The following is a 115,343-nucleotide window of genomic DNA, read 5'->3' as shown; positions in this document are numbered from 1 at the left end:
TGTGGCAATCACTCCAGGTCGAATTGTGTTTCGTAACCATCTGATAGAACTGATTCAATATAAGCCACAAACCAAAACAGTTTTTAAAGAACCTGTCTTGATACTTCCTGCCTGGATCATGAAATATTACATTCTGGACTTGTCTCCAAATAACTCTCTAGTTAAATGGCTTGTGCATCAAGGACATACCGTGTTTATGATCTCATGGAGAAATCCTGATGGAAATGACCGAGATTTAGGGATGGATGACTATTATCGCCAAGGTGCTATGGCTGCTATTGATAAAGTCTCAGCAATTTGCCCAAAAACAAAAATCAACCTGGCAGGTTATTGTTTAGGGGGAACTTTAGCCATGATTACTGCTGCAGCCATGGAAAGAGATGCGGACGATCGCCTAAATAGCCTGACTTTGTTCGCTGCGCAGGGGGATTTTTCTGAAGCGGGTGAATTGATGTTATTTGTCACAGAAAGTGAAGTGTCGTTTCTTAAAAATATGATGTGGAATCAAGGCTACCTGGATACCAAGCAAATGGCTGGTTCTTTTCAGATGTTACGTGCTTATGATCTCATTTGGTCTAAAATGATTCAAGATTATATGCATGGTATGCGCCGCGGGATGATAGACTTAACGGCATGGAACGCTGATACAACACGTATGCCCTACAAAATGCACAGTGAATATCTTGAAAAATTATTTCTAAATAATGATTTTGCAAAAGGGCATTTTTTAGTAGAAGGAAAGACTATAGCGGCCGAAAATATCCGTGTACCAATTTTCGCAGTTGGGGCTGAAAACGATCATGTTGCTCCTTGGCATTCAGTCTACAAAATTCATTTGATGACAAAGAGCACAATTACTTTTGTTTTAACCAGTGGTGGGCATAATGCAGGGATCGTCAGTGAACCAGGCCATAAAGGAAGGACTTATTCTATCCATGAACATAAGAAGGATATGCCTTATCTCGACCCAATGAATTGGTTAAATACTGCAAAAAAACGAAAGGGCTCATGGTGGAAAGGTTGGCATCACTGGTTAATAAAACAGGACTCTCCTGATCGGGTTTCACCTCCTGATTTAGACCAAAAATTACCTGCCGGGCCAGGAAAATATGTGCTGCAAAAATAATAAGCGGGAACTCTTATGCATTGATAAATAATACAGCAGAGCATTTTTATTATGACGCATTAATCAAATGCTACGCTGAAATCAATTGGCACAACCAACTGAGCTTGATATCACAGGATTTATGGGGTTGGTTGAATGGTTAGGTTGCTCACTAAAGAATGTCCGAGTACTATCTGAATAATTGGCTGCTCGTGTGAAATGGGCAGGGCTGCGTTTAATAGTCGCTAAAAGCTTGATTAACTGTTTACGTTTTTCAGAAAATCCCCAATAATCAGAGCTTGCCGCCTCGCTTGGCGTTGGTACTTTTATTAAATCTTCCGCTTGTTTACGAGTAGGTCCAGGAGTCAGATCATCACAAAATTTTATAATTTTGGAAGAGTTTCTTTCCGCATTAAAACCATAATGCCATAATCGTTTAAATAACTTAATTAATCCAAAATAAAATGTTCCCAAACTGGAACTTAAATCCTGCTCTACTGATGCCTCATTAGCCACTTTAGTTAATAGTTTTTTTAATCTTTTGTCTTCACAATCTTTAATTAATAACTCACACCCTTTTTGGGCTAATGAATAATATTTATTCTGCCCCCAATAAACCAGCAAATTTAACTCAGCCTGAGGATAGCTTATATCCCTTTTGGCAAACTGTTTATCATAATAGAAAGCCATGTCGCTTAAAATCTGCTTATCCAATAATTGCGGTTCTTTTAAAATAGCAGATTCCAGAGCATCGTATATCACCCCTGAAACCTCACGCTGGGGAAAAAGTCTCAACAATTTGCTGACTGGCTGAATATAGGCCGGCATCTTCTGAAAAGAATTAAAATAATCCTGTAATAATTGCAATAATACGGTTTTCTTACCTGAATAGCTCAACAAATAAGGACAGATTATAGGAGACTTTCTTTTATCCTTTTTATTCCATGTTTGCTTAATAAAATGACTCCAATCCAACAACGCACGATGATCTTTTAATGCCTTTTGTAAAAAGGCTGGATTATCAAACCAGGAGCTCTTATGTAACAATGAATGCACATATAATTCTCTAATTCCTTTAGGCATCCATAATTTATCCACCAGCCTAAGCAAAAAGTGTTTTGCAAAAGACAACTGGGCTATCGCACGATTAAAAGTCTTTCGCGTATAAAATAATGAGGTTATCTCTAAGTTAGCACATCTAAAAACCAGCTCACCTAAAACACTATAACCAATATCATGCTTATTATCTAAAGGACGTTTCTTACTTAAATGACGACTTATAAAACGAGCCAGCTCTTTTAATTCACTGCCTTGCCAAGGCTGAGCATAGCCAGGGCTAAAATCATTTTCTAAAAAAAATCGACCATGTTGATGGGCTAAAATATGTAATGCCAATTTATACTGAGCATTTTGCTCCCAATAAGAAGTCTTGTTTAACTGCGTAATAAGTGCAATTAAATGCCGCTTCTTAAAAAATTGGGTCACTTTCGCGATTTCAGGTTGGTTAACCTTCTGAACTGAGTTTTGAGTTTTATCATTAAGAAATTCTTTCAGCACTAATGCAGCACAGGGTTCAGAACATATTAGACTTGCAAGTACGGCATCACAAATGGCCTCCTGTTTCTTATCTTGACCAGCGTCATTGATTATCAAGGTTAAGGCATTACTTAAAAGATTATCTTTTTTATGCTTTTTGCCATAATAAGCAAACCGTAATAAGCACTCTGAAAACCACGCTTTATCATGATAATTTACCAAATAATCAGCCAAACAAACCTCAGCGTCATGTTGTGCTAAAAATTTTTGAAAATCAGACTCATAAAACCCATTGAATAAAATAGCGCGTTTAGTATCTCGATTTAAAATATAATGAAAAAGATGAATGGCATTTGGCTTATATTTTATAGATCCTAATAATTCAAATATTGCTTCATCATCAAAATTATCAAGTAAAGAAGATAAAATAGACGGCGGGATTTCTCTCGAAGTCTCTTGTATTTCTTTTAATAGCTTATTATTCAACCACAAACGTTTATTAGTATCTGTACGAATTGACTCGCAGTGATATAATTCCTTTATAGAATTCTCAAACAACACATTACGTAATAATAACTCCAATCCAAAAGAGGAATTTTCCAAGTCATTTTTAGGTAATTCACCCAAGACCAACGCCCCGGATTTTTTTTGAAACTCACTCTCACTTCTTAAATGACTTGCTTCCGTTAAATACCCTATAACCTGGCCCTCTTTATCATATAAAGGTTCATTAATATCAACAGAGCCCGTTTGAGCCAATAAAACAATTTCTTCCTCAACAAAAGTCATTGCAGTGTTCGATTCATTGAGAAATCCAATCCTCTGGCCAGCAGAGTTATACAAAAAAATCTCTTTATCTCTGTATAATTCTTTCGGTAATCCATCAATTCTATGAGAGTCATGATTTAGCCACTGCAATAACGCACCTCGAGGTTCATTATCAGTAACCCCCTCGACAAAAAAACGAGAATAAGCCTGATTTATGGCTCTAAGAAATAAGTCCGATCGTAAATTGGGACAGGTTAGGCTGTAATAATGATAGATTACAGCTAATCCTTTATTAAAATCACTCCCTTTTTCCTGCTTTTCTAATACATTTTCCAATTGATGAAACAAAGCGCTTTCACTGCTCCTAACCCGAAACTGCAACAATTTATACTTTTTATCTAACCAAAACGATTTCCCCTCCGGATGATGAAGCAAATTAAAATCAATTCGCGCCATATGTTCATTGATTTCATCAAAACACGGGCTATGATCTTTGAAAAGTGACTCCTGACTGTATTCCACTTGACTCAAAGTTAATGTAAACAAACCCCATCGTTCAATTAGTTTTCTTACCCCCTTTGGGGGACATGCTTCAACAAATTGAGGTGATGACAATAATCGGGCAATCGAAGAAGAAATAGTCGGCTCTTTACCCTCAACGCTGTTGGATTTGGCAAGCAAATCTAATGCTAATTGATGTAACTCCGGGGTATCAAAGAGGCATGGATCCAGCTGATTTAGCCTTATTCTAATTTTTTTGAGGCATTCCTGGTTTGATGCACAAAACTCAGAACAAAGCAGAGTCAATAAATTATTCCATATTGGTTTCTCTTGCCCATCTTTTTTGTCATGTTCTAAACAATACTCAACTATTAAAAGAAGTGTTTCCTGACTCAACCCTTTTAAAAATTCAACTTGTATAGCTAACTCGGAGCTTTTTAGTAAATCATTCAGTAACAACATCACCAAATGACTCGTTGGAGAAAATACGTCTCTTTTTAATTCATATTGATAAAAATCAAATAGAGCTCTCATTGCTTGTAAATGTATGGAAAAGGGATATTGGGCAAGGCAAGCTCTAAGCTCTTTTAATCGGTCAACTTCATTCTCATACGGAGAAAAAATCCACAAAACCAATCGAATTGAGAGGGCATCAGCAGATTCGTAAACTAATGAATCAAGGAAGCGAGTGAGCCATCCCGACAAATCCGGTTGGCGCAAAAACTGAATTAAATGATTTCTATTGACTAACTCCAAATCATGACTATTTTTTACCAAAAAAGTTTCGGTTAAAATTTGTAAATCTGTGTCTTTAGCCAAATAAGAAAAAGCAGATAAACTACGTTCATCCGCTTCTTCTAAAACCTGAATTAAATCATTGGCGCCCTGTTTTTTTAAAGCCATGATGATTGGTCTTGCGTCACTATAATAATTCAACTGCTTCAAACACCTCTCTGCCAATTCATCATAAGCGATGGCGTCTGTCTCGCTTATTAAATCTAATTTTGGTAAGTGCTCTAATAGACTTCTTTCCAAATTCACTGTAGTGGGGTAAGTGCGAGGGGAAACGGAGCGCAGAACCGGAGTGTACAAGCCAGTACATGAGTCTAATAAGTCTTGACGCAACTCATTTGGAGCATAAGTAAAAACAATTGCAAGCACAGATAGCGACACTGGTAATCGAATAGTAACAGGAGTATTAAGCGTTAATTGATTTTTATTAGCAGGAAATTGTTTACAAAACAGTTCTGTTAAATCATGTGCGTCTTCGTTGAAATGACTTAATAACAAGTTTTTTAAATCTGAAATTGGGATCCGTTGAATTTGTCCTTTTATAACATCTGTTAACCGCTTCATTACCACTCTTCCCTAACATCCTAAAATAATCCTTCCCCAAGTATTGGGTTAAAAGGATAATGATTTTAATATACCCTTAAATTATTGATTTGAAAACTTTAGGATATAAAATGACAATCTGGGTGGATGCCGATGCTTGCCCGAAAATGATTAAAGACATTCTATTTCGTGCCGCTATACGTACCAATACTAACCTTATCTTAGTTGCCAATTCCTATCTAAATCATCCAAAATCACCATTTATTCGTTCAATTGTCGTAGAAAAAGGCTATGATTGTGCCGATCATTATATTAAAAATCATATGCAGGCAAACGACTTAGTCATTACAGCCGATATCCCCTTGGCAGCAGAAGTGATAGCGAAACAAGGATTAGCTATTAGTCCGAGAGGAGAGATGTTTTCAGTAAACAATATTAAACAGCGCCTCACTCTAAGAGATATCAATGAGCAATTAAGATCAGCCGGGGAACGCACTGGCGGCCCCCCCGCATTAAGTATTAAAGAAAAAACCTCGTTTGCCAATGCCCTGGATCGCTGGTTGGCAAAAAACAAATGAATTAGTCAATTAAAATGCAATTCGTCCTTAATTTGACAAACATTGTCGTTGCTTCTAAATTTTAAGTACATCCCAAAGGGACTTAAAGCATGAAACAATTCATGTTCTTTGTTTTACTCATTTGTAATTTTTATGCATTCGGAAAACCAATCATTATAGGTGTTCCTGAATATTCGCCTCCTTTTGTAACCAGGTCAGGTGCCGATGGAGGATTATATTACGGATTCAGCATCGACTTGATGAATTCTATCTGTCAGCGTATTCATATGGAATGCCAGTACAAGGGGATGAATCTACAAAAATTATTTACCAGTCTTAACGCTGGAGATGTTGATATTCTTCTTGCACCAACTCCAATTGTATCAACCTACGATACAAATTATATCTTTAGTCTTCCTTATTTACCGAGTCAGGCCCAGTTTGTAGTTCTAAAGAGTAATAATACCATTATGAAAATTTCAGATCTGAAAGGTAAAAAAGTAGGGACTTTGAAATATACTTTGTATGGAGGACTACTGGAAGAAAATTTTCAGGATTTTTGTGACCTAATAGAGTTTTCAAAATTGACTGATATGGCTTCCGCATTGGCAAATAAAAAGATTGATGCCGTTGTTCTCAACGCAAAAGCTGCAAAATTTGTGATTGGCAATTCTATGCATGAATTAAAATTAGTAGGTGCTCCAATCCCAATTGGACAGGGATACGGAATACTGGCACTCCAAAATAATGCCCCATTAATTAAAGAAATCAATCAGGCTTTATTACAAATGGAAGAAGATGGAACCTATTTAAATATTTATAATACTTATTTTAGTGATTAAATTATCTCCGAAATCTAATTCATAGCCATTTCAAAAAGATTCTAACTGGATTCAACTTCAATATTCAGGTTAAACTAATGTAAATCTGAACGCTCTCTTATAAATTGGTGTCGTCTTTATATAGGAGATTCCGTTCAAAACAATCGATTTCAGCCTAAGATTTAGACGCTTATTTTCTTAAGTTGAGTTCATCGTATAGTACAATGTAAATTAATCTGCAGGATATGACATGCAAGAGAGCCTTGATCCATCAACCATTGTTAATCTTCATAAAATGAGTATCATCCATTGGAAAGCAAATGGCATAGTGTACCAATATAAACGATTCCTTCAGCTTGTCGAAGAAAATCACGCTTTTAATTTTCAATTATGGCACGCTGAAGATAAGGCTCGTCGAGACGATATGGGCTACGAATTTGTTTACCAAGCCAAAAGGGAAATAGACGCCTACAATCAACAAAGAAATAACCGCATGGAAGCTATGGATGAATGGCTTTATAAAGCATTACAACCAGAAAGCTATAATAATTGCCCGGTTAATTCCGAATCCCCTGGAATGATTATTGACAGATTATCTATTTTATCACTGAAATCATACCATATGGATTTGCAAGCAAAGCGGCTGGATGTCAGCATCGAACATAGAACTAATTGCGCGGAAAAACTTGAAATTATACAACAACAGTTAAATCAGTTGACTTTGTGCCTGGAAGAATTATTCAACGAAGTGCAAGCTAAAACACGTACTTTCAGAATTTACCATCAATTTAAGATGTATAATGATCCTAAGCTAAACCCAGAATTGTACTGTTCTGGTTAGGAGTGAATTGATTTAAAGCGGGTTCGCTGTTGGAATGATGGATTGAAGAGAAAGGTGCTTGATTTTTTTTAGTTTTGGTTTCAAATATTCCGAAATGAGATAATGAATTTGAGTGTCTTCGAGAATCAACCCGCTGGGAATCAGTCCATTTGTTTTCAGATCGGATTGATTCCCTTGACTCTTCGGTTTTCTGAATTGTTGCCTCCTTTGTCTCGGACTTAACAGGCTGGTCTTTGCTGTCTTCGTTTAGGTTGACCTGCCCCAAGGGTGTTCGACCCAGCCCTCTTGCCAAAGCTCTTAAGGCCAGGGTGACTCCAAACAATAACGCACTAAAGGCTGCCAGCACATACATGACTGGAGTATCGTGATAATGCCCATCTTCACCCCTTTCCTGTAATGAGTTTCCAGCAAAATCAACAAATTTTTGTCCTTTACCAACTCCAGAAAACAAAGAGCGGAAAACCTCAAACCATTCCTGGAAGAAAAATTGCGGCGAGGAATCCAAAGACAATCCATCTTTTAATGAATCGCTGAATACTTTCGAATCCAATAATTCTGAATCATCAATATTATCGCCCCATTCCAGTAATCGATCGTAAGGGCGTTTTTTTTGCGTTTCTTGCTTTTTTAGATGCCAATAATTAGCCATCAAAGAATGAATTGTGAAGCCAATAACTAGTACCAAGCCTAAAGTGATACACGTAGCAAGCAATGCGGGTGGAAAAGAAACACCTGTCAATACTAAAATAGAACCAATTAAAAACAAGACGCTTGCTAATGCTCCATAAGCATATAATCCATTTTTCAACCCTAATAGAGCAGAGGATAAATAAGTACGATTCGAGCGTTTAGATAATTCCTTGCGCTGATCATCAAACTGCTTTATTAAATTACGAATTAACTTTTTCAGGCGTTTGATTTCTTCTTGATCAGCCTTGTTTAAATGTTGTTTCTCATTCAATAAGAGTAATTTGGCATAACTGGTTTCCAGTTCTTTATTAGTTAATGCCAATCGGCATTTAGTTTGAGTCACCAATAATCTTAACTGAAAATCCTTTTCCTCATAAAGTCTTGTAACAACACAAGCTACTGTATAAAAAACACAAATAATAGCCATTGCTGTTAACAGGGGTGGTGATAAAGTAGCCAAACTTAATACACCGACATATAAATAGAGACCATCAAGAAACCCGCCTGCAGCAACAGACCATAACGCGGCATTACGTGTTTGCCTGGTCTGAAATTGGATTCGCTTTAAATAGGAAATACTTTCTTCATGAGACAAAGACATTAGTTTTTTTATTTCAATGAGGAGTTCTGCATTCGCACTCATCATTTGTTTGCGATCCTCTAGCATACTGCGTATCCAAAATCTATTGGCTGCAGCAAAGACTCCCAAAATCAGTCCCACTGGTGCAATAAGAAATTTTGCATCCACTCCACTAATTAGGTTAAATGCCACAACAGCACTTCTCCAACCTTTATAGGCATTCTTTAAGCCCTTCATCACATCGCGGAAATAAGGCCAGGCTGTAGCGATAAATTTTTTATAGGAATCTTCTTTTTCGTTGTCATACCGGCAGGCTAAAAAGGAAAAAGTAACCAAAAAAACAGATTCAACAGTCATGGTTATTATGCCGGCAGGAGAATTCAAAAATTCATGCATTGCATCACTATCATTTGAAGAACCAAAGACATCAAAAAAATATTTGAACATCGTATAAGAAGAGCTTAGAGAATCTAAAATAGAGTAGGCATAATATACGTGGCGGCTTTTATCGAGGTTTTGAGCGAGAATTCGACTTTGCGCGTCAATACGACCAGCAATTGCTAGAATGAAGACCAAATCGTTAGGTTTGAAAACCTGATTTTCATCTCTCTCATGAGGCATGTATAGGCATGGAGCTATCAGCTAAGATTGGGGGCTATTGTATGTATAATTAGACTTGATGTCAATTAAGCTTTCATCCTGAGTCAAAAAGATACAATTATGATTAAAAACCCTTAATGATACCATACTCCAATACAGAAATTATTAACAAAATTAAAAAAATCTTACATTAAACTCACTCTCAGACTGTGACTTATGTCTTAAACCTGCTACGATATTGCACCAAAATGAACTCAATATGAGGATTAAATGAGATCAAAACTTGTTCTCTTTATGTTTATGTCACTGTTGACAGGACCTCTTATGGCAAACAATGAAGCACAAATTTATGGTTATGTTGAGAAAGCTACCTTAATTGATCAAAACCTCACCCTATCAGCAAAGCTGGATACAGGAGCTAAGTCAGCTTCATTACATGCTGTGAATATTATAGAAATCGACAAAAAAGGTGTTCCTTATTTACGTTTTACTGTCTCTACTAAAACTGGAGATTTTACTTTTGAAGGGGAATATATAGGTAAAGTAAAAATTAAAGTAAGAGCAAGCGAAGGGACCCCTGGATTATTAAGAACGGCTCCGATAAAACGCCCGGTAGTCTTACTGAATGTAAAACTTGGTGATAAAGTCAGGGCAATTAAAGTCAATTTAACCAACAGAAAACGATTTCTTTATCCTTTACTTTTGGGAAGAGATGCCATCATTGATTTTAATGGAGCAGTTAATCCTGCTCTAACTTTTACAACGAAATCCAAGAGCTAAGTGAAATGATGAAAAATAACAAACGTCACGTTTATGGTCTGATTCTCATTCTAATGCTTTTAGGTTCAGGTATTTTTTTATATAGACATATTGTTTTAGATGTGCCTCTAACAGATACTGAAACCATCAATAGCTGGATGGTTGAATCTAATTTACGTTTTACTGCTGATAAAAATACACCAATAAAAGCAAGCTTTAATATCCCTTACCTACCCCCTAATTTTGCCATACTTGACGAATATTTTGTGTCGAGAAATTATGGTGTAACAACCAATTTAAATGGCTACAATAGAGAAACCGTTTGGTCTATAAGACGCAGTAATGGGCCTCAATCACTTTATTATCGAGCAATCTTTCGTCAAACAGACGGTGAAGAGTCGTCTTTGCCAAAACCTTCAGTAATCAAGTCCCAACCATTGAATGATAGTCAAAAATCCGCTGTTGAAACCATCACAAATCAAGTTAGATCAACCTCTGCAGACATTCAAACATTTTCCCAAAGCACCATTAAGGAATTAAACAAAAAGGATGGTAATGCGAAACTTTTAGTCGGTAATGAGTTCAACGATGAAAATATCATCAATGCCACCATTTTAATTCTCAATCAATCAAAAATCGCAGCAATTGCTGTACAAGGAATTCATCTAAGCCAACAAAAAAAGGCAGATTTGAAATACTTTCTTGCTGTTTTTAACGGAAAAAGCTGGATTTATATTAACCCCAGGACTGGTAGCGCTGGTTTACCAAAAGAGTTTCTCATTTGGCAATATGGGAATGGGCCTTTATTTGATGTCATTGGTGGAAGCAGGGCTCAATTTTCATTAACTGTATCACCAACTCCTATTAACGCCTTAAGCGTAGCTAAGTCACGGGGATTACAAGCTGATTCCCAACTCTTACGTTTCTCTTTACTTCAGCTTCCAGTCAATGTTCAAGGAATCTATAAGATTCTATTAACCGTTCCTATTGGTGCGTTCATCATTTTAATACTACGTAATTTTGTAGGAATTAAAACTTTCGGGACTTTTATGCCAGTATTAATTGCTTTGGCATTTAGAGAAACTCACGTAGTATGGGGAATTACTCTATTTATTATTATTATTTCTTTTGGACTGTTAGCCCGTTTTTATCTGGATCAACTAAGATTACTATTAGTACCAAGGCTCGCTGCCATTCTTACAGTAGTGATATTGCTAATGATCTTTATTAGTGTTCTTTGTCAAAATCTAAGTCTGGATACAGGAATGTCTGTTGCCTTGTTCCCGATGGTCATCTTAACCATGACTATTGAGCGTATGTGCATTACATGGGATGAGCGAGGGGCTTCAGAAGCTATAAAATCAGGGATTGGCAGTCTTGCAGCAGCAGTCATTTCCTATTGGGCCATGAGCTATGAACCCTTACAATATTTAGTCTTTGCTTTTCCAGAACTGCTTCTGGTTCTTTTATCCATGATTCTATGGTTTGGTCAATATCGTGGTTATCGCTTAGTTGAATTAAAGCGCTTTAAATCACTTGCGAGTGCCATAGAATGATTAACCTTTTTCGACGTCTGAAAAATCATGGAGTTTTAAGTATTAATCAGCGTAATACAGATTTTGTATTAAGATATAATCCAAGAAAATTATTTCCATTAGTGGACGATAAGCTAAAAACCAAAAAACTGGCTTTAAAGGCGGGAATTTCAGTCCCCGCATTATATGACATTATAGAAACAGAACAGCAAATCAAATCAATAGAAGCACGATTTGCCAGTTATAGTGATTTTGTGGTAAAGCCTGCCAGAGGCTCTGGTGGAGATGGGATACTGGTATTCAAAGATAAAGTTTATGGTCGTTATCGACAAATTAATGGTAAGCTAACTACAGTCCAAGAGCTGAGTTATCACTTATCTTGCCTGCTCTCCGGGGCTTATAGCCTTGGTGGTTCCTCAGATTATGCCATCATAGAAAAAAGAGTCGTTGTTGACCCGGTATTCGCTGAAGTAAGTTACGAAGGCATACCAGATATACGCATTATTACTTTATTAGGTTATCCGGCAATGGCCATGGTCAGGCTCCCCACACGTTTATCTGGAGGAAAAGCGAATCTACATCAAGGAGCAATTGGAGTCGGAGTTGATCTTGCGACAGGAAAAACCCTTGGTGGTGTGTTTCAAAATGACACTATAGACTATCACCCTGATACTTTAAATTCTATTGTAGGAATTGAAGTACCGTATTGGAATCAAATTCTCGAAATAGCATCCAGTTGTTATGAACTAACTGGTTTGGGCTATCTTGGAGTGGATATTGTTCTTGATAAAGATCATGGCCCATTAATGCTCGAACTAAACGCTAGACCAGGTTTAAATATACAAATTGCGAACAGAGAGGGTGGGCTTAAACGATATAGGACTATTGAAGCCCGTTTTAATGAACATAGAAAAGAATCAACATCAGATAAAGTGAGCTTTTGTCGGAAGGAATTTGCGCGTTAAAGGTTTAGATACAATATGTAAACTACCCTATAAAACTCTCAAAATATGACAAATTGATTTATAACCTTGGAGAGTTTTATAGGTGACCTCAAATTATACATAACAATTATTAACTAAAAATTAAGCAATGTATCTTTTTTTAAAAAAAAGTGATTTATATAAAAAGAACTACTTACAAACCGGCAGCATGCTGTATAAATAAACGTTTAACAGGGGTAAATTCGTTGCAAGCCCTCAGTCCAAGACTACGCAATGAGGTAATAGGAGAAAAGGTCGTTCCAAATAATCTTTTAAATCCCTCCATAAGCAATATAATTTGCCAAACAGCATGCTTACGTTCCCTTTGATAAGCCGCCAATATTTTATTCGATGCTAATACACCCTTGCTCATATCCATATGATTTATCCAGCTTTTCACGTCTGCCAAACCAACATTTAAACCTAATCCAGCTAAAGGATGAATAGTATGCGCTGCATCACCAAGGAGTAACCAGCGATGTCCGACATACTGTTTTACATGTCTCATTTGCAAAGGAAATTGATGGCGATTACTCGCTATCTCTACTTGACCCAATTGATTTGCAAAAGCTTTGGTTAACTTCTTATTGAATTCCTTTTCATCAAGTGTTTGCAAGCTCCTGGCATGGTCTGGCCGAGTTGACCAAACTATAGAACATAAATTTGGGGAAGCCAATGGCAAAAAGGCCAATGGCCCGTCAGAATTAAATACTTGATAAGCTGTGTTTTGATGAGGTTTCTCAATATTGACCATAGCAACCAATGCCTGTTGATCATAGGACCAAGTGGTTAAATCCACTTTGAGCTGGTGACGTGTAGGAGAGTTGGCTCCATCAGCTATCATTAATAACTGTCCTTTCCATTTTGTATCTTGGCTTGATATCTCAATATTGTGCTCCGAGCTAACTATCTCGTTCACTGTACATTGAGAAAATAAACTAATATTGCAATCTAACGATATTTGGTGCAATAAGGCTTGTTTTAAAATGGATTCTTCAATAATTGCCCCTAAATTTGGCTCAGCAATACTTCGTGAATCAAAATCAATATAGGCTCCACTTACTCCATCCCAAACATGCATCTTATGATAAGGGGCGACTCGACTCACATCCAAATGCGGCCAAATATCTAATTGCTTTAATAACATTTGAGAGGCTTTATTAATTGCGTAAACACGTAGATCTCTAACACTGGTATCCACAGTTAATGTCCCGGCATCAATAACAGCAACGGTATAATTACGTTTCGCCATAGCTAACGCTGCAGTTAAGCCAACAATCCCCCCACCAATGACAAGCACATCAAATTGTTGGCTCATTGAATTTCCCCAGTACTTAATGCAATTTCACAAACCAAATCGGGAGTAATTCCACCAAAACCACGAGCATATCGAGCCAATATATTTTTTAATGCAGGTATGTTATCAAGGGCGAGTAAACCGAGGTTTCGTGCTAGCCCTACTCCCGGCAAACGACTGGTGAACAGATGTATTAAACCATCTGTTAGCCATGTGATCATTTGCTGATCATGCATTCGCAATTTTAAATAGTGTTCCAACATCTGTGAATTTAATCCGTCTTTAGCAATACATTGAGCCAAAGTCGCGACATCTCTTAATCCCAGATTAAAACCTTGTCCTGCAACTGGATGTAAAGTATGGGCAGCATTGCCCACAAAAACTACCGGCCATTTGGTTTGCTGTGGCATCAAACTCTGTTTCAAAGGATAAGAATATCGTTTCCCTATTTTGTTAAAACGACCTAACCTGTAACCAAAAGCAGTTTGCAACTCCTGTAAAAATTCATCATCATTCAAATTCATCAATTGCTTTGCATCTTCAGGCTTCGATGCCCAAACTAATGACATTTTATTATTCTGCATAGGCAATAAAGCAAGAGGACCATTAGGAGTAAAACGCTCAAAAGCACGATTACCATGTGGTTTTACCAAACCCACATTTGCAACAATGGCCTGTTGATCATAATCCTTGATTTTGACTGGCAAATGACAAAGTCGTCGCATCATGGATTCTGTACCATCGGCTGCGACAATGAATTGAGTTCTGATAAAAATCTCATCTGATTCAGTAGCGATTACAGCAATACCATCGTTGAAATCGATGGATTTTAAATGAGCCGGAGCCAACAATTGTTCTTTATTTAACAGGATACCCAAAGCCCTGTTAATGTATTGCATCTCTACCACATAACCCAAAGGGTTGTTTTTCTCACCACGCAAGCGAGATACTCCGAAACGATGCTGATCAGAAACATGAATCATCTCAATGGATGTGGCATATCCTTCGAGAATCTCCCAAACTCCCAACATGGTTAATATGCGCTGGCTGGCTGGAGATAAAGCTAACGAGCGAGCATCAAAATCTGGATTGACTTTATCACTAAACGGCTTGGACTCAACCAATAGGGTAGACAAACCTAATCCTTGTAAGGCCAGCGATAAACTCGCGCCAGTCAAGCCGCCTCCAATAATCAGAATATCGATCTCTTTATTCGCCACGCATCAAAGCCTCAATATCATTCACATCAACAGGTAATGCATTAGTTAGCACTTCATGACCAGCTTTGGTTACCAAAATATCGTCTTCTATACGCACACCAATATCCCACCAGCGTTTGTCAACACTTTCTGTTCCTGCACTAATATAGAGTCCTGGCTCTACAGTCAATACCATTCCAGCCTGTAAAGGACGCCATTCATTATTGATTTTATAACGTCCGGCATCATGAACATCCAATCCTAACCAATGTCCAGAATTATGCATATAAAATGGTTTATAGGCTTCTTTCTTAATAAGGTCTTCCAAATCCCCTTTTAAAATACCTATTTCACAAAGTCCAGCAGTAAGGGTTCTAAGAATAATTTGCTGAATTTGATTCCAGGGCAGGCCTGGTTTAATTGCTGCAATACCTGCCTTTTGGGCTTTTAATACTAATTCATAAATGATTTTTTGTTCAGGACTAAATGTACCATTAATTGGAAAAGTTCTTGTAATATCCGCCGCGTAATTGCCATATTCGCCACCCGCATCGATAAGAACCAAATCACCACGATGCAAAGGGTTATTATTCGCTGTATAATGAAGAATACAGGCATTTGCCCCACTGCCTACGATAGGATCGTAAGCGACACTACGACAACCATGCCGACTGAACTCATAAATTAACTCTGCTTCCAGTTGATATTCATATTCCATCTTCTGACAAACTTGCATCACACGTTTATGCGCAGCGACTGAAATACTGGCTGCCCGTCGTATTAACTCCAATTCAGCATCACTTTTAATCAACCGCATTTCGCTTAAGATTGGCTCCAGATCACATAACGCTTCGGGTGCTTTAATCCCCTTTCGCACCAGTGCTTTTACTGAGGATACTGCATGTAGAATTCTATTTTCCAAAGGAAAGTTACGGCCCAGGTTATAATATATGGCTGATTTATCGCTCAATAGTTTGGGAAGCTCTTCTGCAATGCTGGCTATAGGATATGCTGCTTGAACTCCAAGCGCTTGTATTGCACCATCCTGGCCTAATCGTTTACCTGTCCATTGTTCTTCTACAGGGTTCCTCGTGCGATTAAACAAAATACTCTGGCTGTCCTTTCCAGAAACGATAACCAACAAAGCATCAGGCTCATCAAAGCCCGTTAGATAATAGAAGTCGCTGTCCTGGCGAAATCGATAATGAGTATCACCATTACGTAACACTTCGTGAGCCGCAGGAATTATAGCAACACTATCGACAGGCAATTGTGCGGCTAAATTCTCTCTTCGTGCCTTATATTCTTGTTGGCTTATCATATCAATTTCCCTTATCACTTTAATAAATGGAACAGACGAACAATCCTTAAGGAATTCAGCTGGATTCCGAATAATTTTATTCTGTCATAGTCTCTTTATGTTATAGGCTCTCTGAAGGTTGAAGAGATGACTTTCTCCTCAAATCAAACAACACAAATAACCTTAATACTTTATCCACGCCTGATCAATGCGTCGTTTCAGAACCTCCGCGTTCTCTTTCATGCAGAACCAAATCGCTGTGCAGCCGAAGTACTGCCATACGAGCATACTCGCTGACTTCCATTAGAGCTTTTTCATCTTCCTCACCTACTTCCAACGTGTCACAATCCAATTCCGCAAATTCTATAAGATGCTGAAGAGCATCTTGAGATTCCTCTTCGTAAAACTGCTCAACTCCAACTCCGGCAATAGTTAAACTCTGTGTAAATCCTTCGCACCACTCACTAAAAGCCTGAGCACGTATGACCAATGATTCATTTTCATCAGGCAGCAACATTTCAAATTCAAAATCAAAATTATTAATCTGTTGCTGACTGATTGAAAACACAGAAAACATAGACAATAAGGCATTACGACTTTGTTCATCTTTTTTATTAGTTAATAAAGCACGTATATAAGCTTCACCTTGGCTATCAGCTCCTGCACAGAGATATCCACACATCATTCCATGTAATTCGCTACCAGAGATAGTTAAGGCTAAAGCAGAAATGGATTGGACAAAATCATCATAATTGGGTAAATGCAAGTGATCATTATCTAAAGACATATTTAACTCTATTTAACAGGATAGCCAATGATACTCCATTTAGAATCAGTGTTCACCTGGTACATTTTCTCAACGCATATGATTTTCATAATTTGCTGCATTAAGCCAAAATTGCTACTATTTGCTTAGTACTATGGAAATGCCAAGGCGTAATAATGACTAACATGAAACTCTGTAAAATAAAATTATTAAATAAAACCTATGAAATCAAATGCCCTGATGGGGAAGAAGTGAATTTAGTGCTCGCTGCAGAAAAACTACATGAAAAAATGCAAAATAATAAAAACAAATTTAAGCAGCTGGATAATTTTCAAACACTTCTTCTGGCTGCTTTGGATATTAGTCATGAATTAATTATTTGTAAAAATGAACAAGAACAACAACGCCTGCAAGTAACACAGTTTATTTCCTCTCTGGAAAATAAAATTAATAAAACAGTAGTAGGTTCTGAAACTGAAAAAAATCAACTCTCTGATTAATTAAGTAAAACACAGCAAATCATTCTATACTATTGATATTAATAGCAAACAATTAAAAGGAATTAGCTATGCGACGTCAATGGTATATCGGATTTGGAGTTATCCTTTTATGTATCTTTGCCATTTTTGCCATGCTGCAAGATATCCTCTGGTTTATCGTCTTTTTAATTCCTATCGTAATCCTATGGATTTATGATATATCGCAAACAAAACACACAATTTTGCGCAATTTCCCAGTACTGGGTCATGTCAGGTATTTTCTGGAGTTTCTTCGCCCTGAAATTCAACAATATTTTATAGCCACAGATGAAGATGAGCTTCCCTTTAACAGGGAAACTCGTTCGATGATCTACCAACGTGCAAAAAGTGTTAGAGATACTATTCCATTTGGAACTGAGAGAGACATCCTAAGCGTTGGTTATACCTGGGCACTTCATTCCTTGTCTCCTAAACACTCAAGTGAAGTTGAGCCAAGAATTATCGTAGGTGGGCCTGATTGTAAAAAACCTTACAGTGCCTCCCGACTGAATATTTCAGCCATGAGTTTCGGTTCTTTATCACCCAATGCCATTATGGCCTTAAATAAAGGAGCAAAAATTGGCGGATTTTATCATAACACTGGAGAAGGTGGGTTAAGCCCTTATCATTTACAAGGAGGAGATATTGTTTTTCAAATTGGTACCGCCTATTTCGGCTGCCGCGATGACCAAGGCAATTTTGACGAAACTGAATTCGCCAAAGAAGCTTCGCGAGATGAAGTAAAAATGATAGAAATTAAACTATCTCAAGGTGCCAAACCATCCCATGGTGGAATTTTGCCTGCAGCCAAATTAACTGAAGAAATCGCCAAAGTAAGAAAAGTCTCGATGGGGAAAGATGTTTTATCCCCCATCGCTCATAGTGCTTTTGATAATCCTGTCGGTTTACTTCATTTTATAAAAAAATTGCGTAATCTCTCAGGTGGTAAACCCATTGGCTTTAAGTTATGCCTGGGTCGTAGGCATGAGTTTCTTGGGATTTGCAAAGCCATGCTTAAAACCAATATATTGCCTGATTTTATTACCGTAGATGGTGCTGAAGGCGGCACTGGGGCTGCCCCGGTTGAATACACCAATTTTATAGGAACTCCCTTGGAAGCTGGTCTGGTTTTTGTTCATAATGCCCTTGTTGGAACTGGTGTACGCGATAAAATTCGGGTTATTTGCAGCGGAAAAGTATCCAACGGATTTGATTTGCTGACCAATATTGCTCTAGGAGCTGATATGTGCAATTCGGCAAGAGCAATGATGATGTCAATAGGCTGCATACAATCGAAACAGTGCAATGCCAATACCTGCCCTACTGGAGTGGCTACCCAAAAGAAAAGGCTCCAATATGGCCTCGTTGTTGATCAAAAAAAGTATCATGCTGCTAATTTCCATAACAATACAATCAAAAGCTTTTTGGAAATGGTTGGTGCCTTGGGGTTAAATAATCCCAGCGATTTAAAACCATGTCATATCATGAGACGGGTTAGTGTAGATGAAGTCAAATCATTTGATCAAATATATACCTATGTCACTCCAGGGCAATTTTTAAAAGATGATATTCCTGAGGAATATAAGTCACACTGGGAGCATGCTGATCCAGATAAATTCTGAATTCATTAAGCCGCTCGCCATCTGTTCTTCACAGCCTTGAGATGGCAGATGGTGGATAAAAATTGAGCTTAATTTTTTAGCAACCCTATAAAATCTGTCGCGCTTATTGCTCGAGAAAAATAAAATCCTTCACCGTATAAGCAACCTAACTCTCTTAATTTTTCTAAAGTATTTTGATCTGCAATACCATCAGCTATAGGTTCCAGTCCCAGTGTTTGAGCTAATTTAATTATGGCTTCCACAATTTTGGCTTTTTTAACATCTTTGGACATTTTCAATACATAAGATTTTTCAATTTTGATGTCATCAATTGGGTAATTAGTTAAATAGATAAAAGAAGAATACCCACTACAAAAGTCAGCTATAGATAATTTGATTCCCATTGTTGAGAATTGTTCAAGAACTTCCCTAGTAGCAGACTGGTCCGATAGGCAGGCTTTTTCAGTAAATTCCAATTTCAAAAATTGCGGCGCAATCTCATAATCATTTAATAATTTTTCTACTAAATTAGGCAACTCACGATCGGAAGTATCTTTTAAAGACAGGTTTACTGAAGTAAAAATTTTATGCCCTGCATCATGCCATGCTGCTAATTGCTTTATTACTCCTCTGAGCATAAATTCAGTCAAATTATGAATTAAACTCGTTCCTTCAATCAAAGGCGTAAATTTTTCCGCACTTAATAAACCAAATTCAGGGTGTTCGAAACGAACAAGAGACTCTGCACCCACAATTTTACCGGTGGCCAGCTCAATTATCGGTTGGTAATAAATTTTTAAGTCTTTATTCTCGATGGACCGTTGAAGTTCATTTATCACGATCCGATTATGCATGAGGTCCTCTTCCATCTCAGGACTGTACATAACATAGGGTTTGTTTTCTTTGCGTGCATGATAAACTGCAATAACGGCATGATTTAATAAAACATCATCTTCCTCTCCATGAACAGGATAGATTGCAATACCAGCGGTGGTTGTAATATTAATACTAATTCCATCAATCATAAGGCTGGTGTTTAACAATTTAAGAAGATTAACCAATAATTCATCAGTATTCAGATCCTTTTTTAGTCTCGGCATTAATATGGCAAATTCGTCACTTTGTAATCGAGCAACCACATTAATTCCAAGGGCCGCTTTCAGCATATAAGGATCTATCAAAATAGATTTTAATCGTTCAGCGAATTGCTTTATGACATTATTGGCATTAAAAGAACTGAAATTATAATTAATATTATTAAAATCATTAATTTTTATAACGATAACGGCTAATTCTCCCTGCGCTCCCAATTGTTCAATAGCGAGCCGTATTTTTTCATTTAACAAGCGGCTGTTAGGCAAATTGGTTAAGTTATCGTGATTACTTTCATATTTGAGTTTTAATTCCAGATTCCCACTGATATTTAAGAGTTCTTTTGTTTTATCAACCAATAAACTCTCCGCTTTATTAACTAATCCATAACAAAAAGCTTGTCCCCAGTATACAAACATAAACGGCGTTATATCCAAAATCCAAATGGCTGGATTGGATTTTTGAGCCTGAATAAATCCGCCTAAGCTAATCGAGCCTGTCAACTGATATGAAACAATAGAGCTTGCAATTAAGATACTGCCAATAGAGATAAGCAACCCCAAAAAGGCATATCTATTAACATGACCTTTCAAGATAACAGAGCTATGTGCCAAATTAGATTTAATATTCATTTATTAATAGTCATTCCCTGATGCCTATTCATACAACAGGCTTTTTAACTCCTCAACCCCTCTTACTATCACTTCAAGCGTCTACAAGAAACCGAGTAAAATGCAATACTTATGATTAGTATAGCCCAAAGAAAAAATAACAGAGGGTTTATAGTATGGAGTTTTTCTAGGTGCAGCATAGAAGATGGTGTTATAATCTAATTAACCCGATGGCGAGTGATTTTAGAACCAACACTCACAGCCAGGGGAGCATCCTGTTATCGGCGTTGAGCAAGCCCACTTAAGTGGGAAGCCTGAACCGATTCATCCGCTGCCCACTTGAACCTAAGGGTTCAAAATCCGGTACCCATCGGGTTATACCTTCATCAGCTGCTCTTTTAATAGTAAATATTCATCCCGAACTTTGGCCGCCAATTCGAATTCCATATTTTGGGCATGCGTATACATTTGTTTTTCCAAAGTATTAATTTGTTTCATCAACTCTTGAGGAGACCAGTGAGTGTATTTAGGAGTCTTTTCTGCAACCATGGTTTTGCGTTTGCCTATGTAAGCGCCTTCCAGGATGTCTTCAACGGATTTACTAATACCCATAGGAATAATCCCATGCTCCCTATTAAATACTTTTTGTTTTTCACGTCTTCTCTCAGTTTCAGTCAATGCTCTTTGCATTGAGCCAGTAATAATATCCGCATATAAAATAGCTCGTCCCTTGACGTTACGTGCAGCACGACCAATAGTCTGAATCAGAGAGCGTTCTGAACGTAAAAAGCCTTCCTTATCAGCGTCTAAAATGGCTACAAGAGCCACTTCTGGCATATCAAGACCTTCGCGTAATAAATTAATTCCCACCAAAACATCAAATTCGCCCAGGCGTAAATCTCGAATAATTTCCACACGTTCCACAGTATCCACATCCGAATGCAAATAACGAACTTTAATCCCGTGTTCACCTAAATATTCTGTTAAATCTTCAGCCATACGCTTGGTTAATGTCGTTACAAGAATACGGCTGCCTTGATCGATGACTTGCCTGATTTCTGACATCAGATCATCAACCTGAGTTTTCACCGGTCTGATTTCCACCTCAGGGTCAATTAATCCCGTAGGCCTTACCACTTGCTCAGCAACATTATCGGAATGTTCCTGTTCATAAGGTCCTGGTGTCGCTGAGATATAAATGGTTTGTGGAGAACGTTCTTCAAACTCTTCAAAGCGTAAGGGTCTATTATCCAAAGCCGAGGGCAATCGAAACCCATAATGAACTAATGTTTCCTTACGTGCCCGATCTCCTCGATACATCCCTCCAATTTGAGGGACAGTAACATGCGATTCGTCAATAATTAATAAGGATTCAGGTGGAAGATAATCAAAAAGGGTAGGGGGCGCTTCTCCTGCTTCACGGTTGGATAAATAGCGGGAATAATTTTCAATACCAGAGCAATAACCCAACTCCAACATCATTTCAATATCAAAACAAGTCCGTTGCTCCAGACGCTGTGCCTCTACCAGCTTATTTTGAGCATTGAATTCAGCAAGTCTTTCTTGCAGTTCTTCCTTCACTTTGTCTACTGTTTCCAGAATTCTCTCTCGTGGAGTGACATAATGCGTTTTAGGAAAAATAGTCACCCGCGGCAAACGCTGAAGAATTTCTCCAGTAAGCGGATCAAAGCGAGCGATATTTTCTACCTCATCATCAAAAAGCTCTATTCTGATTGCCTCTTTCTCAGAATCGGCCGGAAAAATGTCGATGACATCTCCATGAACTCTGAATTGACCACGCTCAAGACTAAGACTGGTTCGCGTGTACTGCATTTCTGCAAGACGCTTTAAAATTTTACGCTGACCTGATTGTTCTCCACGGGATAGATGTAATAACATACGCAAATAGGAATCGGGGTCGCCCAATCCATAAATTGCAGAAACCGTGGCTACAATGATGGCATCCTTGCGTTCAATTAATGCTTTGGTTGCTGATAAACGCATCTGCTCTATATGTTCATTAATGGATGCGTCCTTTTCTATAAAAGTATCTGAAGCAGGGACATAAGCTTCTGGTTGATAATAATCGTAGTAGGAAACAAAATATTCTACGGCATTATCAGGAAAATAGGCTTTAAACTCTCCATAAAGTTGAGCCGCAAGTGTTTTGTTAGGCGCCATGATTAAAGTCGGTCTTTTCATGGCCTGAATAACATGAGCTATAGTAAATGTTTTACCAGAACCGGTGACGCCCAATAATGTTTGTTTGGCTAAACCAGATTCAAGCCCATCGATTAAAGAGGCTATGGCAGTAGGTTGATCACCGGCTGGTTGGTAATTTGAATAAATTTTAAATAAGTCTTTCATATTTTATATTATATGCTAGTACCCCTATAATTCACAGGAGCAACAGATGGATATCGCATTGGCAAAGCGTGTACAAAAAGTAAAGCCTTCACCTACCCTTGCCGTGGCTGCAAAAGCAGCACAGATGAAGGCCCAAGGACTGGATATTATTGGCCTTGGAACTGGTGAACCCGATTTTGACACGCCTCAACATATAAAGCTAGCGGCCATCTCTGCCATTGAAGCAGGTGACACCAAATACACAGCTGTGGATGGGATACCCGAACTAAAAGAAGCCGTTAAAAACAAATTCAAGAGAGACAACGGTTTTGATTATCAACTCAATCAGATATTAGTCTCTGTGGGTGGTAAACAAAGCTGCTATAACCTGTGCCAAGCGTATCTTAACCCAGGAGATGAAGTCATTATCCCTGCCCCATATTGGGTGTCTTATCCAGACATGGTTTTGTTAGCTGATGGCGTGCCTGTCGTCATTGAGACCACTCCAGCACAGCGTTATAAAATCAACGCTCAACAACTAGAGCAGGCCATCACCCCAAAAACGAAAATGATTTTTCTAAACAGCCCATCCAACCCTTCTGGCATCGCTTACACTCAAAAAGAATTAAAAGAACTGGGCCAAGTACTGAAAAAACATCCACAAATTCTTATTGCAACGGATGATATGTACGAACATATCCTCTGGAGCCAATCCTTTGTGAACATCCTCAATACCTGTCCTGAATTATATGACAGAACCATCGTGTTAAATGGCGTATCCAAAGCCTATGCCATGACTGGCTGGCGTATAGGCTATGCAGCCGGTCCAGCGCCATTAATCAATGCCATGAAAACCATTCAATCCCAATCCACATCCAACCCCTGCTCCATAGCACAAAGAGCTGCAGTAGCGGCTTTGGATGGCAGTAATGAAAGTATCGAAGAAATGGTTAATGCGTTTCATCAAAGACACGACTACGTAGCCGATAGATTACAAAATATCGATGGCATAGAAGTCATCCCAGCCGACGGAACCTTCTACATTTTCCCTTGTGTGCAGGCGATTATCGAAAAACGAGGTTACGCCAACGACATCGAATTTTCCGAAAAATTGCTGAATGAAGTAGGTGTGGCCCTGGTCCCAGGTTCCGCCTTCGGCACAGAAGGCTGCATCAGAATATCCTTCGCCACTGGTATTGACACACTAAAAGACGCTTTGAACAGATTACAGCGTTTCTGCAGCTAAAAAATATATTCAAAACCACTTGATTCTCTCGCGGAATCGTTTTAAGATTCCGCCTCAATTCCCCGGTAGCTCAGTCGGTAGAGCGGATGACTGTTAATCATTAGGTCGGCGGTTCGAGCCCGTCCCGGGGAGCCAAATCCAGTCTAGGTTTTGGCGAATTCCAAGTTTTCTCTTCCTGAAGCTTGGTACCAGTTTTGGTACCGATTTTAGAAATACACCTCGTTGAAGTTAGCATCTTATTGCTTGTCTAATATCATTTCAGCCAGGTGATTAAAGGTCGGCATTATTGAAGCAAGAGTAATATCTTCCTTTTCTAGTAATTGTTCTAATTTATGAACCTCAGAACTCTCAAGAGTAATTTTGATTAAATTATTTTTCATAGAAGAAATTAATCTTTCATCATGTAAAACCAGATCCGTAAAATATGAAATCAGATCTGGCCATTTTCCATATTCCAAAAAATAGAAGTTATCAAACTTCATAGCTGTTAAGACAGCTTGTTGTTTATGTAAAAAATCATGTTCTGAAGGCAAAAAACGGTTAAACAATTGAATTGTAGCGCCATTGTATAAATGATCATCAAATTGATTTTTCATTGCAGTGGGGTTAAATGCCCATACACATATTTTTCCTGTTTTCTTTTTAATTTTTTTAAACTGCCAACAACAAAAGAAAGCGGCTACCCATGGTTTATACGTCCAATCTAACAATCTTGTCGGTATTCCTATATGCTGTGCAGTACATATTAAATTCCAGTCAATTTTGTTTGCGGTTAAAAAAGAAATATCAAAATAACCTGCCTCCCAAGATAGCCAATCAAAATCATATGGACGTTTTATTAGATAGGCACCGTAATTAATTATTTGTTCTGTAATTCTATCTAGTGGAAAAGAGGCATTTAAATCCTGTTCTAAGATGGAAGGTGTACCAAAAGGATAATAATTAGATATCGGTAGTCTAACTTTGATTGATTCTCCAGCAAATTTTTCTAAAAGAAATCGTTCTAAAAGGACATGTTTGATAAGGGTTAACAATCTAGCCCGCTTGTTTCGATTTAGCGCAAAATTAAGTTCATTTCCGTTTGTAGGATTGATTAGTGTAATAAGTTTTTGATTTAATTCATTTTGAAATTCGTTAAAAAAATCTTGAATTTTACTATATTTTGATTCATAGAAATTTATCTTGAAATTATCTCTAAATGCCGTTGGCTGTAAGGAAAATGTATGATTTCCTAGCCCACGAAATATCCATGGATAATCAAGTTTATCATTTAAGTCCCAATGTACTTGGCTTTTTCTCAGATATTCCAGGAACTTATCTGCTGATTTAAATTCAATAGATGTATATATTTGATCATCATCAGTCATATTAAGAACTATTCCATGTGATTCTTTTAAAATTGTAGTACATGGTCACCATAATGTAAGGGCCAGTCTTAATTTCATAAAAATGATAATTTTTTATGCTATATTTAAAATATTTAAGGCTAAGGAGAGCCTCGTGATTAAGCACCCATTGAGTTTTCTATTTTTTATTTTAATAACACCGTCCCTAGCCATATCTGCTTCATCCGCCTCCGGGAAACTACCCCCAGAATACGAAATGGCCATCAGTGAACTCAAATCTGCAAAAAGTATAGAGTGTTATTTCCCCCAAGGCTCATTTGCAAATTGGCAAGGAAATTCGATGAAGCTTGAAGAAGATCGTATGTCTGATGCAACTCATTTTGACAGTATTGATATTTCTAATAAAAAACAAGCTAGGATGATAGCCAATGGGGGTGCTACGGATGTTTTCGCTTTTATGTCACCAACTGGAATTACATTTGTTGAAAATACTGATATTGGAAATTTTATATACACAACTGTGTTCCCATCATATTTAGGAAATAAAAAAATTAATTCAGAACCCTCAAAAAATACATTTCTTTTCCAAAAAGCTTATATTGCCGTCACCTCTCGCCACATTTATTCTCCAATGACTGGAGCAATGCCTTCCCAATTCCATGGTTACTGTAGGATATTGCAATGAATTAGCGTAATCCTCGAGGACTATCTGCTTTGATTTAATAATTTAATCATTTCCGGTAACTCTGCTAACCCAACGATAAGTGGTTTATTTCGAGATAGAACAAGCTCTCTAAATTTAGTCAATGGCCGCCGGTCTACCTTAATGATAACTTCAGCATTAAAGAAATATATCTTATAAATGTTAATAATGTCAGCATTACAATGAATTTTTGTTTTCAATGGAGGATGTAATACGCGATTGTTTTTAAAATGAAATCTTCTAACTATAATTGAAAAATCATCTTCACTCCCAACATCCGTGTTTAAGATTATTGCTCTCAAAGTATCTCTAAATGGGCCAAGTGATATCTGGTCAAAAAAAGAGTTATTGCTAACTTCTGCTCGCCATAGAATTGAAAGTATAAATAATTTTAATTTATCATAATCAACTTCAGCAATCCTATCCCCAATTACGGTGCCGTTTACTTGAATAGGATTATGGTTACATATTATGACCTCATTAAAAAAATTATTTCCATAATCGTCCCAAATGGAAAATTTATCCTCACATTCCTGACATAATATTTGGTCATAAATACCAATCGGGAGTCGTTTTGAATGGTCATTTTGACTTACTAATACTCCATCAGCATTAGGATAAACATTTTTATAAAATGACTTTGGTATAATATGAGAACGGACGAGTTTTTTATTTTGAAAACATAATTGGCATAGCGTCATCATAGTTTCATAACCCCGATAATATTGATATTTCCTCTATAAGTGTAAAATAAATTTAAGTTTCCATTCTTGATCCATGAATTATTTGCCCTGTTCTGAGTTTAGTGTTGAACGAGCGGCTCACTCAAAGATGAAACCTGGCCAAAGCCATAAAGCTCGAAGTAGGGGGCAAATCAATCGTTATAAGGCAACCGATCTCGCCGATTTACAATTGTTTTGGGTGCAATTCCTCCTTGTTGTGATGATTAATAAAAGCGACATAACAATGGCTCTTGTCATACAAGTCCATGGTCAAATTGAAATAAATTGACTTAAACTCCCGAGGGAGTTGCCCTGTCGGATGACAGAGATTCCTAGATGGGCTCCCGACTGAACGTCCAGCCACGGGGTTAGGGAATGAAGTGGCTTAGCATAAGACGTCGGTTGACGTTTCGCCGGAATTTCACCAGCTCATCAGTCATGCTTGATTCCAAATTAGCAAAGCGGTGCTTGCTTCGCAAGGGATTTTGGAAAGAATTTTGTCCAATCCCGATTGGCGGGATCGGACAAAATGCTGAAAAGTGTTGATTTTACACGGTAAAATCGGGGAGGATTTTCTGCGTCACTGCTGGAAAATTGCAGTGACGCAGAAAAAAATAGAGGTAAACAATAATTTTTGACTCTTAAAAAAGATGGGTATTATGTGTTATCCCATTCACTTCAGTCATCTTGAATACCTACCTGTTGATTATCACAGTCCTGTACAATTGGTGCTGAATGCTCAAACACATATGGATTTGTTTGCCAACATTTTCTAGCTAACCAGTTAGCTGGATATTTCCATGTAGGTACCCATACTCCCATCATAACCTGGAAATTATAACTTTCAATTTGCCTGTTTAGTCCCGCCATTATTTTTTCAAATAAGGTATCATCAGGATTAAGTTCTCTAAATAAAGAAAACGCCGCTTCCCTATCAACGGGGTGTGGATAACTTTTCCAAAATTTTTCAAATTGGCTACACACATATATATAATTATAATCTTCTGACTTATGAGGTGGGTCGGCCTCAGGGGTATTGTCTGTGTCTGGTTTTAGTCTTAACTGACAGGATTCCCCTGATCCTAAAGAATTTTCCTGTGTCGGGTTTGTGTCGGGATTAAGGTTCGGCTTCGGTACGGCCTTCTTTGGCGCAGGGTTATCCAATTCTGCGTAAATACACTTTACTATCAAGTGCCTTTCAGTTGACTGGATCTCAATAAGACCTGCACGTTCAAGAGATTTAACAGCCCGTTTCATTTGCTGAAGACTTGGACTACCTGTTTTAACGCCTGCAATTGGTCCAATATAAAGTGTTTCACGCAACGATTGATAACTGATCCTGCGCTTAATGCCTACAATGCAACTTTGTCTGTCCATGTATGGTCGGATGCCCATCAGGTAAACGACTCTTTGTATGTAGGGGAGCTCCAATAATGCTGCTAGTTCATGAGCATTGGCAAATAAAAAATTCATCCCTCTTATCATCCATTTTAAGCTAATTAATCGTCTTCATGGATTCATTTTAGGAAGGAAATTTCATAGGTCAATAGCATTTCAGATGCTGATATTGATTGATATTAAATGATATTGATATTTTTTGTGTATGGTAAGGCGTACACAACTAAGCTTGTGTTCAGTAAAATCAAAAAAATCGTACACAACTTATTTTAGTCTCCAATTATTTGACATATAGGCTGTATAATCTGCTATAATACTATTAACTCATCTACCTTCAGTGTAGAAGGAGCATTCGAGGTCGCTTAGGCGGCCTCAGCTTTTTCTGGGATCCCTATTTACACTTGACTCTTTCTGATTTGTCCTACCTTTTCTTTCATCATGCACATAGGCAGTAGTTAACGAATAGTAGTCTTTACGCTTTGAAAGAATAATCATATATTGTTCTGGAGGAAGCCAGAGTACAGTATTCATATTCGATTCTCTTTTGTTCTCCCAACATAAAATTTCAGAATAACCACTATGTTGGATTATGTGTGGGATCCAACTAATTCGTTCACAACGACGAAAATCTACAATTCGATCTTCATCAACCCCAGGACCTGATGTGATCAAATGCCAAAAACTTCCATGCATTTCAGAAACTGGTTCTAAATAGCGGCATCTAATTGGTAATCCCAGAAATGATAATTTACGATCAATTTTATCAAGGAATAGTTGATATAAAGCATTTTGGTAGTTGTTCCAATCACTACCAAAACTTTCAAACAATACAAGATCAGGTAAGGGATACAAACTCACAAACGCCCCTCCCAATTAAATAAGTTAAATTTACGTGCGCCGAGAGAGGTACTGCGAACAAGAGATAGGCCAGTACGTGTTTTGATTAGATCTACAATTCTTTGCTTTGCATCACTTTGCCCACCTTGAGGATAACGGTTGGCATAGGATATGGAACCAATCAATAAATCAGCTAGTTGGATTAATACATTTTCATGTGATCTTACTTCTTGGATTCTTGCAACCACCTGTTTATTAAAATCATGGTGGGAGTTACAAAGCACTTCATGGAGTTTTTCTATTTTTAAATAGCCTTGAGTATCTTTAATATCAAGATAGATATGATAGGAATTTTTAGGATCAATGAACCACTCCAACATTTGCCAATACATTTTGTAATAAAACTGATCATGAGTATGGTTAAATTTGTCGTGTTGGAGTTGATTTTTATCAATGATAATTGCCCTAAAAGAGAGCTGCTCACAACTAAAAAAATAATTTGTTAAAGCTTCATATGCTGCGAGCTTATTACGTGTAACTTTAGTCCATTTTATTTCTGAGAATTCTTTAAGCTTATTTTGACGTTTAATCTCTTTAATTTCTTGAAATATTGCATCTTTGTCTTTAATAGGACAAGCGATGGCACCAAGTACCATGTATCTATTATTTACGGTAATTGCTGAGGATTCTAAATGGCAACTTTCATCACAGTATATATTTATCAGTTCATTCATCATAATTCCATTCATTAGGAAACCATAATCATGTGTATTTAACCCATCACGTTGCTTTCATATTTAAATACACAATGTTACTAGCCATTAAATTGTGAATATAGTGAGACCATTGTTCTAAAGCTTCTTTTCTTTGGGGCAACATTTCATTTCTATTATAAGTTGCCATAATTCGTGGCATTTTATGTCCCAAACATTTCTCTATAACTACAGGATCAATTTGTAAAGCCTCTCCAAGTTGAGTGGCGAAAGTACGACGTAGATCATGTGCTGTCCACTCCGAAATGCCCACACGTTCTTGAATACGCTTAATAGCTCTGGGCAAAGCATTTTCTGTCAATGGATGACAATAGTCTATACCTGTTAACACATAATCTGATCTACTAAGTGATTTTAGGTGCAAAAATAATTGTTTGGTCAAATCACTAAGATGTACTTTGTGAACCATGCTGGCCTTGGAATGCAAGGCGGGAATTGTCCAAAGTGACTCATCAAAATTAATTTCACTCCACTTTGCCAAACGCAGTTCAGCAGTACGAACACCAGTCAGTAAAATAATCTTAATGGCGGTGCGGGTTTGAGGTGCCATTTGTGAGTCGTTACCATCTAGAAATAGCCAGAGAGATTTGATTTCATCCAGACTTAAAACACGCTCTCTTGGTTTCTCATGACCGCCAATATCCCTTGCGCGAATGTTAGAGGCCGGATTGATGCTCATAGTGCCACGGCTTACCGCATAGCCAAACATTTGCTTGAGCGAGCTTAAAACGCGATTTGCGTGCACGCTTGCCCCTCTTTTGACGATCTTATCCAGCGCTTGAGTAATATGCTTGGTTTCCAGCTCATCCAAAACCCAATCCCCCAGAAGCATAGTGATATCACCGTCTATTTGCTTTTTAACCGTTAAAGGACGTTTTAAATGCTTTTCGACATAATGGGTATACCAACTTAAAGCCAGTTTTTTTACAGTGTTGTCCGATTTGGCTAGTTGCTGTTTAGCATATTCTATGGGATTAATGCCTTGTTCCTTTAAACGCTCTGCATCCAGCATTAACTCACGTGCTTCTTTTAAACCAATCCCCGGGTACTTGCCCAATGTCATCTTGTAGCGCTTGCCTTCAAAAGTGAATCGAAAGATCCAAGATTTGCCCCCTCCTGGCATCACCCGAATACCAAGCCCACTAAACTCGATTTGTTCAAACCATTTTTGCTGAGGTTTTAAATTGCGGATGTACGCATCAGTAAATTTCATAACTGGTACCAAGATGATTTTTGGTACCTATTTTGGTACCACTAAATATGAATTTAGATAATATTAAATGATATTAAAAGAAAGTCAAATTACAATAATAACCTTGTATTTACATGAAATAATGATACTTTTTGATATTATTTGAAATCAATTGATATCAAATAATAAATGACTGTTAATCATTAGGTCACAAGTTCGAGTCTTGTCCGGGGAGCCATACCCATTCTGGGTTTTGGCGAAAATCAATCAAACCTTAAATTTTACGTGTCGAATATGTATCGAAGTTTGATATGAAGTGACTCAGCCACACCTCCCCAATTCTCATCTAATAACCCAGCCTGAACATAACGATGAAAACTTGAATAAAACCATTCTTTAGCAAGTGTAGCCCGTATTAGACGAAGTCGTAATACGGGGTTTTCTCCAAGATTCATCCCGTATTACGCTGCGCTAATACGGGCTACGCTTGATGTGTGACGCAAGATTTACTTTTTATGAATAAATAGGGACAAGTCATTTTATAAAGCTCTGACCCATGCCCCATTAGTCGTTTAATTTGCTTTTCGAGCAAAGATCATAATAAAATCATGTAGAACAAATATGAAGCATTTATGATGGATTTTATATATACGATAATAAAATTAATTAAGAGCAAAGCATATCTAATTCATTTTGAAACTAATGGTTTTGTATTGTTAATGGTTCTATCCTTAGTGTTTGGTTATATTGCTGGAAGATATAGGTATCGCAGCCGAGCTGCCATAAATCATGGTGAAGCTAGAGTAAGGCAATTGCTAACTACATATTGTCAAAATAGAGACGCACATGTTCTAAATAATATTACTCTACGTTTAGAAAATAGCTCAACCACTCAAATTGATCATGTATTAATTACCACAAAAGGCATATTTGTAATTGAGACCAAACATTACAATTGGTGGATCTTCGCCAATTATAAATCCCCAAAATGGACTCAACACACCTATATGGAAAAATTTACTTTTCAAAATCCAATATTGCAAAATTACAAACATGTAAAAGCAATTCAAAAATTATTTGATTTTATTAATCCTCAGTATATTCATAATATTGTTGTTTTTAGTGGAGCAGGAATCTTTAAAACTATAAAACCGAATAATGTGTTTTATATTGAAGAATTGCTCCCTGCAATTGAGCAGTATTCTGAAGATGTATTAAGCTTAAACCGTATTCAGTTCTGTGTTGGAAGATTAGAGTACATGCGCTTAGAGCTAACTCAAAAAACTGATGTTGAACATCACGCATATTTAGCACAAAGATTTCGCCAATCCGAATGAACTTATATAAAATGGAAAAGCTAGAGGGTCAAATCTTGCCTTTTGCTTTTTAAGGTAGTGAAAATGAATCTAGAGGGTCGAGCCTTGCATTGTGAATTATCAATGCATAAATTCACAATCCAAGGCCTGATGATGACTCTGAAATTATGGTTTGTTGTAATATATTTTAATAAGCTCTGCTAAACTATCAGCAAGCGTAGCCCGTATTAGCGCAGCGTAATACGGGATTTAAGCACCCCGTCTCTAATCTCAATTAAAGATAAGCAAGGCATTTAAAATAAATTCCAGTATAATTTTCTTGTCCAACTTCAAGGAAAATGGCCATGGTAAACTATCGAAGGGATTATACCCCAGGCGCAATCTATTTTTTCACATTAACTTTGAAAGATAGGAAGGCAACTTATTTAACAACCTATATAAGTAACTTAGGCGAAGCTTTTCGTCACGCAAGAACAAAATCAAATTTTACGATCAAGGCAATAGTTGTTTTACCAGACCATATTCATTTTTTATGGGAAATGCCTGTGAATAATTCGAATTATTCAACATCCATTAGGCTCATTAAAACGCATTTTACACACGCCCTGCTCCATTTAAATATCCCATTAATAAAAAATTCCAGAGGATATTATAATCTTTGGCAAAATCGATTTTGGGAACATCGAATTAGAGATGAAAACGATTTGCAAAACCATGTCGATTACATCCATTACAATCCTGTGAAACATGGTTATGTGTTAAAACCAGCCGATTGGTGTCATTCGAGTATTCATCGATTTATTAAACAGGGAATAATTGATGAGGAATGGGGCGGTGACAAAAATCCCGTATTACGCTTGCGCTAATACGGGCTACGCTTGCTGAAAAATGTATCGGTTTTTTAGAGTTCATTACATTCTTGAGTTTTATATTAAAGGTCAGACATTAAGCCTAGCTGATGTTAACCTCATCTTTTCATTGGTGATTATACGCTAGTCAGGCTTTATATTAGGATGCAATTTCTACACTATTATCACCGCCAGAGAAATAATACTTGCCAAAATTTATTACTTCCTCATGCCTTTGAGTTCGTAATATACTTACTAGGAGGGAGTTATATGCAGCAACCGATAATTAAAGACAAGGACTATTTAAATTGCATCATTCGCTTCCGCTAATTACCACCATCGCCATGGGATTTGCTTTAGCATTAATCTTAGGTTTGCTTGCAGCACGTCTTAGGATTCCAGCATTGGTAGGTTATTTATTAGCTGGTGTTGCTATTGGACCATACACTCCGGGGTTGATGGCAAACGTGGAAATTGCCCAAGAGCTTGCAGAAATTGGGGTTATGCTGCTGATGTTTGGAGTAGGGTTGCACTTCTCATTATCAGATTTGATGCGAGTCCGAAAGATTGCTATCCCAGGCGCAATAGTTCAAATTGTTGCTGCAACAATGCTTGGAGGTTGTGTTGCAGCCATGTGGGGCTGGAATTATGTCAGCGCACTAATTTTTGGACTTTCTCTATCCGTAGCCAGCACTGTTGTACTATTAAGAGCCCTTGAAGAACGAGGAGCTCTTGATTCGATTAATGGCCATATTGCTGTGGGCTGGCTTCTGGTCGAAGACTTAGCTATGGTTGTTGTGCTTGTATTACTTCCAGCGTTATCACGCTCGCTTGGTAATGGCTCTTCTGTTGACATGCACAAGCCTCTATGGTTTGTTCTTGGTCTTACACTTGTTGAAGTATCAGCCTTCATTGCGTTTATGTTATTGGTCGGTCGACGATTTTTTCCTAAGTTGCTTTGGCATGTTGCTCGAACAGGTTCTCGTGAATTGTTTACTTTATGTGTTATTACCGCAGCAATTAGCGTTGCCTACGTGGCTTCTAAATTATTTGGAGTTTCGTTTGCCTTAGGAGCTTTTTTTGCTGGTATGATTATGCGAGAGTCTTCATTAGGTCATCGTGCCGCCGAAGAGTCCTTACCCCTCAGAGAGGCCTTTGCCGTATTATTTTTTGTCGCAGTAGGTATGTTGTTTAATCCTGCGGTATTGGTTGAACAACCCTTACAAGTATTAGCTGTAGTAAGTATTATCGTTATTGGAAAATCAATCGCAGCTTTTGCACTAGTTCTTGCTTTTCGGTATCCATTACAATCGGCATTAACCGTATCAGCAAGTCTGGCCCAAATTGGTGAATTTTCGTTTATCCTTGCTGAGTTAGGGGTACGCTTAGGTATGCTTCCTAAAGAAGGGCAAAGTTTTATTCTTGCGGGTGCACTGATATCGATAGCCATTAACCCTCTTATATTTAAATTAATAAACCCTATTCATGTTTGGATAAAGTCTTACCCTCGATTGATCGGTTTTTTTGAACGCTCAAGCGATCCTTTGGCTGAATTACCCATGACAACCAAAGCAGAGTATTTAGAAGGACAGGTGGTTTTAGTGGGCTATGGTCGTGTTGGGAAGCGCGTTGCTCATTTACTTTCTGAAAAAGCTATCCCCTTTGTTGTGGTTGATGAAAATCGAGAAGTAATTGAAAGCTTACGAGCCACCAATTTTCCTGCAGTTTATGGGGATGCATCCGATCCTTCTGTGCTGATTCAAAGCCATATTGCTCGTGCCAGTATGCTCATTATTGTCATATCGGATACCGTCCATGTAAGAAATATGATTCGATTTGCATGCCAACTAAACCCAAAAATTGAGGTTATCGTCCGCACACATGACGAGGAAGAAGCAGCGTTATTACAGATAGAAATTACAGGCAAAGTATTTTTTGCCGAAGGGGAAGTCGCTAAAAATATGGGAGAATATGCCTTAAATCGATATGGAAAATCATGAATTATTTCGATAGCAAGCAATTGTTACTCTATTGTCGTGGGATAGATGAATAACACTGACCAAAATTTATCACTTCCTCCCTTCTCTGAGTTCGTAATATACTTACTACGGGGAGCCAATCCCAGTCTGGGTTTTGGCGAATTCCAAGTTTTCCCTTCCTGAAGCCCTGATTGCCTTTCAATGCCAAGACATAACCAGTTTTTTTTGACGATTTTTTTTGCAATTTTGGTTTAGCACCCTATGGCATCAATCGTTACATATATCTTCATTTTGTGCCGGGCTTAACAGCCCAGCTTGCACTTGCATCGCTCTAAAACTAATTTATTTTTCCACCCGCATCTTGTACATGCTTAATAATATAGTGTTGAATTTCTTCATTAACACCTGCCAGAGGAAAGATAGAAAATTGAGATTTTGAGTAGAACAACAAATAGTAGTCGGAAAATTGCCAAACTGACTCAATTGATGACCAAGGAAGGGTGACTGAGCCTCGGTCTGATGAAAATGTGAAATTATCCTCAGAAGCCAAAAATATGGCATCAGGATGTCCCATTTTCTTGAATTTATTTATAGAGCTCCGATAATGAACGAGATACAACATAATAGCTATCGCAACAGAAAAAATGAGAATCGCTCCAAGTGCACCAGTAATCCAAGAATAATCTTCATTAGATATTAGGAATATTAAATATCCCATTAACGCTAACCAAGTTAGGATCATTAAAGGCCCAACGGTTTTATACCAAAAACTAAAAATCGCTTTACGAATAAGGCTAGCTGAGTAGATTAACGTAGTTTGATGCATAGGTTTCCTGTAAGGAAAGGGAATTGGCAAGACTATATTAATTGTAGAATTTAACCAATTTTGTTTGGCATTTCAATTTTATGAACCTCAAAAAACGTAGGTTTAGTTGTTAAGCCGGCGATTGTCGTATTGCCCGAACACTTGCACATGATCATGGATCTTCCAGATGGCATGAGGATTATTCGACTCGGGTGCGTCAATTAAAAACTCATTTCTCACAAGAAATCAAGTTATTGGGTATACCCTCGGTTAAAAATAATCAGGATGAGTATAATTTGTGGTAAAAGACGATTTTGTGAGCGTCTTTTACGCGATGAGTCTGATTTTTGTATTCATATGGATTATATTCATTTTAATCCAGTAAAACATGGATTAGTAAAAAGTGTTATTGATTGGCCTTTCTCAAGTTTCCATAGGTATGTCAGTGAAGATATTTTACCGAAAAATTGGAGGGAGATTCATTGAATAGTAATTTTGGCGAATGGAATCCTGTTTGCAAAGCAATATTGATTTATTTTTATTCATACATAATACTAAATAGGCAATTTGGACTTACTGCGTAAGCTAAAAGCAAGGAGAGGCAGGAACTTTTTTTGAGAAATTAAATGTCATTTGTCGATATAACCGAAGCAATCATAAATAAAGACTCTGAAGCAATAGAAAGAATATTAAATAAAAGTGATGCTTCTATCTATTTACAAACAAATGGCGAGGGTGAAAATATTTTACATATAGCTTTACGTTATAGCACCTCTTTAATTTGCAAACAAATTTTAACTCACGCAAAACAATTCGACAATTATGCTATGGCTCTTCATCAGTCTAATAATGACAGCTGGACACCTTTGCATATTGCGGCTGGGTATAGTGATTATGATGGATATGATGCAATTAGAAAAGCATTAGGAACCGAGATATTTAAAGCGTCCTTGCGACCAACACGACATGGTAATTATGCCATAAATTTTCTTGATAATCACCAAAACCCTGATCAAAGAGTGCGCGATGATTTAGAAAAAAATTTAACATATTTCTCAGCAATCCCAAATCATCAATCTCCACTTGATTTATCATTAATTAGAGATACTTATATTGGAAACAATACTCTTTATAATAACTTAACCTATGGATTTATTGCTGCCTCAGCTGCCCGACGAATAATCACTCAGTCACCGACTCATCCTTCTGCAAATAATTTGAAGATCGATGAATATGATGAGCTTGTTAGACGCTGTATATCACTAAGAACAATATATGATAATAAGAATAATCAAATTCAAAATCATGATCCCGCACAAGATACTCAACTAAAACTTGCGAATATTGTCCAAACTGTTAAGAATGAAAAAGTGGGGGGGTGCTCTGAATATAGCTATCTTGTTATTGATGCATTACTAAACATAGGAATTAAATTTCAAAACATAGAATTATATAAAATTACTAATGGTGATCATGTGTTTGTAGTATTAGACAGACAAGCAAATAGCGATATGAATGATTATTTAACGTGGGGGAACTCAGCTATTGTGATTGATGCATGGTCTGGGGATGTTTATCCTGCTAATAAAATTCCAAAAAAATTGAGCGCATTTCTATGTTATAAAATGAAAGATGCAAGAAGATTAAATGTGGTTGTTCCATTTGATCGGAGTTATCATCAATTGGCAGTTAAAGAAGACCTTGCTTGCAAATTTCTCATAACTGATAGCTCAAGCAATGTAAGTGCTTTTACAGATTATGAGCACTCTTTGCTTTCTGATCTCACTAATAGGAAACCATGCATAGATTCGAAAGCGAACATTAACGTTATGAGTACAGATAAAAATAATCCCCAAAGCTCTCGCTTTTTTTCAAAGGAGAGCCTGAAAATCAAACAAGCAAAACTTGAAATAACCTCTCCCAGTTTTAACTCTAAATGATTTCAATATAATCTATCTTTAATTGTATCTTCAATAAACTCTTTTATCAGTAGATTAAAGGCATCAGGTTGATCGAGCATTACTGCATGACCGGCATTACCAATAATATGTACTTTATTTCGCCAAAGATTTTTAAAGTGTAATTCACTTTGAACATAATCGTAATTAATAGCAATATCATTTTCACCAGCGACAACAGCGATAGGTTTTTCCCACTCAGCGATAATGTCGCACTGATTTTGCCCTATCCCATTAATAATTGATTGCGGATAGAGAAACCTTGCGCCTTCATCAGTAGCCAGTATCGCATCGACTAAAAAATTTTTTTCCTCACTACCATCGTAGCCAGAGACTTTTGCTAATAACTTAGCTTCTTCTATACTTATCTCTTTTTTACCAAAACAAGCCATAATTTCAGGATCAAGCGTTTTAAATCCCTTTTGTATACCTTGGAGTGATACTTCAAAAGGTGGAGTGCCTGTAATAAGTAAACCAATTAATTGGGGCAGTTTGGATATCATCTCCAAAGCCACATGCCCGCCAAGCGACCAGCCAACTATAATCAATTTTTTAATAGGTAATTGTTGCACTGCCTCCGTAATCGCTTCAGCAAACCCAGGGAAACTGTATGTTTTTAATGGGTCAATAGGAGGTGCACTTTCACCATAACCAGGCAAATCAATAGCAATTCGGTGATAAGATTTAAAAATATCTGCATTCATCTGCTTATTAAAAAAGTTTTTATTAGTGCAGTGCCCATGAAGAAATAACAAAGAACAGGACATTCCTCTATTTTCTTCCCACATTGATAGATTTCTGAAAGAAGTAAGCATTGTATTTTCCTTTGAAAACGATTGTGGATTGATAACATCATTGTGGTTGGTTAAGTTTGCAAACGTATAATTTTGTCAACTGATGAACGACACTGGCTAAAACTAACCACATCCTCCCGCCTCTGAGTTCATAATGTACTTACTAATAATAACCCAGACTGAACATAACGATGAAAATTTGAATAAAGCCATTCTTTAGCAAGTGTACCCCGTATTAGACGAAGTCGTAATACGGGCTACGCTTGCTGGGGTTAAATTAATATGCATTTATGCCCTTTTAATATAAAATGTCCACTTTTAGTCTTTTAAGAACCTTTTATAGACATTATGCACTTCTATTTCCCTTCTTTGCGATTGTTCCATAGAAGCCTCATAATCAATTTAGATAGGTAAAATTATGTTGATATTAACTTGTGGTTGGACAATTATTGAAGAATCTGTAACCGATCAGCCTTACCCTATATATGAATACATTCCTCCATTAACCGAAACTCGTATAGGGGTGTTAGCTCTTGATCTGAATAATTACAGTTTAGATATAAAAACTTTTACGCAATCAGGACAGTGTATTTCTCCTGAGGTAGAAAAAATAATAGAGCCCTATATTGATTCAGGTTGCCTTGAAATAATAAAGGGGCAGGATTCTATACAAAAAATAGTTATAGAACTATATGAAAAAACTATTATACCTGAAGAACTAAAAGATTGTATTTTTGAGGTAATGTGTAAGCCTAAATCTTTAAAAGAAATTTGTGCCGACAAAGTACGAGAAACGCCTGAAGCATGTAATTATGCTAGCCGAACATATGGAAACTTCTTTTATCGTTGCCCAATACAGCAAGCTTCAATCCCACCTATACTACAAAGATATATACACTTAAGACAAAGTTTTGATAATACTCATTACATACTTGAATACTCAGAGATAGAAGGAATAAGCATACATATTTCCACTAAAAAAACAATCGATTCAATTGGTGTTCATTATGGATATAAGGATCTCTTGGCGATTAAAATGCATGATGGAGTTGTTGCGAATTTTAGGCAAAACGCAAGAAGCATAATTCTTGAAATGTTAATTGGCAATATGTCATTAAAAAAGTGTAAAACACTGTTAGAACGTGAGGTAAAGGACGAATATTGGTGGAAGCTTGGTTTTAAATTTCTATCTACAAGATTACTCAAAGATGGAATACAAGAAGAACGAAAATATCAGCACATCGATAAAGAACTTTACGCGCAAGTCCGAAATTGCCTGGATTTGGATGAATTAGAAGTTGATGAAGCGGTTGAATTACCTGTGAATCATACAATTTAGATTTGAGCCGGAATCGTGAGTTCGATTGAAACCCGACTTGATTAAACCTTTTGTAAAATATGATTTAATCTGATGCCAACGCACAGAGTAATTAAAATCTTCTTCAGGAAGACTCCAAACGGCATGTATATGATCTGGTAATACGACAATAGCCTCTACATTGAAAGGATATTTGTCTTTCATATGACGAAATGCATCACCCAACAAATTAATATGGCGTTAATAATCTGGATTCCCGATTTCTCAAAGCAAGAGTAAAAAAATAAGTCCCGCCAGGGTAGTGTCTCGACGGTAATGAACCGCTGTGAGTCTTCGACATTGACGTTATAACATGAAAATGTGGTATCGCTGTGGGTGTGGGAAATCGTTCATGAAGACGGATTGAGTGTTAGGGGATTATTGTTAAGATTTTAAGCATGATACTTTTGAACAACGGGAAACAGGTGGTTTGAAATACCTATACCTTAAATTGCTATGACACATTGATATGGTCAAACAGTAGAAATAGAAATTGATTTACATAGAGTTTCCTTTTTTTAGAATTCCATGCAAAAAATAATTTTCAGTTGTATTCAGTGTTAGTGTGTCTTTAACATCAAATCCAGCTTGCTGACAAAGTTCTTCTACTTGCTGGTATTGTCTTGGTTTTACTGGCCATTCTAATAACTGAGACATCAAAGCCAAATCAGGATTAGTGGGAAGAATCGTTGTAAAGAGAATGATTCCATTCTCTGCCTGATTTTTCCGGCACCAACGCAGTAAATCGATCACCTCTTGATCTTCTAAATATTCAAAAATACCAAGCGCTAAAAAAATATGTTGTGGATCCAGGTAAATCTCAGAGTTTCCGGTCCAACATTCTGATAAATCAGAACAAATAAGATTTGTTCTATTCATCAATTTGAGTGCCTTTATTTCAGAAAACACATATTGTAAACTTTTTAGATCCCGATCCAGGCAAGTTGCCATTGCACCATCATACGCTTGTAAAGCAGCTAACGTTGCTGCAGCGGTTCCTGAAGCCAAATCACAGAGATTAAAACAAGTCCTGGTTTCTGCATGCTGTTTTAACGATTTTTCGACAAACTGAAGCTCATCTCTTCGCCCCTTACAAATAAAACGATCTAAAAACCATTGATCAACTAATGATCCAAGCTGTCCATCTCCTACAGGAATGTTTTCGCGGATTAAATGAACTGATTCATAATCTTCTAATACGCCACGAGGTCTGGCATATAAACGTGACATCGTATTACTGAGCATTAATATTGAGAATAATTCGCGAAAAATAAGCACTCCAATTCCAGCTTGAAGGCTATTATCATTTCTAAAGGATAGCAGATCAGAATAACTCATTTCGAAAATCTTTTCCTCAGACGTATATTCTTGCAGTAATTGCAAGGCACTATTTAATGCTATTTTTAATGAAGGATATATTTGCTCAGGATCTGCTTTTTTTTGGTAAAGATTGGATTTAATAGTCTCAAATGATGTCTTAATATCAGACAAAGCATCCACTAATTCCTGAGGTACTTGCCTATTCGTTAACATATTCACTCTTGCTAATCGGCTGGTTGGAGCACTTTCTCCTCGTCCCATACGTAATTGAGTTAACATGTTAGAGGTGTTGCGCAGCCTGGATGAAAAATTAACAGCGAGGGTTTTGTAAAATCTGGAAGCCAGGTTTGGTTGAGCAGATAATAATGCATCGAGCTTTTGGGATGGAATACGCGCGATTTTTGTGTCAGCTCCTGCAACAATAGTTGCACTAATCGGCTTGTTTTCAATAAATGACATTTCGCCAAATATTTCGCCGGCCCCAAGGCGTGCTAAAATGATCCCATTTTGCTCGACTGCGATGACTCCTTCATTGATTATATAAATGGCATTCTCAATATCTCCCTGTTTAATAATAATTTCATTAAACGAGAAACTAATCGTATCCGCTATGTCTTGCATCAATTGTATGTCTTTAGCGGTCAGATAAGTATTTTTTTTATTCATATTAATTTCCTTTTAGTAAAGTGGCTACTGAAAGTGCTTGCTTAACTCAGTGAATTTTTCCCAAGTTTGAATACCTTCCTTAATCGCAAGCTCATGCAGAAAAGGAATAATTTTACTGAAATAAGATAAAATAGAGACGCCTCCAAACACCGGAGGCAAGAAAATAGAATAGTGATTTTTCTCAATGTGCAGTTGATCAGCTAATTCATCCCCTAAAAGATAGCGTGAAATGAACATCAGAAATAATTGCAGTTTAGCGACATCTATTACTTCGTTGGGGAGAAAATTAGCTATCTCAATAAGTGATCCCCTCAAGGCATTGACCAATAAAATGGAGTCTTCATTTGCAGGATTATTTGTTGCGCGAATGATATTAACGATACGCCAGCCCTCTTTGAAAGAGGTGACACCAATATTCCCTTGAATCCCTATAAGGAATCCAGCATAACGCCATAAGCTGATAATTGCCTCTATTTCATCGTTTGATAACTGAAAACCTAATTTTTTTAGACCATCCACCATGATAATGGAGAACAATAAGTTGGTTCCCAGCATATCAGCCTGATTGATAGGAAGCCCCCATTCATTTAATTTCCAATTTCCTTTTCGCAATAATAAACGCCTCACTTGTGCGTGCATTAAACGAACACGGATACTGATTCGATAACCTGTATTTCCCTGCTGCAATCCATCAGGACGACAGACTTCTAACACATAATTAGCTGTTTGAATCAACCGTCGTGACGCCATCTCAATTAATTTTCTGGTATACATCAGTGGTTTATTACCGTCCGGAGAAGAATACGATAGAGGTAATGCGTAACAACCCAAAACAAGCAGAGCAAGATGCCCGGCGCGTAATATGGCTGCTCCACCTTGTGCCAGTTGCTCCCAATCAACCCATAAAGGAACTCTCTCTACATTTTCAAAAAAATTTACAAGTTCTTTGGGTGGGCGACGAATGGATTGAATCCCTGAATTCATTGCCTGCAATACTAACTGTTCACCCTGGCCAGACGGTAAGGTGTGCAACCGATGGACAAGCTTATCGGCCAGAGGATCGCCATACATTAAATAAGGGGCTAATCTATCTGCGACACTACCAAATTTTAATCGCGCGCTCTCGGCATTCACAAAACGACTGGGGATACGGCATATTTCGACAGATTTATTGATATCAGGGTGCCGTTGAAAAATTGCCATCGAAATACGCTCCTTGTTTTCAAACTCCTTCATTAGATCTCTTGCATAACCTGCCTCTTTTATTTTGCACTAAAGCAAAATATACAGGTTATGCAAGAAGTCTATTATATTGAAAACCTGGAAGAATAAACAGGAACTGTTTCCTAGTTTGACATTCCTTCTGTAGATGATCTTGGCGTTTAAAAGGTTTTTGAGAGATATTCAATATGGTTTTCTGGGCTTATCCATCTACGCTTGCTTCTGGACATAAAGCAAATCTGATTCAAGTCGGGAAGCAAGCCAATTCATTAATAGAAAACCAAATTTGGGCGACTGAATACATAGCTCACTCAAGCGCTCATGATCAATCACATAAACAACGGAATCTTCTTGTGCTTGTGCACGAAAAAAAGTTCTATGAGCCTTGGAAAAATAACTCAGCAAGCCAAATGCATCACCGCTTTTGATTTCTTTACTGTTCCAATGGTCAGTTAAATCGGAAGACTCATTCACAAGTCCAGACTCTAGAAAATAGATGGCTTGGCTTTCTACGCCCTGATCGAAGATAATTTCATCCTTTTTATAAAATTTCTTTTTACCATAACCTTTAAGGATTTGGACATCCATCTTATTAGTATCAGTGAATGAAGCAATGTTTCTTTTCAACTCATAAATACGGTAAAGATTTAATGGCAGTAAAAACCCATGCAAAACCACAATGGGGACGAGGTCTGCCCCTATGGCATAGGAAATAAAAGCCACGTTACTGACTACAGCAATGACTCTCAAGGTCATGATTCGTTTAACATAAAAAGTCGCAAACACTAATAGCGAGGCTATATAGCCAATGATTTGTATTGTTAGACTCATATGAATAATTCAAGCCAGATGTTGTTACGAAATATTAGCACACTTAATGGTTCATTTGCAGAAAATCCTTTCAAGACAAGTCATGCAGCGTATTTTTCGTGAAAAACCCTGTCTTGTCTCAAACGTCATCTTACAGTAAGGTTGGTGGGAACAATAATAATGAAGAAGACGATGAGCGTAACGCATTAATGAGGGACTTTTTTCATTAATCCTTTTAGATCTGAGTGTTGTTCGAAAAATCTTGCTTTTGATGCTTTTCAAAGGCATTGTTTTGAGACATTGACCTGAGATATTTTATTAAATTATGCTCGGAAATAATAATTTTACACATATGCAGTATATTGCAGGTATTATTTTATTCTTCTTCTATTGCTCGCTTTTAATAATTGAGCACAAATGGCCATTACGAAAACATAGGCGTCCATTATTATCACGCATGATAGTTAACTTCTCTCTCACCATTCTTGTTTTTGCTATTGCGAGTTTATTGATTAGTCCCATTAGCAAATGGACTATTAGCCTGACACAAACGCATAAATTTGGGCTATTGTCCTTGCTTCCCTTTAATCATTTGTTACTCTTTGTGTCAGGTTTTTTATTGATGGATCTAACATTTTATTACTGGCATCGTCTGAATCATGAAATTCCTCTGTTATGGCGTTTTCACAACGTACATCATGCCGATCCTGATTTGGATGTGACAACCTCCATGCGATTCCACTGTATAGAAATAGCTTATTCAAGCATGTTTAGATTAATCCAACTGGGCTTGATTGGCGTCAATCCAATCACATTTTTCTGTTATGAATTTGTTTTTCAGGCTTGTACGTTTTTTCATCACAGCAATGTCAGATTACCGATTCGTTTTGAGCGAATAATTAATAAAATAATTGTTACGCCTAGAATGCATGGCATTCATCATTCGGACTATCAAAATGAAACCAATCGAAATTATAGCGTTGTATTTTCTTTCTGGGATCGCCTGCATCAAACATTAAAACTGAACATTCCGCAGCAGGCTATAACAATTGGAGTGCCCGGATATTTGAAACCCGCGGATAATACATTGATGAATTTGCTGCTTATGCCGTTTAAAGCTCAGCGTCGTTATTGGAAGATAAACCATGAAAAACATCTTGGTCGTACTCTGGGCCAGCTTGATGATGTCAGCCATTTATCTGAGTAACTCCGCGTCAATCACAACAAAACCACATGCCTCATGATCTGTTTATCCAAAGGTGCACAATTCGCTAGTTCACAAAATATCTTGCAACTCAGGAAACACCGGCTGTTAAACGCATTAGAATAAGTATCACTGCTTTTAACTGGCACACAATATATTGGCTAATTCACCTGGATTGGCAAGAAAAGGGGAATGGCCTGTAGGGAATTCAATGATTTGGGAATCAGAAAAACCATAATGTTTTGCCATGTCTCGTTGTGATGAGGGGTGGACAACTTTATCTTTGGTACATAAGACGTACACGCTTTTTTTCAAGCTTTGTTCCGGGTTAACTGCATTTTGTGGAGTATGATCCGGGATTTTATTTTTGGGTTTTATCAGTTGACTGGCAAAGACTTTATCTTGTGTTGAACAATCATGGTAAAAAATATCTTTGGCCCCTTCCGGATCAATGGTTGTCCATTGCGGATTGTCAGAATTAATAAAAATTGATGGAAGTTCTGAATTATTGTAGGCCATTGCCATATCAACTAAAGATTTACCTTCTCTTGGTAACCAGGCAGCCAAGTAAAAGATTTTATTTATTTTTTTAACATATTTCTCTGCCAGCGGGGCGACAAGCAGTCCTGCAAACGAATGAGCGACAATGCTAACAGGCTCATCTAACTTCATAATTTGCTCTTCAACACAATTTAGAAGGGTTGCAAAATCAATGTCATTAATCTCAGAAAACCGATTACCACTGCCAGGTAAATCAAATAAGCTTACTGTATGCCCATGGTGATGTAAGTATGGAATCAATTTTTCCCAACACCACATACCATGCCAGGAACCATGTACAAATAAATAATGCATCTTGCCAATTATTGAAAAAACAATGCCGTCATTATAGTTAATGTATATTATTGGATCAATAAAAACAGGATTTCATCAAAATAGTTCGATTGCAAATAATCAGACCCTCGACAATGTATTCGTTCCTCATCCAAGCTTGGCTACTAAGCACCAATAAAAGCTATAAAAGTCTGATCTAATTAGATAAGAACATAAAAGGTAACTAACCCATTTTCATAATCTTTGGTGCTTCATTCTGTATTTCCTTTGCTTCTTTTTCATTTTGCTTCAATTGATGTTCTGTACATTCATCCAAAGGCAGCAATCCCCATTGATATACAGCGGCACAACAAAATAAACTAAATATCCCAGCCGTACCTCCACCAAACAAACCTACCAAACCCCATAGAAAAGCATCTGACACCGTCTTGCCAGCTACGCCGCCAGCAATAGTTCCTCCACAAGTACCAATCCCGCAGCCACAACCAGTGCAAACAGTAAGTTGACATTTCGTTGTATCTTCATTTACATCTTCCTGTGCACCCAGCACTGCTTCATAACATTGGGTCGTTTTGCTAATAATCTGATTGGCAGGTTTCCACCCTGAATTTTCAACAGCCTCCAGTTTTTTATGATGCTGATGAAACTTATCGGTTATTTGAAAATAAGTACATTTTTCTTCTTTACTTCCTTTAAAGGTAACGGAGTATTCCTGGTCCTGATTTTTAAAAAATGTGTTTAATTGCTTATCACACTGAGCCAAAGCTGCCACATCTTTAAGTCCTAGATAACTGAAAATCTGATCTCTGACTGGCAAACCAATATCATCAAAATAAGGGTGAGAAGGTAAGCTTTTCGATTCGGTTTTGAATAATTTTTTTAACCATTCCGGCATAGTTACTCCTGGTTTATTGTTTTGCGAGGATACACAAGGTTTTCTATATGAGAAGTGCTAAATTTTTACTGGTCTAAGACGAAATTTTTGCAGTTGGCATGATATCTTAAAAAATCTTATATAACAAACTGCCATTATTTTATACACGACCAAACCTCTTTGACACAACTCTCTTTCTCCCAAAACTGATTAAATCTAACATTACAAGCGCAATCAATAGTTATAACCAGTCCCCATATAAACCAGGAAATAATTGAGTATAGCTATGCTTTACCTATTGACGAAGTAAGTACAACACCAAATTATTGAGTTGAAAGAAGATAAGACCTTGCTTGAATTAGTCAGTGAATAAATATAATGTAATATTTAATCATTTTCATGGAGAGAAAATATGAAACTGGATCAAAGAATTAGGATTTTAAAGATTGCTTTGGTTCTTATAGGTTTGATATTTATTTTTGGAATTTATCCATTAACGGTTTATTGGCCAGCGGGATGGGCTTGGCACTTGATTGGCATTTCACTCTATTTGCAGATGATCCTCGGAATTTACGCAACGCTGGGGGTATTTTTAATAATTGCAGCTCGTAATCCCTTAGAGAATCTTAGTCTTATTTGGTTTACAGTTTGGTCAAGCATCGTACACGGAGGTATTATGGCCGTACAGGCATTTTATTATCCTGAGCACATGGGGCATCTTCTGGGGGATGTTCCCGCACTCTTTTTATGTGCCCTGGTTCTCGCGATGCTTACTCCAAGAGCAAAACAGTTGAAACAGGTCTAGAGGGGTATTACAAGACCATTGCGATTAACACCCCTTATTTTTTATCGATGAGTCTGTAATATCCTGGCTTGCTGCTTTTCCATCAATAAGGTAATGAGAACCTGTTATAAACGATGAATCATCCGAAGCCAGAAAAACAGCCAGTTTTGCTACCTCATTGGCCTGCCCCATTCTTTTTAAAGGGATTGAACGAGTATATTGTTTTTTCTTTTCAATATATTGGACAACCGCATGCCAGTAACTTGATAAATTCTGATGCGGCAACTGATTTGATGAGAAAAGATAAAATCGTCATTTTGTAGCTTTTCTATTTTGAAATGACTACAAAAATACAAAATCACACAAAAATCAAGTGTTCATCTTTGCAATAAGAGTCTTATATGGTTGGTTATAAATCGTAATCAGACCAGACAAAGGATGGCTTAAGATGATAATTGCAGTGAGATAAAATGCCAGGAATATGCAGAGCATCACCTGAATACAAATTTCCACAAAAATTCCTTCCAGCAAAAAAATTGAAACAATAATCACCGTAAATGAGCCAACAAGGATCATAAAATACCAGGCTGTTGGGATAAGAACATCAAGCCTATTGATACGTTGGTTTCTTGTTTCAGTTGCTGCATTCAAAGAGGAAACAGCTCTGTTATAATAGGATTGGGAATAAGAGTCCGATGGATGATACTTCAACAATTCTGAATAGATAACATTACTTGCCTCTTGAGTAATGGGTGACGCGTTCCCTTTTTTCATTGAAGGCCATTCATCGTTGAGGATAGATAAAACATAAGCTTTAAGTGATTTATCAATATTTTGAAAAACAGGAGAAGGCAGTCCTCTGCTATTTTCCCAAATGGTATATATTTGTGTCGCTTCTTGCGCAACCAAACCTGTTGCTTCTTTGTAATTGGTCCATGAGATAAACGTTACGAATCCTAGAAATATGCTAAAAAGACCTCCTATCATACTGACAACCAATCTTGTACCATGCATATCAACCTTAATATGCATGTTCTTGCGTTTATAATAGAAAAGCACCTTGCTAAGAATCAAAAAAAGAGATACCCAAAATAAGAAAACGAATGGCGGATAGATATGGGCAACAATGCTACGTAGCATGCACTTCTCCTTTATAGACGGCTTGTAGCGGCATAATAAATATTAGTATGCCTGTTTCGTGTGATAGCAGCAACAAGGAACAAATCAAATGTCAGTTAAACAAAATCATCCAAATTTTTTTCTAAATGTGAACGTAGTTGCACTTTTTCATAGCTTAGAAGAATATTCAAAATAAATTAAAGATGGTATTTTTATGAAATATATTCTTATCATGAGCAAAATAAGGAAACAAAATGTCTAATTTGCGGGATAGCCAAGGAAAAAAATTACGTGACACTTTATTAAAAGAAAAGCCATTACAAGTTGTTGGAACAATTAATGCCTATACCGCTTTGCAGGCCAAGAGAGCAGGTTTTCATGCCATTTATCTTTCAGGAGCAGGGGTAGCCAATGCTTCTTACGGTTTACCAGACTTGGGAATTACCACATTAAATGATGTACTTGAAGACGTACGACGAATTATGAGTGCTGTTGATTTGCCTTTACTTGTCGATATTGATACCGGATGGGGAGGGGCTTTTAGCATTGCACGGACTATCAAAGAAATGATTAAAGCCGGAGTAGCAGCAGTTCATATTGAAGATCAGGTTCAAGCCAAGCGATGTGGCCATCGTCCAGGAAAAGAATTGGTTGAAAAAGAAGAGATGATTGATCGCATTAAAGCGGCCGTGGATGCGAAAACCGATCCCGATTTTGTCATCATGGCAAGAACCGATGCTCTAGCCAATGAAGGATTAAATAAAGCAATGGATAGAATTAACACTTATATTGAAGCTGGGGCAGATATGATTTTCTTTGAGGGAGTGCGTCAGCTCGAGGAATATCAGGCGTTGACCGAACAATGCAAAGTCCCGGTATTAGCCAATATCACTGAATTTGGAGTCACTCCATTATTTACGCTGGAAGAATTAAAAGAAGCTGGCATCAGCTTGGTTCTCTACCCTTTAAGCGCTTTTCGAGCGATGAGTGCTGCAGCCGAAAAAATCTATGATGCGATTCGCCAGAATGGTACACAAAAAGATGTTCTTTCCAACATGCAAACTCGGGAAGAATTATATAAGGTATTGAATTACCATTTTTATGAAGACAAGCTTAATGAACTCTTTATGAAAGAAAAAAAATAATTCGAATATAAAAGAATTATCAAAGTGTAGAGATTTATTTGTCTGGATGCAGAGCCCATCTCTTTAAGCTTTATTTCTATAATGAAGCCGATTAACCTTTACCCAGGCAAATATCTTCATAAGCTATCCATTTAAAACCTAATAAATCTATTGCAAAAAATGAGATTCTATTTATAGTTTGAGAATACTTAATTTCTTGAAATAATTATGTGGATTTACTATCTCAATAAGATTAATTCAGATCCCCATCTTTTATATCTCTTTATAAGAACATTTATCATCTATGTGTTTGCAATTTTTTTAATTCGGGTTGGCAATACCAGGTACAATTTCGAAACAGCATTTGACTATATTTTTGTATTTATCATCGGTGCCGTATTAAGTCGTGCAATCAATGGCGCCTCAACATTATTATCCGCAATGGCTGGTAGTAGTTTACTCATTTTTTTACACTGGTTATTTGCTATTTTTGCCTTTTATTCGCACAGATTTGGAAAACTGGTTAAAGGAAAATCGGTTATATTAATTCAAGATGGCCAACTAATTTGGAGTGCCTTAAAAAGACATCAGGTCACTGAAGAAGATCTGAAACAAGTAGCCAGGGAAAAATTAAATGAACGTGATTTGACTAATGTTAAAGAAGCGCGTTTAGAACGAACTGGCCGTATCAGTTTTATAACATTTCAATAATTTTTAATGTAACCATATGGTTTAAAGAAAATATACAATTTGAATCATGAAAAAACACGAGTATTAGTCAATAGCTAAAGTAGCTTATATTGAATAAGATCAGATTAAAGCCTCATTGATATTTTGCTTGGTTTTTTAAACTGAAATTGACAATAACCTAACGAAGAGATTGGAGTTTTTCGCAAGTCCTGAATCAATTCAAGATCATCTTATTTTCTTTGTATATTCCATTTGACAGGAATTTTATCTTGAAAATTGAGGATACTCTTCTATGCTTTTAAGTAAAGAATTCTTTTATCCAATTCAAAATAAACATCATAAAGCATAAAGCATAAAGCATAAAGCATAAAGGAGGAATTATGTTCAACTTAAAAAGGAGTTTAATACGCGCGGGGGTTCTTATTGCAGGCTTTTCTTTATTAGCAGCGTGCCATACCGTTAAAGGAACTGTCACAGGGGCTAAACAGGATGTTAAAGCAACTGGAAAAGCAATATCCAGAACTCTTCGATAGAATAAATTTACCAGGTTGGATTATTCTTACCCAACCTGGTGCCTTTAACTGATTCATACTTCAATCCAGACGATTTTTAGTTCTCCTTTTTCCTTGTTCTATATATCCCCAGATCATGGTATTTACCCTATCCTCATTGGTACTTCATTGCAAAAAAAGTCAAAACCACCCATGATAAAAGAATAAGAAAACAAGAAAGAAAAGGAGGGTTTGTTCTCTGGGTTACCACTCATTCAGAAAAACAGCATCAACAAGCTATTAAAATATTAAAAAAACATCATCCTGAAAATATCATACAAAGCTAAAGAGTAGTGTATCTGGACTTAGCGTGTGAGTCACAAAGTAAAGGGCTCCATCTACTTCGAAAGACAAAGCCCTGATACCCCATATTACACCTTTAAAGGGACAAAAAAGGCCATTATCAAAACAATAATCAATAAGACACCAAAACTGATGCCTACATATTTTAATTGCGTTTTTAAGGGCAAACTACCCATTTCATGATGGGCATGTCCATGAGCTTCTTTTGAATCCATTATTTTACCTTTTGAGTGCACATGTTCCCCATGACTACCATGATGAGCAATATGACTCCCGCCAGACTCTCCACCCTCTGGCAACGTCATGCATCCATGTTTTAATTTTTTCCTAACCAACCAGTCATTAATTGGAAAAGCTACAAAACCACCGACTATAGTAGCCATTCCCATAGTAAACCAGAATTGCAAATGTGCGGGATTACGGCCATATTCCAGAGAATTCATTAAAATCATCATGACAGGAATCATACCCATCATCACAAAATTCATAGAGACCGTTTCAGCAAAAAAAGTTTTCTTTAATGCCTCTCCATAGCTGGTGTACATAGTTCTCATCATCCCTGCTTGAAAGATAACCCAACCAAAAATAAATGCGGAAATATACTCAAGAATGAGCTCTACACCATTGCCTAAATCGATAAAGGATAGAAAAATTGCAGCAAAGATAATGCCCGTTGCATCACCTGCCAAACAATGTACTTCAGAGTTTACCGCCTGTTTCCACTGAGCTTTAGTATATAAATCATGCAGTCCTTTACCGGGACTTCTGCAAGTTAATAAATAAAAGAACAAGCCTAAAGGACCGGTATATGCTACGACCAACCCCCATCCCAGTTTTTGCACCCAATCGATGGGCATCTCTCTGATGTCATAAGCCACAAAAGCCAAAGAGAGCATCAGCAAAATAAACCATAAAACCATAATTCCATCTATCATTGCTGTTCCTTTTTCTCAATTGTCATGTTTATTTTAGAACATATCTGCTTTTTTGCTTGCAATTATAGAAAACGATTGGCAACCGTTTTCCAAAAAAGGCCTAAGACAATTAGGGCAACGCCAACCACCCATGTCATGACTGGCACCCAACAAGCCAGGAAAAGACAGGATATTAACCCTCCTATAGCGAAAATTGGTGAATACAGTTGTTCCTCTTTAGGCAAACGTAAAGCGGCAAGGTTTGTGATTGAGTAATAAATTAATACTGTAAATGCACTAAATGTCCATGTGGTTTCAACGCTGCCAGTCAATACAAGACCAATAATTGCAATTCCGATACCAATGATGGCTGGGAATGGCACATGCCCTCTTTTTGATACGTGACAAAAAATTTGTGGTAAATCTCCTTTTCTGCCCATAGCCAGAGCAACACGAGATAAACCCAGAATTAAGTTAAGCAACACTCCTAACATTGCTGTGCAAGCACCAATTGAAATTAAAATATTTAAAGTTGGTATATCAATTGCGCGAGCTGCAATTTCCAAAGGAGTGGCATTAGTTTCCGTGACTTGCGCCAGTTTTTCGACTCCGACTGCTCCAATTGCAACAAGACTTACTGAGATATAAAGTATGGCACTAATAATTAAAGTGATAATAATGGCCATGGGGATGAATTTTCCTGGATTTTTTACTTCTTCAGCCAATGTTGCAATTCTTCCATAACCAGTATAAGCCACAAACATTAAAGCAGTAGCATAAAAAAAATTGCTTAACCCTTCTTGTTTTGAGACTGGGAAAAAAGGAGTCAGATTAGTACTTCCCTTCTGAATAAAAGCAGGTAATCCACATAGTACAAAAGCCGCCAAAGCCGCCAAAGTAATCATTACAATAATAATATTCACCGCATTTGTTCTTCTGATCCCGCTTAACACTAAAAGTATTAATATGAAAGACACCATAACAGCGATAGGTGTAATAGGCACAGTCCCCAGACCCAATAAATAAATAAAATAGCCAGCAAATCCAAGGGCTGCTGTTGCAGCAGAAGCACTTTTTGCACACAAAAACATCCACCCGGCAGTAAACCCAAGGGTAGGGTGTAAATAATGATATCCGTACTCATAAGTCCCGCCACTAACAGAGTGAGTTGCTGCAAGTTGGGCACTGGAAAGGGCATTACAAGTTGCAACAAGTGCCGCCAAAGCAATAGCAACAATAACAGATGGGCCCGTGATGCCCGCCGCAAGACCGATACTGACGAAAACACCAGTGCCCACAATGGAGCCAAGCCCCATCATTGTTGCTCCAAACAGGCTTAGTTCTCGTTTCAATGTTTTATGTTTTTTTTTAATATCCATCTTTTTATTTTTAACAAATAACCTTTCGAGTTTAACAGGTACAAAACTTACGAAAAACCCCAAGATCGAGGCAAAAAAACTTTAAATTAGGGAGTTAGACAAACTAAATGACCGAATTAAAAATTTTTTAACGAAGAGTTGGGGGTTTTTCGTAAGTCCTGAGTTATTGATAACTAACTTCTTAAACGAATAGGATTTTTTAATATTGCCAATCGATAATTGCCTACTTTATTAAAACCAATTGATTGATAAGCCTGTATCGCGGGCTGATTATTCGTAAATAATACGGCTCGACTAACTCCCCTCTTTTGAGCCGCATTAAGACTAAGCGCAACAATTATTCGAGCATATCCACGATTGCGCAACTTCATTGGGGTCCATACTGGCCCGATTTGGACAACATCAGGTAATCTGGCATTAAAACCACATAACGAAACGGGTGTGCCATCCACCTCTAAAATCCAACGGTCATTTCCTTTGAGAGTACTGTTGACCTCATTCGTAACTCTATCGGCTAAAATTGAACTCCCTTCCTCTGCTCCCAGGGCTTCGATTTGGTAGGCATTGAACCATTCATATAATAATTGTTTATCACAATGCCTAGCTTCTATTAATTGATACTTGGCTTTATAAGAATTGCTTGGCTTAATCATATTTTGTAAATCAAGCGCATACAATCCATCCGGGTAATTGACAGAATATTCTATGTGCACCAACCCTAGTTGCTTAATGACAACATCTGCTTGTTGTTCCTCGCCTAAAATACCTGCGATTTCTCTGATAACTCTTTTTTGAAAAGTCCTCACCAGTTCTGCTAAGATATTCATATCAGGGCACTGCATCATAATATTGCCATTCCAATAATGGGCTAACACGCCAACAATCTTCCCTGCATTATCAAAAGAAGCAAAATAATCACCATGAAAGGGTGCATTACGATAATACAATCCAGAATGATAAAGATTACTGCGCAAGAACATACTCGTATCAATATGATTCTTTAAAAAAAATTCCAAAGCAGGTTCGTCACCTAATCTTAATTTTCTGATAGTTGCCATTTTATTTATTTTGCATGATTTTGATCATAAGCCATACACGCTTGCTCTAATTGTTCTATGTTATTGGCACAAATATCGTTTTTTAAAAAATTAAATTTTTTCTCATTCCAGGAATAAATATCTAACTTCAGAATTCGTTCAATGACATTATCCTCAAATCGTTTTTTAATAACTCTTGCAGGACTTCCGACAACAATACTATATGGTTCAATGTCTTTGGTTACAACACTGTTTGCTGCCACTATTGCTCCTTCTCCAATGGTAACACCAGGCATAATAACAGCACGCATACCAATCCAAACACCATCCTTGATAACAGTATCTCCCTTCCCTTGATAGGCATCAACGTATTTGTCCTCAAAAGGATATAAGCAAAACCAGTCTATTCGATGATTATGGTTTCCACCTAACATAATGATCGCTTCTGCAGCAATACAGACATAATCTCCAATATACAACTGATCAATTGTCCATTGTGGCTGCCATGATTTTAAACTGTATTCATCCCCATAAAGATATCGGACGACCGTTTCTTCAAAACTACCAGTCCAGGCGTCGCTGTAATAGCTGTGTTTACCTTTTATGTGGATATTAGAATTTTTTACACTATGATGTAGATATTCGATTTTTGACCAATGCTTTTCGACAGAAGTTTTCATGACTGCTCATTTGCAATTTTAATACGACCAATTGTATCTTATTATGCTCATTATGTTCATAATTTCCCAATGTTTACATCCTGCAATACCAAATTCGAAGTCTACCAGGCGTTTGTCACTCGAACATCACCCAGGAAGTGCAACCGAATTAAACATGGAGCTGTTTTAAATCAACCGCAAGAGGAAAATGATCGGAGTCCCCTCTTTGTAAAACTTGCACTCTGCCTTTCGCCAGATATTGATTATAAAAAATATGATCTAACTTCCTATGCAGGAGAAACGGCCCTAAATGCCATCTCCAGGTACTTGCTTGTCTGCCCTGATTAGATTGGGCATCTGTAAATCCATGCTGATTTAAAAACTGAGCTACAAAGCCATTATCTTCCTCGTTGAAATCTCCCGCTATAATTGTTGGTCTGTTCAGGTTAATAAATTGATAATAGAAACGAATTTCTTTTTCTCTTATTTGGGGGCTTGAAAAATAGGCGCTTAAATCAAAACTCGGGTTTTCCTTATTGATCAAGGGTGGTGTTAAGTGAAGATTTGCAATTTGAATTATCCCAGTGGTGCTATGGACATCAAAGATCCAACCTGGATGCCAACCAATCATTGAACTAACATATCTTTGATTGAATATCGAATATTTGGACAAGACTGCCAATCCTCCCCCATGATTGTCATGTTTAAATATTTGGTAAGGATATAGAGCAGCTAAATATTCATGAAAATAGCTCTCCCAATAAGCATTAGTCTCTTGCAATAAAACCACATCCCCATCCAATAACTTCAAAGCATTAATGGTTTTCATAGGAGCAGTAATTTGCCATTCCTTCCCGCCATGATTAACGTTGTAAGTGACGACACGCAACTGATCCTTTTCCTTTTTATAAAACGTATCCTTATTAAAAAAATTTAAATAACAGGAAGATAAAAAGAAGATGATAATAATCCAGATATGCTTAAAATACTGGGCCATTTCTATTCCCTTATTTTCTGTAAATCAGGCTAATCATTAGACATTAGCAGAAATAACCAAATTTTCATTTTATCTATAATGACGTTTTTATGTAGAGAGTTTTCCATTAACTCATAGAAAAAGAAGAAGACCCAATATATTCGCAACCCTCACTATTTCTAATAGAAATCATTTGATGACTCAGCCGAAAAGCATTCACATCCTTGATAGCCGCGTCCCCATCGTTGATGGTGATCCCAGGAATCCCTGAAAGTTGTTTAAGTAAAAAACCAGGGGAGTATTTTTCAGCTGCTCCTGCAAGGTTTGAGGTCCAAATTGCCAGATTATGATCTGGATAGTAATACCACACAAAAGGATGGGTATCACACACAATATCTGTAAAGCAGATTTCTTTTATCGTTGTTTTATTCATAGAAAAACTTGGGAGCGATCCTTGCAATGCCTTTCCTGTTTTTCCCGCGTTAATATTTTGATTTGATTTAGCAAAGAAGGGGAAACAGTTCATCATTCAATCCTTATGCTTGAAACTACTAATCTTGATTTTTATTCGATTAGGTAACCATAGCATATCCAGAACAACCACTACAATTATTCACCCTTCTAAACTATAATCCCCAACAATAACAAATAAAGGCATTTATTTTTAAAAATACCAACGTCTTCAGTTCTGAGTAATAAGGACGAATTTAAAAATTCAATCTGTTTTTTCTCAATAAGGATAAGATATATGAAACAAACAAATAACAATCAAAAACAAACTACTCTTGCAACATCCAGGAATTCTGAACCAAAGAAAACAACAGTAAATGATGCCCCCGATTTTATTCCAGGAGCCTCACCCTATTATAATCTCTATTGTTTTTTTTATAGAATTTTCCATTCCCAAGACACGTCTAATCAGCAACAAGCTAATTCTACATTTCAGCATGGAAAATAAACTTCTTTCGACTTCATCAGGATCGTTAGAATTTGATATAGATCCAAATTTTTAGAGCCATCACTCTGTTCACTATAAACAGGGTAATAATGGGATAGGCTATCTTGCATCAATACCAGACAGCCTAAAATCGATTAATAAAATTCAACTATTCCAAAAGTTATGACGACCCCCATCGCGATCAGTGAACATTTGAAATAAACAAATCTAGAACTACCAAAAAAACGGGCTAATTTATCTATTAATAAAAGATTTTTAAATCGGTCAAAATTTGTTTTTCTGGATAACCCAAGAGTTAACTTATTTATATCATTATTATTCCAAATAGGTTCGACGCGAACATTAAATAGATAATCCCATATGGTTAGTCCTGTTGCATAATTTCTTTTACACTCATCCTCTGTATGATGTAATAAATGATATCTGGGAGTAATAATTACCCGTGATAAAACCCGTTCTAATTTGATATTTACTCCAATATTGCTGTGTCCCCAAAATACAAGAACTGCTTGAATAAAATCGGAAAGCAATAGCACAAAGAAATAGGGACCCAAAATGACAATTAACCCTATTTTTAATAGATTTAATAAAAGATATTCGCCAGGATGGAATCTGAAACTGGTAGTAACATTAAGAGATTTGTCAGAATGATGTATTTTATGAAAATACCATAAAGAAGAGGCATGCCCCAGGCGATGAAATAAATAAAGAAATAAATCATAAAGGATAAACCACAAAATAAAAACCAACCAAAAAGGCATATTGAATAAATTAAAAAGTCCAATTTTATAATATTGACAATAGGCTGCGGCAGTTAAAGTACTGAGAGGCATAGCAACTATAATATTAATAATTCCCAAATACCAGTTTCTAATTCTTCGCTTTCGAATTCCTGCTTTACCCAAATGTTGAAAACTAAAGAAATATTCTAACAGTACCATAAAACCAACTAGAGAGAAGAATAAAAAAGCTCTGGTGATGGAATAAAAATCTAAATCTAAAAAGTCCATAACAAAACCTTAACAAACTGGGTTAAACACAAAGAATTACAAATTACCCCTCTGTGCTTATCCCTAGCTTATTAAGTTATGTTCATTATGTTCGACCAGGATGGCGAAACAAATGCGCTATAAGTAAAATTTTAGCACAATTAATAAATAATTATAGTGAATTATAATACTATCTGTACTTATTTAACTATCTGCACTACAATCCCCGCCTGAGGATGTTTAACAGATGCTCTAAACTACAAACAAGAGTATTTTTTAAATTTATGTAAATCAAACAGTTGTATTATTAAACAAGGATACTATTTATGAAAAGAGTACATGGCCACCCAACGGTACATTCACACCCATCAAATACTACTGTTCATGTAAACCCAGGACAGAATACAACCGTTGTCAACCCAACTCCTCCCTTGTTTCCTAATCACCCTCCCATGTATCACCCCAATAGTTTTTTTACTACACACCATCACTCACCTTATCAGGCCTATCAGAATCAACATTATCATCAACAGCCAGATCCAAATACCCACTCCCATAAATAATCGCGGCCAATAAAGCAGAGCTGTGCTCTTAAAGTTCTACATTTAACAATAAGTAATAACGAACCATATGTTATTACTTATTGTTTTTATGTTCTCTTGTTAAATCACTTTATAGAAACTTCCTTTTCTATTATTCTAAAAAACCAAACAATAAACTGGATAGCTATGGTTACGTATTTGTTTTCAGAAGTACATTTCACCCATGCTTTAAAGAAAGTATTAGGGATTAGTATTTTGGTTGGTGTCTACAGCGCCATTATTTATTTTTGGTTTGAACAAGTAAACTTACACTCCAGCAGCTGGTTATCCTATTCACAAAGCGTATTTGGCATAATTTTAGGTTTGCTTCTGGTTTTCAGAAGTAATCGCGCTTATGAACGTTGGTGGGAGGCCAGAACTCTATGGGGACAATTAGTGAACGCCAGTCGCAATTTAGCAATAAAAATCAAGATATTATTATTGCCTGACGCCGATGAAGCTAAAAAATTCTCCGAGTTCATCAATACATTTTGCGAAGTATTAGCCATACACCTAAGACAAAAAAGCACTCGCGATGATTTTAAAAAATTTTTAACTATGCAAAATCTTCCGAATCATGTCCCCTCCTATGTTGCTCAAGAGCTGTATCGTGAGCTATCTGCTCAAGCTAAAGCGACCCAAAGATTCAATCTCTGGTTATTGGATAACGAATTTAGTAAATTTATGGATATTTGCGGTGGCTGTGAACGCATTAAAAATACCTTTATTTCAATTTCCTTTCGAGTCTTCGTAAAGCATGCATTCATAATTTTTATCTTGTTTTTACCTTGCAGTTTAATTGATACTTTAGGAATTTGGGCTGTGCCAGTCACCATTATCATCACTTATTTAATCATTGCTATAGAAGGAATTGCTCGAAATTTGGAAGAGCCATTTGGCTTAACAGATGATCACTTAAATCTTAGCTCAATTACAGAAAGCATTAGAGACAGCGTGAATGAGATATTACTAGGGCAGCAACCTAATCCAAAGAGAAAACTAAAAAGCCCTTCTTAACTTTCTAAAATGTAATTAATATAGTGTATACCAATAAGAAATTTTAACCTTAAAAGGAGTTTTAACAATGGAATGTAAATGCAATCAATGCGGAATGGGTGTCAAGAATTTAACCTGTAGTAAATGCAATGCTCTGCTAGTCAGTGGAATCATAGTCAAAGACGATGGAAACAAGGTGCAGGTAGCGAAGTGTCCTAATGGTTGTGGACAAATCAAATCTCCTGTCTGCTGTGGACACGATATGATATGTTCTGTTTAAATTAATTTCACCGCTCTCTTCATCGAAGTTAATTTGATATAAGACTTTTTCGGAAACTCGCTACAGAGAGCAGTGCGAGGAGAGACGGAGTGTATACATCAAGTACATGAGGATTCGGGCGAAGTCTATAGAATTAGGGACAATTAGCCCCTATAATCTATAGCTCCTCTTTTTTAGCTTAAATAATGGTGCAAAGATAAAACTAAATGCCTATAGATATGAATTAGTCGCTGGATTTAGCTATTTTCATGCAAACCAGTGGTTTACTATTGATGCAATTGCTTGCAGTTGCCTTACAACTCCCTAGTATTTAATGGACCCTATTACTCATGGTGCCTTAGGCGCCGCTTGCGCTCAAACAGTGTTTGGTAGATATAACAAACAAATACCCTGGCAAGTAGGGGCTTTGGCAGGGATGGCTCCTGATCTGGATGTTTTTATTCGCTTTAGCCAAGAACCATTGAGCCTGGAACAATGGCACCGCTATTTGACCCATTCATTGCTATTTATTCCAATTGGAGGGTTGATAGTTGCATTATTTTTATTGTGTTTCGCACAATATAGAAGGCATTGGAAGCTAACGATTGGAGCCGCTCTTGTTGGTTATGCAACTCATGGCTTATTAGATTCACTTACGTCTTACGGTACTGTTTTGTTTTGGCCATGGAGTAATGCTCGTATTAGTTGGGATATTGTTTCCATCATTGACCCTGTTTTTACTCTGCCCCTGCTTTTGGGTACTATCTGGTCGGTTATACATCAAAATCAAAAAGCGGTGACGGCAGGTTTAATGTTCTCTGGTATTTTTCTGGTTTTTAATACAATACAACATAATCGAGCTTTATATGGTGCACATCAGTATGCCACTACCAATAATCTCAAATTAAACCATACGCGCGCCCTACCAAAATTAGCCAGTTCTACTTACTGGCGCATCATCGCAAAACAAAACCATTGTGTTATTATTGCTGAAGCAAAAACCCCGCTTTGGCACCAAACAACAATCCGCCCAATAACACAAACATTAAGTTATACAGAACAAGCACTGCCGTTTGCCCTTTCAACAGGGCAAAAAAGTGATTTGACAACATTCAGCTGGTTTACTGACGGATTTTTAATTGTTGCTAATAAAGATCCTTTCATTCTTGCGGATGCTCGATATACGATAGATTATAATCCTATGCTCTCACTATGGGGAATTCAGCTATTACCGAAACAGGCACATATTAATAAAGTGAGCCTACCGAAAATTAATGAACTTTGTAAATAAGACAGGACTTACGAAAAACTCCAGGATTGAGGCAAACATTATGGCCCAAAGAATTTCCATCAAATAATAACGTCCATAAGCCAAAATGATACCCGTGGATTTTCGGTAGTTCGGTGTGATTTCCCAGTTACTAACCGATAACTTAAAGTCTTAATATTATCCAAGGCTTTGCCCATGGAACAAAATTCATTCGGAATGTTTCACAACAGCCCCTTATATGCAATACCCTAAATGATATATTAAGACTGGTTTTGCACACTTAGCGGCTGTAGTGAAATTGCGTCTATTATAAACTTAACATTACACCTTGCTCGGGTTTAATTAACTCTACACCAATATCATTTTCCAGGGACAATTCGTTTATAACCTGCCCTCCCGTATCTTCCTGAGAATTTGTAAAATCAACTAATCTGGGTTTGATGTGAGTAACAATTACTGGTAATCCCCGTAGTGAGTTTCTTAAATCTAAAGGATCAACAATCAAGGCCAATTGCCGCAACTCCAACATAAATAGGTTTGGTTTTAAATGACCAAATAATTTGTCATCTGGCTGTGAATTTAAAAATGAACACTCTAGCATGATGGCATGAAGCTGCTTATTTCTTATGAGTGGCGCAATTTCTTTCCAAATATTCTCCATGTTGGTCGATTTTTCAATGCTATCAGCACCAGTATCACCAAAATATAAGATATATTCAGTCTTATAACGTATTAAAAAAGCGCTTGATGCCATGCCACCATGACTCAAAGGGAAAGCCTTTACATGCAGATCAGTATTAGGAATTGCAACCCATTGTAGTAATGGCATAGTTTGATAATGCTGATAATTCAAGTGTGGAATTTCTCCACTATCCCCAAAATTCCCCCAAACAGACCAATTAAAAATATTTTTCTGCAATGCCTGCATTGTTTCTTCGCGCGCCATAATTATTTGCTGCTCTCGCAATTCGGGTTGCGCCATCACAAGACCCATAAGATGATCAAGATGTGCGTGAGAAATGAGATAAGCTGGAATATGTTTTTGTAGCAAATCTTTAACATTTTTATTACGCACTGATTGTCTATCAACTGCAACTTCTAGCCCATGCACCAAAGTCCCCGCATCCAGAGCCGTATAATTTTCGCTCTCGATAGTTTTTAATAAATAAGCGGATAAATTTCCATCTTTCAAACCACCATAGACGCCAAGGGGAAGAATTTCGAAAACAGGTGCACAATAGGCTGCATTAGATAACCAAAAAATAAAAATTGTAATCAATAACTGACGCATGCGGATTTCCTTTGAATTAAATGATTCTGGTAATTAAAATAATATAGTATTCAGGCTTGCTTCAATCACCGTATTTATACGGTAAAAAATCTCCAGCGATAATTATTAAAGTGACTTTATAATAGCAGCCTGATTTAATCTTGCAGGGATGTGATTGTGATAGCCATTTAACACTGCTTTCACCAGTATTTCAGCTTTATTCTTGCAATCCATTTTATTTTTAATATTTTCTATGTAAGACTCTATTGTTCGTTTTGATAGAGAAAGCAAAACCCCTATTTCTTTAGCGGATTTGCCCCTTATTAATAAAAAAACACATTCACACTCACGGCTTGTTAATCCATATTTATTTTCATTGTTATTCAGCGTGTAATGATGAGTGCTTAAATGCAATTTATCATCAAACTGCCTTAACATTGTAAAAACCTCATTCTTATGGCAAGGGCGGCAATAATAAATCAATCCCGTCACGTTATTGTTTTGGTCTGTTAAAGGACATTTTTCTAATAGGAAAACTTCACTAGTCTTTGAGTCTAAATGTACTGTTGATACTTTTTCGCCGTTTAATACGCATAAATCTTGCTGCTGGAAAATTTTATTCTCTTCAATAGACCAAGGCGACAGATCCTCATCTGTTTTACCAGCAACCTCTTCTACATCACTAAAACCTTTGAATTCCAGCAAAGCTTTGTTTGCTCCTAAATAATGACGGTTTAAATCCTTCCAACCAATATAGCCTGGGAGATGATCAAGTAATGATATTTCAGGAACCAACATTAGGTCATATCCTCCAATTAGTGCTAATTTCGAGCATGGATTATCAAAGGGTTGTGTCGCAATTTTAAAAGTAGCTTGTTAGAAAAATCAACAGTGGGTGATTAACGCATTCAACCCATAAAAACACAATAGAGCGTCACATTTTGATTTCAAATTTAAAATCTGGCGATCCTTGTCCAATCCAATGTAGAGGTAATCTGTATTCACCCAAACCAGGCATTATTGTTCGAATACAAGGACGAAACCTGGCAGCCATACATAAATACTGGATTCTATTTCTTTTACAAACTGTCACTTTAATGTTGTTAAAATCATACCTTTTGCTAATAATATTAACAAATTTATTTAAGGAATGATTATGTCCTCATCAACACTTCATGTTGAAGCAATTGCTTTTAATAATTGGCTGTTAGCAATAATCAATACAGCTGACATTCCTATTGATGAAATTGAAGTCAAAGTGGCTGCAGGATTCAAAGAAACTTGGGCAAATAGTCAATTTCAACAATTAACAGACTTAACCCATTTAGTTTGTTTCATTAAAAACAAGAATTTTTCTAATCCGACGTTAGCACTTCGTACCTATACCGATGAAAACACCCTCTCAATATCAAAAACAGCTCTAATTAAAGCGATCAGGATGCTCCCGCCTCAAGATGATAAAATTTATGAACTTGTATGTTATTTGGCCCTAAATAACAAACTGGAACGATATACTAATATCACTGGGGTCCCTCCTCTTCAAATTTACCAGGGAGATGGAGTATTTGATGAATACAAGGAATGGTACCTACTGTTTGAATTGTTTGAAATAACCAGAATAATACCTCCTGAATTGATTCCAACAATAGCTGATTTGCTCATGACAAAAACACCCTCTCTCCAAGATCTCATTGCCCTCACAAAATTCCTAAAATTGATTAATCAATTAGGCTTATTACGTCAAGATTTTATGGAAAATATTATCCCTTATTTGTCTAATAAAACGAGCATAGAAAAATTCGAATTATTTGTACTTCAATTAGAAGAATATAATTTATTAAACCCAGGAATTCTAAAAACAATATATCCTTTTTTTAATCAATTAAATGCTCTCGATGCCTTTTTTTCCTTTTATCATGAAGAACTACAGCACAGCAGCACACCATTATTGCTCATGCAGGAGATCTTGCAACCTTATTGCCAAATGAGTGTACCAAACAAAGAAAGTTACGATGATCAAGTACCAACAAATACTCCGTTGCATCTGGCTATTATTGAAGGCAATAGAGAAAATTTAAACCGTACTTTAGCATTTGCGAATCGCAATTTGCTAACCAAAAGATCTTATGAAAATACCGCTCTCATATTGGCCTGCAAACTTGCTGATAAAGAGGCTGCCAGATTGATTTTAGCAAAAATGCGAGAATTAGGATGTGATGTTAATCAATCGGATCATCATGGCATGACTGCTCTACATTGGGCTAATTTTTATCATTTTGATGAGCTCATCAGGGAACTTATAAATGCAGGTGCGGACGCGAAATTAAAAGAGGAGAATGGTCGAACCTGTGATTATTTCTATCAACACAAATTCACAATCACTGATTTCAAACTAAATGGAAAAGAAATCATTGAAGGCGAATTCAAATTACATAATAGTGCACTGTCTGATATTGGCTTCCATATGGATAAAATAGCCTTAAATTTAAAATTAACAACACCCTCTGAAATTGAAGAGCTTTACCATGGCGACCAGATAGCGCAGATTCGTTCAACCAATCGATTCCATTTATTTTTTAAATTATTCCGCCCCAGACTTTTAAAATGGCTCGATGTACAAAACGACTTGGAAAATCAATCAACACTCTCTTTTTCTGAGCACCATTGTTTCACCTGATAACATCTATTGAGATCATTTGTAAATTTATGACACCTACTCTGCGATTTTAAAGCAAGTGGGCATGCCATACGACAAATAAAAATCAATAGGGGTCATTAATAATCAAATAGTTCTTTTATTTTTCATTAAAAAAGCTAAACTATAATAAAAACCATCTGAAAAGGGATATTGATATGGGGCACCACAGAGTTTATTCATATTCTCTATATCTGTGTTCTTTAATATTATTTCTTTCATTTTGTAAATCATACGCGCTTACTCTAACCATAGGGACATTATCCTATAATCCTCCTTACGAAATTCAACTTACGAATACCCAAAAACAGGAATTTTATGGTTTTGAAATTAACCTTATGGATGAGATTTGCAAACGAATCAAAGCAAAATGCCAATATAAAGCCGTGTTGTTCCAAGATATCTTTTCGAAGCTTAACTCGGGTGAAATTGACTTGGGCATTGCTACAATAAGCGTCACTTCTGAACGGAGCCAAAATTTTTTATTCAGTATGCCGTATATACCTAGTTCCAGCCAATTTCTTGTATTAGCTAACTCCAATTTCACAAATCCTGAAGACCTCAAAGGAAAAGCAATAGGTGTCTTTCGAGGCTCATCCGATGTTGATTTGGCCAAAGAATACTTTAAAAATAATATTCAGTTAACCTATTATGACACAGCGGAGAATATGCTTAATGCTCTGGATAATCAGGAGATTAGCGCGCTAATAGCCGATAGCGGACAAGTCAGTTATTGGGCTGATAATAGTATGTCCACTTATAAATTATTAGGTAATAGCATTCCAAACCCATTAGGGTATGCCATTATGACTAAGTTAGGTCAAGATGCACTTATTAAACAAATTAATCAAGCATTAATTGATATGGAAAATGATGGAACTTATCTTCAGATTTATAACCTGACCTTTTAGTAATAAACTGTCATTGATCTATTATTCACCCTTAGCAATTACTAGTAACGGATTATCCCATTGATTTTTAGTCTTAATCTAAGGAACAATAAGGCTAAGGTTTGCCTCAATCCATATTAAAAAGAAAATGACCAATAATTATTTTATTCAAAAAATCAAAAACAATGTAATGGGCTATGTTAACAATCGCTGTCAATTCGATGTATCTCGGCATTGCAATGGGGCTTAAAGGATGAATTATCAATCCATTCTGCAATTAAAACGAATAGGCCTATCTACTTTTTTCACTTTGTTTATTTTACAGTTATTCTATTTTTCCCCTGCCAGAGCAACAACGGGAGATGTCCAATTATGGACCAATATCACGGCAATGGGACCAATAAATAAACAGCATCGCGCGATAAGATATTGGCTTGATATCCAGGACCGGATTGGTGAAAATGTATCACAATTATCCCAACTCGTACTACGTCCTGGCATAGGATATGAATTGACTCCCACAACAACCATTTGGCTTGGGTACGCCAGGATTTATACTGCCCAACCATTCGTTAGCCAATCCGTCGAAGAAAATCGAATCTGGCAACAATTATTATGGAGCAAAAAATACACCCGCTTCAGACTTACAGCACGCTCACGGTTGGAAGAGCGTTTTATCCAAAGTACTGTTCATATGGCCTGGCGTTATAGACAATTATTTAAAACCAATATTTTTGTTCCCAGACACCCAAAATACCAAGGGGTTATTACTGAAGAAGCATTTTTTCATCTCAATGACTTCAATCTTCAAAGTAACCAAGGCTTCGATCAAAATCGTTTATTCGTGGGCTTGGGCTATAAAACCAGTAAAAACAGCACAATAGAAATCGGATATCTTAATCAGTTTATCAAAAGAGTGAATAACCCTAACTACAGTGGAGATTATTTATCCTTTGCTCTATTATTAACCGAATAACAACGTGTGATTTTTTTACAAGTTTAATGGGGAAGAATCGGGTAAAGGATGAAATGGTCCAGAGATATATAGAACAAATCGTAACCCCCGCGATGTTTTTTCTATATACCAGGTCTCCCCTACTATCATCTTAATAATAATAAGAGATTGACTCTCCGCTCGTTGAGTTGCTTCCCAATAAACCGTTCCATTAATCCGAACTCGTTCGGGATTATCATGAATTTTTGTTAGCTCAAGTGGACCAAAAACATGTTTTTCATTAATCCATTGTTGATGTAATTTGTGATGTTCATCTAAAGTAAATGATACGCCATCGCCAGTAAAAATACGTGCATCTCTATGTAAATGAAATTTTGCCTGATCATCGCCAGTTCCCCCATTAGCAACTGTATGAAACCAGTCATTAGCGAATTTTTTAACTTCCTTCAAAGAAATGCTCATAATGACCTCCATCCTTTACCAGCTATTGCTGTAATCTGTATAAATTATTGATATAAGATAACGATAAAGCAAATCAACTATGTGGACAGGTTTCCCTTAGCAACAAAGTGTCCTGACTGACTAAAAACATCAAGGCCGAGTTAAAAATTTCTTTATGAGGAAATTTAGATAAATTAATCCACAGGATTAAATACTTTTTTAATGAAAGGATTGGGGGTTACATAGGCCTGAGCACATTAGTAATGCCTTCCCTGCAAACAGGCACGGATTTCAAAATTCACTTGAAAAGTGCTGACTCAATTAGGTATAACAAACTGCTTGTAATTCTTGATCGCCTAAATTGATTAGATTAATTTGAGTACCCGCTTCAGCACTCACAGAGATGTTGCTATTATTTTTAACTTGAAGAGAAGTACCCTGACCAGTTGAGAGGCTTTTACCATTCACAGTGCCATTATTTTTTAAAACAATGATTTTGATTTTTCCTTTAATTTGAGTATTACCCTGTATATTGCAGGTGGCATTCAAAGTCCATAAAGTGTTATTTTTAAGTATTTTAGTTTCATTAGGGTTAAGTCGAATCGTTTTTTGAGCATAAATTGGGAAACTTAATAAACCAATTAAAATACTTAATAACAGAGTAATCAATTTGGACATGCTATTTTCCTTCACAAGAATCTGTACACTGATCTTTTTGACCAAAATTGTTCATATTGTATACAATTCTTGCTTAAGGTTTTATTAAGTGCTTTTCAAATTACATCGAATCTTATCAACTCTCATTGATAAACTGATTTAATTGGTTAGCGATAGCTTCCTTTTTGGTAAAAGAAGAATCGTACGTTGCTACTAAAGGAAGAGGAGGCTTATCCTTCAAAGAGATAGCTAATCGATAAGTTTTCGTCCCTCTACTCCCACTTGATTCTTGTATTATAATTTTATCAACATCGGAGAACGATAATTTCGTTTCATCCGTCTTAAATAGCCCCTTTCTTTTTATTACTATTGTTTTCAATATATTATCCAAATCAATTGTGGCACTTTTAAATGTTAGTAATAGAATACCTACTAACAAAAAAAATCCAGATAAACTATACATCCACCATGGAGTTGGGTAAATTACTTTAAAACTCGTCTCTAAACTATCATGTATGTAATTATTAATGCCTTGCGCAGCAATTTCCTTATCTTTTTGACCGCTAGAACTACCGCCAGTCAGATTTACAGAGTCTTGATTTGTTAATAAGTCGACATAATAAACTGTATTGCCTTTACTAGAGCGGCTACTCTTTACCACCGCTTGCTTTAAATCACCCAAATAAGTGCTGGAACGATATAAATTATAAAAACTACGCTCCAAAGTACATTCATTGGCCAGATGCTGTTGTTTGTCTTTACAGACAATGGTGTACTCAATCATTACAATGGCCATTGTAAAAACACTGACTATCAGAAACAGTACAGCCACCAAATAAATAGGCCACACGCTGATAATGAGTCGTATTTTGTTTGTACTGATCTGGTATAATTTCATTTCTTATATTGTGTAATACCTTATAGTTTAAATATAGCAACTACTTTCTATTCGTGCGAGATGTCTTTATTTGGAATAAATAACAATCAAAACTGATCTATTTTGAAGCTAATTGCCTTATTTTCTCCAAAATACACCTTGTTTTTAAAAAAATGTGATATTCTTCACACTGGCTTTTTGATTCATGCTTAACCAAAGTGGCTAATCAAAGATTTTATAATTCAATAAAAGATCTTAAATATGGGATGGACTGATCGATTTTGGACTGCCTATCGTGTGATTACAGATACAGTAATCGAGGGTGCAGCGTATTCTCTAAATGCCATTGGCTCTCTGGCTTGCCTGATCGGCGGAGCAGGAGTCTCTTTTTCTTACTCGCTGGATGAAACGGTACAAGCAGGGTACTTTGGGTCAGTAGGTGTAGCTGGCACAGTTAATCTTGATGTTACCGCTGTAGAATTTAATTACGGCTTTAATCAAACAATACCCTTCCATCGAGACTTACTAGAACGAGTTGGAGGCGGCTCGTATGAATTAAAAGATTTTGCCAATCCCAATACTATTTTTATGGCAAGTTCCCTTGCAATCCTTTCGGGAACTGCTTTAAGAACTTTGGGAGCTAATCTTAAAAAATGGCAACAAAACAGAGAAGATCAACATGATTTTAAGACCAAATATGGCATTAAACTGGATGCCCCGTCTTATAAAGAATACCTGTACGTTAATGCAGAATCTTTTTTTACTTCTTTATCCATAGCGTCATTTAGTAGTGTTTTGGCTAAAAGTGTATTGGATTATTCAATTTCAGATTTGTCAAAACAACATTTTACTTATCCGTCACATAGAACCAATGAGACTGGCGTGGTGAATACTTCTCATTACATAGGGCCAGTTACATCTGAGTTTTTCCCTCTTGATTTTAATGTATCTCAAAACACGACTCTCCACATAATGGAATATTTAAACCTAGTGGTGAACGAAAAAGTTCAAGCCAAAGCGATGACCAATGTTACTTATGGTGGCGGAGTTTTTTTCAAGCCTAATACCCCAAAAGACAGTATTCCCTTTCAAGTTGTTCCTGGCATTTTAGGTTTTGGTTTCTTTAAAGCAGGTACTTTTTTTGGCAAGAAAGCATTACGCGAACGCGACGAAAGACTTCGAAGTACAGATTCACCAACGTATTCGATAATTTCCAATACTTTGGAGGATAGTAAGAATATTTTAGAGAAACACGAGGAAAAAATTGGGTCTGTGAGTTTGATGGTTTAAATAAAAATTGCCCCTTTTATAAAGGGGCACTAATTCTTTTTTACTATTCAATTCAAATAACTCTTTAATTCCATGGATGAAAAATCATGATTTTTTCATTTTCTCCTGTACACTAACCACAGCAGTTTTAACATAATCAATTAATGTAGAGTCCGGATAACGTTGTAAGAACAAGTTATAAAGATTTATAGAGATGTCCAAATGATTCTGTTGACCTGCTTCATTGGCCAAACTCACAAACTTCTTTTGAATTGATAGGAGTTCTTCCGAACTCAATTCATCAGCCATAACTAACAAATAGCACCAGGCAGCGTCCATAAACAATTGATGCTTACTCAAATGAGGGGCTAAAACAAGCAGCTGGGAATTTTCTAATTGCAACTGAGAACGGTCTTTGGTGAAATATTTAAATAATTGCACCGCCTCATAACCCATCCCTTCATTGAGGCATATGGAAAAAGCCGCATTCGCTTTTTCTAATGATTCCGTTTTGCGATCCATTTTTTTGTATAAATAACTCAACTGAAGCAAAGTATAGACATTCTGCTTGGCATTTTCCGCTTCGGACATGATTTTATTAAGCTCTGCCGTGTTTAATTTATTGATTTGATTAACCAAATGCTCATAAGTTTTTTTGCATTTGACTAAATCGGATAACTCATTTTGCTGCAATATAGTCTCCGATTGTGATGTCTCCTCTGCACCCCCCAAGGTTTGAGAGACTGTGGAATGACGAATAGGGGTTGACTGCTCATATAAATTGGATTCTCCAATAATAAATGCACCACTTAAACGGCCAACCAAAATGGGAGATGCAAGGACAGGAAGTAAATAAATGAAGAACGAAAAGGTCGCCCCTGCCTCAAAAGAAATTTTATAGGCCATAAGGTTAATAATTAAAAGGGGTATTAAATATTTCGCATAAAAAACCAATATCCCTCCAATAATCGAAACATAATAAGTACTTAAATCATACCGTCTTTCATCATAAAGCCAAGCGATAGGATCCAGACTAAATACATCATTAATTGAAGAAGTTTCAGTAGATAAAATACAACTAATTGTTGGCGCAAATATACAAATCAAAATAATAAAAGCTAATAACAAACCATGAAATCCTGCCCCAGTAAAAGAAGAAAAGCTACTGGAAAACATTAAGCTTAATAAAGAATCTGTCTTAAGCACATAATAAGCGAGTAGGGTGGTTGGAACTATCCAAAATAGTGTATAAATAAAATATCGTCCAACAAACGCTAATGTTTCCCCTCTATGAATATGGTTATTAAATAATCCAGCATGCAACTCTCCCTGGCTCGCAGGAATAGCAAAACGAGCTATTAAAAAAGAATAGGCGATTAAATTAATTAACAAAAATAAATAGCCGGGTAATCTATTGCCAATAAAATATAAAAGAATATAAACAAAAACCCAAAATAAAATGACAGGGATAATAGTCAGAAAAGTACCAAATTTTAAGAACCCACGAACAACCTCACCAGCCATGCCTCGAAAGCTACTGATCTCATCCATAATGAACTATCCTTGTCAGAGGATTATTTAATTTTTTGAATAAATTTCAATAGCTAAATATATATCACCTAAATATAAAATTAAAATAACTAAAGCAAAATTCTCCTGAATATTCAGTTAAGTCGCTACAGTTCATTTGCTTTCTAAACCAGCAGAATAAAAAAAATAGCCTAAATCTCCGTCCTGTAATATATTGCAATGAATAAAAAATAAAGTGGAGTTTTTCATTATGACCTTTAAATCAAGGATGGCTACCGTTATTTTATTGTGTTTTTTAAGTGCTACCGGGTGGTCGCTATCTGAATCCTACGAGGATAAAATCGTTGTTTCAAATTGTATGTACGAGCAATTAAAAGACAAAGCCAGATTAATTGCGCAATCAGAAGGTTTTAGTTTCATAGCCATTTCCATCAACGACAATATTACCAATACCCTACAAAAAATGAGACCTGTTTGCGGAAATTATCTTAATGCTGAGCCCTATTTCGACAACAACCACAATAATGTCATTAATTCGCAGAAACTATTACATAAATTAACCCAATACGAGTTTGTCTCTCACACATACTCTTATCCCATTAATCATGAAACTCAAGTTCAGGATTTGTTAAAGCAAATTGATCCCGCCAAAATATGGCAGACCAATCAACAGTTAACTGGTTATATCAATCGCTCTGCCAAATCCAGAACAGGAGTAGAGGCTGCTCAATGGTTTAAACAACAATTTGATACATTAGCCCACGATTATGGAAGAAACGATGTTGATAGCTATTTTGTCAAAACCGGGAATAAATTCATACAGCCCTCTGTAGTCACTGTAATTGGAAAGAGAAAAACTGGTGAAGCAATTGTTATAGGAGCACATATTGATACTCTGGACGGAAACATGCCTGGCGCAGATGATGACTCCAGTGGAATATCAGTTGAGCTTGAAATGGCAAGGGTCCTTCTCTCCTCAGGATTAGAATTGAACAGACCTGTTTATTTTATCGCCTATGCAGCGGAGGAAAGAGGTCTAATAGGTTCAGGTTATGTAGTACAAGATTTTTTGCAGAAAAAAATTCCAGTGAAAGCTGTAATGCAGCTCGATCAAGCAGGGTATAGAGCCAATTCCAAAGATCAAACTATTTGGCTATTAAAAGATTACGTAGATAAGAATTTAACCAAATTTACAGCGAAATTATTAACCCACTATGTAAAGATTCCCGTTGGATACACTAAATGCGGTTATGCATGCAGTGATCATGTGAATTGGGCAAATGAAGGGTTCAAAACGTCTTATCCATCAGCCACTACTTTAGACAATGATAATCCATATATTCATACCTCTGATGATACCCTGGACATCCTGAACCTGGAGCATATGGTTAATTTTACTAAATTGGGTTTGGCCTTTATCGCAGAGCTTGGCATAGATTAGCAATGATTTAAACTCAATGAATAGCCTGTTTCCTTAAGGTTTCCTTAAGGTTTCCTGTATATAATTTGAGCAAAATTTAATGTTTCTCATACAATTGGAGTTTATTGATGAAAACCGAAGCCTTGCTTGAATTGCTAAATCTGGAAGAAAATGAATTATATGATTCAATCAAGAAAAAGTATGAACAAAGACTAGAGGCGATACAAAAGGAAGAGCGCATAAAAAAAATGGGGGGGATTAACCCTTTTGCCCCAAAAAAGACTGACAACAATATTCAATCAATCACATCTAAAGAGATACAAGAAGCTTGGGAAACTATTGATACTGAAACCAAGTACAAACGTTTTAAAGGGATCCCCATTCAAGAAGGGCAAATCCCGGAAGCTCATAATTCCAAAGTGGAGCATAAAAAAGAAGAAACAAGACTGAATCATCTTGTACTAGGCCGCCCTGTTGGCGCAAAGGGAAGACGCTTACCCAGTCATTTACAAGCTAGAATTAAAAAGGACTCTTTACCCCAGGAAACCAACGATGAGCCAATAAAACAAGTTGAAGTGACGCATAAATCAACAGAAAATAAAACAATAAAAACAGAACGAAAACCAATAGATAAAAAAACTGAGTTACCGGTTAATACACCTCTGAAAAAACAACTCCTTTCGGTTAGTGATCTGCAATCAGCTGTTTACACCGCTGTTCAGAATTATACGAATTACCACAGCAACTCTCAAAATAAATGCAATTCCAAATATAATAGAGGACAAGGCGATGGTATTTTTAGTTTTTTCCGGCACGGAGCATATGGAATTACTACAGCCAATAAATTATATGACTCAATCAAACCTAAAGATGTGGCGCTGGATGATACAGTAAAAAGATTGAAAGACTTTTTGGGCAATTCATCAAGAGCCTATCATCACCATTCCTTTACATCCTACTTAGCTGATGCACTTGCTGAAAAAGGATTAATAACATCACATCCTGCTAGCAGATACAACCAAAAAGAAGTGGTTAATCAACTTGCACAATGGATGGAAAAGAATTTATCTTCAAATCATAAAATAGCTTTAACAACAGTTCGGTAAACTTATTAGAATTAAACACAGACTGCTGTATTTTTATATGTGCCATGTCCCTGCAAAGATATGGCCCTTATCTGCTGTCTCATAAAGAGTTCGGAAGACAGTTTATTTGATAATTGAGCCTACTTATTCATCAAATAAAATAAAAATTTCTCCCCGCTCAAAGGTTTTGAAAAATACCAACCTTGCACCATATCACAGTTCATTGAGTACATTAATTCCAGTTGTTCTGCCGTTTCTACCCCTTCGGCTATGACCAACAGTTTTAAATTTCTTGCCATGGTTATTATACTATTGATCAAACCCAATTCATTATGATCGGTATTAATCCCCTGGATAAAAACACGATCAATTTTTAGGCTTTTGAATGGATAAGATTGGATATATTTCAAGAAAGAATACCCTACTCCAAAATCATCCAAAGAAAAATGAATGTTCATTTCATTTAACTTGTTCAATTGAGATAAAATAAATTTTGAATCATCAATAAAAGCCGATTCAGTAATCTCAAAAATCAAAGAGTCCGGAGATAATTTCGTCCTTTTCAAAATTAATTTGACCTTATCAACAAAATCTTTTTGTTTTAATTGCGAAGTAGAAATGTTCACTGCAATTTTTATCTTGGTGCCCGTAATAAATTGCCATTCCTTAGCTTGTGAACATACCTTATCTAATATCCAGTATCCCATTGGAATGATCATTCCTGTCTCTTCTGCTAAGGGAATTAGCTGATCAGGGGTAATTTGGCCCAAGGTAGTATTTTGCCAACGTAACAAAGCTTCCGCGGCAACCACTTTATTCTCTTTAAGATCGATGATAGGTTGATAACAAATATACAATTCATTACGAATTAAAGCCTGATGTAACTCTGCCTTAATGCGAAGATGATTACTTTCTTCCTCAACCATGCTGTTTTGAAATACTGTCCAATTATTTTTACCTTGAACCTTGCTCTGATACATAGCGGTATCGGCATTGCGCATTAAAGTTTTGGCGTCTTTACCATGGTCAGGATATATTGCAATTCCAATACTTGTAGACACCAATAACTCTTGTGATTCAATGGTAAAAGGCTGAAAACAAGTTTCTCGACATTTTTTTGCGATACTCTCAGCATCTGAGTCTTGTGTGATGTTTTCTAAAATCATCATGAATTCATCACCACCCAATCGAGCGATGGTGTCTGTTTGTCGAATAACTGATATAAAGCGTTCTGATAATGCTTTTAATAGTAAATCACCAGCGGCATGTCCTAAGGAATCATTAATGTGCTTGAATTCATCCAAATCTAAAAATAACACTGCCAATTTTTGATTATTGAGATGTGACTTAGAAATGGCTCGCTCTAATTTATTAAATGCATAAAGCCGATTCGGAAGATTCGTTAAATTATCAAATGTGGCTTGATGTTTTAACATTTCCTCATAACTTTTTTTCTGTGTTATATCTTCCATAACGGCCAAATAATGAGTTATCTCTTCATTATCATTACGAATTGGTGAAATAATTGCAGATACCCAAAAATGTTCTCCTGATTTGTTTTTATTCAACAATTCACCGCGCCATTCTATTCCTTCGGCTAATTGTTCCCACATGGTTTTATAAATTTCTTGCGGGGTTTGTCCTGATCGTAAAACTCTCGTACTTTGACCCACTAATTCTTCGTGGCAATAACCTGTTTCTTCTATTACCTTTGCATTAACATACTCGATAGTCCCTGTGATATCAGTTATTATGACTAATACAGGACTTTGCTCTAATGCACGTGTTAACTTTCTTATAGTAGCTTCCGAGCGTTTTTGTAAGGTAATATCCCTTACTATCGCTACAACCAAATTTCCCCCGGTCGCATTAAAGAGCGCCAAGCGAACATCTACAGGAAAAACTGTTCCATCCTTTCTACGATGGATACCCTCAATATTAATTGGTCCCTTTTGAACATCTTTCCAAATCTGGTTTAAATCATCCAGAGAAACTCCCACCTCTATATCCCAAACATAGGAATTGATTAGTTCATCCCGGGTATAGTTTAAAGATAAACAAGCTGCGTCATTTACCTCTAAAAATACTCCTTTCAAATTATGAATAAAAACTCCATCGGACACCGCATTCATCAGATTTCGATATCTTTCTTCATTGATTTTTAATTGATTGAATTGATGTACTTGTTCAGTAATATCCTGCTTAATTGCAATATGTTGCGTCACTTTACCCAATTCATCATCCATAACAGGGACAATGATCGTTTGTGCAATCCAATAACTATCATCTTTTTTTCTTGAACGTATTTGACCTTTCCACGTCTTCCCTGCTTTAAGATTTTGATTTATTTGCTCAAATATTTGTTCGTCTTCGACTGGAGAACGCAGCAAGGATGCTACAGTCTTGTTAATTGCTTCAGAAGCCTTATATAAAGTTATGTTTTCAAACGCCGGATTAACATATTGAATGACTGCTTCATCATTAGTGATCTCGACCGAATCGCCTGCTTTTTCCAGAATGGTGGTCAGCAGATTTTCCTGCTTTTTACTCATCAATTTGGCCAAGGACAAGTTTAATATGCCTAAAATATCCTTAAAAAAAGGATTTAATATTTCAAAGTTCAAATCAATCGTTTCAAGCCAGAAACTAATAAAAAACAAATTCTCATGTAATTTATCAAGACAAATATCCATGCGTTCTTTTAATTTTTTTTTAAAATCGTTCTGAATACTCGTTTTATTTATCTCTAAAAAATGCCAATCTTTAACAGGCGTCAAAAACTCCCTTAACTCGTCTTGCACATCAAATTTCAAACCAGTAGAAGCAAGAATATCGACATGATTTCCATCATAATGCCAAATCGCCGCAATTCTACCTTTTAATAAGGGATGTTTACCGAGTAATTTCAATACATAATTACTTAAAGAACGCACCGTGTGATCACCATGACTAAATTTTATCAACTCACTTATTAATCCACGTTCTAACTGATTAAAATTATTGAAATTAACTTCAGAAATACGATGATTTAACTTGCATGAATCTCTGATTTTCCTCTTGTTATCCATCATTTGCTAATTTCGGACTCTGCACACAATTCCCGTATAATAAAGCTTAGGATCTTATCGGGTAATTAGCAAAATATCCTTCTAAAATTAAGCTCAATTGATAATTGCCTTAAAACTTAAAAACAACGCTCCCCATATAGCCCTATAAAATTTAATTTGCTAATGACTTCAAACTCCCCACTAATCAAGTTAACATAGAGCCCTAACACTTTATTTAAAGTATCCATGCGAACAACAAGCTTCCTCGATAAGTTAATATCTGAAGTCGATAGTGCGCTTCGTACTCTTGTTTTACCCCAAAAAAGAATTACCATACGCAAATCCCCCGCTGAACACATTGCCGATTCTGCTTTTTCCTCTCAAGAAAGAAAACATATTTCAGGGTTAATGAGGGTAAACCACACCGGAGAGGTTTGTGCCCAAGCTCTTTATCAAGGACAAGCTCTAACAGCCCATCTTACACATGTTAAAAAGCAAATGGCTAATGCTGCAGCTGAGGAAATTGATCACTTAGGCTGGTGTGAAGAACGATTATATGAATTAGGCAGCAAACCCAGTTTATTAAATCCAATCTGGTATTGCGGGTCCATTTTATTGGGAGCCTTGGCTGGATTAACCGGCGATAAAATCAGTTTAGGTTTTGTTGCTGAAACAGAGCGACAAGTAACAGCTCATTTACAAAAGCATCTACAGTATCTTCCGGCAAATGATAAAAAAACAAAAGCCATTCTGAAAAGAATGCAAGAAGACGAAGAGCATCATGCTAATACAGCCATTGAAGCAGGTGCAGTTGAACTTCCCTATGTTATTAAACAATTAATGAATGCTGTATCAAAATTAATGACTAAGAGTAGTTATTATATTTAACAGGATTATTACATATGGACTACAATACGATATTCATTCTATTTGTCATATTCATTGCTTTCGTATTTGATTTTATTAATGGATTTCATGATGCCGCCAACTCAATAGCCACCATAGTCACTACGGGTGTTTTAACGCCAAGGCAAGCAGTGCTATGGGCTGCATTTTTTAACTTTATCGCCTTTATGATTTTTAATTTAACCGTAGCTCAAACAATAGGATATGGATTAATCGATACCGCTCTTGTCGATAGCTATTTTATTTTAGCCGCTTTAGTGGGTGCGATATTCTGGAATTTAGTAACCTGGTATTACGGATTACCATCAAGTTCCTCGCATGCCCTCATTGGCGGCTTAGCTGGCGCTGCAATAGCAAAAGGAGGATTATCTTCCCTCAAAATTGCAGGCTTTGTCAAAGTAGCGGCGGGTATATTCATATCGCCTATACTGGGATTATTAATCGGTCTATTATTTACTCATATTTTCACACTGTTTCTTAAACATAAAAACGAAGAAGAACTGAATTCAATATTTAAAGGTTTACAGCTTATTTCCTCAGCATTATTGAGCGTCACTCATGGAGGTAATGACGCACAGAAAACCATGGGTATCATTGCTGTATTACTTTTTTCGGCTTCTTGGCTTGATGGCGTATTTTATGTGCCGTTTTGGGTTGTCGTTTCATGTCATGGGGTAATTAGCCTTGGTACTTTGGCCGGGGGCTGGCGAATCGTACATACCATGGGAACCAAAATTACCAAACTTAATACCTTGAAGGGTTGTGCCGCTGAAACAGGTGCTGCTATTACTATTTTTGCTGCTACAGAATGTGGAGTACCTGTATCAACCACTCAGACTGTAACTGGATCAATTGCTGGAGTTGGACTAATTAGCGGGATTGGTGGTACTCACTGGAAAGTTTTAAGAAGAATATTCTATTCCTGGCTATTAACTATTCCCGCCGCAGCATTAGTTGCTGCGGCTATTATGGTAATCTCTCCTACAGCTTAGATAATAATTTACTCAGCAGCGCAGTCGCCCTCAATACTTAAAGCACTATTCCCCCTGCTGAATGTAAAATACACGATTATCCCAACAGCCATCCAAATTATAAAACGTAATATAGTAACCCACGGTAAATTCAAAATTAAATACATACAGCTGATTATCCCTAATATAGGAACATATGGCATCAATGGAGTTTTGTAGGGTCTCTCCAGGTCAGGCTGAGTTCGTCGTAGATACAAAACACCTCCACAGACAATGATAAAGGCAAACAAAGTACCAATATTAACTAACTCGGCTAAAGTACCAATAGGTGTTACAGAGGCGAGAGAGGCCATTAATACGCCGCATAATAAGATAATCCGTATTGGTGTTTTAGTGTATTCATTAGTTTTTGCCAAAACTCTCGGTAGTAAACCATCTCTTGACATCGCTAAAAACACTCTGGTTAAACCATAAAACAGAACCAGCATAACGGTGGTTAAACCGGCGATAGCTCCTACACCAACCAACCCGGCAGCTGTTTTATAACCCAGGACAAGCAGCACATGGCTAATGGGCGACGATACATTAAGAGTAGTATAATGAGCAATCCCTGTTAATAATCCCGCAACCAAAATATAGATCACAGTACAAATTGCTAATGAGACAATTATTCCTGTAGGTAAGTCACGTTGAGGGTTAATTGCTTCTTCCGCTGCCGTAGATACAGCATCAAACCCTACATAGGCAAAAAAGATGATTGACGCCCCTTTCATGACACCAGCCCAACCATATGGCATAAAAGAAGACCAGTTTTCAACCTTAATTTCTCCAAATGCGATCACTATAAAGAGAAAAATAACCAAAAGCTTAACGAAGACCATGACATTATTAAATCGAGAACTGGATTTAACCCCAATAACTAATAATGCGGTTAAAACTGTTATGATAAAAATTGCTAAAACATTGAGGTTTCCGCCATCAGCAGGCCCATGCAACAAGTTGGTTGGAATAAATATTTTCATGGCCATTAAAAAATCATTCGCATAACCACTCCAACCAATTGAAACTGCTGATACGGCAATGGAATATTCTAATAGCAAATCCCACCCTACGATCCATGCAATTAACTCACCAAATCCTGCGTAGGCATATCCATAAGCACTCCCGCAACCGCCTATGCTAGCTGCTAATTCAGCATAGGACAAAGCAGCAAAAGCACAGGCAAAACCTGCAACAACATAGGAAAATATTACGGCTGGTCCCGACACAGTTGCCGCAACTATTCCCGTAAGAACAAAAATGCCAGCTCCTATAATGGCACCCACTCCTAAAAAGGTAAGATCAAAAACATTAAGACATTTAGCCAAATGCGACTCATTATCTAATGACCCTTTGATATCTTTTTTACGAAACAAGTCCATGATAGTATGCTCTCAGGTTTATTATTTATTGTTTATTTCCGAAATTTAGGTTATCAATAAACATAAAGTCCGGTTATCTTCCATCTAACGAAACCTTACACAATTTAACTCTACCATTAAATGATAGCTGGGAGAAACCCTGCAAAGGTTAAAATTTGAATGAAAAGATTAATTTCCAGCTTAATAATATTTTATTCTATAAATGCCGTCGCTGAGTCTGAAATTGTAACAACCCCATGTTCCCGATGGATAAGTTTTCTTAGACCCGTATGCCAACGTCTACATCAAATCTGGACAGAAGGACACGATGACATGTATTTTTCAGGTTATGCGTGGCATAACCGATATACTTATCGGCCGGAGAAAATTAAATCCTATAATGAAGCGGCATGGGGAGGCGGATTAGGTAGAAGTCTTTTTGATGAAAAGGGAAACTGGCATGGGCTTTATGCCATTGCCTTTCTGGATTCTCATAGGCATATAGAACCAGCTGTTGGTTATGCCTATCTAAAAACCGCTTCAATAAACAAAGATCTGAAAGCTGGTATTGGTTACTCAGTATTGGTCACTTCTCGCGTTGATTATGATAGCGTTCCCTTTCCTGGAGCATTGCCATGGGTATCAATCTTTTATAAAAGAACGACCATCGCCGCAACCTATATCCCGGGATCAGCTGGTGCAGGAAATGTTTTATACATTCTCGGAAAAATATCATTGTAGCAACATCAGAAAGTAGCCTCATGTTTCACGCGCTCAAGGACTAAGTGAGACAATTCATTGAAATATCCCCTAATAAAATAGCAACTACTCAGCACAATTCACCGAAAACCATATTTATCGTATCCTGAAAGAAAATGATTCCAAAAATGTTCATACAGCTCAGTGTTCTGTGCTCTATAGAATGGTTTCCATTCATTCTACCCCAAATACGGCATATTCCCATGACTTTGAAATTGTGGTGAATAGATACATAAAAATGGTTGCAACAGAAAATTCAACTTGTTAGTCTCTTCAGGATTTTTATAACAAGGAGATGTAACATGATGTTGAAAACCAAGTTGACTGTTTTGATCAGTGCTTTACTCTTGGCTGGCTCTTCTTTGGCAAATCAAATAAAACCCCAAGTGTGTCCTGGTGTACCATTTATTCAATCTGAAGGGATGTCCATGTCTGCTGAAATTCTGGAGGGCATGTACATTACCTATAATCTAAGTCATTACAACACCAGTTCAAACTGGGTATTTATTATAGGACCAATCGCTGCTCAAAATGATGAAATGGCCCTGGAAGAAGGTAATAAATTACTTTCAGTCATGTCAGGCTCTCCCACTCCAGAAGATGATGGAGAAGGTAACTGGATATGTCAATATAACACGAACGCTCAAGACATTATTGCCTTTGCTATAGAGGCAGATGATATGATTTCTCCTCTAAAAATGATGAGATATCTCAGAACAGTTCGCTCATGATGTTTATGTCCACTGGAATAGAAGACACAGGTTTTTAGACGATTTGAATTTCACACTGGTCCGCCTTTAAAAACGAGTAATAGGAAACTCTATTGCGAATTTTTAAAAGACAGTTCAGTGTGAAAAAAGATAGCATAAATCTCGACTCATCTATAGCAAACAACCCCTTTGGATGAGTACTCTAATAATTAAAGTAATCCTTCAAAGAAAAAAGATAGTTAAGAAACTCTCGCTGTCCTTTTTGGTACTAATTGATTTTATGTGCTATGTTTTCTTCATAACCATTAATCAGGACGGACACAATGAAATCATTTATTGAGCAAGCTCAATTTTATGCTACATACCATCAAAATCCAACGACACGATATACTCATATGGCTGGAGTGCCTTTAATTATTCTTTCCATCATGATCTTTTTAGGATTTGTTAAAATTGTTATTCCTGGTGTGTACGCAACTGATTTGGCTTGTCTTGTTACTTTAGCCGCCTTAGTTTATTACTTTCTATTAAACTGGCAATTGGCTTTGGCTTTAACCCCAATTTTGATCTTTTTGTTATGGCTCGCTAGTTGGTTTAACGATGATGGACCAACAAAGCTAGGGGTTTGGGTGTTTATTATTACCTTTATTGTGGGTTGGGGATTACAGTTTTATGGTCACTACATAGAAGGAAGAAAACCTGCTTTCATGGCTAATATTACTCAAGCTCTTATTGCACCTTTATATTTAACAGCAGAATTATTCTTCATGGCAGGATTCATGAATTCATTAAAAGAACAAATTTATGGTGCAGAAGCAAAAGAAGTAACAATGGATACTAAAAAGGAAACCAAAACTAAAACTAAATCCAAATCCTGAGTCGTGTTGGTCTTCGCTTTATCAAAAGCAAAACCCAACAAAAAAGCAAAAAATTACTTCGGTATGATTTCGTACTCCGAAATCAACTATCCGCAAAATGTGGCATCACGATTTTAAAACAATGATGAATTTTGCTATTGCGCTTAAAATCCTGATCGATAGTTTGTGAAGTGATGTCTTGCACCGAATATTTCTCTTTTAATATTGGATCTAACTTAAATTGACGAAAATTGGTTGAAAAAAACAAAATACCATTTGGATTTAACAGTCTCATAGCCATATTGATCAGGGAAACATGATCTCTTTGAATGTCCAAGATATCCGCCATACGCTTTGAATTTGAAAAGCTGGGGGGATCTAAAAAAATAACATCAAATTTATCTCTGGCAATTTTCATCCATTCTCTGCAATCATATTGCACAAATTGATGCTTGGATAAATCAATATGATTTAATCTAAAATTATCTTCTGCCCAAAGTAAATAAGTTCTGGATAAATCAACATTCGTAGTTGATGCTCCTGCCAAGGCAGCATGAACACTCGCACTAGCCGTGTAACAAAAGCAGTTTAAAAATCGAGTTCCCGGCTCTAACTGTTCAAATCGTAAGCGAATAGGTCTGTGATCCAAAAACAGACCTGTGTCGAGGTAATCATACAAATTCACCATCAACTTCGCCTTGCCTTCTGTCACTATCAATTTATGAGTTGTTTTTCCTATTCTTTGGTATTGGTCAGATCCCTTTTGCTGTTTTCTTTGCTTAACTATTAGTTTTTCTGGCTCTAACCCCAAAGCTCGAGGCACTACTTGCAACATCTCTAAACTACGCTTTTCAGCCTTGTGTACTGGAACACTGGCGGGTGCTGTATATTCTTGTAATACTACGAAATCATTATATATATCGATAGCATAGGCATATTCTGGCAAATCAGCATCATAGAGTCGATAGCAGGAAATTTGATTTTTTTTCGCCCATTTCTGTAGGTGATTTCTATTTTTTTCCAGTCTGTTCAATAACATTTGAGCATTATCAGACAATGGCGCATTTTGAGCATCTTTAAGCTTATTGGATGCAGAAATGGATAAACAGTATAACTTACAATCCAATGGACCATTGTATAAAGTGTATTGCTTATCAGAGCGTAATCCTAATGCCTTAGCCAATACTGGAGAAGAGGTTAAGATTGCAGCCTGCCAACCTTGATAATAAGTATGTAATGTAAAACCCAATTGCTGGTATAGAGGCACAAGCTGAGTTACATCTCCCATTCGTTCTCCATAGGGCGGATTGCAAGCCACTAACCCTCTTTTTACTTCAGGTCTACAATTTTTCAAGGGTAGAGTTTTAAACTCTACCAAAGGTAATACTCCAGCTCTTTCTGCATTGGAACGAGCTATAGAAATTACTTTGTCGTCAGTGTCTGTTCCTAATAATTTAACTGACAGTGGTTTAACCTGGCTTAATGCCTGGGTTCGCAATTTTTCCCATAAAGAGCTCTGATGTTGAGCCCAATTTTGTAGAGATTGGTCTTGTCGTAATAACCCTGGGGCAATATTAGCTGCCATCATAGCTGCCTCTATGACCAAAGTTCCTGAACCACAAAAAGGATCATGAAAACCATATCCTTGCAGGGCAAGCTCTTTCCACTTGGCTCTCAATAACAATGCTGCTGCAATATTTTCCTTTAAAGGAGCCTTCCCAGTCTTTTTACGATACCCTCTTTGATGCAAACTGTATCCGGTCAGGTCAAAACTCACCGTTAGGATATCATTTTTCAAATGAGCATGAATTAAAATTTGAGGCTTTTCTTTGTCAACAGAAGGTCTTGAACCATTTAGTCTGCGGAAATGATCCACTATTCCATCTTTGACTACTTGAGCACCAAACATCGTATTGCGAATTTGCTCTGATGCACCATGAAATTCGATGGCAATGGTTTTATCATGAGTAAAAACCGTCTGCCAATGAAACTGGGTGCATAATTGATGGACGGACTGTTCTTTTGCGGCATGCCCACTAAATAAAATGAGCTGAATTCTGTTAGCAAGTCTTGACCATAAACATAAATGATATATCACAGGAAGGCTGGCTTCACCATATACTCCTTGCGGGCTTACCTGAGTAACATGAAGCCCCAAACTTCGAAGTTCTTCTTCTAGTAAATACTCCAATCCTTTTGAACAACTGACGAACAGTGAATAATTCATTTTATAGAAGACCTTAAATAACGAAACAGCGCTTTAGATGCGCCTGTATTTTTTTCTTTCATCTGATCATCCAGTGCCTTTTTAATCAACTGCCTTAATTGCTGAACATCCTCTGGTTGATAGATATTAATAAATTCCGTCAAGGCTTCTTTTCCATCTTGTAGCAGCCTGTCACGCCATAGCTCTATTTCATGGAAAGAAGCGGTCACAGCACTGTCTTCCTCAACAATTTTTTCATATGCAGCAAGAATTGCTTCAAAATCAGAAGCCCGCATTAACTTACCTATTAATTGTGCCTGTCTTCTTTTAGCTCCATGACTTTTAATTGACTTGGCATCAATAATCGCCTTGCGTAAATTATCCGTAAGAGGTAAAGAATCAAGTTTGGATGCACTTAGATCAATAAATTTTACCCCAATATTTTGCAAATAATGGGCTTCTCTCTTTTTCTGCGATTTACTGATTTGTTCATCCATAGGGCGCTGCATTTTTTAAAATAACATTAATTATACTATATAAGTGTATGTCCAGATAGGATGATCTCTAATCAAATTTGGGCGTAAACAGGCAAATAATATGGCTCTTTGCAAACATCAACTTCGTGGATAAAGCCTGCTTAAAGGTTTTTTCACAAGAAAGCTACTAAAACCATAAATTCATTCTGCTGCAGCGAGCTTAATAGAAGATTGAATATATTGTTTGGCAGGTCTTGATCGCAAATAAGCATGGCCAATAGCTAAAAAATTATAGGTAAGGATAAACAACAAGAGTAAATGCAACCAAGTTATTGTTAATTTTGTAAAAATTGGGATAGTAATCATTACTCCCAAACATCCTGAAAGACTTAAAATTAATGTCTTTTTCAAAGGGATTTTATTTTTTTGTAAAAATACTAATGTTGTAAGAGGTTGTTGCATAGCTCCTGCGGTCGTCATTATTGGGAAAGCTACAACAGGCGAAACGTTCATTAAAAATAAAACGCCTTGCACCATCACAAAAAGCCCTACCCCTACAGAAGTAAGAGCTCCACAAATCACCATAGCGAAAAATCCAATAACTAATTTCCAGGAATGCAGCTCTATCAAATCACCTCCAACTGGCAATATGCGAAGCTGATGAGATATCAAAAGAATAATGATTAATGCAAATGAACTTATCATTGCTAATCGAATAGCTTGCTTACTTAACTGACTTACCACAAAACCACCGACTAATCCACCAACACATGTTCCACTAACCAAAGTCAGTAAGGTGGTTAAATCCACATCTATCATATTTATAAAAAATAAAGATTCTATCGCCCCCGGAATCACTTGTGCTCCGTTGTTTACAGCAGGTAATTCATCATCACGAAAAGTTCCTAACAATTTTGCCAAAGCCACATTAACAGCAAAGCTACCAACACCCAATGTATCGGCAATAAAAGCAGCTATTCCACTGCCTATTAACTTAATATATTGAGAAATTGACAAAGGTAAGGAAGGTTGCTGAATGAACTTTAAAACCATTACGCCGACACAGAACAAACTTAATATTATTACACCAAGAGTGATTAAAAAAAATGCCATTCTGTTCCTAACAAAGTAATATTAATCCTAAATGATTTTAAGATCAGGGCTAATTAATAAGGATTACAATTCCCAAGGGAATCTAAAAGACAAAGATTAGTTGATTATATACTAATTTCTGTGTCCAGCAAACAACATCAAGTCCAAAAATAATTCTTGATGGATCATTAGGATACAACGATAAATTTAAAACAAATCCTAACTGGAAACTTTTCTATCTTACCAATTAAATAGCACACCCTTCTGTATCAATGCCAACTTGACCAAATGCCGATTTCACCCTATAGATATCCAAATTTAAATCTCTGGCAGCATAAATCACGCCACATGCTCCATTTTTAAAGTCCGTTGTAGGTCTCCAATATTTGGTGTTAGCAAAAACCATCATATGATACGCCTTTTTAATTCCTATATCTTTAGACAATAAGTAAAAAGCTTTATTAAATACGCCACTTGCTGTATGTACGATAAAACTTTGTCGTTCTTGAGGAAGCGGAATTTGAGTATTGGCATAAGCTACTACTTCATCATAGCTGATGGCGCAGTAACTTCCATTACTTTGTGCAATACCTTTGTCCAAACAATCCGCGGAACTTCCATCTGAAGATGGGTAGTCCATAAATCGCAAAGCTTTTCCAAAAGAATCGCGGACTATTGTTTCACCGATACCCCAGGTCACTTCATTGGGTTGTAAATAAGCCTTGTTGTATAATTGTGGATTTTTTTCCAAAAGATAAGCACGAGATGCTTGCCCAGCCATATCGGATAGAGACTCGTTAATAGCACCAGATTGGTCATGGTACTCAAGACCAGAATGTTGTTCTGTAAAACCATGAGTTACCTCATGGCCAGCTACATCTAAAGAAACTAAAGGATAAAAATCCATTCCATCGCCGAATGACATGGCTTGTCCATCCCAAAAGGCATTGTCGTAATTTTGGCCAAAATGCACTCTCATGACCAATTTCATTGGTATGCCATTAGCATGTTGTAAGGCATTTAATCCATACCAATCTTTATACATGTCGACAATGACATGTCCGAAATAATAAGCGTCGTTCCTCGGAGAAAATCCTCCATTAACATTTTCTTCCAAATTATTATTGCAAAGATATTGAAAGGGGGTGCCTATACTGTTTTCCCAATCCCACTTGGAATCAAGGTTAACCAGCTTAACTTTTGTGTTTTCCATCACACATTGACTGCCATTTTGAGTCACATCCAAAGAAGGAAGACCATCCTTACCATACCAATATTCCTGAACTTTCTCATTGCCGCCAGGACCTGTGTCCAAGTAGGTTTTAATATTATCCCATTGTTTTACTAAAGACCCACTTTGAGCATCTATTATAAAATAGGGCCAGGTTGGTTTACCATCTTGTAATACACCTTTAAATGAAACCAAATAAACCAGTTTTAATTCATTATTCTGATTGGGTCGAATCTGTAGCTCTACTTTTTCTTGCTGAGTTTTTGATTGAGGATTGACTTGAAAATAAGACTTTTTTGCATAGTCCATGGCTTGTTGCGCGCTAATGCCTGGCTTTATATTGATCTGTATATTTTCAAATAAATGTCCGTTTACTTCCGCATTTCCATTCCAATTTAGATCTTGATTAGCTCCTTTAGTAATCATGACTTGGGCTCCAACAACAGGAATTCCCTGATATAATTGCTGATAGCGAGTAATAACCGCATTATCTTCTTGCGTTTGGTTCATTTGTTGTAACGAGTTATTAGTTACCGCAGAAGAACTCTTTAAAATAATGGCATTTTTTGGGGTCTTTAATATTGGGTACTTTTTTAAACTATCCACAGGTGCTTGATATAAATCAATATCACTTATTGCAAAAATACTTGGAGAAACTACCGAAAAAGTCAAAAATACAATTCTTTTTAACATACAAAAATACTCAAAAAAAAGCACATGATGCCGCAAATAATGTCATAAAATTAAACATCATGCAATATTTTTCCACATATTTTATGCCTTATCTAATTACACTTCTGGCTGGAATACCAGTTTTTGATAAGTAATGAACCTTATACCTTTTACAAATTTCTGAAATGCACTCTTCCCCAATCATCAAAAAGATTGATATGCAATCAAATTGAGCATATAATATACATTTTGTTTGCGAGGAAAAGACCAAGATGATTAACGAAAATACAATAAATGAATTAATTAAACACGAAAAAAGAAAGGAAATGAACCTTAGTGACTTTATTAAAACCAAGGCGAAACTAGGAGGATCTCGTTGGGGTGGTATCGGCCATTTTGGAAACAGTGAATTATATCTACTTAAAAGAGAGCATTCAGGCTATCAAACCATATCTTCCGCAACACCTAATTGCGTCACTATCCTGGAATGTTTATGTTCAAAAATAATAGGAAAAGTTTTAGGAGAGCATTACATCGCAGAAACAATCCCAGTAAAAATTAATTGTGAAACAGTTAAAGTACTGCGAGGAACTAAAATCGAAACAGAAAATATAGTATCTGAGGAATATGATGATTATGCAGTAGCATCCAAATGGCTTTCATATCAGCAAACATGGGGCTTACCCTTGGTTGATCATACAGTAGATGACGATCATATGCTTAAATTTGCTCTTATGTGCAACTTACTTGGGATTGATGATGTAAAAGTAGAACATTATATTCGATACATCACAGTGAGAGATGAAATTCAGCACGTTTATACAGCAATTATTGATTGTGCGGGTGATTTGTCAGCCTTTGAGGAAACAGATCTCAGTTATTTTTTAACTAAAGATATGTATAAGGATTTATCTAAGCCAAAAGTGACAGCAAAACCAGAGCAATATCAACTGGTATTAGAGGTCTTTACCGAGTTTCTCAAAATTGATGTTAATAAAGAATTTGAGGAGTATCAACACATACCCTCCCCATTACTGGAACAGATGAAAATAAATTTACAAAAAACGTTAGATCACGTGCGTAATAATTTGTTACCACAACTGGAAATTCTTATCAATGAAGTAGAGCAAAATAAAAATAGGTCAATTAATTATTCTGTTTCGTTTTATAAACCAGAACCCATGGTAAAAGAACCCTTAAATACATTAACATCAACAACTAATAGCTTAATTTAGTGATGTTAATGTACATAAACCTTTTTTAATAATTTATAAGAGACTATCGTGTTCAGGATGAAGGTTTTACTTCAGATTCCAGGTTGGCACGATATCCTCCAGCCAACTCTTGATATAAACGGACAACACTTAGTAACTCTTGCAATTTATCCTGATTTAAACTGATATTTACTTTATCGAGTGAAATTTTGCTTTTTAAGGTTTCCACATAGCTTTGAATACCAGTCTGATACAATCTATGATTTAGATTATAGGCTTTTGCCAAATGTTTTTGAGCATAAGACGTTTGCTGAAATTTATTAGTTAAACGCTCATTCTCCGATAAGGCATTGGTCGTGTCTCTCAATGCTTTTTGTAAAATATCAATATAATTAAAATAAGAGACTTTGTTTACCCCCTTGGCCTTAGCCACCGCACCTAAAACAGACATATCAATAATAGGTGCTTTCAACAATTGATCATTAAACTTAACGGTTTCTTTAGGTAAAGCGTAACGGTTATCTCCAGCAGCCAAACCACCTATAAAATCCAATTGAACAGTTGGCAAAAGATTACTTTCTGCTAAACCTATTCCCTCATGGGAAGCCCGTAAACGGTTTTCAGCCACTTGCATATCAGGCCGATTTTCCAGAACCGTTAAGGGTAAAGAACCAGGTATTAAAGTATGATTTTTAAGTTGTAATAATTTTCTTGAAGTTTTTATATCGCCTGGATTTTGGTTCAGCAAATAGCGGATAGCATTACGACTTACGATTATATTGCGTTCTGTCACTTCCAGCTCACCTTGTATCATATTGACCTGACTGTATAACTCTTCTTGTTCAATTTCAGAGCTTAAACCTCCTTGGTATACTTTATTGGCCACTTTTGCTAATCGAATCAAATCTCTCGCAAGAGCCTCTAAAAGCTGCTTACGTTCCATTTCCGCGAGATAAGTAAAATAACTTGCAGAAATTTGCGAAATAATCGTTAACTTAAGAGCATCGTCTTCTGCCTTCACTTGAGCAAGAGTATATTTTGCCTGTTTTTGCTCTCTAATCTGATGAATGATGTTTATCGTATAATTAGGGATAAGAACAATCAGAACACCAGGAAAACCGGTTGCAGGATTTCTTGAATAACCAGTCAGAAGATCCAGAGTAGGCACCCACTGGTAACGGATTTTTTTTAGTTCGCCCTGTGCTGCTTCAATACTCCCTCTTGACATATTAAGGCTTGTATTAGAAATCAATCCTCTTTCAATAAGTTGATTCAGGGTTGGATCTTTAAAATCACGCCACCAAGCCACATAAGGAGCATTTTTATCATCAATTTTTTTAACATTTTTATCTGTTACTGACCATTTATTAACCACTTCAACATTAGGCTTGTGGTAAGGTTCAGTATAGCAACTGGCGAGTATTACTGATAATAATATGATTTTAACCAGGTGTTGCATGTTTTACTCCCTCACTAAGATCCATTTTCTGCTCACCTGCAATAAAATCTTTTAAGTGTACTAAATCTTTCTGTACTTGTTGAAATAATTGATAATAATCAAACTTATGATAGCGTTTCGTATAATAAGCCATATATAAGGCTTTAAGACCAATAAAAATACGGTTTGTCAGTTCAACAAATTGATTAAACTCATTCCCAACAGCACGTTCCGAACTAATTAAAAATTGTGAATTTTTTATCAGCTTATTCACTTCAAATAAGCTGTCCGTCAATTTGATGCAGGAATAAAACCATTCTGTTCGTCTTATTCTACCTTGATTTAATAAACTCACTAGCCTATAAAGATCGTCAATCACCTCTGCCTGAGTATTTCTAATAAATCGCTGCATGAGCCCATAATGCCTAAACCAAAAATACTCAAAGCTCAAAATAATAGTAAAAGCAATTAAAGTACAAATAGTATAATCAATAATAAAATAAGTTACTGGGAGTGTATTTTCCGTACTAAAATAACCAGAACCGATGACTGACACATTGACAGTGAATACAGTCGGAACGCTATACGCTCTTCCCACTAAAAAAAAAGCAAAAAAAACCATCATTGGAATAATTATAATTAACGTTCGATAATCCAGATGGCCGATAAACCATAATAAATATCCGGTAAACAAGCCTAAAAGCACCCCTAAAAAACGATGATAGGTGCGAAAAATGGTTGTTCCATTATCAAAACCGGCATAAATCATCATTACCGCAAAGCCGGTCCAGCCTGCTCGTGGGTAACGTAGCCATTCCTGAACAAAAATGGTAAAGAAAAATACCGTGCTGATCTGAATGCAACGCAGTTCAAGATAAGAAAATGCCTGAACTCCTAACCATTTGCGCATAAATAATTCCAACTCAAAATTAATTGATATAAGATTCGTAATTCATGGGTTTCGTTAAAAGCGGACAATTCCTGCCTAGAAAGCACGACCGGTTGCCTCGATTTGCTGGCATCACAAAGACGTGCCAAATAATGATTTAAGACAATAACATATTCTTTACGAAGTTGTTTCTGAAAAGACAGCAAGTAAGACATTGTCAGGATTAACTCGAAGGTTAAAATGGTTATCTTTAAAATACTGTAGCATTTAATATTTTTAGGCAGCATTTTAGCATAACGTTCCATCACAATAATGCCTGAGAAAATGGCGATAGTTTCGACTTCTCCCTTACAAATCTTGGCAGAAAGAGACTCCAAACCTGTAATTACTTCAAAAAAGGCACGCTCCCAAATCTCAAAATAATATCGTTTCGGAAAAAGAAACAAACCAAAAAAGATAACCACCATGGCGGCCAAGGTATAGAACGCATTATTAATTGCGACATAAAAATTGCTATCAGCTTCCACACCATAGATTAAAGAGTACGATGCCAAACTTAGTATCAATGGAACAATAACAAGCATTTTCCTAAAATTGTGAAGCACTAAGAAATACAGAGCCAACGAATAGAAAAAAACAAAAAAAATGAAAAATACGTTGTACACTGAAAGAACACCAAATAAGAATATAGATAATACGCTTCCTAAAAGGGTATATAATAAAAGAAGGTATTTTTCTTTTAACGTCGCTCCCGCAGCCTCCACAGTAAAGCATGTGATTGGAGCATAAAAATAATAAAAATAGGGATTTTCAATCGAAGAAAAAAAATAAAATAAAATCATTAATTCCAAAACAAACAACGCTTTTAGCCCATTAATACGATGCTCTTTATACTTGTCGTAGGCAGCGAGCTTATCTTTTAGTTGAGATATAAACATAAGCACTAGCACCAGGGTTTAAAGGATATTCAGGATCAGGATCCAGTATTTTTATTTGTAATGGAAATCGCTGAGGAAGCAATAACCATTCGTTTTGATTTGAGACGACTTGCATTTGACTTTTTGGTGCAGTAGTTTGTCGTTCAGCAGCCCATAACGAGTTGACAACAATACCATGAAATATTTTATCAAAATAATACATTCGTAAAATGATATAGGCTTTATCACCTTGTCGTACATTACGTAAGTCCGTTTCATTAAAATTGGCCTGAATATAATAATTTGCAGTGTCTATAAATGAGAACACAGGTTTATGGATCTCAATGGGAGTATTAGGAGAGGCATACATATTATCTATTACCCCATCCCCAGGAGCTCGAACGACTGTTAAATCAAGATTGACCTTAGCATTATTCATTTTTGCCTTAAGACTGGCAACAGTATGTTTTTGCTGTTCAATCTTGGCTCTCAATACCTCTACTTCTTGCCGCAAAGAATTTCGTTTATTACTTAGGGTAGAAACATCATAACCAAGATTTTTTAATTCGAGGATAGATACCGCTTCAGCTACATTTTTATTTTTTTTAAGTCCAAGTGCAAATTGAGCTTTTTCAAGCTCGGCATCTGTTGCATTAATCAGCGCAATGGTTCTATCAATCTGTTTTTGAAATACATTAATTTTCTTTAGACCTTCCTGGTAATCAGCACTTGATTGCTGATAAGCCAGCTCATACGGGACCCTATAAACACTAAATATAGGATCGTTCTTTTTCACTTTTTGGCCGTTCTTAACGTAGATTTCAGTAATAAAGCCAGATACATCCGCAGCAACAGGAGTGACATTGGTTACCACAAAAGCGTTATCAGTAAACGGAATCATGTAGGAAAATAAATGAAAAAGACCAATAATAAGAGCTAAACCAACGACAATGATTGGAAGATTAAGATAATTTTTGCCCTTTTTAAAAAACATAGGAATGGAATAACTAAAGAAAAGGCGGATTTGTTTGCTTAATGATTTATACCATGCCGTGGAATTCTGGTTCACAATGAAGTGCCTCTTTTCATAATTCTATTTAAACAGCTTCAATTTACCACTCAAAACTAGCCTGAGCATTAAAACTAAAATGCTTCTTTTTTCCATTTGCGGAACAACCTGGAAAGATTATTCGGTGATTCATATAACCGACTTTTTCCATCTGTTGGCAGATAACCCCATTGCGACTCTTCTGCCAAGATAGCCTTGGCATCTAAATATCCTGACTCCATACGTTTTTTAATAACTACTCGGCCAAAATTGTAATCCTTTGACGCAGCTTTAACTACTCTGGAACTGTACGCCAAATGAACCAAAGTACAATGATGAGGCGTTCCGATATCTAACAAGTGGGCACTCTTCTTCTTTTGCTCATCGGTTAAAATATGGCTCAATTCCATCATCGAGTTTCGCATATGTTGTCTTTGTAAATAATTATAAATAGTGCGTTGCGCATGAGTACCGTATGAAATATCTTTCCTTCTCTCCTCAATTTCATTCATGGTTTTGGGAATAAAGGATCTCCCACCAAAACAATCAATAAGAAAACATAAAGTATTCTCAGGAGGAAATGCTTCTAAAATAACCTCTAATGGCGTATTCGAATGGACCCCACCATCCCAATATAATTCCCCATCAATATTAACTGCAGGAAAGCCGGGAGGTAAAGCGGCGCTTGCCATAATATGTTCTACTTCAATGCGGTAGTTGATGTTATTAAAATAGATTAAATGGCCGTTACTGATTTGAACAGCACCAAGGCTTAACCGAATAGGGCAAGAATTAAGCAATTCGAAGTCTATAAGATCAAGCAATGTTTTACGAAGGGGGGAAGTATCGTAATAACTGAGTGTCGTTGGCTCACCCCAAAGAGGAATAGTCCCTATACACCATTTAGGAAAGAAAAACTCAGGTTGACCAAATAATAAAGCAAAATAAGCACTCAGCTTATTGTAAAAATCGATGGTTGCCTCCGACTCTCCTAAAAAATCAAAATAATTACCTGGCGCAATTTCTTTCCAAAACCTCTCAAGCTTTTCAATACGCTTTTCTGGTGGATTGCCTACAATAATAGCCGCTTGTATAGCGCCAATAGAGGTTGCTGCAATCCAATCCGGTTCATATCCAGCTTCCAATAACCCTTTAACCACCCCAAATTGATAAGCTCCAAGCGACCCACCTCCTTGTAACACATAAGCAACACGAGGAAAACGCCCCTTATCTTTAGCAGGTAAATTATTAAATCGATTGGCATACGGGTTATTACCATGAGGTTTAGACTCCCCTTCCAAACTCATAAAATCTCCTTTTTCACTTTAGGTTTGCCACTATAACCTGGTAGAAATAGTGGGAATAACTAATGTCCTTTAGCTTATTATACTGACCGCGTATACCAGAACAGGGCTATTTAGCAAATTTCTTCTGGATTCTGAAGTGCTTTCTGCTAACATTGTACGAATATTCTCTTGAACAACCAAGATATTATCTTATGAAGATTAGCTCGAATAGGCGTCCAAATCTCTAACCAAAATCAATAAAGTAAATTCGACTAAAAATGCCCTTGGCGAAAATCATGTACTGCTTGTGCAATTTCTTCCTGGGTATTCATTACAAAAGGGCCATATCGAGCAATAGGCTCATGAAGTTTAGCCGCAGCGATTAGCAAACAGTGATTTCTTTCTTTATTGCCTTTGCCTTCTATTTGCAGCACTCCACCTTGTTGTGTCAAACTTGCTAAAATCCCTTCATCAACTTGCTGTTTTCCTATCTTCACCGCACCTTGAATAACAAAAAGTATTGCTTGATAATCATCAGGAATCGTTTGTTGAATAGACACATCCCCGGGAAGAGTAATATCTAAAAACAAAGGTCGAGTTGCAATCTCCCTAACTGGCGAACTCAATCCTTGATCAGTAGTACCTGCTATTACTTTGATTGTCGCACCTGACTTCTTTACCTCTATGGGCAATTGATCCGATAATTTTTCCTGATAATGCGGTTCACGCATTTTCTCTGCTGCAGGTAAATTTAACCACAACTGCAAGCCCTGTAAACGACCAGTTGAAGACGATGGCATTTCCGAATGAATAATTCCTTTTCCAGCGGTCATCCATTGAACATCGCCAGCATTGATGACTCCTTTGTTGCCTTTATTATCCTCATGTATAATGCATCCCTCCATCAAATAAGTAATCGTTTCAAATCCGCGATGCGGATGAGGCGGAAATCCAGCAACGTAATCCAATGGATCCGTACTATCAAAATAATCCAAAAGCAATATAGGTTCAAAATCATTAGTCTTGTCAGCGCCAATATACCGGCGTAATTTAACACCAGCACCTTCCCGTATTAAAGTTCCGTGAATTAATTTCTCTACTGCTATTGCCTTCATATCAATCGCTCGTTATTTCCATCATCAATCATTATATAAGATAGTTCAAAATCTTGCGGTTTCCTAATTAAATTACTGTCACTTCACCTATTGGCACACCCAGTTATCAAGGATATGATAAAAATAGACTCTAGGGACAGGAGCAAATTTATGAACACAACGGAACACACAGAATTAGGCAATGGATTACTTCTGGATAATATTGAAGGAAACCCTTATTTGCGGGTAGATGAATTTGGAGTGCTTCATCTACGCCTTCAACGATTTGGAGAAAATAATCTACCCGAACCGATGGAGTTGGAAATGTCGGCCGGGGAGATTATTGCCATGGCAGGCGACTACTTTACCCAGGCTAATTGGACCATGAATTTGGATCTGCCTAAATGCGAACTCTTTGATTCTCCGGTGGAATTGGGAAAATACCTCATTCGTAAACCGATAGACTCTAAAGAAGAAAATGCTTTAATTACTGCATACAATAACCTGGCTGCTCCTGACGTGACTCGAAAGGAAATTGATCGCATTTATTCCATTAACAACGCCACCTATGTACCCTTTTCACCTACTCTGAATTTCTATGCCCAACAACTCATGTATTATTTTCGGGTCAAAGATTATGGTGAAATGCTTGTTCGCAATCAAACTCATTTTACGCCATGGTCCATTCGGGTTTATGTTTTGGGGCACGCTATCGCTTTACGATACGCACGTTTATCCTATGAATTAAAACAATTGGCTGCAGACAATAATTATCAATCAGATAATCCTGATTTGCTTTCTTTAAAGACTTCCTTACAAAATAAAAATGAGCCTCTTTCAAGTAATACCCTAATTGATTTAGCGAATCGTTATCATGCGCAAGCCTATTCAATAGAGTTTTTTACTTTTCATTATTATTCTGATCATTTTGCTACAGGACATATGTCCATGATTGGCGATTTACGAGTCCTATTAAAAGATCGTTTTGGAGTATGGGGCAATATCCTGGCCAATAACATTCATGATGAAGTGAATCGTGTTGGGGTTTATACTATAAGACCATACGACCCGAACCCTAACACAACAGAAGCTCCTTCCCGTGCTCGGGGGGATGGTAAATTTGATACCTGCCTTAATCAATTTAACCGTTTAGCCTGCTTAAATGGCATGACTGCATCACTAAAAGACATAGATCAAGTATTATCAGGAAGCAAAATACCAGGGCAAAAGGACTTTGGCGGTTTAATACATATGCCAGATGTTGATTTTAATTCAAGACAACATCAACCACTGCTTGTTTTAAGTCAAGGTAAAGTATATTACCGCGAACATTTGAGTAAAATTCAAATACTTTCCCCCACAGAATATGAGTCGCTCAGACAAAATCCAGAAAAACATGGGTACAAAGAACTCACAAATAAATGGTCAGCATTTAAGTTAGTTACTAAACTTCGTCTTTTCCCTTATATTTATGATGGCGCAATTGTCCCGGTTTCTGATGAAAAGCTGACTGAAATTATAGCGGATGAAAAACAAAGGAGTCCTCAACGAGCCCCTATTCCTACACCATCATGTATTCCTGAACCCGAACCAACTGTATTCGACTGGCGAACAAAACATGGATGGCGCAACAATAAAGACCAACTGGATATTTTGGACGGATTAAATAAACATAGCGTATTAAGGTTGAAACGAACTCGTCCTGTTCAAGAAGAAGAGACAGAAGAAATTCAGATGAATTTGGGAGTCTGATTGTTTCCTGATAAACTAGTGACCTGAGTATTGTTACCTATTTAAATTTTAACAACACATTTTAATATGTCTTAATGTTATGTGAGTTCACTACTTGCTTAGGTTGAACTCACATAAAAATATAAACCCTATAATTTCGATTATTCAAGAGGTGATCATGAACCGCTTAATTTCTACTTTTTTATACCTACTGATTTTAGCAATCACCACCTTCACTGTCCACGCAGAAACACTTTTAAAGGACACCCGCGGTCACAGTTTTCCTTTTTCATCACTGAAGGGGAAATGGGTCTTTATCAACTATTGGGCAAGTTGGTGTGAAACATGCGTCGATGAAATCCCTGAATTTAATCGTTTTTACAAGAACCATAAAAACGATTCGGTAGCCTTATATGCCGTAAACTACGATGCTCTTCCTTTACTAGAACAACAATTATTAATTAAGAAATTGAACATCAACTACCCTAACTTGTTAAAAGATCCCGCTCGAGATTTAGAGCTGGGAGATATTACAGGGGTTCCAGTAACTTTTGTCTTTAATCCAAAAGGCCAATTAGTTAAAAAGTTATATGGAGGACAAACTGCTAAAACATTGGAGAAGGTCATCGTTGACAACAAAGCAACCTAAAGCAAGTAATTATTGAAACTATTCTTTAGCTATTATTGCTTTACATTTCACCATCCTCGTGATTAACCCATCATCCCGAGTGTCAACGAGAGATCTCCGGAAAGTAGCCTCGAGCTAATGCCATGGAGGTCCCTCGTTAACACTCGGTATGACAACCTCATACTGTAAATACTCAATTAAAACAGTCGTCGTCAAGATGAAAACTACTGCATCATTCATGGAAACAAACGCCGTTTTTGATCAACCGTAATCCTAATCCTCATTAACCAATCGCCATTATCATCAACATATTCTTTTAATACGGCTCCCAGTTGGTATAATTGCGCTCGTAATTTCGCCTGGTTGGGTTTAATAACAATATCCTCAATTAGAATCTTTCCATGTAATTGAGTAGCTATCGCTTCTTTTAAAAGCCCGAGCCCAGCTCCTGATGTTGCTGATAACCATACTTTGCAAGAGCCCTCGGTATAATCAATTTTAGGTTGCCAACCTTCTTGTAAATCAATTTTATTAAACACTTGAATCACTGGAATATTACTAACCTCTAATTCATCTAACACCTTCTGTACTTCAAAAACAGTTTCACGCCAATTTGGATCTGAAATATCGATTACATGTAATAATAAATCGGCCTGCTGGGTTTCCTCTAAGGTGGCGCGAAATGCCTCTACTAAATGATGGGGAAGATCCCGAATAAACCCTACAGTATCCGCTAAAATAGCAGACGAAGAGCCTGGCAAATCCAGTTTGCGCATGGTTGGATCCAATGTTGCAAACAACTGATCGGCAACATAAGTACTTTCCCCCGTTAACGCATTAAATAAAGTGGACTTCCCGGCATTGGTATAACCAACTAAAGAAATAGTAGGCATGGAAGCTTTCCGCCTGGCCTGTCTGTTTTGATCACGACTGCAACGTACTTTTCCCAGTCGTTTGTTAATGTAGCGTATTCGCTCTCTTAACAAACGTCGGTCCGTTTCCAATTGGGTTTCTCCTGGGCCGCGTAAACCGATCCCTCCCTTTTGTCTTTCCAAATGGGTCCATCCACGAATGAGCCTTGTTGATAAATGTTGCAATTGGGCGAGTTCAACTTGAAGTTTTCCCTCAAAAGTACGAGCCCTCTGAGCAAAAATATCCAGAATTAAACCGCTTCTATCAACAACTCGACACCCAAACAATCTTTCCAGGTTTCTTTCCTGGGATGGGGATAATTCATGATTGATCAGTACCAGCTCGGCATCCAACACGCTAACCAGATGTGCTATTTCCTCCGCTTTCCCCTTCCCTACATAATACTTGGCATCAGGGGTAGCGCGGGTACCTAATACACAATCCAACACTTCAGCCTTCGCTGAAAGTGCAAGCTCTTCAAACTCGGCCAATGCCTTATCAGCATCAACTCCAGGGAGAGCTAACTGTACTAAAACAGCTCGCTCACCACCTTGTGGACGTTCAAACACTACCTAAATCCTAAAAAAGAAAGTCACTAGTCTGCCACAGTTCCCTCTTCCTCACCAGAGCCTTCTTCCGCAGGAACTTTGATCATACGAGAAGGAACAACGGTTGAAATCGCATGTTTATAAACCATTTGAGTAATCGAGTTTTTCAACATCACTACGTATTGATCAAAAGAATCTATAATTCCATGTAATTTAATACCATTGACCAAAAACACCGAAACAGGTACCTTTTCCTTGCGCAATTCATTTAGGAAAGGGTCTTGTAGTAAATGATTTTTAGACATTGCCTACTCCTTGTTGTTATTGTAATTTTTAAAGGCAAAAACGGGTATCTACATACTTATTCGACACCCTATAATAAAACTTTAGTATATTTTCATGACAGCGTGGTTTGAATTCGTTAATATAGTCAATCGCAATATTTTTTTGCACATCTAGAATCAGCTACTGATGAGTTTATAAGGAGATTTAAATGGGTTTAACTTGTGATGAATTAAAAAGGTTGGAACACCCCTATGAAGTGCTTGGTAATGGTGACGCATTAGCAGAAAACCGTGAAGAATTAAATAAATTATCTAAAGAAGAAAAGTTGGAACTGGCAGCTCGTTTAATTTTGGAGTGCCCTACAGAAGAATTAAGAAGCTTTGCTTTAGCAATGGAAGCATTAAGAGTACCAGCAAATGATAGTGAGAGCTTCCACTCTGTTTTATCCGAGGCCTATGAAGTAAAAAGAAGAATTGTTTCTTTACTTGACCCCAGAAATAAAAATCCTCATTCCATGATATTGGAAAAGGAATTTGATGATGAGTTATTTAACAATTTCAATAAGTTAGCTATTGATGTCTTATCAAATTCTGAGACTGCAATTGCTTTAAGGCTTGCTGAAACGACCCCACCACAAGATCGTTCTCGTGTATCTCAAAACATTAATAATATTTTTCCACAGTCTATATTTGCCACTAAAGTAGGACATGCTTTTGCTATTCGTAGAGATATAGACCGATTATTATTAGGTGATAGACCCGATCAATTCTTTTCAAGCAGAGAATTTAGTATTGATGCTTGTATTGAATTTGCAAATTTATTTAACTTTGGAGATAAAGAAACTTCTATTGCTGGAAAATTAGCTCTTCGAGCTCCATCTGAAACACATGATGACATCTCACAAAAAATAAAGAGTTTCTGTAGCGAAAACAGTGAATTTGCAATAAAAGTACAATCCGCCTTTGCTTTAAGACGAGATATTGATCGTTATTTGTTAGGTAACAATCCGGAGCAGTTTTTCTGCAGTCGTGATTTTAGTGTTGACTTATGTCTTGAGTTTGCAATGTTGTTCCCGGAGCTATTAAAAGGCCACGAGCAATCCATTGGGGAAAAATTAGCCAAGCTGGACACTAAAACTCGTTCAGACATCAGTAGAAAGCTTGAAATGATCAATGGTTCAGCTCATGATCAATCTAGTCCTTTTAGATTAATAGCTTGTGCGATGGTGCCTAAAGAGGAACCTTACTTAAGACCCACTCCCGTTGTATTGCCGCCCAAAGAAGAGGTTACACCCAAGCAAGAGTCTCCTAGCCTACGCAATCGAAATGTTCTGTTTAAAGAGCAATTGGAAGAGCAAAAAAAGAAGAGCTCGCCAATGGAATCTGTTGTTTCAGAGTCTGAGGAGGATGAAGAGAAAGGAAATTGTTGGACCAATTTTTGTGGGTTATTTGGCAAATAAAATATCAGTATTCTCGCCCTTGCTTAAGCAAGGGCAACTTTACACTTTTTTACCCATTCTTTACACAACCCCCCGCAATAAATCGTGTTAGTATTTTCTAGTAATTCATTTAAGTATTGTGAGCAAAAAATAAATCGAGATTGAATTAAAACGCAAAATTTGCTTTGGGTAAGCAAAGTGAGATGTTTTTACGTATTTATCTTTCAACAAGCATCTCGTGTTGCTCCAAGAGAAAACAAAGTACAACAACTCATTAAAATAGTATTTTTAAATTGGTAATTAGGAATTAATTAAAATTAATGCTAGTACAATAAGCACTTTTTTTGATAATATAGCTGGATTTTTAATCTGTCGTAACGGTTCTATTTTTTTGATAAGGATAAAGATATTCCAATTCGGCATAAAAAGTAAATTTAAGATCATTTCAACTGGGAACTCTAATGAAAGAAAATAAACTAACGGTAGCATTGGTTCAAGAACAATGGCATGAAAACCCCAAAGAACATCAAGACAAATTGGCTTCGGGTATATTTTCAGCAGCTCAACGTGGAGCAAAACTCGTTTGTTTACAAGAGCTTACCTTAAGTCCTTATTTCTGTACTCGCTCAGACGTTGATCCATCACCCTTCATGGAGGATATTACGACTGGACCTACTGCACAATTTGTCAGTCAAATGGCAAAAGCACACAAAATCTATATTACGGCATCGCTTTTTGAAAAGGCTGGTTACAATACTGCGGTAGCTTTTAACACTCAGGGCGAATTAATCGCAGTAACCAGAAAGCAACATATACCCAGTGGTGAAAAGTATCATGAGGACTTTTATTTTAAACCCGGCGATTCTAATTATCCTGTGCACACCATTGCTGGACATCAATTCGGGTTGCCAACTTGCTATGACCAGTGGTTTCCGGAATTATCAAGAATTTATGGATTAAAGGGAGCAGAAATTCTGGTATACCCCACAGCAATCGGAGGAGAGCCAACCGCCCCAGGATTTGATAGTCAACCTATGTGGCAGAAGGTGATGGTTGCTCAGGGAATTATGAGTAATACCTTCATTATTGCAGTCAATCGCATAGGATGCGAAGACGATTTACAGTTTTATGGAAGTAGTTTTATCAGTACTCCTATGGGAGAAATTTTAGCACAAGCACCAAGAAGTGAGCCTGCTGTATTAGTTGCTGAATTAGACTTTAGCCAACGTGATTTGTGGGGACGATTGTTTCCATTTTCCCGACAACGAGAACCCGAGACTTACCTTGAATTAGTCAAATCCCGTTAATCCCTTTTGGAAAATCAGAATGAACAATAATACTCTGTCAGATGAAAATCTTTATAACATTGAAAATTGGGGTGAGGGATATTTCAGAATTAACTCCAAGGGAAACATCGAAATTAGTAAAAAACCTGGTAATCAGGGAGTCGAACTGCAAGCAATAATTGATGCCGCTGATCGGGCTGGATTACATTTGCCTTTGCTGATCCGTTGTAGTGATATCTTGCATGATAGAGTCCAAAGAATTTATCAAGCCTTTACTCAAGCCAGAGAAGACTCTGATTATGCTGGTAATTATCAATTGGTTTATCCAATTAAAGTAAACCAGGAACAAAGTGTGGTGCGGGAACTATTAAAATCACCTGATAATCGAATTGGATTAGAAGCCGGCAGTAAACCAGAGTTAATGGCAGTCATAGGCATGTTGGGTGATCAGCAAAGTACTATTGTTTGTAACGGCTATAAGGACAACAGCTACATTCGTACAGCTCTTATTGCCCAACAAATGGGGCATAATGTCTTCATCGTTATTGAAAAAAAATCCGAATTAGACATCATTTTAAAAGAATCGGCACGACTTCAAGTAAAACCAACCTTGGGTGTACGTATAAGGCTGGTCAGCAAGAGTGCAGGCAAGTGGGAAAATACTGGCGGGGTTAAATCCAAGTTTGGATTAAATGCCAAACAAGTGCTTGAATTAATTTTTCAATTGAAAGCTAATGATATGCTGGATTGCTTGCAGTTAATGCACTGTCATTTGGGTTCACAAATAGCCAACATCCATGACATACGACATTGTATGCAAGAAGTAGCCAGATATTATATTGAACTCCGCCAACTTAATGCCCCCATCAATACCATTGATGTCGGTGGAGGGCTGAGTGTGGATTATGAAGGAACCCGATCCAATAAGGGCTGTTCAATGAACTACAGTCTTATTGAGTATGCTACCCATATTATGTTGGCCTTAAAGCATTTATGCCAGGAATCCGAAATACCAGAACCTGATCTTATCTCCGAATCGGGCCGTGCATTGACAGCACATCATGCTGTATTAATTTCCAATATTACGGATATAGAGATCATTAATAAAGCGCCTGTTCTTCCTGAAATATCTGAAGACGACTCTCATGTCATTCGCGATATTTATGATACTTACCAAGCCATCACCGATAGCTCACCTACAGAAATATATAACTACGCGGCACATTCGCTTAATGAAGCCCATTCCCTTTTTAAACATGGTGTTATAAGTCTACAGGAAAAAGCTAAAGTAGAAGCCTTTTACACCAACATTTGCATGGAGATTAAAGACAAACTGGATGAGGAAAACCCCAGTGAAATGGCCTTATTGATGAGAATCAATGAATGCATGGCCGCTAAAATATTTTGTAATATCTCTTTTTTCCAATCCATCCCTGATGCCTGGGCGATTGGCCAGATTTTTCCAGTAGCGCCGATTTCTCAATTGGATAGAACTCTGAGCATGCATAGTATACTGCAGGATTTAACCTGCGATTCAGACGGTACCATTAAACAGTACCCTGGAAGCTCCTGCGTTACTACTACATTAATGCTGCCATCGTATGATGTAAATAATCCTTATAACATAGGGTTTTTCCTGGTTGGAGCTTATCAAGAAATATTAGGTAATTTGCATAATCTGTTTGGAGATACTAATTCTTTAGACGTAAAACTTTCCGATGATGGGCAGTTTGAACTAAATGATCTGGTCAGTGGCGACACAGTAACAAATGTGTTAAATTTTGCACACTTTGATACAAAAAAATTAATTCAGTCTTATGAAAAGCAATTAATAAAATCAGAACTACCCAAAGAAAAAACGCTTTCCTACTTGAATGAATTAAGAAGCATTTTTTCTCAATTAACCTATCTTGATGGAAATGTAGCGCAGTGATTATGAAAACAACACCAAAAGAATATGAGTTTTACATGCCAGCTGAATGGTATCCCCATGAACGATGCTGGATGGCATGGCCATGTCATCAAAACACCTGGTCAAAAATAGGTTTAGATAGAGCGAGGATAGCCTATGCGCGTGTTGCAAACGCTATCGCTCAATTTGAGCCGGTCACTTTATTAGTAAATCCAGGAGATGAAAAATCTGCCAAAAATCTATGTGGAAATAATATTGATATAATCCCTTTGCCATTAAATGATTCCTGGACAAGAGATACTGGGGCTACCTTTTTAATTAATCAAACCATGCAATTGGCGGGCGTTGATTGGATCCATAATGCTTGGGGTGGAAATTATTTTGATTGCCTGTTAGATAATCAAATTGCTACTGAAATTATAAAATATACCAATGCTCAATACTTCCATGCTCCATTGGTTATGGAGGGTGGTTCCTTCCATGTGGATGGAGAGGGAACCGTTTTAACAAGCAAAGAATGTTTGCTAAATGCGAATCGTAACCCTAATTTATCCCAGCAAGCTATAGAACAATACCTTCGTGATTATTTAGGAGCAGAGCATATTATTTGGCTTAATAAAGGTTTAATAGGCGATGAAACAGATGGGCACGTCGATGAAATTGCCACTTTTATTGCTCCAGGAAAGGTATTATGCCTAATTACTAAAGACAAAAACGATCCTAATTATCACAATTTACAGGAAAATCTTGAAATTCTTAAATCATCGACAGATGCGAAAGGACGTCCTCTGGAAGTGCATACGATAGAGCAACCACCAGCCACTTATCTTGATGGAGAGAGACTCACCCTGTCTTATATTAACTTTTATTTGGCTAATCAGGGGATTGTCATGCCCGCTTTTGGCCATGAGTCGTACGATAATTCGGCCTTTCAATTATTTGCCCAGTTATTCCCTAACTACCAAATTACTCAAATTGATGCTTTGGATGTATTCGCAGGTGGTGGTGGGATACACTGCATAACACAACAACAACCAAAATCTCGGTAATAAACACTGTAGTCTCTTTAGAGAGACTACAAAAAAACTTACTATATGATCAAGACTTCAATTTGATTATAACGGATACTTATTGTTTTTGTCCTGGAATTTGTCCTGGCCAGTCAAAGGTTAGAAACCATGATAGTCCAGAGAGAGACAATGCCACCCAAGAATTGAGAAATTTCTTACATCTCGATGCTCATTCCGCTCAGTGACAGCAATCGCCTATTGGTTAATACTTGAGTTGTAAAGGGATGACATGGATATGTCTGACAGGAGGTCAACTAAGGGACCAGTACAAAGGATGTACTTCGCTGCAAGGATGCAGCACTTATAAGTTTTTCATGCTATTGCGATCCTTGCTTAATACTTTCTGAATCATTGCTACCATTTTTATATAACATTTATGATGACTATTTCATCATATTCTTAATTTGTAACAGCTTAGGTAGTCTAGTATTTTTTGCTTAACACAAGGGCAATCCTTTTTCTTTCCAACACTCAAATAAATTCTTAACATCATCGTAAAGATTAACTTGCTGTATGATAGACATTTTTCTTTTGGAAAGTGGTTTTATTAGTTCATCATATAGGAGATCATCATCAAAACCATATTCAGCAGCACATTTACGATCTGCGATAAAATAGCACTGATTGATGCCAGACCAATGGATAGCGGCAAGACACATTGGGCATGGCTCCGAGGTACAATATATGATGCTTGAATCCAACCGATGTGTTGCTAATTGTTTTGAGGCGATTCTAATCGCATTCATTTCAGCATGGCACGTTGCATCATTTTCTTTTAAAACGGTATCATGTGCTAAAGCAATAATCTGACCTTTATTTACAACACAAGCGCCAAAAGGGGCTCCGTCACCATTTTCGATGCCTTGCATAGCTTCGTTTAATGCTAACCCAAAATAAGTATTCATTTTCAGTATGTTCTCGCTAATATTGAATAAGCTTGGAGGGATTTGGGCTTCGCTTTATTGCGAAGCGCCTACTTGAAATTGTGTTAGATTGTCGTTAAATATCTATATTTTCAGCATCCAAGGCATTGGCCTCAATAAAATCTCTCCGTGGCTCTACATTGTCTCCCATCAATGTTGTGAAGATTTCATCTGCAGCTACTGCATCTTCGATGCTCACCTGCAACATTCTCCTGACTTCAGGATCCATTGTAGTTTCCCACAATTGCTCAGGATTCATTTCACCAAGACCTTTATAGCGTTGTATGGTTTGTCCTTTTTTGGCTTCTTCCATTAGCCAATTAAGTACTTGCTCAAAATTTTCCACTGATAAAGACTTATCTCCGCGCTGAATATAAGCCCCTTCTTCAATTAAACTGGATAGCTTATGGCCTAGATCAATCATTTCCCTATAATCTTTGGATGAGAAAAATTCAACCTGCATTGGAATAAAATTTTCTGTACCATGTTGGGAAATCGAAATTATTGGACTGTACTGATTGCTTTCTGTGAGTGTTTGAACATCTACTTTGTATTGTTCGGTTTTGCTGTCCACTTGTTGCAAACTCAAGTGTAATTGCTTACACCAGTTTTCTATTTTATTCTGGTTACTGAAATCTTCATTATGCAGCATCGGCATATATGCCACTCGTTTTAAAATATCAGCTGGATATCTTCTTTTGTATCGTTTGATAATCTTCTCGACTCTTCTAAAATGATGAACCAGCTCTTCTAATGATTTCGCTGAGATTGCTGGCACCTCTTTGGCCGGGTAAAAAACTGCCCCATCCAATGCGCATTGAGTCAAATAATCAAACAGAGCTTCATCATCTTTAACGTATTGCTCCTGTTTTCCACGCTTCACTTTGTACAAAGGTGGTTGTGCAATGTAGATATAGCCCCTCTCTAACAACTCTCTGGTTTGTCTATAGAAAAAAGTCAATAGCAATGTTCTTATATGAGAACCATCCACGTCCGCGTCGGTCATGATGATTATTCTATGATAACGCACCTTGTCAGGATCATATTCATCAGGACCAATTCCACAACCCAGAGCAGTGATCAAAGTGGCAACTTCTTGAGAAGAAAGCATCTTATCAAATCGGGCTTTTTCGACGTTGAGGATTTTACCTTTGAGAGGTAAGATGGCTTGAAATTTCCTGTCACGTGCTTGTTTAGCTGAACCACCTGCCGAGTCACCCTCAACCAAATATAATTCAGAAAGAGCTGGGTCTTTTTCCTGACAGTCTGCCAATTTACCTGGCAGTCCTGCAATATCCAGTGCACCTTTACGGCGAGTCATTTCACGAGCGCGACGCGCAGCCTCTCTCGCTCTGGCTGCATCAATAATTTTAGCTACTATGGCTTTGGCAGAGGAAGGGTTTTCCAGAAGAAAATCATTGAGTTTTTCTGCTACGCAGGATTCCACTGCAGGCTTTACTTCGGATGACACTAATTTGTCTTTTGTTTGCGATGAAAATTTTGGATCAGGTACTTTGACTGAAAGAACAGCTGTTAATCCTTCACGTGCGTCATCGCCAGTTGGTGATACTTTAGCTTTTTTTGCATACCCCTCATTTTCAATATAATTATTTAATGTTCGGGTTAATGCCGCTCTAAAGCCAGCCATATGTGTTCCACCATCACGCTGTGGGATATTATTGGTAAAACAAAATATTGTCTCTTGATAAGAGTCATTCCACTGCATTGCCAATTCAATCACAATTCCATCTTTTTCAGCATTCATTGAAAAAACAAGCGGATGAATCGGGGTTTTATTTTTATTAAGGTGTTCAACAAATGCTTGTATTCCACCCTCATAATGGAAAGTATCCTTTTTTTGCGTTCTTTCATCATGCAAATGAATGCAGACACCTGAATTTAAGTACGATAACTCCCTTAATCTTTTAGCCAAAATATCATAATGAAACTCAATATTGGTGAAGGTATCAGCGCTGGGTTTAAACCAGATTTGCGTACCTGTAGAATTTGATTCACCGGTTTCTGTGATTGGGGCATCAGGAACTCCGTGTCTGTAATGCTGTTCGTGGACTTTTCCATGTCTGCGTACTAACAGATGTAATTCTTCAGAGAGCGCGTTAACTACTGATACCCCCACTCCATGTAGACCTCCGGATACTTTATATGAATTATCATCGAATTTTCCTCCGGCATGCAGCACTGTCATAATAACTTCTGCAGCTGATTTTCCTTCTTCTTTATGAATATCAACGGGTATACCGCGACCATCGTCTTTCACGGTAATGGATTCATCGCTATGGATAGTAACGAAAATTTCTTTACAATAACCTGCAAGGGATTCATCTATTGAGTTATCTACCACTTCAAAAACCATATGATGCAAACCGGTACCGTCATCGGTATCACCAATGTACATACCTGGTCTTTTTCTTACTGCATCTAAACCCTTTAAGACTTTAATATTGTTTGAATCATAACTGGCGTCTACGCTCATCAGCTGCCCTCTTGCCGTATTATGCTATTAAATAGTGTTATTATACCATCTTTTCAGATTGGTTTATATCTTATGTCTCACTTTGGTGTGCAACTCTTGGATAAGCAATATGGTATTTGTTGCCTAAGCAATAATTCTCTATTTTAGAGTTTTATACCATTTTGACTATTGCCTATACGAGAATCGCATCCTGCACTTTAAATTTGCTTTAATATACCCAAGAAATTGCAAAATTCTCTATTTATTCCATTGCCTTCTTGAACTTTTGCTTATTACGGCGAAACTTAACAATAAATGATAATTTAATTACATTTGTATACAGACCAAAATCATACCATTTTGAGTTAATTCAATGCCATTATTCTACTCTAATTATTGTCGTCCTTTTCCAAGCTCAGGATGGAATCTGGTTGTTTATTTTCCGGGCTAAATATAATTGCAGTTTTAATTTTTAATCTTTGATAAATATATCTGATCATTAAAAATTTCTTCAAGTATTTTTATTCAGGATGTTTCACCACTGTAATTTCTCTGTCTAACATTAATTACTATCGATTGTTATAATAATTGGTTTCGCTTAATATTCGTTTTTCTTCGTTTAGTTCGTATTAAATCATTTACTTTTTGATTGTTTACTCAGGTTTTAGCTCTGTGTAATCTTTTCTTAACCTTAGCAATATGGAAGACGTATTTATCATATCTTTTTTTTGTGTTTCTTATTCTATGTTGTCTGTGTTTCATATTTATGATTAGCAACACTCACTCACTTTACTACACAGTTTACGTATCCTTTTCCTATATAAACCTAATGGTATCTCTAGTTTTTTAATGTATTATTTTTATTGAAATGATTGTTACAGAGGCTTTGTTTTCTTATTTTATCCTTCAGTACGAAATATTTTTTTCGTTGTTTTTAATGAGATTATTCTATTAGTCGAATTGAGGGGTAGTAAATGATATTAAATATTTTAATAAATTCAGGTTCTATTCTATTTAATTTAATAAATCATGTTTCACGTGAAACGTATTACATATTTATTTAAATGAAACACACAAATTACCATTGTTTATTTCATACAAATTAAAGGAACTTAGGGGGTATACCTTGTCCATACCAATGCTCTGTAAATTGGTTATAACAAACTGACCGCGATGGTAATTAAAATACTCAAGGAGCTTAGTTTGATGTATATTATCCAATTCCGCACAAAAATCATCAAAAAGATAAAGACAGTCATTATTAAGTAAATGTCCTTGAGCTAGCTTGAGGGCAATTAAAATCATTTTTTGTTGTCCACGTGAAAATGAATGCTTAACTTTGTATTGATCAGCATTGAGAAATAAATCAGCTTGATGAGGGCCATTTTGTGTATATAATTTATTTCTATCACTTTCAAAAGATTCTTCAAGTATAATCTGCAAATCTTTACCAGTATTTCTTTTGTCCCAACCTTTATAATATTCTATGGAGCATGAAATATTCGCTAGCTCAGTGATCAATTGATAGAACTGATTTCGCCATTGAATAAAATACTCATTTCGTACTGAATCCAAAGCGTTAGCTAATTGATTTAACTGCTGATCCCAAGGGATAAAATGTTTATACAATGTACATGATCTCAATAAAGCATTTCTTTGCTTTAATACGCGCTTATATTCCTTCCAAAGAGTAAAATAATCATGTTTCACGTGAAACAATCCCCAATCCAATAAACCTCTTCGCACTGAAGGTCCAGCATCAATAATTTGAAAAACATCAGAATAGATAACTTGGCAAGGAAGAGCATAAGCAATTTGACTTGTTGTAGAACAAAACTGATTATTTAGCTTAATCTGAGTAGCATCTGACAAAGATTTTTGAACGCTAATGCTACCCTCATCTTGAGATCGAGCAAAAACATTAAGTGTATTGTATCCATAAGAAATGATAGGAGCTACTTCTCGAGATCGAAAAGAATGCCCGCAACTTAACATATGAAGAGCCTCTAAAATAGAGGTTTTACCACCACCATTAGGACCAGTAATAACATTAAATCTGGGATTTAATGATAGATGAGCTGATATGATATTACGGAAATTATGAATTTTTACTTCTGTTAAAATCATATTTTCATAGGCATAATAATGTATTGATAATTATCATTAGCTAATGATTCAATTAAAATACTACTTTCAGTATTAGACATAGATAAACGAATTTGACCATCAGAAAAATGAGTCAAGACATCCAACAAATATGTAGCATTGAGTCCAATCTTGAGTTCATCACCTTGTGTTTCAGCAATCAATGTTTCCACCGCTTCTTCTTGCTCATTATTATTAGCTATTAATGTTAACTGTCCAGGTTGTAGATGAAATAATACAGCTTTTGACTTTTCATGAGCCAAGATAACAATACGCGATAAAGACCGTTTAAGAGTAGCACAGTCAATAATAATTTGTTTGTCCTGATCTCGAGGTATAGCTTTAGCATAAGGTGGGAATCGAGCTTCTATTAATTTAGACAAGAATACAAACTGATTACTAATCAGTTTAATGTGTGATTTACCTGCTGAAACTAAAACATTCTCATCATTAATACAATTTAATAATCGTAATAACTCTTGCACCCCTTTCTTAGGCAATAACAACTTAGTCTGATTAACATTATCACAATGATAGCGGGAAATAGCCATTCTGTGCCCATCGGTAGCAACGGCTGAGATAAGATTGGATTCAAATTCAAGAAGCAAACCATTTAAAAAAACACGAACGTCTTGTTGTGACATAGCAAAATGAGTTGATTGTAAGAGTTGGAATAAAACCATACGGGGGATAGTTAACTCAACTTCGTTACATTCGTCTTCACTCACAGGATAATTTTCTGCAGGCAAAGTAGCTAACTTAAATAGACTTCGACCCTGTTTTATTGATACTAAATTATTATCAAAAATAATAGAAGGACTAGTATTTTCGTCCAGTGAACGAATGATATCAATAAATTTCTTAGCAGGAACAGTAATAGAACCTGTAGTTTGATTAGAATCACACGCTACCTGAGTAGATATTTCAATTTCCAAATCAGTAGCAGTAATAAATAATAAGTCATCAGTCAATTTCAATAAAAAATGAGACAAAATAGCCAGAGATTGTTTCTTATCCACTGCTCCGGCAACAGTAAGCAAGGGAGCAATAAGTTCTTCTTTTTTAATAGTTAACTCAAACAAGATAGACTCCAAATCAAGAAGATAAAATTCGCATTAAATTTTTATAATCTTCAGCAAAATCACTATCGTCCTGAATTAATTCTTTGACCTTTCTACAGGCATGAATAACCGTAGTATGATCCTTACCACCAAAGTGGTCTCCAATTTCAGGCAAACTATGATTAGTCAACTCTTTACTCAAAGCCATGGCCATTTGTCTTGGTCTAGCTATTGAACGACTTCGACGCTTGGAAAGCAAATCGGCTACTTTTACTTTATAATACTCAGCTACTGTTTTTTGAATATTCTCAATAGTCACCAACTTATCTTGTAAAGCCAAAAGGTCACGTAAAGCCTCATGTACAAATTCGATAGTAATAGGTTTACCAGTAAAATGGGCATTAGCAATAACACGTCGTAACGCCCCTTCCAGTTCTCTGACATTGGATCGAATACGTTTTGCTATAAAAAAAGCCACCTCATAGGGCAATTCGATATTAGATTGCTCTGCTTTACTAATTAAGATAGCGACTCTAGTTTCCAATTCAGGGGGCTCAACAGCTACAGTCAATCCCCATCCAAATCTAGATTTTAAACGCTCTTCCATACCTTCTATTTCTTTAGGATATCGATCGCTGGTCAATATAATTTGTTGTTGCCCTTCTAATAAAGCATTAAAAGTATGGAAAAACTCTTCTTGAGATCTATCCTTTCCAGCAAAAAATTGAATGTCATCAATAAGTAATGCATTTAATGAACGGTAGAATCGCTTAAATTCATTAATGGAATTAGTTTGCAACGCTTTAACCATATCAGCTACGAATCGTTCAGAATGCAAATACAACACTTTTGCTTCAGGATTATTTTTCAAAATGCTATTACCAATAGCATGCATTAAATGAGTCTTTCCTAAGCCCACTCCACCATAAATAAATAACGGGTTGTAAGCATCGCCTGGGCGTTCTGCTACCTGCATGGAAGCAGCGCGAGCTAACTGATTTGAATTTCCTTCTACAAAGCTATCAAAAACAAATTTTTTATTTAAATGACTGCTTTTGTAATCTACAGCTTTTTTAGAAGATGACTTTAATGATTGGGTATTAGGAACAGAATTAATAGATATTTCAACAGGAGTACTAATGTTTTCAACAGCTTTACTGCCTACTTCAATAGAAATAGTTTTTATATCATCACCACAAAACTGTTTTATCAACTCTTCAATACGAGAAAAAAAATGTTTTCTAACCCAGTCAACAACAAAACGATTAGGTGCTAATAAAATTAAACGTTGCTCGTCTGTATAGGCTTGTAAAGGACGCAACCAAGTATTGAATTGCTGAGCAGAAAATTCATCTTGTAACAAACCTAAACATTTTTGCCAAGCAGTAGTTGACACAAAAATAACTCCTAATTAAACAAGGGTGGTAAAAGAATATTTAAAACCATCTGTCCACAGTTTTAAATATTGCCATTGAAAGTACTCAATCAGCAAGACA

100 protein-coding genes, 1 tRNA gene and 1 other RNA gene (1 of these 102 running past the window's edge) are annotated in these 115,343 nt (G+C 36.8%); 47 read left to right on the top strand and 55 right to left on the bottom strand.

Annotation, left to right across the window (positions count from 1 at the left end; genetic code table 11):
• Positions 1–1,126 carry the 3' portion of a PHA/PHB synthase family protein gene (locus ACZ5EK_RS00510; protein WP_464430848.1) on the top strand. The gene continues 656 nt to the left of window position 1, outside the view, so 1,126 of the gene's 1,782 nt are visible here — the last part of the coding sequence; its start codon lies off the left edge, out of view; its stop codon occupies positions 1,124–1,126.
• An 81-nt stretch (positions 1,127–1,207) separates the two neighbouring features.
• Here ACZ5EK_RS00510 and ACZ5EK_RS00505 read toward each other — a convergent pair whose 3' ends face one another.
• A complete protein-coding gene (locus ACZ5EK_RS00505) occupies positions 1,208–5,266 on the bottom strand; it encodes a Dot/Icm T4SS effector Lem1 (protein WP_464430847.1) in 4,059 nt (1,352 codons plus the stop codon).
• A 110-nt stretch (positions 5,267–5,376) separates the two neighbouring features.
• Between ACZ5EK_RS00505 and ACZ5EK_RS00500 the strand changes: the two genes are divergently transcribed.
• The 3 genes from ACZ5EK_RS00500 to ACZ5EK_RS00490 all read left to right on the top strand — a co-directional run bounded on the left by ACZ5EK_RS00500 (position 5,377) and on the right by ACZ5EK_RS00490 (position 7,464).
• Entirely contained in the window at positions 5,377–5,823 is a 447-nt protein-coding gene (locus ACZ5EK_RS00500) for a YaiI/YqxD family protein (RefSeq protein ID WP_464430846.1), read from the top strand.
• Between the two features lie 89 nt (positions 5,824–5,912).
• On the top strand, positions 5,913–6,644 hold the full coding sequence (locus ACZ5EK_RS00495) for a transporter substrate-binding domain-containing protein (RefSeq protein ID WP_464430845.1): 732 nt from the start codon (positions 5,913–5,915) through the stop codon (positions 6,642–6,644).
• A 229-nt stretch (positions 6,645–6,873) separates the two neighbouring features.
• Entirely contained in the window at positions 6,874–7,464 is a 591-nt protein-coding gene (locus ACZ5EK_RS00490) for a DUF4254 domain-containing protein (RefSeq protein WP_464430844.1), read from the top strand.
• On the opposite strand, the gene ACZ5EK_RS00485 is transcribed toward ACZ5EK_RS00490, so the two are convergent.
• Positions 7,430–9,355, bottom strand: a complete 1,926-nt coding sequence (locus ACZ5EK_RS00485) for a hypothetical protein (protein ID WP_464430843.1) — start codon at positions 9,353–9,355, stop codon at positions 7,430–7,432. The two genes, ACZ5EK_RS00490 and ACZ5EK_RS00485, sit on opposite strands and share 35 nt — an antisense overlap.
• 249 nt (positions 9,356–9,604) lie before the next feature.
• On the opposite strand from ACZ5EK_RS00485, the gene ACZ5EK_RS00480 reads away from it, so the two are divergent.
• The 3 genes from ACZ5EK_RS00480 to ACZ5EK_RS00470 are packed head-to-tail and all read left to right on the top strand — an operon-like array spanning position 9,605 to position 12,593.
• On the top strand, positions 9,605–10,114 hold the full coding sequence (locus tag ACZ5EK_RS00480; RefSeq protein ID WP_464430842.1) for an ATP-dependent zinc protease family protein: 510 nt from the start codon (positions 9,605–9,607) through the stop codon (positions 10,112–10,114).
• Positions 10,115–10,122: 8 nt separating this feature from the next.
• Positions 10,123–11,649: an inactive transglutaminase family protein gene (locus ACZ5EK_RS00475; protein WP_464432428.1), complete on the top strand. Its 1,527-nt coding sequence runs from the start codon at positions 10,123–10,125 to the stop codon at positions 11,647–11,649.
• Positions 11,646–12,593, top strand: coding sequence for an alpha-L-glutamate ligase-like protein (locus ACZ5EK_RS00470; protein WP_464430841.1), 948 nt, complete (start codon positions 11,646–11,648; stop codon positions 12,591–12,593). The genes ACZ5EK_RS00475 and ACZ5EK_RS00470 overlap by 4 nt, the downstream gene beginning before the upstream one ends.
• Positions 12,594–12,765: 172 nt before the next feature.
• On the opposite strand, the gene ACZ5EK_RS00465 is transcribed toward ACZ5EK_RS00470, so the two are convergent.
• The 4 genes from ACZ5EK_RS00465 to ACZ5EK_RS00450 all read right to left on the bottom strand — a co-directional run bounded on the left by ACZ5EK_RS00465 (position 12,766) and on the right by ACZ5EK_RS00450 (position 17,194).
• A complete protein-coding gene (locus ACZ5EK_RS00465) occupies positions 12,766–13,929 on the bottom strand; it encodes a UbiH/UbiF/VisC/COQ6 family ubiquinone biosynthesis hydroxylase (RefSeq protein WP_464430840.1) in 1,164 nt (387 codons plus the stop codon).
• Positions 13,926–15,128, bottom strand: coding sequence for a 2-octaprenyl-6-methoxyphenyl hydroxylase (gene ubiH / locus ACZ5EK_RS00460; RefSeq protein WP_464430839.1), 1,203 nt, complete (start codon positions 15,126–15,128; stop codon positions 13,926–13,928). The genes ACZ5EK_RS00465 and ubiH overlap by 4 nt, the downstream gene beginning before the upstream one ends.
• Positions 15,118–16,428, bottom strand: coding sequence for a Xaa-Pro aminopeptidase (pepP, locus tag ACZ5EK_RS00455; RefSeq protein WP_464430838.1), 1,311 nt, complete (start codon positions 16,426–16,428; stop codon positions 15,118–15,120). Before pepP ends, ubiH begins: the two co-directional genes overlap by 11 nt.
• A gap of 184 nt (positions 16,429–16,612) precedes the next feature.
• Positions 16,613–17,194, bottom strand: a complete 582-nt coding sequence (locus ACZ5EK_RS00450; RefSeq protein ID WP_464426006.1) for a UPF0149 family protein — start codon at positions 17,192–17,194, stop codon at positions 16,613–16,615.
• A 155-nt stretch (positions 17,195–17,349) separates the two neighbouring features.
• On the opposite strand from ACZ5EK_RS00450, the gene ACZ5EK_RS00445 reads away from it, so the two are divergent.
• Both ACZ5EK_RS00445 and ACZ5EK_RS00440 read left to right on the top strand, forming a co-directional pair.
• Positions 17,350–17,673, top strand: a complete 324-nt coding sequence (locus ACZ5EK_RS00445; RefSeq protein WP_464430837.1) for a cell division protein ZapA — start codon at positions 17,350–17,352, stop codon at positions 17,671–17,673.
• A 68-nt stretch (positions 17,674–17,741) separates the two neighbouring features.
• Positions 17,742–19,313 (top strand): FMN-binding glutamate synthase family protein, encoded by a 1,572-nt coding sequence (locus tag ACZ5EK_RS00440; RefSeq protein ID WP_464430836.1) that lies wholly within the window; start codon positions 17,742–17,744, stop codon positions 19,311–19,313.
• Between the two features lie 68 nt (positions 19,314–19,381).
• Here the strand turns inward: ACZ5EK_RS00440 and ACZ5EK_RS00435 are convergent, their stop codons facing one another.
• Positions 19,382–21,016, bottom strand: coding sequence for a putative bifunctional diguanylate cyclase/phosphodiesterase (locus ACZ5EK_RS00435; protein ID WP_464430835.1), 1,635 nt, complete (start codon positions 21,014–21,016; stop codon positions 19,382–19,384).
• 200 nt (positions 21,017–21,216) lie between these two features.
• Here ACZ5EK_RS00435 and ssrS point away from each other — a divergent pair.
• Positions 21,217–21,376, top strand: a non-coding RNA gene (gene ssrS / locus ACZ5EK_RS00430) — 6S RNA.
• Here the strand turns inward: ssrS and uvrB are convergent.
• Positions 21,371–23,362, bottom strand: a complete 1,992-nt coding sequence (gene uvrB, locus ACZ5EK_RS00425) for an excinuclease ABC subunit UvrB (RefSeq protein ID WP_464430834.1) — start codon at positions 23,360–23,362, stop codon at positions 21,371–21,373. The two genes, ssrS and uvrB, sit on opposite strands and share 6 nt — an antisense overlap.
• A gap of 46 nt (positions 23,363–23,408) precedes the next feature.
• Here uvrB and ACZ5EK_RS00420 point away from each other — a divergent pair, with 46 nt between their 5' ends.
• Positions 23,409–24,587, top strand: a complete 1,179-nt coding sequence (locus tag ACZ5EK_RS00420; RefSeq protein WP_464430833.1) for a pyridoxal phosphate-dependent aminotransferase — start codon at positions 23,409–23,411, stop codon at positions 24,585–24,587.
• 59 nt (positions 24,588–24,646) lie between these two features.
• Positions 24,647–24,722 (top strand) — tRNA-Asn (locus ACZ5EK_RS00415).
• 101 nt (positions 24,723–24,823) lie between these two features.
• Here ACZ5EK_RS00415 and ACZ5EK_RS00410 read toward each other — a convergent pair.
• Positions 24,824–25,954 (bottom strand): FRG domain-containing protein, encoded by a 1,131-nt coding sequence (locus ACZ5EK_RS00410; RefSeq protein WP_464430832.1) that lies wholly within the window; start codon positions 25,952–25,954, stop codon positions 24,824–24,826.
• Positions 25,955–26,189: 235 nt separating this feature from the next.
• Here ACZ5EK_RS00410 and ACZ5EK_RS00405 point away from each other — a divergent pair, with 235 nt between their 5' ends.
• Positions 26,190–26,618, top strand: coding sequence for a hypothetical protein (locus ACZ5EK_RS00405; protein ID WP_464430830.1), 429 nt, complete (start codon positions 26,190–26,192; stop codon positions 26,616–26,618).
• A gap of 20 nt (positions 26,619–26,638) precedes the next feature.
• Here the strand turns inward: ACZ5EK_RS00405 and ACZ5EK_RS00400 are convergent, their stop codons facing one another.
• Entirely contained in the window at positions 26,639–27,337 is a 699-nt protein-coding gene (locus ACZ5EK_RS00400) for a hypothetical protein (protein WP_464430828.1), read from the bottom strand.
• Between the two features lie 130 nt (positions 27,338–27,467).
• On the opposite strand from ACZ5EK_RS00400, the gene ACZ5EK_RS00395 reads away from it, so the two are divergent.
• Positions 27,468–27,647 (top strand): hypothetical protein, encoded by a 180-nt coding sequence (locus tag ACZ5EK_RS00395; protein ID WP_464430826.1) that lies wholly within the window; start codon positions 27,468–27,470, stop codon positions 27,645–27,647.
• Positions 27,648–28,036: 389 nt separating this feature from the next.
• Here ACZ5EK_RS00395 and ACZ5EK_RS00390 read toward each other — a convergent pair whose 3' ends face one another.
• The 4 genes from ACZ5EK_RS00390 to ACZ5EK_RS00375 form a co-directional block, all read right to left on the bottom strand.
• Positions 28,037–28,831: a hypothetical protein gene (locus ACZ5EK_RS00390; protein WP_464430824.1), complete on the bottom strand. Its 795-nt coding sequence runs from the start codon at positions 28,829–28,831 to the stop codon at positions 28,037–28,039.
• A 297-nt stretch (positions 28,832–29,128) separates the two neighbouring features.
• Complete coding sequence (locus ACZ5EK_RS00385; protein ID WP_133138163.1) at positions 29,129–29,614, bottom strand: hypothetical protein; 486 nt, start codon at positions 29,612–29,614, stop codon at positions 29,129–29,131.
• Positions 29,611–30,342: a DUF3800 domain-containing protein gene (locus ACZ5EK_RS00380; RefSeq protein WP_464430822.1), complete on the bottom strand. Its 732-nt coding sequence runs from the start codon at positions 30,340–30,342 to the stop codon at positions 29,611–29,613. Before ACZ5EK_RS00380 ends, ACZ5EK_RS00385 begins: the two co-directional genes overlap by 4 nt.
• A gap of 31 nt (positions 30,343–30,373) precedes the next feature.
• Positions 30,374–31,579: a tyrosine-type recombinase/integrase gene (locus tag ACZ5EK_RS00375; protein ID WP_464430820.1), complete on the bottom strand. Its 1,206-nt coding sequence runs from the start codon at positions 31,577–31,579 to the stop codon at positions 30,374–30,376.
• 611 nt (positions 31,580–32,190) lie between these two features.
• Between ACZ5EK_RS00375 and ACZ5EK_RS00370 the strand changes: the two genes are divergently transcribed.
• The 3 genes from ACZ5EK_RS00370 to ACZ5EK_RS00360 all read left to right on the top strand — a co-directional run bounded on the left by ACZ5EK_RS00370 (position 32,191) and on the right by ACZ5EK_RS00360 (position 35,722).
• A complete protein-coding gene (locus tag ACZ5EK_RS00370; protein WP_464430818.1) occupies positions 32,191–32,895 on the top strand; it encodes a nuclease-related domain-containing protein in 705 nt (234 codons plus the stop codon).
• Positions 32,896–33,218: 323 nt separating this feature from the next.
• Positions 33,219–33,740 (top strand): REP-associated tyrosine transposase, encoded by a 522-nt coding sequence (locus tag ACZ5EK_RS00365; RefSeq protein ID WP_464430817.1) that lies wholly within the window; start codon positions 33,219–33,221, stop codon positions 33,738–33,740.
• Between the two features lie 290 nt (positions 33,741–34,030).
• Entirely contained in the window at positions 34,031–35,722 is a 1,692-nt protein-coding gene (locus ACZ5EK_RS00360; RefSeq protein ID WP_464430815.1) for a cation:proton antiporter domain-containing protein, read from the top strand.
• 316 nt (positions 35,723–36,038) lie between these two features.
• Here ACZ5EK_RS00360 and ACZ5EK_RS00355 read toward each other — a convergent pair whose 3' ends face one another.
• Positions 36,039–36,527 carry a YcxB family protein gene (locus ACZ5EK_RS00355; protein WP_464430814.1) on the bottom strand — a complete coding sequence of 163 codons (489 nt, stop codon included), beginning with the start codon at positions 36,525–36,527 and terminating at the stop codon, positions 36,039–36,041.
• A 264-nt stretch (positions 36,528–36,791) separates the two neighbouring features.
• On the opposite strand from ACZ5EK_RS00355, the gene ACZ5EK_RS00350 reads away from it, so the two are divergent.
• Positions 36,792–36,992, top strand: coding sequence for a hypothetical protein (locus ACZ5EK_RS00350; RefSeq protein WP_464430813.1), 201 nt, complete (start codon positions 36,792–36,794; stop codon positions 36,990–36,992).
• Positions 36,993–37,132: 140 nt separating this feature from the next.
• Positions 37,133–38,446 (top strand): ankyrin repeat domain-containing protein, encoded by a 1,314-nt coding sequence (locus ACZ5EK_RS00345; RefSeq protein WP_464430812.1) that lies wholly within the window; start codon positions 37,133–37,135, stop codon positions 38,444–38,446.
• A 2-nt stretch (positions 38,447–38,448) separates the two neighbouring features.
• Here ACZ5EK_RS00345 and ACZ5EK_RS00340 read toward each other — a convergent pair whose 3' ends face one another.
• Positions 38,449–39,279 (bottom strand): alpha/beta fold hydrolase, encoded by an 831-nt coding sequence (locus ACZ5EK_RS00340; protein WP_464430811.1) that lies wholly within the window; start codon positions 39,277–39,279, stop codon positions 38,449–38,451.
• 397 nt (positions 39,280–39,676) lie between these two features.
• Here ACZ5EK_RS00340 and ACZ5EK_RS00335 point away from each other — a divergent pair, with 397 nt between their 5' ends.
• A complete protein-coding gene (locus ACZ5EK_RS00335) occupies positions 39,677–40,597 on the top strand; it encodes a hypothetical protein (RefSeq protein WP_464430809.1) in 921 nt (306 codons plus the stop codon).
• Positions 40,598–41,113: 516 nt separating this feature from the next.
• Here the strand turns inward: ACZ5EK_RS00335 and ACZ5EK_RS00330 are convergent.
• The 3 genes from ACZ5EK_RS00330 to ACZ5EK_RS00320 all read right to left on the bottom strand — a co-directional run bounded on the left by ACZ5EK_RS00330 (position 41,114) and on the right by ACZ5EK_RS00320 (position 44,653).
• Positions 41,114–42,601: a Crp/Fnr family transcriptional regulator gene (locus ACZ5EK_RS00330; RefSeq protein ID WP_464430808.1), complete on the bottom strand. Its 1,488-nt coding sequence runs from the start codon at positions 42,599–42,601 to the stop codon at positions 41,114–41,116.
• A gap of 24 nt (positions 42,602–42,625) precedes the next feature.
• A complete protein-coding gene (locus ACZ5EK_RS00325) occupies positions 42,626–43,804 on the bottom strand; it encodes an oxygenase MpaB family protein (protein WP_464430806.1) in 1,179 nt (392 codons plus the stop codon).
• Positions 43,805–44,032: 228 nt separating this feature from the next.
• A complete protein-coding gene (locus ACZ5EK_RS00320; protein ID WP_464430804.1) occupies positions 44,033–44,653 on the bottom strand; it encodes a Crp/Fnr family transcriptional regulator in 621 nt (206 codons plus the stop codon).
• A 304-nt stretch (positions 44,654–44,957) separates the two neighbouring features.
• Here ACZ5EK_RS00320 and ACZ5EK_RS00315 point away from each other — a divergent pair, with 304 nt between their 5' ends.
• The gene (locus ACZ5EK_RS00315) at positions 44,958–45,839 is read left to right on the top strand and encodes a sterol desaturase family protein (RefSeq protein WP_464430803.1); all 882 of its coding nucleotides are present in this window, start codon (positions 44,958–44,960) and stop codon (positions 45,837–45,839) included.
• Positions 45,840–45,974: 135 nt separating this feature from the next.
• On the opposite strand, the gene ACZ5EK_RS00310 is transcribed toward ACZ5EK_RS00315, so the two are convergent.
• Together ACZ5EK_RS00310 and ACZ5EK_RS00305 are read right to left on the bottom strand one after the other, a co-directional pair.
• Positions 45,975–46,691, bottom strand: coding sequence for an alpha/beta fold hydrolase (locus ACZ5EK_RS00310; protein WP_464430802.1), 717 nt, complete (start codon positions 46,689–46,691; stop codon positions 45,975–45,977).
• Between the two features lie 202 nt (positions 46,692–46,893).
• Complete coding sequence (locus ACZ5EK_RS00305; RefSeq protein ID WP_464430801.1) at positions 46,894–47,565, bottom strand: hypothetical protein; 672 nt, start codon at positions 47,563–47,565, stop codon at positions 46,894–46,896.
• A 391-nt stretch (positions 47,566–47,956) separates the two neighbouring features.
• Here ACZ5EK_RS00305 and ACZ5EK_RS00300 point away from each other — a divergent pair, with 391 nt between their 5' ends.
• Complete coding sequence (locus ACZ5EK_RS00300) at positions 47,957–48,349, top strand: DUF6632 domain-containing protein (RefSeq protein WP_464430800.1); 393 nt, start codon at positions 47,957–47,959, stop codon at positions 48,347–48,349.
• A gap of 24 nt (positions 48,350–48,373) precedes the next feature.
• Here ACZ5EK_RS00300 and ACZ5EK_RS00295 read toward each other — a convergent pair whose 3' ends face one another.
• Positions 48,374–48,613: an SDR family oxidoreductase gene (locus tag ACZ5EK_RS00295; RefSeq protein ID WP_464430798.1), complete on the bottom strand. Its 240-nt coding sequence runs from the start codon at positions 48,611–48,613 to the stop codon at positions 48,374–48,376.
• Between the two features lie 84 nt (positions 48,614–48,697).
• Positions 48,698–49,468 carry a bestrophin-like domain gene (locus ACZ5EK_RS00290; protein ID WP_464430796.1) on the bottom strand — a complete coding sequence of 257 codons (771 nt, stop codon included), beginning with the start codon at positions 49,466–49,468 and terminating at the stop codon, positions 48,698–48,700.
• 233 nt (positions 49,469–49,701) lie between these two features.
• Between ACZ5EK_RS00290 and prpB the strand changes: the two genes are divergently transcribed.
• The 3 genes from prpB (at position 49,702) to ACZ5EK_RS00275 (ending at position 51,794) form a co-directional block, all read left to right on the top strand.
• A complete protein-coding gene (prpB, locus tag ACZ5EK_RS00285; protein WP_464430795.1) occupies positions 49,702–50,592 on the top strand; it encodes a methylisocitrate lyase in 891 nt (296 codons plus the stop codon).
• A gap of 207 nt (positions 50,593–50,799) precedes the next feature.
• The gene (locus ACZ5EK_RS00280) at positions 50,800–51,282 is read left to right on the top strand and encodes a DUF421 domain-containing protein (protein ID WP_464430793.1); all 483 of its coding nucleotides are present in this window, start codon (positions 50,800–50,802) and stop codon (positions 51,280–51,282) included.
• Positions 51,283–51,641: 359 nt separating this feature from the next.
• Positions 51,642–51,794, top strand: a complete 153-nt coding sequence (locus ACZ5EK_RS00275; RefSeq protein WP_464430791.1) for a hypothetical protein — start codon at positions 51,642–51,644, stop codon at positions 51,792–51,794.
• A gap of 389 nt (positions 51,795–52,183) precedes the next feature.
• Here the strand turns inward: ACZ5EK_RS00275 and ACZ5EK_RS00270 are convergent, their stop codons facing one another.
• The 6 genes from ACZ5EK_RS00270 to ACZ5EK_RS00245 all read right to left on the bottom strand — a co-directional run bounded on the left by ACZ5EK_RS00270 (position 52,184) and on the right by ACZ5EK_RS00245 (position 57,609).
• A complete protein-coding gene (locus tag ACZ5EK_RS00270) occupies positions 52,184–53,050 on the bottom strand; it encodes a DUF4396 domain-containing protein (protein WP_464430790.1) in 867 nt (288 codons plus the stop codon).
• A 62-nt stretch (positions 53,051–53,112) separates the two neighbouring features.
• Positions 53,113–54,408 carry an APC family permease gene (locus tag ACZ5EK_RS00265; protein ID WP_464430788.1) on the bottom strand — a complete coding sequence of 432 codons (1,296 nt, stop codon included), beginning with the start codon at positions 54,406–54,408 and terminating at the stop codon, positions 53,113–53,115.
• A 173-nt stretch (positions 54,409–54,581) separates the two neighbouring features.
• Positions 54,582–55,466, bottom strand: coding sequence for a GNAT family N-acetyltransferase (locus ACZ5EK_RS00260; protein ID WP_464430786.1), 885 nt, complete (start codon positions 55,464–55,466; stop codon positions 54,582–54,584).
• Between the two features lie 5 nt (positions 55,467–55,471).
• Positions 55,472–56,125: a CatB-related O-acetyltransferase gene (locus ACZ5EK_RS00255; protein WP_464430783.1), complete on the bottom strand. Its 654-nt coding sequence runs from the start codon at positions 56,123–56,125 to the stop codon at positions 55,472–55,474.
• 148 nt (positions 56,126–56,273) lie between these two features.
• On the bottom strand, positions 56,274–57,101 hold the full coding sequence (locus tag ACZ5EK_RS00250; protein ID WP_464430781.1) for an endonuclease/exonuclease/phosphatase family protein: 828 nt from the start codon (positions 57,099–57,101) through the stop codon (positions 56,274–56,276).
• Between the two features lie 106 nt (positions 57,102–57,207).
• Positions 57,208–57,609 carry a hypothetical protein gene (locus tag ACZ5EK_RS00245; protein WP_464430779.1) on the bottom strand — a complete coding sequence of 134 codons (402 nt, stop codon included), beginning with the start codon at positions 57,607–57,609 and terminating at the stop codon, positions 57,208–57,210.
• Between the two features lie 219 nt (positions 57,610–57,828).
• Between ACZ5EK_RS00245 and ACZ5EK_RS00240 the strand changes: the two genes are divergently transcribed.
• Entirely contained in the window at positions 57,829–58,038 is a 210-nt protein-coding gene (locus tag ACZ5EK_RS00240; RefSeq protein ID WP_464430777.1) for a hypothetical protein, read from the top strand.
• Between the two features lie 134 nt (positions 58,039–58,172).
• Here ACZ5EK_RS00240 and ACZ5EK_RS00235 read toward each other — a convergent pair whose 3' ends face one another.
• Entirely contained in the window at positions 58,173–59,048 is an 876-nt protein-coding gene (locus ACZ5EK_RS00235; protein ID WP_464430775.1) for a sterol desaturase family protein, read from the bottom strand.
• A 305-nt stretch (positions 59,049–59,353) separates the two neighbouring features.
• Between ACZ5EK_RS00235 and ACZ5EK_RS00230 the strand changes: the two genes are divergently transcribed.
• The 3 genes from ACZ5EK_RS00230 (at position 59,354) to ACZ5EK_RS00220 (ending at position 62,154) form a co-directional block, all read left to right on the top strand.
• A complete protein-coding gene (locus ACZ5EK_RS00230) occupies positions 59,354–59,590 on the top strand; it encodes a hypothetical protein (RefSeq protein ID WP_464430773.1) in 237 nt (78 codons plus the stop codon).
• A gap of 165 nt (positions 59,591–59,755) precedes the next feature.
• Positions 59,756–60,625 (top strand): bestrophin family protein, encoded by an 870-nt coding sequence (locus ACZ5EK_RS00225; protein ID WP_464430771.1) that lies wholly within the window; start codon positions 59,756–59,758, stop codon positions 60,623–60,625.
• Positions 60,626–61,197: 572 nt separating this feature from the next.
• Positions 61,198–62,154 (top strand): metal-dependent hydrolase, encoded by a 957-nt coding sequence (locus ACZ5EK_RS00220; protein ID WP_464430769.1) that lies wholly within the window; start codon positions 61,198–61,200, stop codon positions 62,152–62,154.
• A 286-nt stretch (positions 62,155–62,440) separates the two neighbouring features.
• Here the strand turns inward: ACZ5EK_RS00220 and ACZ5EK_RS00215 are convergent, their stop codons facing one another.
• Together ACZ5EK_RS00215 and ACZ5EK_RS00210 are read right to left on the bottom strand one after the other, a co-directional pair.
• A complete protein-coding gene (locus tag ACZ5EK_RS00215; protein WP_464430767.1) occupies positions 62,441–63,424 on the bottom strand; it encodes an MBL fold metallo-hydrolase in 984 nt (327 codons plus the stop codon).
• A 105-nt stretch (positions 63,425–63,529) separates the two neighbouring features.
• Entirely contained in the window at positions 63,530–64,201 is a 672-nt protein-coding gene (locus ACZ5EK_RS00210) for a helix-turn-helix transcriptional regulator (protein WP_464430765.1), read from the bottom strand.
• A 358-nt stretch (positions 64,202–64,559) separates the two neighbouring features.
• On the opposite strand from ACZ5EK_RS00210, the gene ankQ reads away from it, so the two are divergent.
• From ankQ to ACZ5EK_RS00195, 3 genes are all read left to right on the top strand, one after another.
• Positions 64,560–66,080 (top strand): Dot/Icm T4SS effector AnkQ/LegA10, encoded by a 1,521-nt coding sequence (gene ankQ, locus ACZ5EK_RS00205; protein ID WP_464430763.1) that lies wholly within the window; start codon positions 64,560–64,562, stop codon positions 66,078–66,080.
• A 176-nt stretch (positions 66,081–66,256) separates the two neighbouring features.
• Positions 66,257–67,009 carry a transporter substrate-binding domain-containing protein gene (locus ACZ5EK_RS00200; RefSeq protein ID WP_464430761.1) on the top strand — a complete coding sequence of 251 codons (753 nt, stop codon included), beginning with the start codon at positions 66,257–66,259 and terminating at the stop codon, positions 67,007–67,009.
• 232 nt (positions 67,010–67,241) lie between these two features.
• A complete protein-coding gene (locus tag ACZ5EK_RS00195) occupies positions 67,242–67,964 on the top strand; it encodes a DUF2490 domain-containing protein (protein WP_464430759.1) in 723 nt (240 codons plus the stop codon).
• Positions 67,965–67,979: 15 nt separating this feature from the next.
• On the opposite strand, the gene ACZ5EK_RS00190 is transcribed toward ACZ5EK_RS00195, so the two are convergent.
• The 3 genes from ACZ5EK_RS00190 to ACZ5EK_RS00180 all read right to left on the bottom strand — a co-directional run bounded on the left by ACZ5EK_RS00190 (position 67,980) and on the right by ACZ5EK_RS00180 (position 69,939).
• A complete protein-coding gene (locus ACZ5EK_RS00190) occupies positions 67,980–68,405 on the bottom strand; it encodes a hypothetical protein (RefSeq protein WP_464430757.1) in 426 nt (141 codons plus the stop codon).
• Between the two features lie 300 nt (positions 68,406–68,705).
• Positions 68,706–69,062 (bottom strand): hypothetical protein, encoded by a 357-nt coding sequence (locus ACZ5EK_RS00185; RefSeq protein ID WP_464430755.1) that lies wholly within the window; start codon positions 69,060–69,062, stop codon positions 68,706–68,708.
• A gap of 115 nt (positions 69,063–69,177) precedes the next feature.
• The gene (locus ACZ5EK_RS00180) at positions 69,178–69,939 is read right to left on the bottom strand and encodes a hypothetical protein (RefSeq protein ID WP_464430753.1); all 762 of its coding nucleotides are present in this window, start codon (positions 69,937–69,939) and stop codon (positions 69,178–69,180) included.
• A gap of 240 nt (positions 69,940–70,179) precedes the next feature.
• Here ACZ5EK_RS00180 and ACZ5EK_RS00175 point away from each other — a divergent pair, with 240 nt between their 5' ends.
• Positions 70,180–71,208 (top strand): hypothetical protein, encoded by a 1,029-nt coding sequence (locus ACZ5EK_RS00175; RefSeq protein WP_464430751.1) that lies wholly within the window; start codon positions 70,180–70,182, stop codon positions 71,206–71,208.
• Between the two features lie 84 nt (positions 71,209–71,292).
• Here the strand turns inward: ACZ5EK_RS00175 and ACZ5EK_RS00170 are convergent, their stop codons facing one another.
• On the bottom strand, positions 71,293–72,738 hold the full coding sequence (locus ACZ5EK_RS00170; protein WP_464430749.1) for a hypothetical protein: 1,446 nt from the start codon (positions 72,736–72,738) through the stop codon (positions 71,293–71,295).
• A 229-nt stretch (positions 72,739–72,967) separates the two neighbouring features.
• Here ACZ5EK_RS00170 and ACZ5EK_RS00165 point away from each other — a divergent pair, with 229 nt between their 5' ends.
• Both ACZ5EK_RS00165 and ACZ5EK_RS00160 read left to right on the top strand, forming a co-directional pair.
• Complete coding sequence (locus tag ACZ5EK_RS00165) at positions 72,968–74,158, top strand: M20/M25/M40 family metallo-hydrolase (RefSeq protein ID WP_464430747.1); 1,191 nt, start codon at positions 72,968–72,970, stop codon at positions 74,156–74,158.
• A gap of 107 nt (positions 74,159–74,265) precedes the next feature.
• On the top strand, positions 74,266–75,243 hold the full coding sequence (locus tag ACZ5EK_RS00160; protein ID WP_464430746.1) for a hypothetical protein: 978 nt from the start codon (positions 74,266–74,268) through the stop codon (positions 75,241–75,243).
• Positions 75,244–75,362: 119 nt separating this feature from the next.
• Here the strand turns inward: ACZ5EK_RS00160 and ACZ5EK_RS00155 are convergent, their stop codons facing one another.
• Entirely contained in the window at positions 75,363–78,293 is a 2,931-nt protein-coding gene (locus ACZ5EK_RS00155) for a sensor domain-containing protein (RefSeq protein WP_464430744.1), read from the bottom strand.
• A 222-nt stretch (positions 78,294–78,515) separates the two neighbouring features.
• Here ACZ5EK_RS00155 and coq7 point away from each other — a divergent pair, with 222 nt between their 5' ends.
• Both coq7 and ACZ5EK_RS00145 read left to right on the top strand, forming a co-directional pair.
• Entirely contained in the window at positions 78,516–79,157 is a 642-nt protein-coding gene (coq7, locus tag ACZ5EK_RS00150) for a 2-polyprenyl-3-methyl-6-methoxy-1,4-benzoquinone monooxygenase (RefSeq protein WP_464430742.1), read from the top strand.
• Positions 79,158–79,171: 14 nt separating this feature from the next.
• Positions 79,172–80,167: an anion permease gene (locus tag ACZ5EK_RS00145; RefSeq protein WP_464430740.1), complete on the top strand. Its 996-nt coding sequence runs from the start codon at positions 79,172–79,174 to the stop codon at positions 80,165–80,167.
• Positions 80,168–80,175: 8 nt separating this feature from the next.
• Here ACZ5EK_RS00145 and ACZ5EK_RS00140 read toward each other — a convergent pair whose 3' ends face one another.
• Entirely contained in the window at positions 80,176–81,567 is a 1,392-nt protein-coding gene (locus ACZ5EK_RS00140; RefSeq protein WP_464430738.1) for an amino acid permease, read from the bottom strand.
• Positions 81,568–81,726: 159 nt separating this feature from the next.
• On the opposite strand from ACZ5EK_RS00140, the gene pagP reads away from it, so the two are divergent.
• The 3 genes from pagP to ACZ5EK_RS00125 all read left to right on the top strand — a co-directional run bounded on the left by pagP (position 81,727) and on the right by ACZ5EK_RS00125 (position 83,893).
• On the top strand, positions 81,727–82,287 hold the full coding sequence (gene pagP, locus ACZ5EK_RS00135) for a lipid IV(A) palmitoyltransferase PagP (protein WP_464430736.1): 561 nt from the start codon (positions 81,727–81,729) through the stop codon (positions 82,285–82,287).
• A 320-nt stretch (positions 82,288–82,607) separates the two neighbouring features.
• On the top strand, positions 82,608–83,036 hold the full coding sequence (locus ACZ5EK_RS00130; RefSeq protein ID WP_464430734.1) for a DUF4949 domain-containing protein: 429 nt from the start codon (positions 82,608–82,610) through the stop codon (positions 83,034–83,036).
• Between the two features lie 302 nt (positions 83,037–83,338).
• On the top strand, positions 83,339–83,893 hold the full coding sequence (locus ACZ5EK_RS00125) for an Mpo1 family 2-hydroxy fatty acid dioxygenase (protein ID WP_464430732.1): 555 nt from the start codon (positions 83,339–83,341) through the stop codon (positions 83,891–83,893).
• Between the two features lie 82 nt (positions 83,894–83,975).
• Here the strand turns inward: ACZ5EK_RS00125 and rlmKL are convergent, their stop codons facing one another.
• The 4 genes from rlmKL to ACZ5EK_RS00105 all read right to left on the bottom strand — a co-directional run bounded on the left by rlmKL (position 83,976) and on the right by ACZ5EK_RS00105 (position 89,570).
• The gene (rlmKL, locus tag ACZ5EK_RS00120) at positions 83,976–86,099 is read right to left on the bottom strand and encodes a bifunctional 23S rRNA (guanine(2069)-N(7))-methyltransferase RlmK/23S rRNA (guanine(2445)-N(2))-methyltransferase RlmL (RefSeq protein WP_464430730.1); all 2,124 of its coding nucleotides are present in this window, start codon (positions 86,097–86,099) and stop codon (positions 83,976–83,978) included.
• Positions 86,096–86,575: a ribosome biogenesis factor YjgA gene (gene yjgA, locus ACZ5EK_RS00115; RefSeq protein WP_464425899.1), complete on the bottom strand. Its 480-nt coding sequence runs from the start codon at positions 86,573–86,575 to the stop codon at positions 86,096–86,098. The genes rlmKL and yjgA overlap by 4 nt, the downstream gene beginning before the upstream one ends.
• A gap of 180 nt (positions 86,576–86,755) precedes the next feature.
• Positions 86,756–87,667: a sulfite exporter TauE/SafE family protein gene (locus tag ACZ5EK_RS00110; RefSeq protein WP_464430729.1), complete on the bottom strand. Its 912-nt coding sequence runs from the start codon at positions 87,665–87,667 to the stop codon at positions 86,756–86,758.
• A gap of 226 nt (positions 87,668–87,893) precedes the next feature.
• Positions 87,894–89,570: a M4 family metallopeptidase gene (locus ACZ5EK_RS00105; RefSeq protein ID WP_464430727.1), complete on the bottom strand. Its 1,677-nt coding sequence runs from the start codon at positions 89,568–89,570 to the stop codon at positions 87,894–87,896.
• Positions 89,571–89,821: 251 nt separating this feature from the next.
• Here ACZ5EK_RS00105 and ACZ5EK_RS00100 point away from each other — a divergent pair, with 251 nt between their 5' ends.
• Positions 89,822–90,784 carry a hypothetical protein gene (locus ACZ5EK_RS00100; protein ID WP_464430726.1) on the top strand — a complete coding sequence of 321 codons (963 nt, stop codon included), beginning with the start codon at positions 89,822–89,824 and terminating at the stop codon, positions 90,782–90,784.
• A gap of 52 nt (positions 90,785–90,836) precedes the next feature.
• Here ACZ5EK_RS00100 and ACZ5EK_RS00095 read toward each other — a convergent pair whose 3' ends face one another.
• The 6 genes from ACZ5EK_RS00095 to ACZ5EK_RS00070 all read right to left on the bottom strand — a co-directional run bounded on the left by ACZ5EK_RS00095 (position 90,837) and on the right by ACZ5EK_RS00070 (position 97,456).
• On the bottom strand, positions 90,837–92,222 hold the full coding sequence (locus ACZ5EK_RS00095; protein WP_464430724.1) for a TolC family protein: 1,386 nt from the start codon (positions 92,220–92,222) through the stop codon (positions 90,837–90,839).
• Complete coding sequence (locus ACZ5EK_RS00090) at positions 92,206–93,111, bottom strand: FUSC family protein (RefSeq protein ID WP_464430723.1); 906 nt, start codon at positions 93,109–93,111, stop codon at positions 92,206–92,208. The genes ACZ5EK_RS00095 and ACZ5EK_RS00090 overlap by 17 nt, the downstream gene beginning before the upstream one ends.
• On the bottom strand, positions 93,096–94,028 hold the full coding sequence (locus tag ACZ5EK_RS00085) for an FUSC family protein (protein WP_464430721.1): 933 nt from the start codon (positions 94,026–94,028) through the stop codon (positions 93,096–93,098). The genes ACZ5EK_RS00090 and ACZ5EK_RS00085 overlap by 16 nt, the downstream gene beginning before the upstream one ends.
• Positions 94,003–95,001, bottom strand: a complete 999-nt coding sequence (locus ACZ5EK_RS00080) for an HlyD family secretion protein (RefSeq protein WP_464432514.1) — start codon at positions 94,999–95,001, stop codon at positions 94,003–94,005. Before ACZ5EK_RS00080 ends, ACZ5EK_RS00085 begins: the two co-directional genes overlap by 26 nt.
• 149 nt (positions 95,002–95,150) lie before the next feature.
• Positions 95,151–96,362 (bottom strand): patatin-like phospholipase family protein, encoded by a 1,212-nt coding sequence (locus tag ACZ5EK_RS00075; protein ID WP_464430720.1) that lies wholly within the window; start codon positions 96,360–96,362, stop codon positions 95,151–95,153.
• A 251-nt stretch (positions 96,363–96,613) separates the two neighbouring features.
• The gene (locus ACZ5EK_RS00070) at positions 96,614–97,456 is read right to left on the bottom strand and encodes a pirin family protein (RefSeq protein WP_464430719.1); all 843 of its coding nucleotides are present in this window, start codon (positions 97,454–97,456) and stop codon (positions 96,614–96,616) included.
• A gap of 150 nt (positions 97,457–97,606) precedes the next feature.
• On the opposite strand from ACZ5EK_RS00070, the gene ACZ5EK_RS00065 reads away from it, so the two are divergent.
• Positions 97,607–99,187: a type IV secretion protein Dot gene (locus ACZ5EK_RS00065; RefSeq protein WP_464430718.1), complete on the top strand. Its 1,581-nt coding sequence runs from the start codon at positions 97,607–97,609 to the stop codon at positions 99,185–99,187.
• A gap of 157 nt (positions 99,188–99,344) precedes the next feature.
• Entirely contained in the window at positions 99,345–99,815 is a 471-nt protein-coding gene (locus ACZ5EK_RS00060; RefSeq protein ID WP_464430716.1) for a TlpA disulfide reductase family protein, read from the top strand.
• Positions 99,816–100,030: 215 nt separating this feature from the next.
• Here the strand turns inward: ACZ5EK_RS00060 and hflX are convergent, their stop codons facing one another.
• Entirely contained in the window at positions 100,031–101,275 is a 1,245-nt protein-coding gene (gene hflX / locus ACZ5EK_RS00055; protein ID WP_464430714.1) for a ribosome rescue GTPase HflX, read from the bottom strand.
• A gap of 26 nt (positions 101,276–101,301) precedes the next feature.
• On the bottom strand, positions 101,302–101,559 hold the full coding sequence (hfq, locus tag ACZ5EK_RS00050) for an RNA chaperone Hfq (RefSeq protein WP_464430713.1): 258 nt from the start codon (positions 101,557–101,559) through the stop codon (positions 101,302–101,304).
• 188 nt (positions 101,560–101,747) lie between these two features.
• Between hfq and ACZ5EK_RS00045 the strand changes: the two genes are divergently transcribed.
• The 4 genes from ACZ5EK_RS00045 (at position 101,748) to ACZ5EK_RS00030 (ending at position 107,224) form a co-directional block, all read left to right on the top strand.
• Complete coding sequence (locus ACZ5EK_RS00045; RefSeq protein ID WP_464430711.1) at positions 101,748–102,998, top strand: lpg0008 family Dot/Icm T4SS effector; 1,251 nt, start codon at positions 101,748–101,750, stop codon at positions 102,996–102,998.
• Positions 102,999–103,438: 440 nt separating this feature from the next.
• Complete coding sequence (locus ACZ5EK_RS00040) at positions 103,439–104,284, top strand: carbon-nitrogen hydrolase (RefSeq protein ID WP_464430709.1); 846 nt, start codon at positions 103,439–103,441, stop codon at positions 104,282–104,284.
• 19 nt (positions 104,285–104,303) lie between these two features.
• Positions 104,304–106,196, top strand: coding sequence for a biosynthetic arginine decarboxylase (gene speA / locus ACZ5EK_RS00035; RefSeq protein ID WP_464430708.1), 1,893 nt, complete (start codon positions 104,304–104,306; stop codon positions 106,194–106,196).
• A gap of 2 nt (positions 106,197–106,198) precedes the next feature.
• A complete protein-coding gene (locus ACZ5EK_RS00030; protein WP_464430706.1) occupies positions 106,199–107,224 on the top strand; it encodes an agmatine deiminase family protein in 1,026 nt (341 codons plus the stop codon).
• A gap of 458 nt (positions 107,225–107,682) precedes the next feature.
• Here the strand turns inward: ACZ5EK_RS00030 and ACZ5EK_RS00025 are convergent, their stop codons facing one another.
• The 5 genes from ACZ5EK_RS00025 to dnaA form a co-directional block, all read right to left on the bottom strand.
• Positions 107,683–108,150, bottom strand: a complete 468-nt coding sequence (locus tag ACZ5EK_RS00025) for a nucleoside deaminase (RefSeq protein ID WP_464430704.1) — start codon at positions 108,148–108,150, stop codon at positions 107,683–107,685.
• A 94-nt stretch (positions 108,151–108,244) separates the two neighbouring features.
• Positions 108,245–110,662: a DNA topoisomerase (ATP-hydrolyzing) subunit B gene (gyrB, locus tag ACZ5EK_RS00020; protein ID WP_464430701.1), complete on the bottom strand. Its 2,418-nt coding sequence runs from the start codon at positions 110,660–110,662 to the stop codon at positions 108,245–108,247.
• Positions 110,663–111,697: 1,035 nt separating this feature from the next.
• Entirely contained in the window at positions 111,698–112,768 is a 1,071-nt protein-coding gene (recF, locus tag ACZ5EK_RS00015; RefSeq protein WP_464430699.1) for a DNA replication/repair protein RecF, read from the bottom strand.
• On the bottom strand, positions 112,765–113,868 hold the full coding sequence (gene dnaN / locus ACZ5EK_RS00010) for a DNA polymerase III subunit beta (protein ID WP_464430697.1): 1,104 nt from the start codon (positions 113,866–113,868) through the stop codon (positions 112,765–112,767). The genes recF and dnaN overlap by 4 nt, the downstream gene beginning before the upstream one ends.
• Before the next feature lie 13 nt (positions 113,869–113,881).
• Positions 113,882–115,243 (bottom strand): chromosomal replication initiator protein DnaA, encoded by a 1,362-nt coding sequence (dnaA, locus tag ACZ5EK_RS00005; protein WP_464430695.1) that lies wholly within the window; start codon positions 115,241–115,243, stop codon positions 113,882–113,884.
• Positions 115,244–115,343: the final 100 nt, after the last annotated feature.

This window comes from Legionella sp. JM-2024, from assembly GCF_055389095.1.
This window is presented reverse-complemented; position numbering and strand designations above follow the sequence as displayed.

What these genes read in the sequence shown, in the direction of transcription:
- ACZ5EK_RS00245 (WP_464430779.1), bottom strand. Translation starts at nt 57,609, where the DNA reads ATGATGAACTGTTTCCCCTTCTTTGCTAAATCAAATCAAAATATTAAC.
- ankQ (WP_464430763.1), top strand. Translation starts at nt 64,560, where the DNA reads ATGTCCTCATCAACACTTCATGTTGAAGCAATTGCTTTTAATAATTGG.
- ACZ5EK_RS00505 (WP_464430847.1), bottom strand. Translation starts at nt 5,266, where the DNA reads ATGAAGCGGTTAACAGATGTTATAAAAGGACAAATTCAACGGATCCCA.
- ACZ5EK_RS00315 (WP_464430803.1), top strand. Translation starts at nt 44,958, where the DNA reads ATGCTCGGAAATAATAATTTTACACATATGCAGTATATTGCAGGTATT.
- ACZ5EK_RS00370 (WP_464430818.1), top strand. Translation starts at nt 32,191, where the DNA reads ATGATGGATTTTATATATACGATAATAAAATTAATTAAGAGCAAAGCA.
- ACZ5EK_RS00080 (WP_464432514.1), bottom strand. Translation starts at nt 95,001, where the DNA reads ATGTTTTTTAAAAAGGGCAAAAATTATCTTAATCTTCCAATCATTGTC.
- ACZ5EK_RS00410 (WP_464430832.1), bottom strand. Translation starts at nt 25,954, where the DNA reads ATGACTGATGATGATCAAATATATACATCTATTGAATTTAAATCAGCA.
- pepP (WP_464430838.1), bottom strand. Translation starts at nt 16,428, where the DNA reads ATGATAAGCCAACAAGAATATAAGGCACGAAGAGAGAATTTAGCCGCA.
- ACZ5EK_RS00400 (WP_464430828.1), bottom strand. Translation starts at nt 27,337, where the DNA reads ATGACGCTATGCCAATTATGTTTTCAAAATAAAAAACTCGTCCGTTCT.
- ACZ5EK_RS00040 (WP_464430709.1), top strand. Translation starts at nt 103,439, where the DNA reads ATGAAAGAAAATAAACTAACGGTAGCATTGGTTCAAGAACAATGGCAT.
- ACZ5EK_RS00160 (WP_464430746.1), top strand. Translation starts at nt 74,266, where the DNA reads ATGAAAACCGAAGCCTTGCTTGAATTGCTAAATCTGGAAGAAAATGAA.
- ACZ5EK_RS00075 (WP_464430720.1), bottom strand. Translation starts at nt 96,362, where the DNA reads ATGAGTTTGGAAGGGGAGTCTAAACCTCATGGTAATAACCCGTATGCC.
- ACZ5EK_RS00090 (WP_464430723.1), bottom strand. Translation starts at nt 93,111, where the DNA reads ATGCGCAAATGGTTAGGAGTTCAGGCATTTTCTTATCTTGAACTGCGT.
- ACZ5EK_RS00095 (WP_464430724.1), bottom strand. Translation starts at nt 92,222, where the DNA reads ATGCAACACCTGGTTAAAATCATATTATTATCAGTAATACTCGCCAGT.
- ACZ5EK_RS00345 (WP_464430812.1), top strand. Translation starts at nt 37,133, where the DNA reads ATGTCATTTGTCGATATAACCGAAGCAATCATAAATAAAGACTCTGAA.
- ACZ5EK_RS00265 (WP_464430788.1), bottom strand. Translation starts at nt 54,408, where the DNA reads ATGGATATTAAAAAAAAACATAAAACATTGAAACGAGAACTAAGCCTG.
- ACZ5EK_RS00350 (WP_464430813.1), top strand. Translation starts at nt 36,792, where the DNA reads ATGAGTATAATTTGTGGTAAAAGACGATTTTGTGAGCGTCTTTTACGC.
- ACZ5EK_RS00495 (WP_464430845.1), top strand. Translation starts at nt 5,913, where the DNA reads ATGAAACAATTCATGTTCTTTGTTTTACTCATTTGTAATTTTTATGCA.
- ACZ5EK_RS00335 (WP_464430809.1), top strand. Translation starts at nt 39,677, where the DNA reads ATGTTGATATTAACTTGTGGTTGGACAATTATTGAAGAATCTGTAACC.
- ACZ5EK_RS00105 (WP_464430727.1), bottom strand. Translation starts at nt 89,570, where the DNA reads ATGTTAAAAAGAATTGTATTTTTGACTTTTTCGGTAGTTTCTCCAAGT.
- ACZ5EK_RS00190 (WP_464430757.1), bottom strand. Translation starts at nt 68,405, where the DNA reads ATGAGCATTTCTTTGAAGGAAGTTAAAAAATTCGCTAATGACTGGTTT.
- ACZ5EK_RS00390 (WP_464430824.1), bottom strand. Translation starts at nt 28,831, where the DNA reads ATGAATTTTTTATTTGCCAATGCTCATGAACTAGCAGCATTATTGGAG.
- ACZ5EK_RS00440 (WP_464430836.1), top strand. Translation starts at nt 17,742, where the DNA reads ATGCGACGTCAATGGTATATCGGATTTGGAGTTATCCTTTTATGTATC.
- ACZ5EK_RS00225 (WP_464430771.1), top strand. Translation starts at nt 59,756, where the DNA reads ATGGTTACGTATTTGTTTTCAGAAGTACATTTCACCCATGCTTTAAAG.
- ACZ5EK_RS00300 (WP_464430800.1), top strand. Translation starts at nt 47,957, where the DNA reads ATGAAACTGGATCAAAGAATTAGGATTTTAAAGATTGCTTTGGTTCTT.
- ACZ5EK_RS00395 (WP_464430826.1), top strand. Translation starts at nt 27,468, where the DNA reads ATGAAACCTGGCCAAAGCCATAAAGCTCGAAGTAGGGGGCAAATCAAT.
- ACZ5EK_RS00215 (WP_464430767.1), bottom strand. Translation starts at nt 63,424, where the DNA reads ATGCGTCAGTTATTGATTACAATTTTTATTTTTTGGTTATCTAATGCA.
- ACZ5EK_RS00290 (WP_464430796.1), bottom strand. Translation starts at nt 49,468, where the DNA reads ATGCTACGTAGCATTGTTGCCCATATCTATCCGCCATTCGTTTTCTTA.
- ACZ5EK_RS00470 (WP_464430841.1), top strand. Translation starts at nt 11,646, where the DNA reads ATGATTAACCTTTTTCGACGTCTGAAAAATCATGGAGTTTTAAGTATT.
- ACZ5EK_RS00280 (WP_464430793.1), top strand. Translation starts at nt 50,800, where the DNA reads ATGTGGATTTACTATCTCAATAAGATTAATTCAGATCCCCATCTTTTA.
- ACZ5EK_RS00420 (WP_464430833.1), top strand. Translation starts at nt 23,409, where the DNA reads ATGGATATCGCATTGGCAAAGCGTGTACAAAAAGTAAAGCCTTCACCT.
- ACZ5EK_RS00045 (WP_464430711.1), top strand. Translation starts at nt 101,748, where the DNA reads ATGGGTTTAACTTGTGATGAATTAAAAAGGTTGGAACACCCCTATGAA.
- ACZ5EK_RS00445 (WP_464430837.1), top strand. Translation starts at nt 17,350, where the DNA reads ATGACTAACATGAAACTCTGTAAAATAAAATTATTAAATAAAACCTAT.
- recF (WP_464430699.1), bottom strand. Translation starts at nt 112,768, where the DNA reads ATGATTTTAACAGAAGTAAAAATTCATAATTTCCGTAATATCATATCA.
- ACZ5EK_RS00030 (WP_464430706.1), top strand. Translation starts at nt 106,199, where the DNA reads ATGAAAACAACACCAAAAGAATATGAGTTTTACATGCCAGCTGAATGG.
- ACZ5EK_RS00025 (WP_464430704.1), bottom strand. Translation starts at nt 108,150, where the DNA reads ATGAATACTTATTTTGGGTTAGCATTAAACGAAGCTATGCAAGGCATC.
- ACZ5EK_RS00310 (WP_464430802.1), bottom strand. Translation starts at nt 46,691, where the DNA reads ATGCATTATTTATTTGTACATGGTTCCTGGCATGGTATGTGGTGTTGG.
- speA (WP_464430708.1), top strand. Translation starts at nt 104,304, where the DNA reads ATGAACAATAATACTCTGTCAGATGAAAATCTTTATAACATTGAAAAT.
- ACZ5EK_RS00240 (WP_464430777.1), top strand. Translation starts at nt 57,829, where the DNA reads ATGAAACAAACAAATAACAATCAAAAACAAACTACTCTTGCAACATCC.
- ACZ5EK_RS00330 (WP_464430808.1), bottom strand. Translation starts at nt 42,601, where the DNA reads ATGAATAAAAAAAATACTTATCTGACCGCTAAAGACATACAATTGATG.
- ACZ5EK_RS00480 (WP_464430842.1), top strand. Translation starts at nt 9,605, where the DNA reads ATGAGATCAAAACTTGTTCTCTTTATGTTTATGTCACTGTTGACAGGA.
- ACZ5EK_RS00435 (WP_464430835.1), bottom strand. Translation starts at nt 21,016, where the DNA reads ATGAATATTAAATCTAATTTGGCACATAGCTCTGTTATCTTGAAAGGT.
- ACZ5EK_RS00260 (WP_464430786.1), bottom strand. Translation starts at nt 55,466, where the DNA reads ATGGCAACTATCAGAAAATTAAGATTAGGTGACGAACCTGCTTTGGAA.
- ACZ5EK_RS00180 (WP_464430753.1), bottom strand. Translation starts at nt 69,939, where the DNA reads ATGAAATTATACCAGATCAGTACAAACAAAATACGACTCATTATCAGC.
- ACZ5EK_RS00325 (WP_464430806.1), bottom strand. Translation starts at nt 43,804, where the DNA reads ATGGCAATTTTTCAACGGCACCCTGATATCAATAAATCTGTCGAAATA.
- ACZ5EK_RS00375 (WP_464430820.1), bottom strand. Translation starts at nt 31,579, where the DNA reads ATGAAATTTACTGATGCGTACATCCGCAATTTAAAACCTCAGCAAAAA.
- ACZ5EK_RS00125 (WP_464430732.1), top strand. Translation starts at nt 83,339, where the DNA reads ATGAAATCATTTATTGAGCAAGCTCAATTTTATGCTACATACCATCAA.
- yjgA (WP_464425899.1), bottom strand. Translation starts at nt 86,575, where the DNA reads ATGGATGAACAAATCAGTAAATCGCAGAAAAAGAGAGAAGCCCATTAT.
- ACZ5EK_RS00380 (WP_464430822.1), bottom strand. Translation starts at nt 30,342, where the DNA reads ATGAATGGAATTATGATGAATGAACTGATAAATATATACTGTGATGAA.
- ACZ5EK_RS00175 (WP_464430751.1), top strand. Translation starts at nt 70,180, where the DNA reads ATGGGATGGACTGATCGATTTTGGACTGCCTATCGTGTGATTACAGAT.
- ACZ5EK_RS00155 (WP_464430744.1), bottom strand. Translation starts at nt 78,293, where the DNA reads ATGATGGATAACAAGAGGAAAATCAGAGATTCATGCAAGTTAAATCAT.
- ACZ5EK_RS00305 (WP_464430801.1), bottom strand. Translation starts at nt 47,565, where the DNA reads ATGCCGGAATGGTTAAAAAAATTATTCAAAACCGAATCGAAAAGCTTA.
- prpB (WP_464430795.1), top strand. Translation starts at nt 49,702, where the DNA reads ATGTCTAATTTGCGGGATAGCCAAGGAAAAAAATTACGTGACACTTTA.
- ACZ5EK_RS00195 (WP_464430759.1), top strand. Translation starts at nt 67,242, where the DNA reads ATGAATTATCAATCCATTCTGCAATTAAAACGAATAGGCCTATCTACT.
- ACZ5EK_RS00130 (WP_464430734.1), top strand. Translation starts at nt 82,608, where the DNA reads ATGATGTTGAAAACCAAGTTGACTGTTTTGATCAGTGCTTTACTCTTG.
- rlmKL (WP_464430730.1), bottom strand. Translation starts at nt 86,099, where the DNA reads ATGAATTATTCACTGTTCGTCAGTTGTTCAAAAGGATTGGAGTATTTA.
- hfq (WP_464430713.1), bottom strand. Translation starts at nt 101,559, where the DNA reads ATGTCTAAAAATCATTTACTACAAGACCCTTTCCTAAATGAATTGCGC.
- ACZ5EK_RS00230 (WP_464430773.1), top strand. Translation starts at nt 59,354, where the DNA reads ATGAAAAGAGTACATGGCCACCCAACGGTACATTCACACCCATCAAAT.
- ACZ5EK_RS00365 (WP_464430817.1), top strand. Translation starts at nt 33,219, where the DNA reads ATGGTAAACTATCGAAGGGATTATACCCCAGGCGCAATCTATTTTTTC.
- ACZ5EK_RS00500 (WP_464430846.1), top strand. Translation starts at nt 5,377, where the DNA reads ATGACAATCTGGGTGGATGCCGATGCTTGCCCGAAAATGATTAAAGAC.
- ACZ5EK_RS00355 (WP_464430814.1), bottom strand. Translation starts at nt 36,527, where the DNA reads ATGCATCAAACTACGTTAATCTACTCAGCTAGCCTTATTCGTAAAGCG.
- ACZ5EK_RS00450 (WP_464426006.1), bottom strand. Translation starts at nt 17,194, where the DNA reads ATGTCTTTAGATAATGATCACTTGCATTTACCCAATTATGATGATTTT.
- ACZ5EK_RS00140 (WP_464430738.1), bottom strand. Translation starts at nt 81,567, where the DNA reads ATGGACTTGTTTCGTAAAAAAGATATCAAAGGGTCATTAGATAATGAG.
- ACZ5EK_RS00270 (WP_464430790.1), bottom strand. Translation starts at nt 53,050, where the DNA reads ATGATAGATGGAATTATGGTTTTATGGTTTATTTTGCTGATGCTCTCT.
- ACZ5EK_RS00465 (WP_464430840.1), bottom strand. Translation starts at nt 13,929, where the DNA reads ATGAGCCAACAATTTGATGTGCTTGTCATTGGTGGGGGGATTGTTGGC.
- ACZ5EK_RS00110 (WP_464430729.1), bottom strand. Translation starts at nt 87,667, where the DNA reads ATGGCATTTTTTTTAATCACTCTTGGTGTAATAATATTAAGTTTGTTC.
- ACZ5EK_RS00070 (WP_464430719.1), bottom strand. Translation starts at nt 97,456, where the DNA reads ATGAAGGCAATAGCAGTAGAGAAATTAATTCACGGAACTTTAATACGG.
- ACZ5EK_RS00170 (WP_464430749.1), bottom strand. Translation starts at nt 72,738, where the DNA reads ATGGATGAGATCAGTAGCTTTCGAGGCATGGCTGGTGAGGTTGTTCGT.
- ACZ5EK_RS00185 (WP_464430755.1), bottom strand. Translation starts at nt 69,062, where the DNA reads ATGTCCAAATTGATTACTCTGTTATTAAGTATTTTAATTGGTTTATTA.
- ACZ5EK_RS00485 (WP_464430843.1), bottom strand. Translation starts at nt 9,355, where the DNA reads ATGCCTCATGAGAGAGATGAAAATCAGGTTTTCAAACCTAACGATTTG.
- ACZ5EK_RS00255 (WP_464430783.1), bottom strand. Translation starts at nt 56,125, where the DNA reads ATGAAAACTTCTGTCGAAAAGCATTGGTCAAAAATCGAATATCTACAT.
- ACZ5EK_RS00490 (WP_464430844.1), top strand. Translation starts at nt 6,874, where the DNA reads ATGCAAGAGAGCCTTGATCCATCAACCATTGTTAATCTTCATAAAATG.
- ACZ5EK_RS00250 (WP_464430781.1), bottom strand. Translation starts at nt 57,101, where the DNA reads ATGGCCCAGTATTTTAAGCATATCTGGATTATTATCATCTTCTTTTTA.
- ACZ5EK_RS00320 (WP_464430804.1), bottom strand. Translation starts at nt 44,653, where the DNA reads ATGAGTCTAACAATACAAATCATTGGCTATATAGCCTCGCTATTAGTG.
- gyrB (WP_464430701.1), bottom strand. Translation starts at nt 110,662, where the DNA reads ATGAGCGTAGACGCCAGTTATGATTCAAACAATATTAAAGTCTTAAAG.
- ACZ5EK_RS00060 (WP_464430716.1), top strand. Translation starts at nt 99,345, where the DNA reads ATGAACCGCTTAATTTCTACTTTTTTATACCTACTGATTTTAGCAATC.
- ACZ5EK_RS00085 (WP_464430721.1), bottom strand. Translation starts at nt 94,028, where the DNA reads ATGTTTATATCTCAACTAAAAGATAAGCTCGCTGCCTACGACAAGTAT.
- ACZ5EK_RS00340 (WP_464430811.1), bottom strand. Translation starts at nt 39,279, where the DNA reads ATGCTTACTTCTTTCAGAAATCTATCAATGTGGGAAGAAAATAGAGGA.
- ACZ5EK_RS00235 (WP_464430775.1), bottom strand. Translation starts at nt 59,048, where the DNA reads ATGGACTTTTTAGATTTAGATTTTTATTCCATCACCAGAGCTTTTTTA.
- coq7 (WP_464430742.1), top strand. Translation starts at nt 78,516, where the DNA reads ATGCGAACAACAAGCTTCCTCGATAAGTTAATATCTGAAGTCGATAGT.
- ACZ5EK_RS00275 (WP_464430791.1), top strand. Translation starts at nt 51,642, where the DNA reads ATGTTCAACTTAAAAAGGAGTTTAATACGCGCGGGGGTTCTTATTGCA.
- ACZ5EK_RS00200 (WP_464430761.1), top strand. Translation starts at nt 66,257, where the DNA reads ATGGGGCACCACAGAGTTTATTCATATTCTCTATATCTGTGTTCTTTA.
- ACZ5EK_RS00145 (WP_464430740.1), top strand. Translation starts at nt 79,172, where the DNA reads ATGGACTACAATACGATATTCATTCTATTTGTCATATTCATTGCTTTC.
- ACZ5EK_RS00475 (WP_464432428.1), top strand. Translation starts at nt 10,123, where the DNA reads ATGAAAAATAACAAACGTCACGTTTATGGTCTGATTCTCATTCTAATG.
- ACZ5EK_RS00065 (WP_464430718.1), top strand. Translation starts at nt 97,607, where the DNA reads ATGAACACAACGGAACACACAGAATTAGGCAATGGATTACTTCTGGAT.
- uvrB (WP_464430834.1), bottom strand. Translation starts at nt 23,362, where the DNA reads ATGAAAGACTTATTTAAAATTTATTCAAATTACCAACCAGCCGGTGAT.
- ACZ5EK_RS00405 (WP_464430830.1), top strand. Translation starts at nt 26,190, where the DNA reads ATGGCCATCAGTGAACTCAAATCTGCAAAAAGTATAGAGTGTTATTTC.
- ACZ5EK_RS00210 (WP_464430765.1), bottom strand. Translation starts at nt 64,201, where the DNA reads ATGTTGGTTCCTGAAATATCATTACTTGATCATCTCCCAGGCTATATT.
- ACZ5EK_RS00220 (WP_464430769.1), top strand. Translation starts at nt 61,198, where the DNA reads ATGGACCCTATTACTCATGGTGCCTTAGGCGCCGCTTGCGCTCAAACA.
- ACZ5EK_RS00100 (WP_464430726.1), top strand. Translation starts at nt 89,822, where the DNA reads ATGATTAACGAAAATACAATAAATGAATTAATTAAACACGAAAAAAGA.
- pagP (WP_464430736.1), top strand. Translation starts at nt 81,727, where the DNA reads ATGAAAAGATTAATTTCCAGCTTAATAATATTTTATTCTATAAATGCC.
- ACZ5EK_RS00165 (WP_464430747.1), top strand. Translation starts at nt 72,968, where the DNA reads ATGACCTTTAAATCAAGGATGGCTACCGTTATTTTATTGTGTTTTTTA.